Source organism: Stenotrophomonas sp. HITSZ_GD, assembly GCF_029543105.1.
In the GTDB taxonomy this organism is placed as follows: domain Bacteria; phylum Pseudomonadota; class Gammaproteobacteria; order Xanthomonadales; family Xanthomonadaceae; genus Stenotrophomonas_A.
In genome coordinates this window covers 1-115,343 of sequence record NZ_JARQXB010000003.1, presented here as the reverse complement: position 1 = coordinate 115,343, position 115,343 = coordinate 1, and the positions used below count along the sequence as shown (strand labels likewise).

Here is a 115,343-nt window from a genome sequence, read left to right as displayed (position 1 = left end):
ATGCCCAGCGTGCTGCCGTGGATGTCGTGGCCGAGCATGGTCTTGAACGACCACTGCCGCCACTGCCCCTCGCGCAGCCAGCGCTCGGATTCGGTGATGCGCCGCGCGGCCGCCATCAGCAGGGCGAAACCGAGGTCGGCCGTGGTCTCGGTGAGTACGTCCGGGGTGTTGCTGGCGATGATCCCGGCGGCGCTGAGCGCGTCGAGATCGAGGTTGTTGTAGCCGACCCCGACATTGGCGAGCGCCCGCAACGCGTGCGCATCGGCGATTTCCGCCGCGCCCACGCGCTCGTTGAGGGTGATCAGCGCGCCGTCCACGCCGGCCAGGCGCGCGGCGATGTCGCCGGCCGAATACTTCGTGACCTCCGCCGTGGCCTGCACGTCGACATACTGCCCGAGCCGTTCGATCTCCTCGTCGAACAGCGGCTGGCTGACCCACACGCGCGGGCGCGCTTCAGCCATCGAGCGTTCCGGGAATACGCGGCGAGATCGGGCCGACATCCCCACACTGCGCGCGATGGCGCAGCGCCTGGTCCATCAGCACCAGCGCCATCATCGCCTCGGCGATCGGCGTGGCGCGGATGCCCACGCACGGATCATGGCGGCCGGTGGTCACCACCTCGATCGGCTGCCCGTCCACGTCCACGCTCTCGCCAGGCAGGCGCAGGCTGGAGGTGGGCTTGAGCGCGATCGAGGCCACGACCTGCTGCCCGGTGGAAATGCCGCCGAGGATGCCGCCGGCGTGATTGCTGTGGAAGCCCTGCGCGGAGATCAGGTCGCGATGCTCGGTGCCCTTCTGCGCGATCACGTCGAAACCGTCGCCGATCTCCACGCCCTTGACCGCGTTGATGCTCATCAGCGCGGCGGCCAGTTCGCCATCGAGCTTGCCGTAGATCGGCTCGCCCCAGCCCGGCGGCACGCCGTCGGCCACCACGGTGACGCGCGCGCCGACCGAGTCGCCGGACTTGCGCAGCGCATCCATGTAGCTTTCCAGCGCGTCCACCTGCGCGGCGTGCGGCCAGAAGAACGGGTTGTCCTCCACCGCGTTCCAGTCGAAGCCTTCCGGCACGATCGGCCCGAGCTGCGACAGCCAGCCGCGCACGGTGACACCGTAGCGCTGCGCCAGCCACTTCTTGGCGATCACGCCAGCGGCCACGCGCACGGTGGTCTCGCGCGCGGACGAGCGCCCGCCGCCGCGCGGATCGCGGATGCCGTACTTCTGCCAATAGCTGTAGTCGGCATGGCCCGGGCGGAACTGTTGGGCGATGTTCGCGTAATCCTTGCTGCGCTGGTCGGTATTGCGGATCAGCAGCGCGATCGGCGTGCCGGTGGTCAGGCCTTCGTACACGCCGGAGAGGATCTCCACCTCGTCGGCCTCGCGGCGCGCCGAGGTATGGCGGGTCTTGCCGGTGGCGCGGCGCTGCAAATCGTGGGTGAATTCGGCCGCGTCCAGCGCCAGCCCCGGCGGACAGCCATCGACCACGCAGCCGATCGCCGGGCCGTGCGACTCGCCGAACGTGGTGACCGTCAGCAGCTTGCCGAAGCTGTTCGCGCTCATCGCTGTGCGGCCAGCTCCGTGATGCGCGCGCTGTGCGCGATCAGCTCGCGGCACTCCACCGCGAAGATGCCCATCTGGCCGACCTTGAACTCGATCCAGGCGAAATCGACCTCCGGCAGCAGCTTGACCAGATGCCGCTCGGATTCGCCGACCTCGCAGATCAGCAGCCCGTCCTCGGACAGGTGGATCGGCGCGTCGCGCAGGATCTTCAGCACCAGGTCCAGCCCGTCGTCGCCCGCGCGCAAGCCCAGCTCCGGCTCGTAGGAGTACTCGCGCGGCAGCGCATCGGTCTCCTCGTTGGTGACGTAGGGCGGGTTGGTGACGATCAGGTCGTAATGGCGGCCGGTCAGCCCGTTGAACAGGTCCGACTTGAGCAGGGTGACGTTGTCGGCGTGCAGGCGCGCCTTGTTCTCGGCGGCCAGCGCGAGCGCGTCGTCGCTGATGTCCACGCCGTCCACCTGCCAGTTCGGGTTGTAGTGGCCCATGGCGATGGCGATGCAGCCCGAGCCGGTGCACAGGTCCAGCGCGCGGCTGACCTCGCGCCCGCCCAGCCACGGCTCGAAGCCGGCCTCGATCAGCTCGGCGATCGGCGAGCGCGGCACCAGCGCGCGCGCATCGCTCTTGAAGCTCAGCCCGGCGAACCACGCCTCGCCGGTGAGGTAGGCCGCCGGCACGCGCTCGTCGATGCGGCGCTGGAACAGCGCCAGCACCTGCTCGCGCTCGGCGCGGGTCAGGCGCGCGGCGCCGTAGGCCGGGCCCAGGTCGTGCGGCAGGTGCAGGGTGTGCAGGACCAGTTGGGTCGCCTCGTCCAGCGCGTTGTCGTAGCTGTGGCCGAAGGTCAGGCCGGCTTCGTTGAAACGGCTGGTGCCGTAGCGGATCAGGTCGATGATCGTGGACAGTTCGTCGGCCGCGGCGGCAGTCATGGCGAAAGCGTGTGGGGAAAGGCCCCCGATTATAGGCGCGCGGCCGCTATCATGAGCGTCTGTTGCAGGGGAAACTTCGGCGCGCGGGCCGCGCCGGCCCCCGGGCGACGCCCGCCGGCGGCCTGATCCGCCGACCCGCGCCGGTCCGCCGGCGCCCTGGAACGAGGTGGCTGGCCGCATGACCCTACGTACAACCGGCATCGTGATTGCCGCCGCCCTGGCCGCGGGCCTGGGCCTGATTGCCGCGCAGAAGGTCTTCCTGGATCGCGCGCCGGCGGCCACCGAGACGGTGGTGATGTATCCGCAGCCGCGGCCCCTGCCCGACTTCAACCTGCGCCAGTCCGACGGTACCTCGCTGGTGCCCGGCGAGCTGAAGGGCCATTGGACGCTGGTGTTCATCGGCTTCCTGTCCTGCCCGGACGTGTGCCCGACCACCCTGGCCGACCTCGCCCGCGCGCAGCAGCAGTGGACGACGATTCCCGAAAGCCTGCGCCCGCGCGTGCTGTTCGTGTCCATCGATCCCGATCGCGACCCGCCGGCGCGTGTCGGCGAATACGCCCACGCCTTCCACAAGGACACCCTGGCCGCGACCGCCGACGTGCCGGAACTGGAGCGTTTCGCCACCGCGCTGGGCTTCGTGTTCCAGAAGGTGCCGGGCAAGCATTTCGACGAGAACCCGAACGACTACAGCATGGACCACTCGGCCGGCATCGCCGTGCTCGACCCGGAGGGCCGGCTCGCCGGCCTGATCCGCCCCCCTTTCCAGCCGCAGGCCATCGCCGCGGATTTCACCCGGCTGACCCAGGCTTCCACCCCATGAACCTCACCACCGCCCTGACCTACGCCCTGCCGCACCGCGCGCTGTCCTCGCTGGCGCGCCGGCTCGCCTATTCGACGAACCCGCGCGTGAAGCAGTGGCTGATCGACACGGTGACCGAGAAGTTCGACGTCAACCTAGCCGAGGCCGCGCAGCCGGACCCGACCGCCTACCCGTCGTTCAATGCGTTCTTCACCCGCGCGCTGAAGGAAGGCGCGCGCCGTGCCGATGCGGACCCGCGCACGCTGGTGATGCCGGCGGACGGCCGCATCAGCCAGCTTGGCGCCATCGAGGATGGCCGCATTTTCCAGGCCAAGGGGCAATCGTTCACCGCCGCCGAACTGCTCGGCGACGAAGCCTCCGCCCTGCCGTACCGCGAAGGGCTGTTCGCCACGGTCTACCTGTCGCCGCGCGACTACCACCGCGTGCACATGCCGTGGACCGGCACGCTGCGCGAGACGGCGCACGTGCCCGGGCGCTTGTTCAGCGTGGGCCCGGCCGCGGTGGCCGGCGTGCCGCGGCTGTTCGCGCGCAACGAGCGGCTGGTGTGCCATTTCGATACCGACTTCGGGCCGATGGCCTCGGTGATGGTCGGCGCGTTGCTGGTCTCCGGCGTGGAAACGGTGTGGAGCGGCGAGGAGATTCCGGCCTACGGCGACCGCATCACGCGCAAGGACTATCGCGGCCAGGGCATCACGCTGGAGCGCTTCGCCGAGATGGCGCGCTTCAACTACGGCTCCACCGTGATCGTGCTGCTGCCGCCGGGCGTGGCCGAATTCGCGCCGCAGCTGCGCGCCGAATCGCCGGTGAAGCTGGGCGAGGCGCTGGCGACGCTGCGCTGAGGGAACTGGCGCGCGGCGCGCAGCCCGCCCGCGCCCTTCCTTTGTAGGAGCGGCTTCAGCCGCGACCGCGGGATCGCGCGGTCGCGGCTGAAGCCGCTCCTACAAAAAACGGAGGAACGTCCGCCCGCCGGGGCCGCCCCGCCTTACCTGTCGCAGCCCACCAGTTGGATCACCTGCCCTGGCTTGAGCGCATACGCCGGGGCGCGCAGCTTGTTCGCCTTGGCCAGTTCCTTGATCTCGCACTGGTGCTTGTCGGCGATGCGCCCCAGCGTGTCGCCCTTGGCCACCTTGTAGCTGCGCACCTGCTTGGCCTTGGGCTTGGCCGGCGCCGGCTGGCCGGTCGCCACCGTGGTCGCCACGCCGGCCATCGGGGTGGCGCTGCCCACCGCCACGCTGCCGGTGAACGATTGCGGCGAAGGCCGCACGATGGCCTGGTTGAGGTCGGCGGTGATCAGCGTGCGCGCCAGGTCCGCGCGCGGGCCCTTCACGCAGTAGCGGTTGTACAGCCCGACGATGCGCGTGGTGGCGTTGATCGTCGTGCCGCCGGGAATCCAGCCATCCGGCTCGTAGCGCGGGTTGAGGTTACGCAGCGCGCGCATGTAGCCGTCGCGCGTGCCGGCGCTGCCCAGGCAGATGGTCAGCTCGTAGATCGTGGTCGAACGCGCGAGCGTGAGCGTGGCCGGCACCGCGTTGACCTTCGGCAGCTCCAGCCCGTACTGCTGCGGGTGCAGGAACAGCCATGCCGCGGCGATCACCATCGGCACGTAGTCCTTGGTCTCGGCCGGGAACTGGTCGTACACCGACTGGTCCCAGAAGCTGCGCCCGCCAGTGGCGCCATAGACGCGCGCCGCGCGGCCTTCGCCGCCGTTGTAGGCGGCCAGGGCCAGCTCGATGTTGCGGTTGAGCTCGCCCATGCGCTCGTTGAGGTAGGCCGCGCTGGCCATCGCCGCGCTGCGCGGGTCGAAGCGGCTGTCAAAGCCGGTGTCGTCCACGCCCAGGCCGAAGCGGCGGCCGGTGGCCGGCATGAACTGCATCAGCCCGGCGGCGCCGGCGCGCGAGCTGGCATGGACGCGGCCGTTGGATTCCTTGGCCATGATGCCGAACAACAGCGCCTCGGGCAGCGCGCGGCGCTGCCATTCGGGCCACATGATGCCGCGCAGGTTCTCGTAGTTCTCGTAGCTGGTGAGCAGCTGCGGGCGCAGGTCGGTGAGCCAGCGGCGGATGCCGGCCTGCACGGCGGCGTTGTATTCGACCATGGTGTCGAACTCGTGCCGGCGGTCGTTGAGCAGGGCCGCGGCGCGCGCGGCCTCCGGCACATCGGCGGCCAGCGGGCCGACGTGGTCCGGGTCGGCTTCGAGCAGGCCATCGTCCGCGCCGTCGGCGTCGTCCTGCTGCTGGGCGTCGGTGTTGGCCTTCAGCAGGCGCTTGTAGGTCGCCAGCATCGTGCCCATCTGGCAGCCGCGCTGCTGGGTGCAGGCGGTGATGACGTCCTCCATGTCCTCCAGCGCGGCGTCGCTTTCGGCCTGGCCCTTGGGGTCGGCGTTGCCCACCAGCACCTGGGCGTCGCGGTAGCGCTTCTCGGCGGCGGCCATCCGCCCCTGGAGGGCCTCCACGCGGGCCTCGTCGCGCTTGGACAGCGCCTGGGCGGAGGGAACGACCGACAGCAGCGCCACGGCGGCCAGCACGGACCACGGGCGCGGAACAGGGAACGGAAGCGGCATCTTTCGGTACGGCGGCGAAGAGGTCTGGCAGGGTAGCCGCCGGTCGCGCGCCGGGGCAAGGCGCGCTGCAGGACGGGTACAGTGCAACGTCAGCCAGCGCCGTAGAATCCGCGCAACTTGAATGCGAGGCATGCCATGGATCCGATCCTGCTGGGCAAGGGCGTCACCGACGACATCGCCGTGGTCCTCCAGCCCCGGCTGGGCAATCGCCACGGCCTGGTGGCCGGTGCGACCGGCACCGGCAAGACGGTGACCCTGATGACGCTGGCCGAAGGCTTCTCGCGCATCGGCGTCCCGGTGTTCCTGGCCGACGTGAAGGGCGACGTGGCCGGCCTGGCGGTGGCCGGCGATGGCAACGAGAAACTGCGCCAGCGCGCCGCCGAGATCGGCGTGCCCGACTACGCGCCGGCCGCCAGCCCGGTGGTGTTCTGGGACCTGTACGGCCAGCTCGGCCACCCGGTGCGCACCACGGTGAGCGAGATGGGCCCCACCCTGCTCGCCCGCATCCTCGAACTCAACGACACCCAGGCCGGCGTGCTGGACATCGTGTTCAAGCTGGCCGACGACCGCGGCCTGCTGCTGCTCGACCTGGACGACCTGCGCGCCCTGCTCAACCTGGTGGTGGAAGACCGCAAGGAAATCTCCACCGAATACGGGCTGGTCAGCGCGCCCTCGGTGGCGGCGATCCAGCGCGCCCTGCTGCGGCTGGCACAGGATGGCGGCGAAGGCTTCTTCGGCGAGCCGGCGCTGGCGCTGGAAGACCTGATGCGCACCACGCCCGACGGGCGCGGGGTGATCGGCATCCTGGCCGCCGCGCAGCTGGTGCTCAAGCCGCGGCTGTACTCCACCTTCCTGCTGTGGCTGCTCTCGGAATTGTTCGAGCGGCTGCCGGAAGTGGGCGACCTGGACAAGCCCAAGCTGGTGTTCGTGTTCGACGAGGCACACCTGCTGTTCGACGACGCGCCGCCGGCGCTGGTGCAGCGTATCGAGCAGGTGGTGCGGCTGATCCGCTCCAAGGGCGTGGGCGTGTACTTCTGCTCGCAGTTCCCGGACGACGTGCCGGCCAACATCCTCGGCCAGCTTGGCAACCGCGTGCAGCACGCGCTGCGTGCGTATACCCCGCGCGACCAGAAGGCGGTCAAGACCGCCGCCGAGACATTTGTCGCCAATCCCAAGCTCGATGTGGCCAGCGCGATCTCCAGCCTGGGTACCGGCGAGGCATTGGTCTCCACGCTGCAGGACAAGGGCGTGCCGATGCCCGTGGAGCAGACGCTGATTGCCCCGCCGCGTTGCCGCATGGGCGCGATCACCGACGCCGAACGCGCGCAGGTGCGCGCGGGCAGCCCGGTGGGCGGCAAGTACGACACCGCGGTGAACCGCGAATCGGCCGCGGAAATGCTCGCCAGGCGGGCGCAGGAACAGGTCGCCAAGACCGACGCGCCGCCGGCGCGCGGGCCGGAACACGACGCGGCCGCCGGCAACGATTGGGGCCAGGCGGTGAAGGACGCGGTGTTCGGCACCAAGCGCCGCCAGGGCCTGCTGGAGACGATGGCCAAGCAGACCACGCGTACCGTGGGCAGCAAGCTCGGCCAGCAGATCGTGCGCGGCATCCTGGGTGGCATCTTCGGCGGCGGCAAGCGCTGACGGACGCGGCGCCCGGCACCATTGCGCGCGCCGGGCGCGTGCCAGCACAATCCGGACGGACAACGACCGCTCAGGGGGAGCGTCATGGAAGATCGTCGTAGGCAGCGGCATGCGCAGCCCGAACCGTTCTGGTCGCGCGTGCGCGCCATTACCTTCTATCCGCTGCAGGGCGCGGCCTTGTGGTCACTGCTCGCGCTGACGCTTTGCACCTTACTCGGTGTAGTCCCCGGAATCGGCTGGATATTCAGCCTGGTGACTTGGCTGGCGGTTTACCGCTACGCCTTCGAGATTCTTCGCCACACGGCCAATGGCCATCCCGGCGCGCCCGAGTATGCCCTGGAGCTGGGCGATGGCGCGGTGATACGGCTGTTCGCGCTGTCGCTGCTGGTGATCGCCGGGCTGATCGCGGTGGCGTTCCTGACGCGCAGCGTGGGGATGCTGCTGCTGACCATCGGGGTGATCGCGCTGATGCAACCGGGCATGGTGATTTCCCTCGCCTTGGACGGCAGCTTGCGCAGGGCGCTGAATCCACTGGTCCCGCTGGATCTGGCGCTACGGATCGGCTGGCCCTATCTGGCTGCGTTCTGCCTGCTGTTCGTGATCCAGATCAGCACGATGTTGGCCGGCAAGTGGCTGCGCGCCTATCTGCCTCCGGAGGTCAGCAGCGTGGCCTTCAATTTCGTGGCGATCTGGGGCCTGTTTTCGACCTTCCATCTCCTCGGCTACCTGGTCTACCAGTACCACGAGGTCCTGGGTTTCGAACCGGAAGCCCTGCAGGACACCCGCCGCGCCGACCCAGACCAGCGCCTGCTCGACGAAGCCGAGGGCCACGTGCGCGACGGCCATCCGCGCGAGGCGCGCGAAGCATTGCGCGGGGCGATCCGCGGCCGCGCGGTGTCGCTGGGCGTGCACGAGCTGTACCAGCGCCTGCTGCGCAAGGAGGGCCCTTCGCCGGAACTCCACGACCACGCGCAGCAGTACATCAGCCGGCTCATCGCCGAGAAGCAGGAGCGCCGCGCGCTGTCGCTGTTGCGCGAGATGCTCGAGACCGACCCGGATTTCACCCCGGCACAGGTCGAACAGGCGATCGCCCTGGTGGACCGCGCGCGCATGGCCGGCCAGCACCAGCTCACCGTCGACGCGTTGCGCGCGATGGTGCGCAAGTGGCCACGCCACGAGGCCGCCGCGCAATGGGCGCTCGATGCCGCGCTGCTGCTGGCCGAGCGCTACGGCCGCGACGAGGAGGCCCGCGCACTGCTGGAGACCGCGCTCGTCACCTGCGAAGACGAGGACGTCCGGCGTCGCCTGCAGAACGCGCTGGCGGCGATCAATCCCGCCGCCACGCCGGCCGCCTGATCCCTCAGAGGTTGTCCAGCAGGAAGCGCGCCTTGGCCGCCTGCGGCTGATCGGGGAAGGCCTGCAGCAGATGGGCGAGCAGGCGCCGCTGGTCGCCCGACGGGCGCGTGCCATGGGCCAGCGCCAGTTTCAGCCACAGCTGGGCCTGCGTATCGCGCAGGCCGGCCGCGCCGTCCGATGACAACAGCTGCTCGGCCTCCTGCAGGTGGCCCAGCGCGATCCACTGCGAGACCAGTACGTCACGCATCTCCGCCGGCAGCACCAGCCCCTCCGCCGACAGGGTTTGCACCAGCCCCCACTGTGCCTGCACCTGCGCGGCGTCGCCGGCGGGCAGGCGTAGCAATGCCAGTGCGCGTTCGCGCAGGAACTGCCCCTGCCCCGCGTTGCGCGCCACGCGGCAACGTGCCAGTGCCACCTCGAAACTTTGCGGTTGCTCGGCCGCCAGTTCGGCCAGCAGCGATTCGGCCTCGATGTTTTCCATCCGCCCCAGGTGACGCTGCGCGCGTTCCCAGCGGTCGTCCACCAGGGCGGCCGGCGTATCCTGGAGGAATGCCGGCCGCGTCTGCCGCGTCCACACCAGCACGGCGCCCATCAACGCACCGGTGACCAGCCCACCCGCATGCGCTTCGAAAGCGACGCGCGCATCGTCCTGCGAAAGCAGGTTGAACACTTCCCAGCCCAGCCACAGCGGGAACAACGCGATGGCCGGTGCGCGCACGTAGTCGAACACCACCCCGAACCAGTAGAAGAAGCGCACCGGCTGGCGACCCCATACCGCGCAGAACGCCCCCATCATCGCGGCGATGGCACCCGAGGCGCCCAACCCGCCGCCGTACTCGCCCCAGCGCCACAGCACGCTCGCCGCGGCCGAGCCGTAAGCACCCACCACGTAGACGCCCAGCAGCCACCACGCACCGATGGCGCCTTCCAACAGCAGGCCGAGCGCGACCAGGAAGAGCATGTTGCCGACCAGGTGCATGGGATCGGCATGCAGGAACGCCGCCGTGAGCATGCGGTGCGGCGACCACTCCGAGCCGCGCTGCATGTGGCGCAAGGTAAAGATGGCGTCCAGGCGGCGGTCGAATTCGGCGCGCAGCGGGCGCCAGCGCGCCTGGGCGTCCTCGTCCTTGCCGGGCGCACGTTGCGCCAGGCGCGCGCGAAAGCCCAGGTCATTCACCGCGGCCCCGGCGAGCTGGCCCCATTGCTCGCCTTCATCCTGTTCGTCCAACGCCTGCAACTCGTCGCCGCGGCCGGTGTCGAGCAGGTACTGGCGATAGGCCGGCAGCTCCTGTTCGGCCAGGCCGGATTGCACGTAGTAGCGTTGGGCCTGCGTCATCGCCTCGGTGTCGCCGGCCTGCGCGCCGAAGAACACGATCACGTTGACCAGCAGCAGCAAGCTGGTCATCCAGGGCCAGGTCGCCCAGGTGAGCGGCTTGTGCAAAGGCAGGATCAACATCGGCAACATCCCCTGTCGGCGCGAAGCGCGCAGCTTCGACGATCGGCCTGGCGACATGCAAGCCGAGCCGCGCTAGCATCCCCTCCCCGCTTCGATTGCCGCTTCCGCATGACCCGTTGGCGTCCTCCCGCAGAGAAAAGCACCGCGCTGATCACCGCCGCCGGCCACGCCCGGCTCAAGGCCGAGCTGGACGACCTGTGGCGCGTGCGCCGGCCGGAAGTGGTCAAGGCGCTGGCCGCCGCGGCGGCAGAGGGCGATCGCTCGGAGAACGCCGAGTACACCTATCGCAAGAAGCAGCTGGGCGAGATCGACCGCCGCGTACGCTACCTGAGCAAGCGGCTGGAAGCGCTGCGCGTGGTGGACACACGGCCGAGCGACCCGCAGGCGGTGTTCTTCGGCGCGCGGGTGGAGCTGGAGCGGGTGAGCGACGGCGAGCTGCTGCGCTATCGCATCGTCGGGCCGGACGAAACCGACGCGGCGCAGGGCTGGATCAGCATCGATTCGCCCATGGCGCGGGCGCTGCTGAAGAAGCGCGTGGACGATGAGTTCGAGGTGATGCTGCCGGGCGGGATGACCCGTTTCGTGATCGTGGAAGTCGATTACGCGTGAGGGGGCGCCGCGACCGGTGATGTGCGGTCGCGGCTGAAGCCGCTCCTACAGCGAGGGCCCGCGGCGGCCTTACACCATTGCGAGCGGCAGCGGCTTGCGCGCCGGTTCCAGCGCATCGCCGAACAGGTCGTGCTCGTCGCTCTCGGTGATTTCCACCTGCACGAAATCGCCCGGGCGCAGGCCCATCTCCTCGCCGTTCTGGATGTGCACCAGGCCGTCGATCTCCGGCGCGTCAGCGCGCGAACGCGCCACCGCGATGCCATCTTCCAGGCCATCGACCAGGCACTGCTGCACCGTGCCCACCTTTGCTTCCAGCCGCGCGGCGGAAATGGCCGCCTGGCGCGCCATGAAGCGCGCCAGCCGCTCCTGCTTCACTTCTTCCGGCACCGGGTCGGGCAGCGCGTTGGCGCTGGCGCCCTCCACCGGCGAATAGGCGAACGCGCCGACGCGATCCAACTGCGCCTGGTCGAGGAAATCCAGCAGCGCCTCGAACTCGGCCTCCGTCTCGCCCGGGAAGCCGACGATGAAGGTCGAGCGCACGGTGATCTCCGGGCAGATCTGCCGCCAGCGCAGCACGCGCTCCAGCGTCTTGTCGACCGCGCCGGGGCGCTTCATCAGCTTGAGGATGCGCGGGCTGGCGTGCTGGAACGGGATGTCCAGGTACGGGAGGATTTTCCCTTCGGCCATCAGCGGCACGACATCGTCCACGTGCGGGTACGGGTAGACGTAGTGCAGGCGCGTCCACACGTCCAGCTCGGACAGGCCCTCGCACAGCGCCTTCATGCGCGTGGCGTACTGGCGGCCCTGCCAGGTCTTCTCGGCGTACTTGAGGTCCACGCCGTAGGCCGAGGTGTCCTGCGAAACCACCAGCAGTTCCTTGACCCCGCCGCGCACCAGCCGCTCGGCCTCGCGCAGCACGTCATCGACCGGGCGCGAGACCAAGTCGCCGCGCATGGACGGAATGATGCAGAAGCTGCAGCGATGGTTGCAGCCTTCGGAAATCTTCAGGTACGCGTAGTGGCGCGGGGTGAGCTTGATGCCGTAGTCCGGCACCAGATCCACGAACGGGTTGTGCTGCGGCGGCAGCGCGGCGTGCACCGCCTCCATCACCGTGGCGTAATCCTGCGGGCCGGAGACGGAGAGCACGTCCGGGTACTGCTCGCGGATCAGCGCCGAATTCTTGCCCAGGCAGCCGGTGACGATGACCTTGCCGTTCTCGTTCATCGCCTCGCCGATGGCGTCGAGCGATTCGGCCACCGCCGAGTCGATGAAGCCACAGGTGTTGACCACCACCACGTCGGCGGCGTCGTAGCTGGGGACGATGTCATAGCCCTCCACCCGCAGCTGGGTGAGGATGCGTTCGGAATCGACGAGCGCTTTCGGACAGCCAAGGCTGACGAAGCCGACTTTGGGGTTCGACGGGGACATGCGGGGAGTCTGGGGGCCTGGGAGAGGAACGGCCTGGGGCCTGAGCGGCGGAATTATAGCTGGCCGCGGGCAGGCGCCCTGAACGCACCGGCCAGACTCCATCACCCCTGCCAACAGGCAAGGCTTCCATAATGGCGGTCCCCATTCATTACCCGAGGATGTCCCCATGGGCCACTGGACCACGCTCGATACCCCCCACGGCCAGGTCGCCGCCTGGCACGCCACGCCGGTCGGCCAGCCGCGCGGCGGCCTGGTGGTGATCCAGGAAATCTTCGGCGTCAACGAACACATGCGCCAGGTGGGCGAGGATTTCGCTGCCGAAGGCTACGAAGTGCTGGTGCCGGCGTTCTTCGACCTGGTGGAGAAGGACACCCAGCTGCCTTACGACCAAGCCGGCACGCAGCGGGGCCTGGACATGGTGAAGACCCTGGGCATGGACCGTGCCGTGGACATCGTCCAGGCCGCCGCCACCGTGCTGGCGCCGGCCGGCAAGGTCGGCACGGTCGGCTATTGCTGGGGCGGCAGCGTCGCCTTGCTGGCGGCCATCCGCCTGGGCCTGCCGTCGGTCAGCTACTACGGCGCGCGCAACGTGCAGTTCCTGGACGAGACGCCGAAAGCACCGGTGATCTTCCACTTCGGCGACCAAGACAAGAGCATCCCGCCGGAAGCCGTGCAGGCCCACCGCGAGAAGCTGCCGCAGATGCCGGTGTACGTGTACCCGGCCGACCACGCGTTCAACCGCGACGTCGGCCCGCACTACGCCCCGGAGAGCGCGAAGCTGGCCCGCGAGCGCACGCTGGCCTTCTTTGCCGACAACCTGTGAGCGACTTCCAGCTCGACCCGCGCCTGGCCGCGGACAGCGTGTTCGTCGCCGACGGCCCGCTCTCCCAGGTGCGCCTGATGGACGACGCGCGCTTCCCGTGGCTGGTGCTCGTGCCGCGCGTGGACGATGCCAGCGAATGGATCGACCTCGACGGCGGCCAGCAACGCCTGTTGCTGGCCGAGGTCAACCAGGTCTCGCGCCTGTTGCAGGCCGAGCCCGGCGTGGAGAAGCTCAACCTGGGCGCGCTCGGCAACATCGTGCGCCAGCTGCACGTGCATCTGGTGGGCCGCCACGCGGGCGACGCGGCGTGGCCCGGGCCGGTGTGGGGCAGCGGCCCGGCGCAGCGCTTCGCGCCGGACGACCTGCGCCAGCGTGTCGAAGCATGGGCGCACCGGCTACGATAGGCGCCCGTCCAAGCCACCCGACCCCGACTACATGAAATCCCACGTCGTCGCCGCGCTGATCCTCATCCTCGTCGGCCTGCTGTTCCTGGCCAACAACCTGGGCTGGACGCACCTGAGCATCGGGCGGCTGATCAGCACCTGGTGGCCGGCCCTGCTGGTGGCGGTCGGCATCGGCATGTTGTTCGGACGCGGCAAGTAACCGCGCGATGCAATGAAAAACGGCGCCGAAGGGCGCCGTTTTTGTTCGCAGGGCCGCGCCGCTCAGGTCCGCGGCAGGGTCACGCCGGTCTGGCCCTGGTACTTGCCCCCGCGGTCGCGGTAGCTGGTTTCGCACACCTCGTCGGACTGGAAGAACAGCATCTGCGCCACGCCCTCGTTGGCGTAGATGCGCGCCGGCAGCGGCGTGGTGTTGCTGAACTCCAGGGTCACGTGGCCTTCCCACTCCGGCTCCAGCGGCGTGACGTTGACGATGATGCCGCAGCGCGCGTAGGTGCTCTTGCCCAGGCACACCACCAGCGTGTCGCGCGGGATGCGGAAATACTCCACCGTGCGCGCCAGCGCGAAGCTGTTCGGCGGGATGATGCACACGTCCGACTCGATATCCACGAAGCTGCCGCTGTCGAAATGCTTGGGATCGACGATCGTCGAGTTGATGTTGGTGAACACCTTGAACTCGCGCGAGCAGCGCACGTCGTAGCCGTAGCTCGACGTGCCGTAGCTCACGATGCGCTGCCCCTGGGCGTCCTGCTTGATCTGGCCCGGCTCGAACGGCTCGATCATGCCGTGCTGTTCGGCCATGCGCTTGATCCAGCGGTCGCTCTTGATGCTCATTCGGTCTTCCTGTGGTGGAGGGGCGGCGCGCGCCGCCTGCGGATTCTAGGCACTGCGGCCGCGCGTGTCGCGGCCGCCCGGAGCGCTCAACCGAACGAGGTGGCGATCGGGATGGCCGCGCGCGGCCGCTTGGCCAACGCCTCGGCCAGGCGCGTGGCGGCGGCGGCGTAGGCCTGCGCGGCCGGCGAATCGGGCGCGGCGGCAACGATCGGCGTGCCGGCATCACCCTGCTCGCGGATGGCGATTTCCAGCGGCAGCGAGCCCAGCAGCGGCACGCCGTACTGCGCGGCCATGCGTTGGCCGCCGCCTTCGCCGAACAGGTGCTCGGTGTGGCCGCAGTTCGAACAGGTGTGTACGGCCATGTTCTCGACGATGCCCAGCACCGGCACCTCCACCTTCTCGAACATCTTCAACGCCTTGCGTGCGTCCAGCGTGGCGATCTCCTGCGGCGTGGTGACGATCACGGCCCCCGCCACCGGAATCTTCTGCGATAGGGTCAGCTGGATGTCGCCGGTGCCCGGCGGCAGGTCGATGAGCAGGTAGTCCAGGTCGTCCCACAGGGTGTCGTTGAACAGCTGGGTGAGCGCGGAGGTGGCCATCGGGCCGCGCCAGATCATGGGGGTGTCGGTATCGATCAGCAGGCCGATGGACATGGCTTCCACCCCAAAGGCGCGCAGCGGCTCGATCGACTTGTTGTCCGGGCTGTCGGGCCGGCCGGCCAGGCCGAGCATGGCCGGCACGCTGGGGCCGTAGATGTCGGCGTCGAGCAGGCCGACCCGGGCGCCCTGCGCCTGCAGGGCCAGGGCCAGGTTGACCGCGGTGGTGGACTTGCCCACCCCGCCCTTGCCCGAGGCGATGGCGATGACGTTGCGGATGCGGGGATGGGGGGACAGGCCGCCCTGCGGCTTATGGGCTGGAATCTTCATGCGCCTATTGTCCGCGAGCCAGGGGGCGGACAGGAAACATGTGTCGCGCGTCACCGATAAAACGTTTTCTCATAACAATAACGTGATGGATTTCACATTTTTCTGCTAACTTTCCGTTCACGAATGGATGAACCGCGTGTTAACGTCGGGTTAGGGGTGATGCCATTGACACGCGACGGACATCTTTGTCTGGGCCGGTCCATTGCCCCGTTCTCAGCACACAGAAGGGGATTCGCCAGATGTCGTCCAGCAAAGCTTCTCGCCTCAAGCGGCACCGCCTGACCGCGGCCGTCTTCGCCGCCATCGTCCTGCCCGCCACGGGTTCGGCGCTGGCCCAGGATCCGCCCAAGGAACTCGACCGCGTCACCGTGACCGGCTCGCTGATTCCGCAGACCGAGATCGAGACCGCCACGCCGGTGATGGTCATCAGCGCCGAGGACATCAAGGCGCGTGGCTTCACCTCGGTGGCCGACGTGCTGGCCAAGAGTTCCTTCGCCACCGGCGGCGTGCAGGGCGCGCAGACCTCGGCCTCGTTCACCCAGGGCGCCAACACCGTGAGCCTGTTCGGCCTGCCGCCGGGTTACGTGAAGTACCTGATCGACGGCCGCCCGATGTCGAACTACCCGGCGCTGTACAACGGCAGCGACACGTTCAACAACATCAGCGGCATTCCGATCGACCTGGTCGACCGCATCGAGATCCTGCCCGGCGGCCAGTCCTCGCTGTACGGCTCGGACGCCATCGCCGGCGTGATCAACGTCATCCTGAAGAAGAAGCTCGACGGCGCGGTGCTGGCCATCCGCGGCGGCGGCTATTCCGAAGGCGGCGGCAGCAACTTCCGCGCCAGCATCGCCGATGGCTGGAGCTCGGCCGATGGCCGCGTCAGCATCCTGGGCGGCCTGCAGTACGAAGAATCGAATCCGATCTGGGGCTACCAGCGCGACCTGACCAAGCAGTACAACCAGCACGGCACTTCGCCGGCACTGCCCAGCCGCGACCTGCTGATCTACAGCCCGTTCACCAGCTACAACTTCCTCGACCCGGCCAACTGCGGCAACGTGACCGGCCTGTTCGGCGGTACCGAAGGCCTGCAGACCCGTCCCGGCTTCGGCGACGAGAACTTCTGCGGCTCGTACTACACGCCGGGCTACCGCACGCTGAAGAACGGCCTGGAATCGACCCAGGCCTACGTGCACGGCACCTTCGACATCAACGACAACACCCAGCTCTACGGCGATGTGCTCTACAGCCACGACAAGGTCGACTACCACGTCGGCTCGGGCTACACCTGGTGGGGCACCGGCGCGGACTTCGGCTACTTCTACGATCCCAACCTGGATGACCTGCTGAACCTGCAGCGCGCCTTCGCGCCGGAGGAGATGGGCGGCCAGGGCTTCCGCGACACCATGAGCCACGACGTCAGCGACGCGGTGCGCGTGAACTTCGGCGTCAAGGGCACCTTCGGCGCCTCGGCGTGGGACTACGACGTGGGCGTGACCTACAGCGAGTACAAGCTGAAGGAGAAGAACTTCGTCCGCTACGCCGCGCCGATGGACCAGTACTTCATCGACCACGTGCTCGGCCCGCAGCAGGGCCTGGACCCCTACTACGACGCCTACCCGGTGTTCACCCCGGACTACGCCGCGTTCTACCAGCCGATCAGCCAGGAAGACTTCGCGGCGATGACCGGCTACGAGACCTCGCGCAGCAAGACCTCCGACAGCATGCTGCGCTTCCAGCTGACCAATGCGACGCTGTTCAAGCTGCCGGGCGGCGACGCCGGCCTGGCCGTGGTGGCCGAGCTGGGCAAGCAGAAGTGGGATTACAGCCCGGCGCCGGGCCTGCTCGATGGCTCCATCTGGGGCCAGACCGCCGTCGCCGGCGGCGGCGACCGCGACCGTTACGCGATCACCTCCGAACTGCGCATGCCGCTGTGGGACCCGCTGACCGTCACCGCGTCCGGCCGCTATGACTCCTACGACGCCAGCGGCCGCACCATCGACAAGCCGACCTGGAGCGTGGGCCTGGAGTACCGTCCGGTGCAGTCGCTGCTGCTGCGCGGCAAGTACGGCACCGCGTTCCGTGCGCCGACCTTGTCCGACCTCTACCAGGGCGACAGCGGTTACTACAACTCCGTCACCGACTACTACCAGTGCGCCCTGCGCGGCTACCTGCCGGGCAACACCGACAACTGCCCGCAGGCCTACTCCAGCCGCCAGTTCTTCGGCACCCAGTCGGGCAACCTCGACCTGAAGCCGATCAACGCCGACGTGTGGAGCGCCGGCTTCGTGTGGTCGCCGGTCGACCGCATGAGCCTGACGGTGGACTACTTCAACTGGGACATCAGCGACGAGGTCACCCAGCAGAGTGCCGACGCGCTGTCGCTGCAGGACTATCGCTGCCGCGCCGGCATCGACGACATCACCACCCCGCTCTGCACCCAGGCGATGTCGCAGGTCACCCGCAACGCGGCCGGCTTCATCACCGAGATCTACACGCCGAAGATCAACGTCTCCAACCAGAAGCTGGAAGCGGTCACCGCCGCGTTCAACTATGGCTACGACTTCGGCAGCTGGGGTGACCTGAGCCTGCGCACCAGCTACACCCAGAACCTGCACCACACCCAGCAGATCTACGCCGGCGACGACGAGATCAACCTGCTGAACGATCCGTACTGGAGCAGCGATCCGAAGCGCAAGGCCGACGGCTCGCTGACCTGGACGATCGGCGACTTCTCGGCGACCTGGTACGTCAACTGGTTCTCCGAGACCCCGAACTACGCCGCGCGCATCAGCGAGGACGGCTACGGTTCGGCGAACGGCCGCAAGCTGGGCTCGTATGCGACCAATAACGTCAGCGCCACCTACAAGCTGTTCGAAGGCCTGGAGCTGTCGCTGATGCTCAACAACGTGTTCAACCGCATGCCCCCGTACGACTTCTCGTACCCGGGCACCTCCGGTGCGCCGTATAACGCCTACAACTTTGACGTGTATGGCCGCGCCTATTACCTGGAAATGCGCTACGCCTTCGGCAAGTAAGCCGCCGGCCAGCGCCTGAAAGACCCAGGCCCCATCCCGAAAGGGATGGGGCTTTTTCATGGGCCGCCATCGCCGCGTGGCGAGTCAGTCCGACATGGCTACGCCGAGCAATTCCGCCAGCGGCGCCATGTCCTGCCCGTAACGGCGCCAGCGCCCGAGGTAAGCGGTGCTGATCGGCTCGCGCACCTGCACCAGGCTGGCGGTGGCGACCGGCGCCTGGTTGCGCTCGAAGGCCATGCAGCCTTCTTCCCACGGCAGCCCGCAGAAGGCGAGCAGGCGCTCGGTGACCGGACGCTGCGCGGTGACCAGGTCCTCGTAGCGCACTTCCAGGAAGCGATCGGGCAGCAGGTGCCGCCAGTGCGCCATCAGCCGGTCGAACATCAGGTAGTAGCGGCCGACATCCATCAGGTCGAACGAGTAGTCGTAGTACGGCGAGCTCAACGCGAACAGCTGGCGGAAGTTGCCCAGGCAGGTGTCCATGGGGTCGCGTCGCAGGCAGATGATCCTGGCCCGGGGCAGCGCGCGCGCGATGTGGCCCACGTAGAGGAAGTTGTGCGGCAGCTTGTCGACGAAGCGTGGCGTATGGCCGGTTCCCGGCCGGGTGGACTCCACGTATTCGCGCCCTACCCGCTGCCAGTCCACCCCGTCCAGTTCGGTCAAGGTGGCGATATCGAGGATGCCAGGCGTCGGCGTGCCGCGCACGCGCTTCAACGCCACGGAGAAGTTCTGCAGTTCCCCCGCCGAATGCACCTGCGAGTGGCTCGACAGGATGCGCTCCACCAGCGTGGTGCCCGAGCGCGGCATGCCCACCACGAAGATCGGTTCTTCGCTGTCGTAGCCGTGCCCTGCCGTCGCGCCTTCGGGAAAGGCGCGCTCGATGGCGGCGAACAACGCGCGGTCTGTCGATCCATCGTAGTTCCGCGCGCGCTTCTGGGTGGCCTTGCCCTGGACATAATGCTGGAAGGCGCGCGGGTAATCGCCCAGGTCCTCGCACTCCTTGGCTATCGCCAGGTTCACGTACAGTGTGGCGTCGTCCACCCCGGCACCGAGCTGCAACGCCTGTTCCAGCTGCGGCAAGTCGTTGTCCTCGGCCGAACGGCGGCGCAGTTGCGCCAGCGAGGTGTAGGCGCGCCAGTAGCGCGGGTCGTCCGCCAGGGTCTGGCGATACTCGCGCTCGGCCTCCTCGATGCGGCCGAAGAACAGCAGGCAGGTTGCGAGGTTGTAGCGGAAGCTGGCCTGGCGCGGCGCCAGGCGCACGGCCTGCTCGTAGGCCACCAGCGCCTTGGCGTGTTCGTTGCCGCGCGTGTACACCACGCCCAGCGTATCCAGGGCGAAGGCGTCGTCGATCTCCATGGCCATGGCCTTGTCGGCGAACGCCATGGCCTGCCGGTTCAAGCGCGCCTGGGTCAGCGCGCGCGCCATCTGCGCGGCGTAATCGGCCCGCTGCGGATTGAGCTCCGTGGCGCGGTGCAGATGCGCCAGCGCCGGCCGCATCTGCTGCATCTCGAACGCGGCCACGCCCGCCACGAAATGGACGCCGGCATGCTCGCCCTGGCGAAGCAGCCGCTGCGCGAGCTGCCATGCCTCCTGCCAGCGCCGCTGGTTGAGCGCGGCCACGGCCTGCGCGTATTGCTCCATCTGTGCATTCATGGGGAGGGCGTATTCCGGTGGCGCAGGATCGAGTCACCGATTATGCCCGCACACGCACGGCGTTCCGCTCCGCGGCAACGCCTCACCCTGCCAACACCACCCGCGCCGCGTTATGTCCTGGCGCCCCCGTCACGCCACCGCCAGGGTGTGTGCCCGAGCCACACAGGTACAGCCCGTCGATCGCGCCGCGATAACCGGCCTGCCCCAGCATCGGCCGCGCACTGAACAGCTGGTTGAGGCTCAGCGCGCCGTGGAAGATGTCCCCGCCGATCAGCCCGAATTCGCGCTCCAGGTCCAGCGGCGTCAGTACCTGCCGGCCCAGCACCGACGCTGCGAAACCCGGCGCATGTCGCTCCACGGTGGCGATCATCAGGTCGGCCACTTCCTCGCGGTGGTCGTCCCAGCTGCGCCCGTCCGGCAACTGCGGCGCGACGTGCTGGCAGAACAGGCTCGCCACGTGCTGCCCGGGCGGGGCGAGCGAATCGTCCAGCGTGCTGGGAATCAGCATCTCCACCACCGGCGCGCGCGACCAGCCCTGCTCGCGCGCGTCGCGCCAGGCGCGGTCCATGTAATCCAGGCTCGGCGCGATGATGATGCCGGCGGTGAGGTGGTCGCCGTCGCCGGGCAGCACGCGGAAATCCGGCAGCCGCGACAGCGCCACGTTCATGCGCAGCGTGCCCGAACCACAGCGCCAGTTCGCCATGCGTTCGCGCGTGGCCTCGGGCACATGGGCCGGGTCGATCAGGCGCTCGTACAGCAGCTTGGGATTGACGTTGGCCACCACCGCGCGCGCGTGGATCTGCTCGCCTTGCTCGGTGACCACGCCCACCGCGCGGCCGCCGCGCACCACGACCTCGCGCACGCCGGTCGCCGTGCGTATCTCCACGCCGCGCTCGCGGCAGCACGCGGCCATGGCCTGGGTGATCGCGCCCATGCCGCCGATGGCGTGGCCCCAGGCCCCCTTCACGCCGTTGCTCTCGCCGAACACGTGGTGCAACAGCACGTAGGCGGTTCCCGGCGCATAGGGGCTGGCGTAGTTGCCCACGATGCCGTCGAAGCCGAACAGCGCCTTGATCGGCGCGCTCTCGAACCAGCGGTCCAGGTATTCGGCGGCGGAAATCGTGAACAGGTCCAGCAGCTCCTGCCGCAAGCCGGCCGGCAGCGCGTGCAGGCGACGGCCGAGGCGGCCGGCGCGCAGCAGTTCGGGCAGCGCCGCCCACCAGCCACCGTCGGTGATGTTCGGCGGCGGCGCCAGCGCGAGGGCGCGCAGCACGTCGGCCAGCTGCTCCAGCCGCGCTTCGTAGGCGGGCAGGCGTTCGGCATCGCGCGCGGAGAATTTCGCCACCTCCGCGCGCGTGCGCCCGGCACCGGCGAGCAGGTAGGCGTGCTCGTCCAGCGGCAGGAAATTGTTGAGCCGGCGCGGCACCACGCGCAGCCCGTGCCGGGCCAGTTCCAGATCGGCGATGACCTTGGGCTGCAGCAGCGAGACCGTGTAGGACGCCACCGAATTGCGGAAGCCGGGGTGGAAGGTCTCGGTGACCGCCGCGCCGCCGACGACCTCGCGCCGCTCCAGCACCAGCACTTTGCGGCCGGCGGCGGCGAGGTAGGCGGCGCAGGTCAGGCCGTTGTGGCCGGCGCCGATGATCAGGGCGTCGTAGGCGGTCTTCATCGTCGCTGGTATAGCACGCGGCCAGGCCTATACTGCGGGCCTTCGAACCGGCGGGGGCCGTGGCATGCGTTCGGACCGGAAGGCCGCGGCCCGCGGGGCGGCGGCGTGACGATGCGCCGGCAAGCCACCGTGCGGTGGATTGGTGCGGGCGTGGCCGCGTTGCTCGCGCTGGTGCTCGCGGCCAGCGGACTGCTCGCCCCGGCCGACGCCTGGCTGTTGCGCCACCTCGGCGCGCACACCTATCTATATGACGCCCCCTGGCTCGCGGCGATGCTGGCCGGCCTGTTCTGGCTGCTGCGCCCGCGCACGGCCCGGCGCGGCCGGCTGGCAGGCGTGCTTTGGGCCGCCGGCCCGCTCCTGCTCGCCGCGGCGGCGGCATGGGCCGGCCGGCGCGGTTGGCCGCCGCTGCCCACCACCGCGGCGATCCTGCTCGTCGCCCTGTTGCGGCGCCTGCGCCTGCGGCGCTTTCCGGAGCTGGAGCCCCTGGCGGGACTGCAACGCGCGGCCGGCCAGGCGCTGGGCAGCGCCGACGCCCTGCCCTGCAGCCTGGTACGCCTGCAACTGCGCGGCGCCAAGGACCGGCGCCTGCCGCTGGCCGACATCGTGCGTACGCTCAAGGCGCGTGCCCGGCGCGGCGACGACCGCGTCGCCCGCGGCGGCCGCGACGGCTTCGTGCTGTGGCTGGCGCATACCGATGCCGACGCCGCGCTGGCGGTGGCCTGCGAGATCCGCGCCGACCTCGCCCCGCTGCTCACCCGCCACGCCCTGCACTGCAGCATGGGCGTGGCGACCGAGGCGGTGCCGGGCACCCGGTTCGAACAGCTGTGGCAGCGTGCCGCGCCCCCGGCGCCGTAGACCATGACCTTCGACCCGCTGACTGGGATCGCCCGCACGGTTTAGAGTGCGCGTTCCTGCCCCGGCCCCGGGGCATCCGTCCATGTCGCGCCTGGAGCCTGACCGTGACCCTCCGTAAACCGCATCTGCTCACCCTTTCCCTGGCCGTGGCCGCCGCCCTGGCCGGCTGCAAGAAGTCCGAAGACACCGCGCCCGCCGCGCCGGCCGCCGACACCGCTGCCGCCACCGCCACCGCGCCGAAGCTCACGCTCGACGAATCCAAGCTGCCGCCGTTCAACCAGTTCCAGGCCAGCGACCTGGACCCGAACACCAGCGCCTGTACCGACCTCAACGCCTACGCGAACGCCAAGTTCCTGGCCGCCAACCCGGTGCCGGGCGACCGCACCAGCTGGGGCGCGTTCGAGATGCTCGACGAGCGTTCCAACGCCGTGCAGCGCCAGCTCGTGGAGCAGGCCGCCGCGGCGAAGGACGCCCAGGGCGTGGAGAAGCTGGTCGGCGACATCTGGGCCACCGGCATGGATGAGGCCAAGGTCAACGCGCAGGGCATCGAGCCGCTGAAGCCGACCCTGGCCGCCATCGACGGCGTGACCGACCAGGCCAAGCTGGTCGACTACCTGCGCACGAGCGCGGCCAAGGGCGAGAACGAGCTGTTCTCGTTCGGCGCCGAGGCCGACTTCAAGAATTCCAGCATGAACATCGCCTACGCCGCGCAGGGCGGCCTGGGCCTGCCGGATCCTGAGTACTACACCAAGGCCGACAACAAGGCCAAGCTGGACGCCTACCAGCAGCACGTGGCCAACGTGCTCAAGCTCTCGGGCGTGGCCGATGCCGACGCCGCCGCGCAGGCCAAGCAGGTCATCGACTTCGAAACCCGCCTGGCCAAGGTCTCCAAGACCAGCACCGAGCTGTCGCGCGATGCTTCGCTGTTCTACAACCCGGTGAGCCCGGCCGATGCCGACAAGCTGACGCCGAACTGGTCGTGGACGGAATTCTTCAAGTCGCAGGGCGTGGAAGTGCCGCAGATGTTCTCGCTGGCGATCCCGGCCTTCCATGAGGAAGTGAGCAAGATGATCGCCGACACCGACCCGGCGATCTGGCGTGCGTACCTGCGTTTCCACGCCGTGGACAGCGCCTCGCCGTACCTGAGCCAGCCGTTCGTGGAAGAGAACTTCGCGTTCTACAACCAGACCCTGCGTGGCCAGAAGGAAATGAAGCCGCGCTGGAAGCGCGTGCTGGCGGCGATCAACAGCCAGGCCGGCGAAGCGCTGGGCCAGATGTACGTGCAGGTCGCCTTCCCGGCCGATTCGAAGGCGAAGATGGAAGAGCTGGTGGGCAACCTGCGCACCGCGCTGAAGGCCCGCATCGAGAAGCTGGACTGGATGAGCCCGGAGACCAAGGAAAAGGCCATCGCCAAGTGGAACAGCTTCACGCCGAAGATCGGCTACCCGGACAAGTGGCGTTCGTGGGAAGGCCTGGCCACCAGCCGTGACAGCTACCTGGGCAACATCGAGGCGGCCAACGAGTTCAACTACAAGTGGAACCTGTCCAAGATCGGCAAGCCGGTCGACAAGACCGAGTGGGGCATGAGCCCGCAGACGATCAACGCGTACTACAACCCGCTGCAGAACGAGATCGTGTTCCCGGCGGCGATCCTGCAGCCGCCGTTCTTCGACCCGAATGCGCCGGTGGAAATGAACTACGGTGGCATCGGCGCGGTGATCGGCCATGAGATGACCCACGGTTACGACGACCAGGGCAGCCGTTTCGGGCCGACCGGCAACTTCGAGAACTGGTGGACGGAGGCGGATTCGAAGGGTTTCGCTTCGCGCACCGACCGCCTGGTCAAGCAGTTCGACGGCTACAAGACCGAGAAGGGCAATGTCAGCGGCAACCTGACGCTGGGCGAGAACATCGCCGACCTGGGTGGCCTGAACACCGCCTACGACGCGATGAAGGCGGCGACCGCCGGCCAGGAAGATCCGAAGACGGACGGCCTGACGCGCGACCAGCGCTTCTTCCTCAACTGGGCCACGGTGTGGCGTCGCAACTTCACCCCGGACGAACTGGCCGTGCGCCTGAAGACCGACCCGCACGCCCCGGCGAACTTCCGTGCCAACGGCGCGCCGTCGAACATGCCGGCGTTCGCGGCGGCGTTCGAGTGCAAGGCGGGCCAGCCGATGGTGCGTGCTGGCGACAAGCAGGTGGTGATCTGGTAATCGCCTGAACTGTTCTTCTGGTTGTTGATGAAAGGCCCGGGATGTTTCCGGGCCTTTCTTTTTGTGGCGGATTTTCTGCGACCTGATGCGCGGCGCTTCGGTTGCCATCGCGCGGTGGCCGGGCGGGAGGGCGCATCGGGGGACGGCCGAAAGCGGCCATCCATGGCCTCGGGCCTCGGTCGGCGGCATCCTGCCGCCTCACGCCCCCGATGCGCCCTCCCGCCCGACCACCCGATGGTCAACGAATACGGCGGAACGAACATCAAAAGCAAAGATCGCAAGGACCTTGCCTTTGCCTTTGCTTTGCTCTTGCCTTGCTTTTCCCCTCACCCCACCCAGCCGGGTGGTTTTGCTTTTCGATCGGTGGAGGGAGAGGTGGGGGTGACCGGGGGGAATGCCGTGGCGGGGGCGTGAGGCGGCATGGATGCCGCCGACCGAGGCTCGAGGCCATGGATGGCCGTTTTCGGCCGTCCCCCGCCACGGCATTCCCCCCGGTCGCCGCGCGACCCACCCACACAAGGAACACCCAAACAGCCAACACCCCCACACCACCCATCACGCTCCTCCGCTAAACTCCGGCAAATTTCCCTGGCTGGATTCCCTCGAATGCCCCTTCTCCGCCCGCTTGCCCTGTCCCTGGCCCTGGCTTCCGTGATCGCCGCCCCGCATGCCGACGCGGCGCCCAAGAAGAAGAGCAGCCCCAAGGCGCCCGCCGTGGCCCCGGCCTGCAGCGACTTCTACGCCACCGCCAACGCCGCTTGGCTGAAGGCCAACCCGGTGCCGCAGAGCGGCGCGACCACCGCGCTGGGCCAGCTGGCCGAGCGCGCCCAGCAACAGCAGCGCGACCTGCTCGATGCCGCCATGCGCGCCCCGCAGGGCAACGTGCAGAAGCTGCTCGGCGACTTCTGGGCCAGCGGCCTGGACGAAGCGGCGGTGGAGAAGGACGGCTCGCAGCCGATCGCCCCGCTGCTCTCGCGCATCGACGCCATCAAGAAGGCCAAGGACGTGCCGGCCTCCATCGCCGCGCTGCACCAGGTCGGCCTCCCGGTGGCCTTCAACTTCAGCCCCGACGTGGACCTCAAGGCGCTGGACCGCCACATCGGCTACTTCATGCAGGGCGGCATGGGCCTGCCGGATCCGGCGTTCTACACCCGCACCGATGCCGACACCGTCGCGCTGATGGGCCGCTACCGCGCCTACGTCAAGCAGATCCTCGCCCTCACCGGCACCCCGGCCGCGCAGCTGGAAGCCGACACCGTCTCGGTGATCCAGATCGAAACCCTGCTGGCCAAGGCCGCCAAGCCGGTGGCCGACGTCAACAACCCGTTCAACAACTACGCGCCGGTCGCGGTGAAGGACGTCACCAAGCAGTACCGCAACCTGCAGCTGGGCGATTTCCTCAAGGCCCAAGGCGTCAACGACGACCTGGTCTCGATGTCCGACCCGGGCTACTTCAAGCAGCTCGACGCGATGGTCGCCAGCCTCAAGCCGGACCAGTGGAAGGCTTACCTGCGCTGGCGCGTGGGCGATTCCATGGCGCCGTACCTGTCCAAGAGCTTCCGTGACGCCGAAGGCAACTTCCGCGGCCGCCTGCTGCGCGGCGAAACCGTGCCGCCGCCGCGCTGGCAGCAGGTGCTGGACGCGATCAATGTCGCCGCCGGCCCGATGCTCGGCCACGAGTACGTCGAGCGTTACCTGAGCGCCGATACCCGCCGCCAGGCCGCAGTGATCGCCGACCAGGTCCGCGAGGCGCAGGTGGCCGCGCTCGCCCGTACCGGCTGGGGCAACGGCGCGGTGGTGGAAGAAGCCAAGGCCAAGCTGCAGGCGATGAAGATCGAGATCGGCGCGCCGCGTCGCGACCTGGACTACAGCGTGCAGCCGATGGGCCGCGGCAGCTTCGGCGGCAACATGCTGATCGCCTCGACCTGGCGCCACCGCGAGGAGATGAAGCGCATCGGCAAGGGCAACGCGGACCGCCGCTGGGACGTGCTGCCGCAGCAGCCCGCGCTGGCCTACGACATCGCGCAGAACCGCCTGATCGTCACTGCCGCCGTGCTGCAGCCGCCGGTGTTCGGCAACGGCGATGTCGCCGCGCAATACGGCGCCTACGGTGCGCTGGTGGCGCGCGAGATCACCCGCGCCATCGACGCCAAGGGCGCGCTGGTCGATGCCAAGGGTGAGCTGCGCAGCTGGTGGAGCCCGGCCGAGAAGACCGCCTGGACCGAACTGACCAACCGCGTCGCCGCGCAGTACAACGCCTATCCGTACCCGGGCGTGCCCAACGCCAAGGTCAACGGCACGCTGACGGCCGAATCGAACCTGGCCGACCAGGTCGGCGTCGAGCTGGCGTGGCAGGCATTCAATGCCGCGCAGCCGAACGCGCCGGTCGCCAGCCGCCAGGCCTTCTTCAATGCGTGGGCCGGGCTGTGGGCGCAGCAGGTCTCGCCGAACGAGGCGGTGCAGCGCGCGGCCACCGATATCCGGGCCCCGGGCCCGTGGCGCGTGAATGGCCCGCTGTCGAACCTGCCGGAGTTCGGCGCCACGTTCCAGTGCAAGGCCGGCCAGCCGATGCAGCGTACCGACGCGGAGCAGCTGAAGATCTGGCGCTGAGGCCAGGCGTGCAGGAAAGCAAAAGGGCGCGGAGTGATCCGCGCCCTTTTTTTTTGGCCACCGCCTCGTGCAGAAGCGGCTTCCGCCGCGACCCGATGGCCCGCGACGTCGCGGCTGGCGCCGCGCCTACCACCGCCGGCAGCGAGGCCGGCCGCGCATCGCCCCTACTTCACCCGGCGCAGATGCGGCGGGCGCGGCCCGCGCCGGCCGAACGGCGGCTGGCCGCGCCAGTAGCGGATCAGCAGCCAGCCGAACAGCATGCCGCCCAGGTGCGCGAAGTGCGCCACGCCCGGCTGCCAGCCATTGAAACCGGCCAACAGCTCGATCGCACCGAACACGATCACGAACGTGCGCGCCTTCATCGGGATCGGCGGGAACAGCAGCATGATCTGCTGGTTCGGGAACAGCATGGCGTAGGCCAGCAGCAGGCCGTAGATCGCCCCGGATGCACCCACCGTGGGATAGGCGTCGCCGCCGTGGGACACCGTCCACCAGCCCACCAGCAGCTGGCACAGGCCGGCGCCGACGGTGCACACGAGGTAATAGGTCAAAAAGCGCTTCTCGCCCCATGTCTGCTCCAGCGGCGCGCCGAACATGAAGAGGGCCAGCATGTTGAAGAACAGGTGCCACAGCCCGCCATGCAGGAAGCCGTAGGTCAGCAGCTGCCAGGGCTGGAAGTTCTGCCCGGGCGAGAACGGATCGAAGCCGCCTTCGCTCACCGGCCACAGCATCAGCGGTGCCAAGGCGTCGCCCAGCCCCGTCTGGAGCAGGAACATCAGGATGTTGGCGATCAACAGGGCCTTGGTGACGGTGGGCAGGCGCGGGAACATGGAAGCATCCTTGGGAACCGTCCCCATCATAGCCGCTAGCCCTGCGGCGGCCCCCACAGTGCCGCGTCCAGCGTCTTCGCCGGTGGGGCGCGCTTCACTCTCCCGCGTTCGACCCGCACGCCCTCGGCGCGCAGCCGCTGGCTCTGCTCGCGCCAGCCACGCGAGCCTTCCGGCATGGCGATGCGCCCATCCGAGCGCAGCACGCGGTGCCACGGCAGGTCGGGGTCGCCGTTGCCGCCGAGCACCCGCGCCACCAACCGCGCACGCCCGGGCAACCCGGCGCGCGCGGCCACCTCGCCGTAGCCCGCCACCTGGCCGGCGGGAATGGCGCGGATGGCGCGCAGGATGCGCAGCCGCGCCTCGTCGGCCGGCATGGGGGCCGGCTTGGGCGCGCGGGGGGCGGCGGGCTTGCGGGCGATGGGCATCGGCGGCTCCTGGCGGACGCGGGCCGACAGTGTGCCGGCCGCGCGGCGTCAGCGCATCAGCACCACTTCTTCGGACGAGGTGGGATGGATCGCCACCGTGTCCTCGAACTGGCGCTTGGTCACGCCCATCTTCAGCGCGACCGCGAAACCCTGCAGCATCTCGTCCGCGCCCTCGCCGAGCAGGTGGATGCCGACGACGCGCTCCTCCTCGCCCACGCACACCAGCTTGAACAGGCTGCGTTGCGGCGAATCGGCCAGCGCGTGCAGCATCGGTCGGAAGTTGCTGGTGTAAACGCGCACCTGCTCGCCGAATTGCGCGCGCGCCTCTTCCTCGGCCAGGCCCACCGCGCCGAGCGGCGGATGCGAGAACACCACGCTGGGCACGTTGTCGTAATCGAGGCGGGCGTCCGGGCGCCCGCCGTACAACCGGTCCATCAGCTTGCGGGCGGCGGCAATGGCCACCGGCGTCAGCCCGACCTTGCCGGCCACGTCGCCCACCGCATGGATGCTTGGCACCGCGGTGTCCTGGTACTCGTCCACGACCACCTCGCCATGCTCGCCCAGCGCCACGCCCACCCGCTCCAGGCCCAGGCCCTGCGTGTTGCCGCGGCGGCCGATGGCGAAGAACACCTGGTCAAAGCGCTGTTCGGCGCACAACTCGCCGGTGCCGCCCAGGCGCAGTGCGCCACCTTCGTCGCGCCACAGCCGGTTGGCGCGGTACTCGAAGTGCACGCGCACGCCCTGCTGGCGCAGGTTCTCGGCCAATTGCGCGGTCACCTCCGCATCGAAGCGGCCCAGCAACTGCTGGCCCTGCACGAGCAAGTGCACGCGGCTGCCCAGTGCCTGCAGCAGGCCCGCCAGCTCGACGGCGATATAGCCACCGCCGACGATGGCGACGTGTTCCGGCGCGGCGCACAGGTTGAAGAAATCGTCCGAGACGCTGCCCAGTTCTGCGCCCTCGAGCCGCGGGCGCAGCGGGTGCGCACCGGTGGCGATGACGATGTGGTCCGCGCTGGTGTGCACGCCGTCGGCGCAGGACACGGTATGCGCGTCGATGAAATGGCCGCGCTGGGGCATCAGCACGATGCCGTCCGCGTCCAGGCGGCGGCGGTAGCTGGCATGGATGTTGGCGATGTAGCCCTGGCGATGGGCGACCAGCTCCTTCCACGACAACCGCGGCGGGGCGACATCGAAGCCGATGGCCGCGGCCAGTTCCATCTTGCTGGCCAGGTCGGCGGCCAGCCACATCGCCTTCTTCGGCACGCAGCCGATGTTGACGCAGGTGCCGCCGAGCTCGCCCGGCTCCATCAGCGCGACGCGCGCGCCGTGCTGGGCGGCGCGGAACGCGGCGGCCAGGCCGCCGGAACCGCCGCCGATCACCAGCACGTCGTAGTCGTGGCCATGGCTCATGCGAAACGCTCCGGGCGGTAGGGGTAAGGGTCTATCGCCGGGTCGCGCCCGGTCATCAGGTCGGCCATCAGGTGTCCCGTCGCGCTGCTCATGCTGATGCCGAGCATGCCATGCCCGGCCGCGAGCCAGACGTGCGCGTGGCGCGGCACGCGGCCCAGCGCCGGCAGGTCGTCCCAGGTCATCGGGCGCCAGCCATACCAGCGCTCCTGCACCTGCAGGCCGGCCGGTTCGTGCAGGTATTCGGCGGCAGCGCGCTCCAGCGCGGCCAGGCGCGTGTCGTTCAGGCGCGTGTCGTAGCCGGAGAATTCCATCGTGCTGCCCACGCGCAGGCCGCTCTCCCACGGTGTCACGAACACCCAGCGGTCCTTGAGCACCACGGGTCGCTTGGGCGCCACCGCCGGGCGGCTGTAGGTGATCGAATAGCCCTTGCCGGCCTGCACCGGCAGGCGCAGGCCTACCGCGGCGGCCAGCTGCGGCGACCACGGGCCAGTGGCGATCAGCACGTCGCGCGCCTGGCGCACGCCGTGCGAGGTGGTGACGCGCACGCCATCGGTATCCGGCGCCAGCGCTTCCACGCGCACCTGCTCGTCGATCTCCCCGCCGCGTTCGCGCAGCGCGCGGGCCAGGCCATCGGTGTAGCGATCCGGGCGCAGGTGACCATCGCCGGGGAAGCGGATCGCACCGGCCAGGCCACCGCGGAAGGCCGCATCGCCGGCCGCGTACGCGGCGCCGTCGATCGCCTCGGTGCGCACGCCGAGTGCTTCCAGCGTCTCGCATTCGCGCAGGTAATGGCGGTAGTTGCGTTCGTCGCGGAAAACGTAGTCCAGGCCGTCCTGGCGGTATTCGCAGTCCAGGCCGTAGCGCTCGATCCACGCATGCAGGCGCTGCGCCGAATCGTTGAGCAGCGCCGCGCGGCCGAGCGTGCTGCGGCGCCAGTCGCGCAGGTTGCAACGCGCGGCGAAGCGCGCGAACCAACGCCACAGCGCCGGATCCAGGCGCGGCGGCACGTACAGCGGCGCGTCGGGCGTGAACATCCAGCGCAATGCCTGCCACGGCATGCCCGGCGCGGCGAGCGGCGGCGCATGGCTGGGCGTGATCGTGCCGCAGTTGCCGTGCGAGGTGGCCCCGCCCACGCGACCGGCCTCCAGCACGCGCACGCCGCGGCCGGCCTCGACCAGCGCCAGCGCACAGGCCAGGCCGATCGCGCCGCCGCCGATCACCAGGACATCGTCGCGGGGAATGCTCACGCGTGAAGTGTAGAGCGCCGCGCCGCATCGCGGCAGGCGTGCGTTCAAGCCGCGCCGTGGCGCCGGCGCAGCGGCGGCCACTGCAGGTAGGTGAAGCCGCGCCACAGCCATTCCACCGGGCCGAAGCGGAACCAGCGCAGCCACGCGTGGCTCAGCAGCACCTGCACGGCGAACAGCGCCAGCGCGAACGGCACCTGCCACGCGCGCGGCATGCGTTCGAACCAGCCGGCGCCATAGCCGTAGAACAGCAGCGTGCACACCAGCGACTGCAACAGGTAGTTGCTGAGCGCCATGCGCCCGGCCGGCGCGAGCCCGCGCAGCCCATGGGCCGCACGCGTCACCCATGCCAGGTAGCCCAGGCACATGAGCAGGTTGGCGACAGAGCCCAGCACCCAGCCCGTGGAGGCGGCCAGGTCCAGGCGCACCGGGTCCATCCACGGCGAGATCGCGTAGCTGGCGGCCATCAGCCCGATACCCAGCGGCAACGCACCCCAGCGCAGCCACGCGAACAACCGCGCATGCCGCTCCGGTGCGGCGATCACCCCGCTGCGCAGGAACCAGGCGCCCAGCAGGAACATGCCGAGCATGGCCGGGCCGTTGACCAGCAGGCCGCGCAGCGATTCGCCCAGGTCGTGCACGCGTTGCAGCGTGGCCTGCGCGTAGCTGCCGGCCCCGAACGCCTGACGCTGCGCCTCCACCGCCTGCTGCCATTGCACGCCGACCTGCGCCAGCTGCTGCTGGAACGCCGCATCGTGCTGCATCCACGTGCCGATGAGCCCGAACAGCAGCACCCAGCAGGAGGCGAACAGGTACACGATCAAGCCCATCGCCGGCAGCCAGCGCGTCGGCGCCTCGGCAAAGGCCAGCAGCAGCAGCGAGAGCAGCGCATAGCTGACCAGGATGTCGCCGGACCACACCAGCAGCGCATGCGCCAGCCCGATCACCAGCAGGCCGGCGCTGCGGCGCAGGTAGACCGGCACGAATGCGCGCCGCGCCTGCTCGGCGCGGCCGGACATCACCGCAAAGCCCATGCCGAACAGCAGCGAGAACAGCGTGTAGAACTTGCCCTGGACGAAGAAGTACACCAGCGCGTCGGCCAGGCGGTCGGCACCGGACAGCGCCGGGTCCACGCCGGTCAACGCGCTGTTGAGCGGGCCAGCGAAGCCCTCGATGTTCATCAGCAGGATGCCCAGCAGCGCGAAACCCCGCAGCACATCGAGCAGGACGATGCGCTCGGCGGGCGCGACCGGCAGCAGGCGGGGCGTGTTCATGGCGACACCATAGCGGGAGCGCGGGCCGCAAAACGCGCGCGGCCCGCCGAAGCGGGCCGCGCGGGAAAAGCGGGCGGGGCTTAGTGGTGGTGGCCGCCGTCGCCGTGCACGTGGCCGTGCTCGACTTCCTCGGCGCTGGCCTCGCGCACGTCCACGATCTCCACGTCGAAGTGCAGGTCCTTGCCGGCCATCGGGTGGTTGAGGTCCACGTCCACCACGCTCATGCCGACCTTCTCCACGGTGACCGCGCGCGGCCCGAAGTTGGTCTGCAGCACGACCTGCATGCCCGGGGCCAGCTTGGTGTTGCCGAAGTGCTTCTTGGGCACGCGCTGGCTCAGGCCGTCGCGGCGCTCGCCGTAGGCGTCGGCGGCCGGCACGTCCACGCTGAGGTGCTCGCCGGCTTCCTTGTCCATCATCGCCTTCTCCAGGCCCGGGATGATGTTGCCGTGGCCCACCAGGATCGCCAGCGGCTCGCGGTCCTTGGAGCTCTCGATCGGCGCCTGGCCGACCTCCGAGACGGTGTAGTGGAAACGGACGACGCGGTCTTTTTCGATCTTCATGATGGCTCTGGCTGGAGGCTGCCCGGTGGCAGACGTTGGGACGGCTTGTCGGCCGCCGGGGTCGCCGCCATGATGGCGGCCATTCAAACCGCGCATTATCCGGGCTCGATGCAGAACAAGCCAGCCGTTCCGCCCCCGCGCGTCGCCCCCTGGCGGCGCCTCGCCCTCCCCGTCCTGCTCGTGCTCGCCACCGCGCTGGCCGGTTGCGCCAGCCAGCCGCCGCCGCGCAAGGCCGCCGCGCCCGCGCCGCGGGTATGGCCGCAGGTCGCCCCGGCCGACCCGGCGGCCGCCAATGCGGTGCTCATGCGGGCGCTCGGCCTGGTCGGCACGCCCTATCGCTACGGCGGCAACACCCCCGAAGGCGGCTTCGACTGCAGCGGGCTGGTGACCTACGTCTACCGCGACATGCTCGACCTGCGGCTGCCGCGCAGCTCCTCCGAGCTGGCCGCCCTCCAGGGCCCGAAGATCGCCCCGGAACGGCTGGCGGCCGGGGACCTGGTGTTCTTCGGCAGCCGCGGCAGCGTGTCGCACGTGGGCATCTATGTCGGCGAAGGGCGGTTCGTCCACGCCCCCAGCACCGGCGGGACCGTCCGCCTGGATACGCTGGACGGGGTCTACTGGCGGGACCACTACAGCGGCGCAAAACGGGTTCTCCACTGAATTGTGACGTGTCGCACGTCACATAAAACGAAACTTTAACGGAAATTGAACCTCACGCACCCTTCACCGGGGCATCATCGCGCATCGCCTGCCGCAATGTGATTCCCGCGTGACGACCGACGACCCGACTTTCACCTCGCGTTTCTCTTTCCAGAAACCGCTCCGCCTGCTCTGCGCTTCCGTGCTCTGCCTGGCCGCCGCCCCGGTTCTGGCCCAGAACGCGGACAAGGCCGCCGCCAGCCCCGAGCTCGCTTCGCAGGACCCCGCTTCCACCGCCCCGGCCGCCCCGCGCAGCCGCGCCGATGCCGCCGCCACAGCCACCCTGGCCGCCCTGCTGCCCCGACTGGCCGGCAACGACACCATTCCCCTGATGGACCGCTCGGCGATGTTCGCCGGCGACCTCAGCCGCCTGCTGGCCAACTACGACGTTTCGCAGAGCGCGGCCGACCGCGCCGAGATCGCCGTCAACGACGGCCAGGTCCAGAGCATCCTCAAGCGCGCCATGGGCCTGCTGGGCACGCCCTACCGCTGGGGCGGCACCTCGCCGGACGGCTTCGACTGCAGCGGCCTGGTCGGCTACGTGTTCAAGACCGCCCTGGGCATCGAGTTGCCGCGCGTTTCGCGCGAGATGGCGCGTGACGATGCCGCCGCGCTGATCAAGGACCGCAACTCGCTGACCGCCGGCGACCTGGTGTTCTTCGGCCGTCGCGGCCGCGTGGACCACGTCGGCATCTACGTCGGCGACGGCCGTTTCCTGCATGCGCCGAGCCGTGGCAAGGACGTGCAGATCGACACGCTGGCCAGCGGCTACTGGAGCGAGAAGTTCGTGCAGGCCCGCCGGGTGCTATAAGACCGGCAACCCGCTGCAACGAGAAGGCCGCGCATCGCGCGGCCTTTTTCATGGCGCCGGGCACGGCGAGGAAAGGCTCAGCCGCCGCCCTGGTATTGCGCGATGGTGTCCTCGATGCCCTTGCTCAGCTCCATCACCTTCAGCGCGTACTCGGCCAGGCGGCAATCCTGCTCGGTGTCCGGGCGCCAGCTCGGCACTTCCACCGGCGTGGCGTGGTCATCGCCCATCGCCACGAACACGATGATGCAATGGGTGCACAACCGCGAAGCGCCGCCGGTGGGATTGCGCGCGCGCACGTCGATGGCGAAGTGCATGCTCGTACGGCCGGTGTAGACCAGCTTGGCCGATACCGTCACCACGTCGCCGATCAGGATCGGCGCCACGAAGCGGATGCCGCCCACCGCCACGGTGACGCAATAGTGGCTGCTCCAGCCGCTGGCGGCCGCGAAACCCACCTGGTCGATCCACTTCATGACCACGCCGCCGTGGACCTTGCCGCCGAAGTTCACGTCGTTCGGCTCGGCCAGGAAACGGAAATTCAGTTCGCGCTGCTCGCCACTCACGGCTGGCCTCCAGGTCAGGGACGCCCAGTGTGCCACGCCGCCGCGGGCACCCCGCTGTCCGGTCTGTTCCATGACATGCGTTGACAGGGGTGTCCGCCCCCGGAGCTTCCGGCAAGGGTGGCAGAGGCGATGTGCCGGGCGCCGCACGCGCGCGCAAGGGCATCGACCGGACAGGGGGCGGCCTGGCCGGAACACGTGACCGCGGCTCCAGCGCTCCGCCCACGCGCAGCTCCAAGCGTGACAGGAAGTGCATGGCAGCCCTACCCGACTTCACCCGGCGTTGTGTCATCTGGTTTGGCCGGCCGCAGGCGCAGGAACGCGAAGTGCTCGCCGCCGCCGGCTGGCGGCTGCGCATCGTCGAGTCCGACGATGACGCCGGCATCGGACTGCGCAGCGACGACCTCGTCGTCGGCCTGGTCGATCTGCGCGAGCGCGGCACCGACCTCGCCGGCGTGCAGCGTCTGCTCGATGCGCACGGCTACCTGTCGCTGATGGCGATCACGCCGGTCGGCGCCAACGACGACGACGCCCTGGGCCACCTGCTCGACCACTGCATCGAAACCTTTCCCAGCCCGTTGGACCCACGCCGCATCGTGCAGGCGCTGCGCCTGCTCGAAACCCCGGTGGCAGCGCAGCCGCGCCACGGCGTGGAGGCGTTGATCGGCGACAGCTCGATCATGCGCGCCACCCACGCCAAGCTGCGCAAGTTCGCCCCGGTGGACCTGCCGGTGCTGGTGACCGGCGAAACCGGCACCGGCAAGGAAGTGGCCGCGCATGCGATCCACGAGCTCTCCGCACGCGGCCACCGCGCCTTCGTGGCGGTGAACTGTGGCGCGCTGCCCGCCAGCCTGGTGCAGTCGGAACTGTTCGGCCACGAACGCGGCGCCTTCACCGGCGCCTCGGCGCGCCGCCTGGGCCTGTTCGAGACCGCCAGCGGCGGCACGGTGTTCCTGGACGAAATCGGCGACCTGCCGCTGGATGCGCAGACCAACCTGCTGCGCGTGCTGCAGGAAGGCACCATCGAGCGTGTCGGCAGCCACCAGGCGGTGAAGGTGGACGTGCGCGTGCTGGCGGCCACGCACGTGGAGCTGGAGCAGGCGGTGGAGGCCGGCCGTTTTCGCCGCGACCTCTATTACCGCCTCAACGTGCTGCGCCTGCCGATGCCGGCCCTGCGCGAGCGCGGCACCGACATCGCGCTGCTCGCCCAGCACTTCCTCGACCGCTTCCGCGCCCAGCACACCACGCGCGCGCGCGGCTTCACCCCGCGCGCATGGCAGGCGATGGCCGCCTTCGACTGGCCGGGCAACGTGCGCGAACTGCTCAACCGCGTGCAGCGCGCGGCGGTGATCGCCGAGCATGAGCTGATCGACGATGCCGACCTGGAGCTGGCGCAGGCAGCGGCCGCACCGCGCGATCCGCTCGGCCATGCGCGCGACCAGGCCGAGCGCGATGCGCTGCTGCACCATCTGCGCCAAAGCCAATACAACGTCAGCGCGTGCGCGCGGCGCATGCAGGTCTCGCGGGTCACGGTGTACCGGCTGTGCCGCAAGCACGGCGTGCCGCTCGCGGGCCGGCCTTAGCGGCCCGCCCCCTATCCGGGGCGCCGGGCCGTGCCGCCGCGCCCGCGGTGACTCACAGCATGTAGGGCACCTTGAACGCCAGGCTGAAGTCGGGCGCGTCCGGGGTCAGGCCCACGCCGAGCAGGCTCACCAGCGTGGCATGCGAATTCAGCGCGTAGGTGACGCCGAAATTGAGCGTGCCGGCATTGGCATCGCTGCCGATCACCTTCACCCACTGCCCGCCCTGGTAGCGCGTGGAAGCGCGCGCACTGAGCTTGTCGCTGAAGGAAATGCTCAGGCTGGTGCGCTCGTTGAAGGCGAACGCCACGCCGGCGCCGAAATAGTACGAATCGCCCAGGCGCACGGAACCGGGATTGACGGTATCCGGATTGCTGTCGATATCGTCGAAGCTGCGCTTGAACGAATAGATGTAGCCGATGTTGGCGAACAGGATCGCCGGGTCGGCGGTCTTCACCGCCGACAGGCCCACGTTGGCCTGCCACACGCCGTTGCCGGTGGGTTGCTTGCTGGGCACCGCGAAGCGGATGAACTGATCGTCGTCGCGCTCGAGCACTTTCCAGTCCACGCCGTAGGGCTCGCGCCCGGTGGGCGCGGTGACGCCGAAGGTCAGCACGGTCTCGGGAATCTTGTTGCGCTCGGGGAACAGGCGGTAGTTGCCGCTCAGCGAAATGTCGCCCAGCCCGCCGCCGGTGGTTTCCTCCTGCGCGATCGCCGCGGCCGAACCGCCGGCCCCGCCCTTCTGGTACACCGTCTTGCGCTCCAGGAACGGCACATCGACATTGAGGGTGAAGTTGGGGCTGATGCCCCAGCGCGCGGCGAGGTTGTAGGTGAGCGAATCGGACTCGACGTTCTCGATGGCGATGTTGCCCAGGAAGATCGCGTCCAGTGCGAGGAAGCCGTTGAGCGTGAGCAGCTTGCGGTCGTAGCGCGCGTAGGTGAGGCTGTTCTCGAGGGTCAGCTTCTGGTTGAACAGCGCCTGCTGTTGCTGCTTGACGTCGTTGACGCTGCGCCGCGCCGCTTCCTTGGCCTGCTTGCCCTCGGCATTGCTGCTGGCATAGCCGGCCGGCGGCGGGCCGCTGCTCCCTTCGGCCGTCGCTTCGGCCGAGGCCGCCGCCGCGGCCGCCGGGGCGATCGCCGTGGCGGTGGTGGGCGCGAGTGCCGCGCCGGTCTTGCCGGCCAGGCGTGCCTGCATGGCCTGCACCTGCACGTCGAGTTCGCGCAGCCGCCGCACTTCCTGCGCATAGTTGGCCTTCAACGCCTCCAGCTGCGCCATCAGCGCCTGCACGTCGGCCGCATCTTCGGCGCTGGCCGCCGGCGCCGCCGCGGGCGCGTCAGGCGCCTGCTGCGCCGCGGCCGCGCCGCCCCACAAGGCCGCCAGGGTCGCACCGGCCGCCGCGCCATACCGCATCATCCTTTGCATCGCACGCTCTCCCCCGTCGCCGCCACGGCGCGGTCTCAGTGATGGCCCTACTGGCCGTTGCCCGGGCCGATCCCGCGCGCCAGGGTGATGGCCTGGGCGACGTTCTGGTTCAGCGGCAGGTTGTTGGATACCGACTGCCGGACCAGGTCCAGCTGCAGGCGGTTGCTGATCTGCTGCGCGTCGCCGGTGAGCTGGATGCTCTGGCCGACGCTGCCGTTGCGGATCCACTGCTGCACCTCGCCCTGTCCGGCGATCAGCAGCAGCACGCCGGCGGTCCCGTTGGCGTAGCGGGCGCTGGCAGTGGCGGCGCCGTCGGTGAGGGTGGCCGTGGCGGGGGACGCATCGACCGCGGCGGCGGCGACCGGCGCGGCGCCTTCGCGCACGGTGAGCTGGGTGCTGTTGGTCGCCGCGTTGGCATCGCCGGCCACCTGCACGCTCTGCACCAGCCCGGAGACGTTCTGCAGGCCGCTGGCATCGACGCTGCGTTGCGGCTCGCTGCGCGGCGGCGTGGGCGCCTGCGCGGTCGCCACGCCGGCCACCGCGGAGGCGGCCGGCAGAGGTTCGGGCGCATCGGCGCGCGTGATGCTCACGGTCGGGGTAAACGTCACCTTCGGTGCGTTGCCGCCGTGGCTGAAGTCCATGGAAACCTTCATCGTGCTTTCCAGCACCTGCCCGGTGGCGGTCTGCCAGGTGGAGATCATCGACACGCCGAACCAGGCCACGGTGTTGTCGCCCACGGTGTAGCGGCCGCGCATGGTGGACAGCTCGTCGTCGGAAATCTCGCTGATGCCGCTGCCCGGCGGGGCGGGCGCATCGTCGGCGCTCTGCGCGCGCGCCTGGAACGCGGGCTGCAGCAGCGCCGCGCCGAGGGCCAGCAGCAAGGGATTGGGCTTGTTCATGGCAAAGCTCCTTCAGAACAGGTCGGCATGGGTGAACCCGAAGTCGACCAGCTCCGCTTCGGTGATCGGCCCCTGTCGCGCATACAACGCGCGGGCGCTGGGGCGGGTGCTCGGCTGCAGCAGCACGGTGTTGCGGTCGAAGTCGCTGCCGATGACCACGAACACGGCGCGCGAGGGCCACGCCGCGACGAAATCGGATAACGGAATGTTGCGGTTGCCCAGGATCGGGTCGGCCAGCTCCACGCGGTCGCCCAGCACCTGCTTGAGCACCACGAAATGGCGGAAGCCGCGCACGTCCATCAGCACCAGGCCGGGCACGCGCAGGCTGCGCAGGCGTTCTTCGTTGATGCGGTAACCGCGCCCGCGCATGCCGAGCGTCTCGACATAACGCTTGATGTCCAGCAGCGAGAAGCCGCGCTCCTGCACGATCTGCGGGTCCGATACGCCCATCATGCCCTCGATGACGGTGTGCTCGTCCACGTCCAGGTGATAGGCGTACTTGAGGATGGTGGCCAGCGCGGCGGCGCCACAGCTGTAGTCGGTCTGCTGGCGCACGAGATAGCGATAGCGTGCCTCGTGCATGCTCTCCACCTGGCCGGTGTACAGCGCGCCGTTGGGCAGCACGCCGGCAAACGGCACTTCGCCGGCCCACGCACTCGGGCACAGCCACACCAGCAGGCAGAGCAGGATCGTACGGTTCATCGCGCGGGTTCCTGGTTGGAAGCCCCCGCCCCAGGGGGACTTGGAACGGGGGCTTCCGGGGTGGCCCGGCCATTGGCGGATGGCCGGGTTTGTTGCTCCATCAACGCCGCGTGGCGGCGAATGCGGCCAGGCTTACTCGCCGCCACCGCTCGGCGGCGGGGCGCCGGTCGAGGGCTGCGCCACGGCCAGGGCCAGGCTGTTGGCCTGCAGGTTGCCGGTGCCGGCGGAGACGTTCACGCCGATGTTGCCGGAGGCATTGGAGAACGCCGAGCCGGACAGCGAAGCGGTGTTGGTCGCATCGACCACCACCCAGCGGCTGGTCTTCACCGTGCCGCTCAGCTGCGCATACAGATCGGCCACGCCCAGCTCCACGAAGCCCAGGTCGCCGCTCTCGGTGCCCTCGTAGCTGCCTTCGCTGTCGTTGTCGAACGCGATGCCACCCACGCCCTGGCGGTTCGGGTTGGCGATCGCTCCCTGGATCTCGTTGTCCATGTCGATGTGGCCGGTCTGGTTGCCACTGGGATGCGTGTCGCCGGACCAGGTATCCAGGTAGAAGTTGCCCTTCTGGTAAGAGCTGCCGGTGCTGGCCGTGCTGCCCGAGGTCTCGCCCTCGTAGCCGCCGTAGCCGACCGCCGCCGTGTAGCCCTGCACCTTGCCGCGCAGGGTGACCTCGGTGGTGTCGGTGTACTTCTCCACGGTGCCTTCGTTCTTGGTGAAGTTGCCGGCCGAAACCTGGTTGGAGGAGATCGCCGCGGTGGCGACGCGGCTGGTGGCTACCGAGGCCGACAGCGCGTTCTTCTGCTCGTTGTTGTTGCCCGAGGTGATGTTCACGCCGATGTTGCCGGTGGCGCCGCTGAAGGCGTTGTCGCCCGCGCCGGCGGTGTTGGTCACGCCCTTGTTGATGGTGACGTTGTCCGCACCGCCCTGGTTCACGAACACGGCCGCGTCGGCCATGCCGAAGGTGAAGCTGCTGTCGGCGGCCGACAGCGCGGCGGCGTTGTCCTGGGCATTGTTGTCGCCGGCGGCGACGTTGAAGCCGAGGTTGCCCGAACCCTCCGAGGCCACGTCGTCGCCGATCGAGGCATCGTTGGTCAGCTTGTCGTTGATGCCCTTGTTGCCGCTGACGGTCTGGCGGTTGTCGATCAGCGCGGTGGCGGCCGAGTCGATTTCCAGGTCGCCGCTCACGGTGGGATCGCCGGTGAGCGTGATGGCGGTCTTCAGGCGCGAATCGCGTTCCACGTTGGCATCCTGCCCGTGGTTGTTCTTCTCCTTCTTCTCGTCGCCGGACACGTTGTGGTGTTCGTTGACGTCGACGTTGCGGGTTTCGTCGTAGGAGATGTTGGTGTCGTCGTCGGTGCGGGTGCCGTCGTAACGCAGCTTGGTGGCCGCATCCATGCGCAACTTGGCCTGCGCGTCCAGGCTCATGTTGGTGTTGACGTTCGTGTTGACGTTGGTGTTCGTGTTGGTATTGGTGTTCGTGTGGGTGCGCGACTCGACCACGTTGTGCAGGTGGTTGATGTTGGCGCTCTGGTTCTGGTCATCCGTCGCACTGGCCGCCGCGCTGAAGACCAGCGTGGAAACCGCCATGGCGAGTACCGTCCATTTGTGATTCGCGTTCATGGTGCCCTCTTCTCGTGTGTGCTGACTATCGGGTGGTGTTACGCCTCACGGGTTCTGCACCGACAGGCTCAACTGGTTGCCTGTCGCGTTGCCGGAACCCGCGATCTGATTGAGTTGCAGGACACCGCCGAATCCCCGCAACGCCGTCGACTCGACGCCGACGCTGCGGGTACCGCCGGGCTGGCCCTCCACGGCCTCGCCCTGCCCCCCTGCCGACGCGAACGAAGCGAGCGTGTCGTCGTTCGTTTCGCGTATGCCCTGGTCGGCCAGCGTGGCGGCCACGGCGTTGAGTTCCGTGTTGCCGCTGCCGCTGGCCTGGTTGATGGAGGCGATGCCGCTGGCACCCGCGAGCGCTTCGCCACCGAGGGTGGCCGAGGCGTGCAGCGGCGTGTCGTAGCGGTCGCCCGCATGGATCTGGATGGCCTGCACCTGCGCCTGCGCGCGGCCGCCATTGGCCAGCGCGCGCAGGTTGGCCTGCAGGTTGAGGTCGCCGGCCGCCTGGTTCACTGCGATGGCGCCCTGGCTGTTGGCGAGCGCGCGGCCGTCGATGCGGCTATCGGCGAGGTAGCCGAGCATTTGCGCGTAGTCGTCGCCGGCTTGCGCCATCGCCAACGGGGGCGATGCGGCCAGCACGAGAAGCCAGAGCGCCTGCGTGCGCACGGCTCAGTTCCCCGGCCCGTGGCCGGTGCCGGCCGGCGCGCCCAGCGGGAATTGCGACAGCGCGCCCATCACGGTGTCGCCGATGCCGCGGGTGGCGTTGCCCACCGCGCCCACCGGGCCGTTGATGCTCTGGCTGAGGTTGTTGCCACTCAACAGGCCGTCGCTGCCGGCCACGCGCCCCAGCGTGCCGGTGACGGCGCTGCCGGTCATGCGCTCGACCGTGGTCACCGTACCGCCCTGCGCGCCGTGCGTGCCGGGCAGGCCGGCGCCGGAACCCATCGCGGCGTAGTCGTCGTCGGAGAGTTCGGCAAAGCCGTCGTCGGTGCCGAGCGTGCGGGCGAGGTCACGCGCCGGCGAAGGGTTGGCGATCGTCGCCACGCCCGGCGGCGCCGGCCGGTAGGCCGGGCGGGTAGCGACATCGCGGATCAGCGTCATCTCGCCGGGGCTGGCATACACGCCCTGGCGCGCACCGGCGCCCACCGGCTTGCCGTGGTCCTGGGCTTGCGGAATCTTCGGGAATTCGTCGGCCAGGCAAGGCGCACTGGCGAGCAGGATCACCAGGATCAGCAGTTGCGGCGTCCGCCGCGGCGTCGGGCTTTCCATGGGATCTCCCCCACTGTGCGTGCGGGGAGGGAGAGAGCAGCTACCGTGCCAAGTACGGGAAGCCCGTGTTTTCAGGCACTTGCGCGCGGGTGCCGCGGCGCAAGGGCCGCGTGTATGTGACAGGCCGGTGCGGGCGCGGCGTGCGCGGGCGCGCGTTCATCGGGGTGAGGCCCTTGTCGCGCCTGCATCGGCGCGCGGCGTAACAGCGGCGATACAGGGCCGCTTTACAGCGTTACACCGCCTCGTCGCGACGGAGCAGGCGCGCCATGCCCACCGAAGCGGGCGCGGTTTCGGCGAAGCCGAAGCGCGCATACAGGTGCTTGGCCGGGCCATCGGCGATCAGCGACACGTAGGCGCGATCCGGCGCATGCGCGTGCAGCCAGTCCATCAGCGCGGCCATGATCGCCTTGCCCACGCCCTGGCCCTGGTGCGCCGGCGCCACGGCGATGTCGACGATCTGGAAGAAGCAGCCGCCATCGCCGATCACCCGGCCCATGCCGACGATCTCGGCCCCGTGCGCCACGCGCACGGCGAAACACGAATGGGCCAGGCCGATGCGCGCACCGGCTTCGCTCTTGGGCGAGAGCCCGCTGAGCTGGCGCAACCGCAGGTAATCGTGCAGCGAAGGCGTCAACGCCTCGACGCGATAGCCCGCTTCGGCATTCAAGAAGAATGCCCCTCGCCGGGCACGTCCTCCACGCCCACGTTGCTCGATGCACGCTCGTAGGCCGCGCGGTCAAGCAGGCCGGTCTCCTTGGCGACCAGCACCGGCACCAGCATCTGGCCGGTGACGTTGGTCATCGTGCGCATCATGTCCAGGATGCGGTCGATGGCGTACAGGTAACCGATCACTTCCAGCGGCAGGTTGGCCGCGCTCAGCACCACGGTCGCCATCACCACCGCCGTGCCAGGCACGCCCGCGGTGCCGAAGCTGCCCAGCACCGAGGCGATCAACACGACGAAATACTGGTCGGCGGTGAGCGGCACGCCGGTGTACTGCGCAATGAACACCGCGCACAGCGCCGGGTAGATCGCCCCGCAGCCGTCCATCTTGATGCTCGCGCCCAGCGGCACGGCGAAGGCGGCGTAGTCCTTGTTGACGCCCAGGTTGTGCGTGATCGAGCGCATCGCCACCGGCATCGCGGCGAAGCTGGAGGAGGACACGAACGCCACCTGCATGCCGGGCGCGGCGCCGCGGAAGAATTTCAGCGGGTTCAAGCCGTGCGCGAGCAGCAGCGAGCCATAGACGAACACGATGTGGATGATGCAGGCGATGTACAGCGCCAGCACGAAATTGCCGAACGGCAGCAGCTTCTCGAAGCCGTACGCACCCACCAGCCCGGCGATCAGGCCGAATGTGCCGATCGGGGTCACCTCCAGCACGAAGCGGGTGACCTGGATCATGATCTCGCTCATCTGGCCGACGAGCTTGCGTGCCTCGGCCACGCGCTCGCCAAGCTTGACCAGCGCAAAGCCCAGCAGCGCGGCGAAGAAGATCACCGGCAGGATCGAACCGCGCCCGGCGGCCAGCACGGTCTCGCCGGCGGCATTGGTGCGCGTGCCGATGCCGGTGAGCGCGTAGAACGGGTTGGAGGGCACCACGTCCAGCAGCACCTTCACCGGGCTGGGCACGTCGCGCGGGGTCCACTGCGCATCCACGCTGAGGCCGAAGTGGCCCGCGCCGGGCTGCATCAGCGTGCCCACCGCCAGGCCCACGCACACCGCCATCGCCGCGGTGGCGATGAACCACAGGAAGGTGCGCCCGCCCAGCGCGGCCACCGATTTCTGCCCGTGCAGCGAGGAGATCGCGTTGATCACCGCGAAGAACACCAGCGGCACGGCGATCATCTTGATCAGCGTGACGTACAGGTCGCCCAGCGGCTCGAACCAGGTCTTGGCGGCCGGCCCGAAGGCCCAGCCGGCGAGCGCGCCGAGCACGAAGCCGGCGACCACGCGTTGCCAGAAGGGAATGCGGAACCAGGCGGAGACCAGTTTCATCATCGGCGGGTATCGAAAGAAGACCGGGGCACCTTATCCGATCCCGTCGGCGCGGACGACGCCACCGCTGGAACACCGGCGTGCCGGCATCGCCGTGTCACCCGCCTGACGTGCTGGCCCGTTCATAATGGGGACCGGTTTCCCGCGAGAGCTCCCCTTCCAGATGACGCACCGCGCCTTCGATCCGCGCCTGCCGGCGCTCGGCCTGCTGTCCACCCTGCTGCTGGGCGCCTGCGCCAGCACCGCCAGCCCGCCCCGCACCGCCGTGGCGCCCGTCGACGTGCCGCCGATCCGGCACCCGCAGCAGGAAACGCCGCAGTGGTGGTACCGCAGCGGCGCCGCGCGCGCGGCCGCCAACGGCGCGATGGCCGGCCAGGCGAAGAACGTCATCCTGTTCCTGGGCGATGGCATGAGCCTGACCACCGTGGCCGCCGCGCGCATCCTCGACGGCCAGCGCAAGGGCGGCCCGGGCGAGGAGAACCTGCTGTCGTGGGAGCAGTTCCCGGCCACCGCCTTCAGCAAGACCTACAACACCGATTCGCAGACGCCCGATTCGGCCGGCACCATGACCGCCATCTCCACCGGCGTGAAGACCCACATGGGCGCGATCGGCGTCAGCGCCGGCACGCGCGAGGGATGCGCCGACAGCCTCGGCAAGGGCCTGCTGAGCTGGCTGACCCTGGCAGACAGCGCCGGCATGGCCACCGGCATCGTCACCACCACGCGCATCACCCACGCCACCCCGGCGGCGACCTACGCGCATTCGCCCGAGCGCAACTGGGAAAGCGACGCCGACGTGCCGGAGGCCGCCAAGGCCGCCGGCTGCCGCGACATCGCCCAGCAGTTGATCGCCGCGCAGCGCTACGGCCGTGGACCGCAGGTGGTGATGGGCGGCGGGCGCATCGAGCTGATGCCGGCCAGCGAGCGCGACCCGGAATACGACGACAAGGTGGGCCTGCGCCTGGACGGCCGCGACCTGATCGCCGAATGGCAGCAGCAGCATCCGCAGGGCCGCTACGTGTGGAACGAAGGGCAGCTGCAGGCCGCGCAGGAGGCGCCGGCGTTGCTCGGCCTGTTCGAGCCGGACCACATGCAGTACGACCACGAACGCAAGCGCGGCCCGCAAGGCGAGCCGAGCCTGACGGAGATGACGCGCACCGCGATCCGCTCGCTGTCGCGCGATCCCCACGGCTTCGTGCTGATGATCGAAGGCGGCCGCATCGACCACGCCAACCACGCCGGCAACGCGTTCCGCGCGCTGGATGAAACCGTCTCGCTGTCCGACGCGGTGCGCGCGGCAGTGGAAACCGCACCGGCCGACACGCTCATCATCGTCACCGCCGACCATTCGCACACGTTGAACTTCGTCGGCTACCCGGTGCGCGGCAACCCCATCCTGGGCAAGGTGCGCGGCCTCGGCGGCGAGGATGGCGACCGCAGCCAGTACGCGCGCGATCTCAACGGCCAGCCCTACACCACCCTGAGCTACGCCAACGGCCCCGGCTATACGGGCGCCAGCAACGCGCAGCCGGCCGGGCCGAAGAAGTTCAACCACGAACCGAGCAGCACCGAGCCGGTGGAAGGTCGCCCCGACCTCACCCACGTGGATACCGAAGCGCCGGCCTACCTGCAGGAAAGCCTGGTGCCGCTGAAGTCGGAAACCCACGGCGGCGAGGATGTCGGCATCTGGGCCACCGGCCCGGGCAGCGGCGCATTCCGCGGCACGCTGGAGGAGAACGTGATCTACCACGTGATCGTCCAGGCCACGCCGAGGCTGCGCCAGCGCCTGTGCGATGCGGGCACCTGCAACGCCGATGGCGTGCCGGTGGAACTGCCCCAGCCGGAACGTTTCGAGCGCAAGGCGGCACAATGACCGGGTGAACCCGGTCCCCGCCCTGCCCTGCCTGTTTCCCTTCCCGACCCGCGCTCACCGCGTGGGCCGCCGGAGCGCGCGGTGAGCGCCCCGCGCGACGTGCCCGCGCTGCTGCCGGCGCAGTCCCCCGGCCCGGTGCTGGTCGCGCTCAGCGGCGGGCTGGATTCCAGCGTGCTGCTGCACGCACTGGCGGCCTTGCCTGACTACCGCGCGCGCGGCCTGCGCGCCTTGCACATCCATCATGGCCTGCATGCGCAGGCCGATGCATGGCAGGCGCACTGCGCGGCGTTGTGCGCGTCGCTGGGCGTGGCATGCGAGGTGCGCCGGGTCGAGGTCGCGCGCGACAGCGGGCTGGGGCTGGAAGGCGCGGCGCGTGCCGCGCGGCGCGCGGCGTTCGCCGAAGTGCTGCGCGCGGGCGAGTGGCTGGCGCTGGCGCATCATCGCGACGACCAGGCCGAAACCTTCCTGCTGCGGGCCCTGCGCGGCTCCGGCCCGGAAGGCCTGGCGGCGATGCAGGCGCAGCGCCCCTTCGCGGCCGGCCAGCTGTGGCGTCCGCTGCTGGCGGTACCGCGCGAGGTGCTGCGCGCTTACGCACAACGCCATGCGCTGTGCTGGATCGAGGATCCCGCCAATACGGACCTGCACCACGACCGCAATTTCCTGCGCCACCAGGTGCTGCCACTGCTGCGCCAGCGCTGGCCGCAGGCCGAGGCCGCGCTGGCCGCCAGCGCGGCGCTCAGCGGGCAGGCCAGCGCGCTGCTGGGCGTGCGCGAGGAAGCGTGGTTGGCCGAACACGCGCCCGACAACACCCTGGCCCTGGATGCCCTGCGGCGCGAACCGCCCGCGCAGCGCGCCCGGCTGTTGCGCCGCTGGGTGGCGCAGCAGGCCGCGCCCGCGCTGCCGGCACGCGGCATCGCCGCGCTGGAGAACGAAGTGCTGCACGCGGGCGATGGCGCGCGTTTCGCGTGGCACGGCGTGGAAATCCGCCGTTGGCGCGCTCACTTGCACCTGTTGCCACCCCCCGCCCCCTGGCCCGCGGCGTGGTCGGCGTCCTGGGACGGGCGCGCACCGCTGGCGCTGCCCGATGGCGGCGAACTCGCATTGCACGGCGCGGCGGGCTTCGCGCAGCCGCTCACCGTTCGCGCGCGCCGCGGCGGCGAACGCCTGCGCCTGCCGGGGCGCACGCATTCCAGTGCGCTCAAGCACCTGTTGCAGGAGGCGGCAATGCCGCCGTGGCGGCGCTTCGCCCTGCCGCTGCTGTGGGAAGGCGACACGCTGCAGGCCGCCGGCGACACCCTGCTATCGGCCCCGTTCGCGGCCTGGTTGCAGGCGCGCGGCGCGCAGCTGGCGTGGCGGCCGCCGGCGGCGTGAATTGACCCTTCCGTCCCCGCCGCGCACACTTTGCGCATGCCCAAGACGTCCCCCCCAGAGACCTCGCCGGTCGCCCGCTTCGAGCAGTCGCTGGAAGAACTCGAGCAGCTGGTCGCCAAGATGGAAGCCGGCGACCTCAGCCTGGAACAGTCGCTGGCCGCCTACGAGCGCGGCGTCGGCCTGTACCGCCAGTGCCAGCAAGCGCTGGAGCAGGCCGAGTTGCGCGTGAAGCTGCTCACCGATCCGGCGCGCCCGGAAGACGCCGAACCGTTCGACGCCCCGCTCCATGGCGGCTGAGCGGCTGGCGCGCTGGCGCGCGCGCAGCGAAGCCTTCCTCGATACCTGCCTGCCCGACGCCACGCAGGCGCCGCGGCGGCTGCACGCGGCGATGCGCCACGCCGCCACCGGGGGCGGCAAGCGCATGCGTCCGCTGCTGGTCTACGCCACCGGGCACCTGCTCGGCGCCGACGAGGCGCTGCTGGATGCCCCGGCCGCCGCCGTGGAGATGGTCCACGCGTATTCGCTGGTGCACGACGACCTGCCGGCGATGGACGACGACGACCTGCGCCGCGGCCAGCCCACCGTGCACATCGCCTTCGACGAAGCCACCGCCATCCTGGCCGGCGACGCGCTGCAGACCCTCGCCTTCGAGGTGCTGGCCGACAGCCCCGCGCCGGACGCCCTGCGCGTGGCCTGGCTGCGCACGCTGGCCCGCGCGTCCGGCGCGGCCGGCATGTGTGGCGGGCAGGCGCTGGATATCGATGCCACCGGCCACGTGCAGGGTCTGCCGCAGCTCACCGCGATGCACGAACTGAAGACCGGCGCGCTGATCCGCGCGTCCGTGCGCATGGGCGCGCTGGGCGGCGGCGCGGACGAGGCCACGCTGGCGCGGCTGGACGATTTCGCCGCCGCGCTCGGCCTGGCTTTCCAGGTGCGCGACGACATCCTCGATGTCGAGGCCGACTCCGCGCAGCTCGGCAAGACCGCCGGCAAGGACGCGGCACAGAACAAATCCACCTTCCCCGCCCTGCTCGGCCTGGACGGCGCGCGCGCGCAGCTGGCCGCGCTCAGCGAACGGATGCACGCCGCCCTCGCCGGCGAAGGCGATGCGGCCGCGCCTCTGGCGGCGCTGGCACGCCTGGCGGTGGAACGCGGCCACTGAGCCGCGCGCGGTGGTGGCATGAAAAAGGCCCGGCGAAAGCCGGGCCTTTTCGTCCAACGCGTCGCGGGGATTACTTGATCAGCCGCAGCGTGGCCGGGTATCGGTAGGCCTCGCCGTTGTTGGCCTTCACCGCGGCGATGATGCAGAACACCACGTTGGCGACCCACACCAGGAAGCCGAGGAAGGACAGCAGGCCCAAGGACACGATGGTGAGGATGAAGCAGGCCACGTAGGCGATGGCGATGGTGATCTGGAAGTTCAGCGCTTCCTTCGCCTGGTCGGTGGCGAACGGCTTGGACGGGTTGGCGTCCTTGCTGATCAGCCAGACCACCAGTGCGCCGACGAACCAGGTCAGGATACCCAGCAGGTGGGCCACCAGCGCCAGCGTGCGTTCTTCCTGCGGCGCGGAGGTGACCAGCGGCGGCGGCGGCGGGGAGGCGGAGGTGTCGTATTCGCTCATCGTTCGTTCCTTGGCATGAGAGGGCGCAGGCACTGTCGGTGCCTGCCCCCGATCCTGTCAAGACGTCCGCCCCGATCAGCCCTCGCCGGCCACGGTGAGGCCGTCCACCAGCACGCTACCGATGTGGATGTGCGAGCGCGGGTCGATGTCCGCGCCGACCGCGGCGATGCGTTGGAACATCTGCCGCAGGTTGCCGGCGACGGTGACGTTGTCGACCGGATGGCTGATGGCCCCGTTTTCGACAAGGAAACCACCGGCGCCGCGCGAGTAGTCGCCCGTCACCGCGTTGACGCCCTGGCCCATCAGCTCGGTCACCAGCAGCGCGCGCGACTGCCCGGCGACCAGCTCGGCCAAGTCCTTCGCGTTGGCGGACACCCGAAGGTTGTGCACGCCGCCGGCATTGGCGGTGGTCTGCAGGCCCAGCCGGCGCGCCGAATAGCTGCCGAGCACGTAGCGCTGCAACACGCCGCCGCTGACCAGCGCCGATTCGCGCGTGGCCACGCCGTCGCCATCGAACGCGGCCGAGCGCAGGCCGCGGCGCAGGTGCGGGCGCTCGTCGATATCCAGCCACGCCGGGAACAGCGGCTGGCCGACGCTGTCCAGCAGGAAGCTGGCGCGGCGGTACAGTGCGCCGCCGGAGATCGCGCCGAGCAGGTGGCCGACCAACGAGCGCGAGATTTCCGGCGCGAAGATCACCGGCATCTGCGCGGTGGCCAGCGAGCGCGGCTGCAACCGGGCCACGGTGCGTTCGGCGGCGCGGCGGCCGATCGCCTGCGGGGTCTGCAGGTCCTCGCGGGCCAGCGCGCTGCTGTACCAGCCATCGCGCTGCATGCCCTCGCCCTGGCCGGCGATCAGCGCGCAGCCGATGGAATAGGAGGTCGTGCGTTCGCGCCCGATGAAGCCATGCGAGTTGGCGTACACCGACAGGCTGGCGTTGCTGCCCACCGAGGCGCCATCGGAATTGCCGATGCGCGGGTCGGCGTCGCGGCCGGCGGCTTCGCACGCCAGCGCGAGGTCGACCGCGGCGTCGGCCTCCAGCGCCCACGGGTGCCAGCTGTCCAGGTCGGGAAACGCGCGCGCCATCAACGCGGCGTCGGCCAGGCCGGAAGCCGGGTCGTCCTCGGTGTGGCGGGCGATCGCGCAGGCCTGGGCCACGGTGGCCTCCAGGCTGGATTCGTGCAGGTCGGCGGTGCTGGCGCTGCCCTTGCGGTGGCCGAAATAGACGGTGACGGCGATACCGCGATCGCGCGTGGATTCCACCGTCTCGACCTCGCCGAGGCGGACATTCACGTCCAGCCCGGTTTCCTCGCTGCAGCTCACTTCGGCCTGGCTGGCGCCCAGCGCGCGGGCGCGCGCAAGCAGCCGTTCGGACAGCTCGGACAAGCGGTCCAGGCGGGCCTGGCTGTCGTCGGCGGCGTGAAGATCGGGGGAGATCGCGTTCAATGCTTTATCCTGTGCGAGTCAATGCCGCGCGTGGGTCGCGGCCAAGAAGAATTGGAAAGACGATGCGCGGACGTGACGAAGAAACCGGTGAATTCCTCGGCAGCAGCCGCAGCCAGCAACGGCGCGAAGCCCTGGAAGTGCTGGCCCTGGGCGAGAAACTGGTGGCGCTGACCCCGGCGCAGCTCTCGCGCCTGCCGGTGCCCGAATCGTTGGTTCCGCACATCGAGGAAGCGCGCCGCATCACCGCACATATCGCCCACAAGCGCCAGCTGGCGTTTCTGGCCAAGCAGATGCGCCGCGAGGACGACGAGACACTGGAGAAGATCCGCGAGGCGCTCGACGCCAACAGCGAGACCTCGCGCCGCGAGGTGGCGACCATGCACCGCCTGGAGCGCTGGCGCGAGCGCTTGCTGGCCGAGGGCGACGAGGCGCTGACCGAGTTGCTGGAGGAATATCCTCACGCCGACCGCCAGCACCTGCGTGCGCTGCTGCGCAACGCGCGCGAGGAGAAGCTGCGCAACAAGCCGCCGCGCGCGTTCCGGGAAATCTTCCAGGTGCTGCGCGAACTGGCGCGCACCGCCGGCGAGGACGATGCCGGCGAAGAAGCCGACGATACCCCCGCGCGCGAAGAAGACTGAGCGCGGGCGCGCGCCGCGTCGCCACGCGCCCTGCCCGCTCCACGCACCCGCGCGCATGCGCGCCTCAGGCCTGGGTGCCGCCGACGGTGAGCCCGTCGATCAGCAACGACGGCTGGCCCACGCCCACCGGCAGGCTCTGCCCATCCTTGCCGCACACGCCCACGCCTTCGTCCAGCGCCAGGTCGTTGCCGACCATGCGCACCTTCTGCATGGTTTCCGGCCCGTTGCCGATCAGCGTGGCGCCCTTCACCGGCGCGGTGATCTTGCCGTCCTCGATGAGGTAGGCCTCCGTCGCCGAGAACACGTACTTGCCACTGGTGATGTCGACCTGGCCGCCGCCGAAGTTCACCGCGTACAGGCCCTTCTTCACCGAGCGGATCATCTCCTGCGGGTCGTGCTGGCCGGCGAGCATGTAGGTGTTGGTCATGCGCGGCATCGGCAGGTGCGCGAAGGACTCGCGGCGGCCGTTGCCGGTCGGCGCCATGCCCATCAGGCGCGCATTGAGCGTGTCCTGCATGTAGCCCACCAGCACGCCGTCCTCGATGAGCGTGGTGCAGTTTGTCGGCGTGCCTTCGTCGTCCACGTTGAGCGAACCGCGGCGGCCCGGCAGCGTGCCGTCGTCGACGATGGTGACGCCCGGCGAGGCCACGCGCTGGCCGATGCGTCCGGCATAGACGCTGGTGCCCTTGCGGTTGAAATCGCCTTCCAGCCCGTGGCCCACCGCCTCGTGCAGCAGCACGCCGGGCCAGCCGGCGCCCAGCACGACCGGCATCGTGCCGGCCGGCGCGGCCACCGCGTCCAGGTTCACCAGCGCCTGGCGCAACGCTTCGCGCGCGAAACCTTCCGGGCGGCCGTCGGCGAACAACTCCGCATAGCCGTAGCGGCCGCCACCCCCGGCGTAGCCGCTTTCGCGGCGGCCGTTGTGCTCCACGATCACCTGCACGTTGAGCCGCACCAGCGGGCGCACGTCGGCGGCGAGCACGCCGTCGCTGCGCGCCACCAGCATCGTGTCCACCCCGCCGGACAGGCTCACCATCACCTGCTTCACCCGCGGGTCGGCGGCGCGCAGGAACTGGTCCAGGCGGCGCAGCACGTCGAGCTTGGCGGCGTTGTCGAGATCGTCGATGGGATCGGTGGCCGGGTACAGCGCCCGGCCCTGTCCGCCGACCAGCGCGCGCGCCGGCTGCGCGCCGCCGTCGCGGGAGATCGCCCGCGCGGACTGCGCGGCGGCCTGCAGCGCCTCGCGCTGGATATCGTCCGAATACGCGAAGCCGGTCTTCTCGCCGGCAATCGCGCGCACGCCCACGCCCTGTTCGATGGAATGCGCGCCATCCTTGACGATGCCGTCTTCCATGCTCCAACTCTCGCGGCGCGAATGCTGGAAATACAGGTCGCCGAAATCCACCCCGGGCCCGAGCAGGGTGCCGAAGGTGCGGTCGAGGTGCCCGGCATCGAGGCCGGCGGGGAGCAGCAGCCGGGTTTCGGCCAGGGCGAGTGCGTGATCGGTCATGTGCTCAGGATGGGGGCCGGCGTGGCCGCGCACAAGCCGCGATCTGGCGGAAACGTGCGCAAACGCGGGACACTTCGCCCACGCCCCGGCCGGGAATGCCGATGAAGTTGACCGCCTACGTCCTCGATGGCCACACCCTGGACATCCGCCCCGCCCCGCGCGAACGCGACTGGATGGACGCCACCGAGCAGCACTACGCCTACCGCTGCCTGCCGCTGGCGATCGCCAACTCGCACGGCTGGGAGCTGCTGTGCCAGACCGGCTTCATGGCCGAATGGACCGGCGGCAACGCATTGAACGACGTGCGCATCTACGCCGACCCCGGCACCCACGCCCCCGCCGTGAGCCACTTCGGCTACGGCGTGCTGACCTTCCATGTCCCGTGCCTGTTCCGCACGGAGGAAGGCGTGGACCTGATGGTGGGCGGCCCGGTGAACCGCCCCAAGGACGGCATCGCCGGCCTGACCGGCATCGTGGAAACCGACTGGAGCCCTTACACCTTCACCATGAACTGGCGTTTCACCCGCCCGGGCCGCGTGCGCTTCCAGGCGGGCGAACCGTTCTGCCACCTGTTCCCGTTGCAGCGCAGGATGCTGGACGACTGCAAGGCCGAATGGCGCCCGCTTTCAGACGAACCGGACCTGGAACGTCTATACACGCAATGGACGCAAAGCCGCGGTCAGTTCCTGCAGGACCTCAACGACCCGAACTCGGAGGCCTCGCGCGAACGCTGGCAGCGCGGCTATTTCCGCGGCGTCACCGGCGACTCGCCGACGCCCGAACCGGGCCACCGCACGAAATTGCGGTTGCCGGGTTTCGTGCGGGCCGAAGAAGACGCGGAGAAGAAGGATTGAAGGGTCGCGGCTGAAGCCACTCCTACAAAAGGGCGGCAAAAAGGCACAGGGGTGGATGCAGTGCAAAGGCGCCGGGAACGTTTCGGGCAAGCGGTGGGCAAGCCGCATCGGGACCGTAGGCGACATGGATGTCGCCTACGAGCCTCCAGGGACGGATTCACGGCGTGTCCCGATGCGGCTTGCCCACCGCTTGCCGCACGGTAAACCCCACCGCTGCTCTGCGCGAAAACCTAACCGAAAGCCCTAGTCCTTCGGATCCGCCTTCTTCCCAGCAGCAGGCGTGGCATCGGCCGCGTCGTGCTCCTCGCGCCCGACGACCTCCACCTTCGGATCTTTCCACGGCCCGGTGACCCGGTAAGTGCGCGCGCCCAGCTCGCCGAGCGGCTTGGACAGCACCGCATTGGCCGCCGCCCCCACCGCCGCGCCCACCGGCCCGCCGGCCACCGCGCCCACCACCGTCAGCAAGTTGCCCGACTTCGGATGCACGTCGATGGTCTGGTCGAACTGCTGCTGGCGCAGGTCGGCCGCGCCGCGGATGTCGATGTCCGCCGCCGGCCCCTCGATGCGCACCTGGCTGGTCTGCGCCAGCCCGTCGCCGAAGCGCACCTCGCCATCGATGCGGTTGAACGCGAAACCCTTGGAGAAGAAATCGCGGAAATCCAGCATCAACCGCCGCGGCAGCTGCGCCACGCTGAGCAGGCCCAACACCCGGCCCGCGCCCGGCTCCACTTCCAGCAACTGCCCGTTGCGTGCCGCTACCTTGAGGTTGCCTTCCAGCGCCGCGAGCTTGAAACCGGTGGGCGAGCCGGGCCAGCCCGCATCCAGCTGCAGCTCGCCCTCGCCAGCGCGCAACTGCCCGCCAAACCCCAGGTCGCGCACCAGGTCGCCCAGGTTGCGGCTGTCCAGCCGCGCCGACAGCCGCGTCGTCGCCGCCTCGCCCTTGCCGCGCCACGCGCCGGTCAAGGCGATGTCCTGGTCGGCCGAGTGCAGTTGCAACTGGTCCAGCTGCAAACCGTCGGTGAGACGGCGCGTGCGCAGCACCGTCTTGCCGAGCTTGAGCTTGCCCAGCTGCAGGTCGGCCACGTCCAGCGCCAGCGGCGGCAGCTTGGCCGGATCGATTTCGTCCACCGCGCGGCGCTGCGGCTCGGGCACGCTCTGCGCCAAGGCGCCGCTCGCGGTGGCCTCTTCATCGGCGGGTGGCGCGGCCGGCGCCGCGGCGGATTGCCAGTAGACGCGTTGCAGGTCGCCACGCACCACCGCGCCGTCGGCGTTGGGCACCTGCAGCGTGCCCTGCAACGAAGGCCCGTCCAGCTGCACGGCGATCTCGTCGCGCTGCGGCTTCAGGCGCAGGCGGGTCTGCGCGAATGCGCCGCCGATCAGCAGCAGGCGATCGGCCTGCACGTCCACCTGCTGCAACGGCAGGCTGTCGCCTTCGTCGCTGTCGCCGCCGCGCGCCAGGCTGATCCAGTCCATCGCATCGAGCGAGGCGGTGTGGCCGGTCACGACCAGGCCATGCTCCGGCGGCGCGTCGGCGACGGTGTCGCTGCCCATCACCACGCGCACGCCCGTGCGGTCCTTCTGCGTCACCGCCTTCAGCGCCACCAAGTGCCCGAAGGCCACGTCGACCTCGCCGCTGCCCAAGGGCAGCGCGACATCGACGCGTGTCGGCAGGGGCCGGTCGGCGGGCTTGTCGAGCGGGGCCGGCAAGTCGAGCGTCGTGCCGACCAGGTCCGAATCCAGCCGCAGGTGGCTGGCCGGCTCGGCCTTGCCCGGCTGCGCGCGGGGCAGGCTCACGCCCACCCGCCAGTTCGACGCGCCGTGTACGTAAGGCTGCAGCCAGGCCATCTGCGGCGCGCGGTCGAACAGGTCCTTGGCTTCGAGCAGCGAGGTGTAGCTGGCCTCGAACGCCTGCGCCGGGTCCTTCACCGGCGCGCCGGCACGCAGGTCCAGCGTGCCCGCGTTGCCGTGGTGGCGCACCGACAGCCCCTCGGCGGCGAAACCCCCGCTGCTGTACTGGGCCGTGCCCTGCACCTGGTCGAAGGCCAGGTCCCAGCGCTTGTCGGCCAGCTTGGCGCCCTGCAGCGCGACCTGCCCTTGCAGGTGGCCGCCCGGGCCGCCGTGCAGCGGCAGCAGCAGGTCGAAGCTCGTGTCGGCCGGGCCGCTGACCGTGACGTTGTCGAGCGTGTCGCCATAGCTGGCGTGCAGCGGGCTGCGCCGCAACACCGAGAGCAGCCGCGAGGCGTCGGCATCGGTCTGGGCGCGCACGTACAACTGGCCTTCGCCGAAATCGGGAATGCCCGCCTCCAGCCGCCCCACGGGCGCGCCGGCCAGGTCGCCGCGGCCATGCAGCTCGAACCCGTTGCCGATGAAGGCGACATCGGCCTCGACCTGCTCCATCGCCGGCCAATCGCGCTGGAAGCGGATCACGCCGTCGCGGATGTGGCCGGTGGCCTCGAAGCGACCGTTGCGTTCGTCGAAAGGCCATTCGTCCAGGTCGCCGCTGACCAGGCCGGTGCCGCCGGTGACCGTGCCGCCGGCCAGCGCCATGTCCAGCCAGTCCACCGCGTTCTGGCTCATCTTGCCGTGGACCCAGAACATGCTGGCCACCGGCACCGGGGCATCGTCCAGCTCGGCGGCCAGGTCGATGCGCGGGCGCGTGCCATCGGCCTGGAACCACAGGCCGCCGCGCACGTTGGCGGCGTATTCGTGCGATTGCACGCGCAGCGCCGGGGTGGCCACGCGCCAGCCGCCGCCTTCGCGCCAGCCGACGATCTCGCCGGCCAGCCGCAGTTCGTGCACCACGCCGAAGCCCCACGGCCAGTCGAAGCGAACCAGCGCGGCAGGCACCGGCCGCAAGCGCACGCCATCGGCATCGCCTTCGAATTCGCCCTGCAGGCCACTCAGCCCGGGCGCGTGGCCGGCGCTGGCGAAGGCCAGCTCGTCCAGGCGGCCTTCGGCCCACAGCGGGCCGCCCTGCTCGCCGGCCACCCGCAGGCGCCCCAGCCGCAGCGCCGGCCGCGACTGCTGCAACCAGCGGCGCAGGCCCGGCTCGACCTGGTCGGTCAGCCCGAGCACGGCGAGCAGCGGGGTGGCGTCGAGATTGCGGCCGCTCATCGCGTAGCGGCGCCCGATGGCGACGGAGAGGCTATCCAGCGGCTGCACCTTGCCGCCGGTGGTGATGCGCAGCAGCGGCGCGTCCACGCGCCAGCCCTCGGGGGTGGTGCGCCAGCGCAGGCTGGCCTGCAGGCGGTCCCAGGCCACGGCCGGCACCGGCCCGTTGGCGGCGGTACCGCGCAGGCGCACGCTGCCCAGGTCGGCCTGGGTGGTGACGGCGACGATGCGGTTCGCTCGCAGCTGCGCCCACACCTGCGCGCGACCCTCGCCGCCGGCCAGCTGCACGCCGGCCGCCTTGAGCAGCGGCGACCAGGCGGCGAGATCGGCCGGCGATGCCGCGGCATATGCGGTGCCGTCGCCGGCATGGCGGTCGAAATCCAGCACCGCGCTGAGCGGCGCATGGGCGGTATCGATCCAGGCGCGGCCGCCGGCGCGCACCTGGTGCCCGCTCACGCGCAGGCGCAGGTCGATGCGCGGCAGCTCGGTGTCGATGCCGATGCCCGGCGCGTGCACTTTCAGCCGCCCCCCCACCACCTGCAGTTCGCCCAGCCGGCGCAGCGCATCGAGCGGATCGCCGCTGCCGGTGCTGGGCAGGCCCTGCACGGACCACGCGCCGTCCTCCGCGCGCTGCAAGGTGAGCGCCAGGTTGCGCAGGCGCAGCTCGGTGAGCGAGCGTCCGGGCAACAGGCCCGAGTACATCGCCACCATCACCTCGGCCTCGCCCACCCGCACGCCGTCGCGCGCACCGACGCGCAGGCCCTGCAAGCGCAGCAGCGGGCCGCGCCGCGTCCATTCGGTGCGCATGGCGTCGAAATGCACGGGCTGGCCGGCGCGCGCGCTCAGCCAGGCTTCGACCTTCTGCGGCTGCCGTTCCACCAAAGGCAGCAACTGGCTCAGCGCGCCCACCAGCAAGGCGACCAGCACCACGCCCAGCGCCAGCGTGTAGCTGGCATAGCGGCGGGTGAGGCGCAGGCGGCGGCGCAGCGGCGTGGGCATCAGGGTCCGGAAAACGGGCGGCAGGCAGGACGGAGCCGCACAGCATGCCAGCTGCGGGCGGAACTCCACCGCAACGGCGTCACGAAAGCCCCTTCACCGCGCCGGGCCGCCCGGCCGGCCTTCACAACAACACCACGTCGAACTGCTCCTGCAGGTACTGGTCGTCGGACTGGAAGCTGATGGTCTTGCCGAGGAACTCCTCCAGCTCGGCCACCGCCGTGGACTCCTCGTCGGTGATCCGCGCGACCACCTTCGGCGAGGCGATCACCAGCAGGCGGGCGGCGTCGAACTGGCGCACCGCGCGGGTGATCTCGCGGAAGATCTCGTAGGTCACCGTCTCGGTGGTCTTGATGCTGCCGCGCCCGCCGCATTCCGGGCACGGCTCGGAGAGCTGGCGTTCCAGGCTCTCGACGGTGCGCTTGCGGGTCATCTCCACCAGGCCCAGCGGGGAGAAGTCGTACACCGTGGTCTTGGCATGGTCGCGCGCCAGCGATTTCTCCAGCGTGCGCAGCACCTGGCGGCGGTGCTCGGGATCGTCCATGTCGATGAAGTCGATGATGATGATGCCGCCCAGGTTGCGCAGGCGCAGCTGGCGCGCCACCGATTGCGCCGCCTCCAGGTTGGTGCGGAACACCGTCTCCTCCAGGTTGCGCTGGCCGACGAACGAGCCGGTGTTGACGTCGATGGTGGTCATCGCCTCGGTCTGGTCGATCACCAGGTAGCCGCCGGACTTGAGCGGTACCTGCTTCTCCAGCGCGCGCCCGATCTCGTCCTCGACCCCGTACAGGTCGAAGATCGGCCGGTCGCCGGCATACAGTTCGATGCGCTCGGCCAGCACCGGCATGTACTTGGCGACGAAGGCCTGCAGCTGCCCGAAGGTTTCCTTGGAATCAACCTTCACCTTCTCCACGTCCTTGCGGATCAGGTCGCGCACCGAACGCAGCGGCAGGCTCAGGTCCTCGTAGATGATGCTGCACGGCGGCGATTCGCGGCCGCGGCGCTCCACCACGTTCCACACCCGCGAGAGATAGGCAATGTCCTCGGCCAGCGCCTCGGCCGGCTGGCCCTCGGCGTTGGTGCGGATGATGTAGCCGTAGCCGCCGTGGCTGGCGGCCAGTTCGGTGACCAGGCCCTTGAGCCGCGCGCGCTCGGATTCGTCCTCGATGCGCGCCGACACGCCGACCACCTTGGACTGCGGCAGCAGCACCAGGTAGCGCGAGGGGATGCTGATCTGCGTGGTGAGCCGCGCGCCCTTGCTGCCGATGGGGTCCTTGACCACCTGCACCACCACGTCCTGGCCGTCGCGCAGCAGTTCCACGATGGGCACCGCGGTGGCCGGGGTCAGCGGCGGCTCGCCGGATTCGACCACGCCGGGCGGAGCCACGCGCACCACGTCGTTGGCGTGCAGGAACGCCGCCCGTTCCAGCCCGACCTCGACGAAGGCCGCCTGCATGCCGGGCATTACCCGCTGCACCTTGCCCTTGTAGATGTTCCCGACCACGCCGCGGCGCCAACCGCGCTCGATGTGCAGCTCCTGCAGCATGCCGTTCTCGATCACCGCCACGCGGGTCTCGCGCGGGGTCACGTTGACCAGGATCTCTTCGGACATCAGGGCGCTCCGTGGGGGTTGAGCAATTGCGCGGTCTGGTGCAGCGGCAGGCCCATCACGCCCGAATAACTGCCTTCGAGGTGCTGGACGAAACTTTCGGCACGGCCCTGGATCGCATACGCCCCGGCCTTGCCCATGGGCTCGCCGGTGGCGACGTAGGCGGCGATGGTGGCCTCGTCGAGCGGCGCGAAGCGCACCCGCGACACCACCGTATCGACCTGCTCGCGCCCGCCGGCCTCCACCAGCGCCAGCGCGGTGACCACGTCGTGGGCCTGGCCGGACAGCGCGCGCAGCATCGCCGCCGCGTCCTGCGCATCGGCCGGCTTGCCGAACACCCGCTGGCCTAGGATCACCTCGGTATCGGCGCCCAGCACGCGTGCGTCTGGGTCGCGCTCGCGCACCGCGGCCAGGCCGGCGCGGGCCTTGTCCAGCGCCACGCGACGCACGTAATCATGGGCCGGCTCGTCGGCGCCGCGCACTTCCGGCACGTCCAGGTCCACGACCTGGAAGGGGATGGCAAGGCGCTGCAGGAGTTCGGATCGGCGGGGGGAACGGGAAGCGAGCCAGAGCATCGGCGAAGCATAACCCGCGGCCCCGCGAAGCCGCGCCCTCACCGGCGGCGCACGCCCGGCTCACAGGCGGTTCATCGTGCCGAAATCACGCTGGCCCCGCCCATCCTCAAGGACCGTCGAATGCGCACCCGCTTCAAGCCCCTGCTGCTTGCCCTTTCCCTTTCCCCGCTGGCCCTCGCCATGACCGCCCAGGCCCAGACCGCCGCCCCCGCCTACACCCTGCCCGCCGACGCCACGATCCTCAACGTGTCTTCCGAGGCCGAGGCCAGCCGCGTGCCGGACATCGCCCGTCTTTCGGCCGGCGTCGTCACCCAGGCCGCCGACGGCAACACCGCCATGCGCCAGAACGCCGAGCAGATGAGCAAGGTGGTCGCCGCGATCAAGGCGGCGGGCATCGCCGACAAGGACGTGCAGACCAGCGGCATCAACCTCAGCCCGCAGTACCAGTACAAGGAAAACGAAGCGCCGAAGATCAACGGCTACCAGGCCAGCAACACCGTGAGCCTGAAGGTGCGCGACGTCTCGCGCCTGGGCAAGGTGCTCGACGCCCTGGCCGCCCAGGGCGCCAACCAGATCAACGGCCCCAGCTTCGAGATCGACAACCCCGAGCCGGTCTATGACGAAGCCCGCATCGCCGCGCTGAAGAAGGCGCAGCAGCGTGCCGACACCTACGCCCGCCAGCTGGGCTTGAAGGTGCGCCGCATCGTGAGCATTTCCGAAGGCCGCGGCGGTGGCGTGCGCCCGGTGATGATGATGGCGGCGCGCGCGCAGAGCGCGGCCATGGACACCCCGGTGTCGCCTGGCGAGACGACGCTGTCGGTCAACCTGGACGTGACGTTCGAGCTGGCCAGGTAAGCACGAGCCCGCAGCAAAGCACTCGGGGCCGGTCGATCCGGCCCCGTTTTTTTTGGAGCGACCGTCCACCCTCGCCGTCCCGCCCTGTTCGCGCTGGACGATCGAGCGTCCGGGCGGCAGGCCGCGCCCACCCCAAACCCAACCGAAGCAAAACGCGCCAAACCGACACCCTATCCAGCCACCCGGGCCTGGGCCAATGATCGAACCGCAGGCGTGCCTCCGGTGGCGGCGTCTTCCGGGGACACCCGTGCAGCATCACTCCGCAGTTCCTTTTCCAAGGAGGTGGGACATGGTTCGCACGCACTATTCGCCGTTGGCCTTCCGCTTCGATCCCTCGCGCATCCTCGCCCTGAGCACGGCGATTGCCCTGCACCTGCTCGCCCTGTTGCTGCTGCTGGTTCCGTTGAGCCGCCGCCCCGCCCCGGACGCACCGCCGCCGGTTGTGCCGCGCTGGCAGATCCCGATCACTGTGCCCACGCCGCCCGTGCCTGTTCCGATCGCACCGGCCGAACCACGCCCCGTGCCCCCGACCACCCCCGTCCACCGCAGCGCGCCCACCCCGCCGACCCCCGGCATCGCCGAAGCCACTGCCGACAGCGCGCCCAACGCCGTGCCCGCGCAAGCGGCGCCCGCCCAGCCCACCTTCGACACCGGACCGGCGATGACGCCGCCCGCCGTGGGTGCGAGCCTGCAATACCTGCGCGCCCCGGCGCCCGCGTACCCGCGCACCGCGCTCAAGGACCGCCTGGAGGGCACCGTGCTCCTGCAGGTCCACGTGGATACCGAAGGCCGGCCCGTGGCCGTGGACATTGCCCGGAGCAGCGGCCACCGCGTGCTGGACCAGGCGGCACAGCAGCAGGTGATGCGCCAATGGCGGTTCCGGCCGGCGATGCAGGACGGCCAAGCCGTCGAGGCGATCGGCCTGGTGCCGGTGGCGTTTTCCCTGAACTAAGCCTGGCGCGCAGCGCGACGGCGGCGGCCGGCTGCGGCCGCCGCCGCCGCACTGCAGCAATCCGATCCCGTACGGACAGAAGCGCACACGTTCGCCGCCGTTGACGGCAAATTGTAAATTTTGGCGCCGTGTGGCAAAAATTCCACCAAAGTCACATTTGTGCTGCAAGCATGAATTTTTCGTGACGCGGCGTTTAAACCTGAGTAGATTCTGAATATCGGCCTCGCGGGGTGACCTTCGGGCCTTGCCGCCGATATCGCAAAGAACCCTACTCAGGAGAGAGAGCTAGTGGCAGTCAACCAGCGAACCAAACGGGTCCTGCAGCGCTCGGCGCTCAGTCTGGCCCTCGGCATTTGCTTCAGTCCCACGCTGTACGCGCAGTCCAATACCTCCGGCGCGATCTTTGGCCAGGCCGGCGCCGGCGCCACCGTCCAGATCCAGAATCCTGCGACGGGCTTCTCCCGCTCCATCACCGTCGGCAACGACGGCGCTTACCGTTTCTCCGCCCTGCCGACCGGCACCTACACCGTGACCTACACGGGCACCGATGGCAGCACGTCGACCCGCGAAGGCGTCAACGTCAACGTGGGCACCGGTACGCCGGTCAACTTCGCCGCCGGTCGCGGCGATGCCGCCTCCACCCTGGATACCGTGCAGGTTCGCGCCACCTCGGCGGTGAACCCGATCGACGTCTCCTCGGTGGAATCGACCACCATCCTGACCTCCGAGCAGATCGCCAAAATCCCCGTCGCGCGCGACGCCACCTCCGTGGCCCTGCTCGCGCCGGGCACCGTGCGTGGCGATACCGCGTTCGGCAACCTGGCCTCGTTCGGCGGCTCGTCGGTGGCCGAGAACCAGTATTACGTCAACGGCTTCAACGTCACCAACTCGTTCCGCAACCTCAACTTCTCGCAAATCCCGTTCGAAGCGGTCGCCGAGCAGCAGGTCAAGACGGGCGGTTACGGCGCCGAGTTCGGCCGTTCCACTGGCGGCGTGGTCAACCAGATCACCAAGCGCGGTACGAACGAGTTCCACGCCGGCGGCAACGTGTTCTACACCCCGCGCTCGCTCAACGCCGACACCGTCAACTACTACTACCGCAACCCGCTCGCCCCGGACGATGTGGGCACGCTGGCGCAGGACAACTCCAACGTCGACACCAACCAGTGGATCACCTCCGCGTGGGCGTCCGGCGCGCTGGTCAAGGACAAGCTGTTCGCCTACGGCCTGGTCTCCTACGGCGATACCGACAAGGGCCTGGCCGGCACGCCGTTCGGCGACAAGCCGGCCGACGAGGAAACCAAGCGCCCGACGTGGCTGGTCAAGGTCGACTGGAACATCAACGACAGCAACAAGCTGGAACTGACCGGCTTCAACGACACCAGCAAGATCGACACCGACGTCTACAACCCGGCGAACGGTGAATACATCGGCACCCGCAAGCAGGAGAACGGTGGCCAGAACTGGATCGGCAAGTACACCGGCTACTTCACCGACAACTTCACCATGTCGGCGCTGTACGGCCACGGTGAGTTCAAGCGCAAGGACGGCGCGCGCACCGCGACGGGCCTGGACGTCAGCTACAGCGGCGACCTCAACGACCCGGCGTCCGGCTGCCCGCGCGTGCTCGACGTGCGCCCGGCCTACCGCCAGGCGCTGACCGGCGGGGAAATCACTTCCTCGTGCAACATCACCAACGACGCCATCGACCGCGCCGACTCCAAGGACACCCGCGACCAGTTCCGCGTGGACTTCGAGTGGTCGCTGGGCGACCACCTGATCCGCTTCGGCTACGATCGCGACGACTACGAGTCCGTGGCCGGCACCTCGATCGAAGGCGGCCGCTACTGGCGCTACTCCACCAACAATGGCCCGGACGGCCTGCCCAACACGGGCGACGAGTTCGACATCGTCCGCGAGCAGATCGTCAACCAGGGTTCGACGGTCAAGCTCAAGCAGTGGGCCATGTACGTGGAGGACAGCTGGAACATCACCGACACGTTCCTGGCTTATCTCGGCGCGCGCTGGGATACGTTCGAGAACTTCAACGGCGATGGCCAGGAGTACGTCAAGATCGACAACCAGTTCGGCCCGCGCCTGGGCTTCAGCTGGGACGTGCTGGGTGATTCGACGCTGAAGATCTACGGCAACGCCGGCCGTTACGCCCTGCCGCTCACACCGAGCGTGGCCGTGCGTGGCGCCAGCGCCTCGCTGTATACCCGCCAGAACTACAACTACACCGGCGTGGACCCGGTCACCGGTGCGCCCACCGGCCTGACCCCGCGCGGCGGCCTGACCTACATCAACGGCGAGTTCGGCGAGCCGAAGAACCCGGCCACCATCGCGGCGACCAACCTGGACCCGATGTACCAGGACGAGTACATCCTGGGCTTCCAGAGCCAGATCACCGACCACCAGGCCATCGGTGCGCGCGGTATCTACCGCAAGCTCAAGGCGGCGATCGACGACAACTGCGATTACACCCCGATCTACGACGCCGCCGTTGCCGACGGCCTGACCCCGAACATCCCCAACGCCGGCTTCCCGTACTGCCGCCTGTTCAACCCAGGCAAGGATTCGGTGTTCCTGACCGACGTGGAAGGCAATGGCGTGCTCACCGAGTACACCATCCCCGCCGACCTGCTCTCGCCGAAGGCCAAGCGCGAGTACAAGGCGCTGGAACTGTTCTGGGACGGCAGCTGGGAGAAGTTCTTCTTCCAGGCTTCGTGGACCATGTCCTGGAACAAGGGCAACACCGAAGGTGGCGTGAAGTCGGATATCGGCCAGGGCGACACCTCGGTCACGCAGGACTTCGATTACAAGGAACTGATGGTCGACTCCTACGGCTACCTGCCCAACGACCGCCGCCACAGCGTCAAGATTTTCGGCAACTACCAGTTCACCGACGAATGGTCGCTGGGTGCCAACATCCTGGTGCAGTCCGGCCGTCCGCAGAACTGCCTGGGCGTGCTGTACCCGTACCACGGCGGCATCCACCCGTACGGCTCCTCGTTCTTCCGTTGCGGCACCACCGAAGCCGGTGGCGCGGACGGTCCGTCCGTGGCCGTGCCGCGCGGCACTTACGGCCGCCTGCCGTGGACCAACTCGCTGGACCTGAACATCGCCTACCTGCCGCACTGGGCCCCGGGCCTGCAGTTCAAGGTGGACGTGTTCAACGTGTTCGACCAGCAGAAGGTCACCGCGTTGTCCGAAGTGGCCGAGGACGGCACCACCGGTGCGCCGCTGAACACCTTCGGCGTCTACCGCAGCACGCAGGCACCGCGTTCGTTCCGCTTCATGGTGCAGTACGACTTCTGATCCACCGCGGTATCACACAGAGAAGCTACACGGCTCTTTTACTCCGACGGCCGCCGCAAGGCGGCCGTTTTTTCCCGAGCCGGCCTGGAAGGAAGAATGCAAGAACGGCTTGACCAGCTCTGGCGCGAGGGCCAGGCACACGAAAGCAGGGCGGACTACCCGGCCGCGGGCGAAGCCTACGCCGCCATGCTCGCGCTGCATCCCCATCATGTTCCCGCGTTGCTGCGGCTGTCGCGCTTCGCGCAGGAACGCAATGCATACCCGCAGGCTCACCAGTACGCCTTGCGCGCGGCCGACGCCGTGCGGCTGGGCGGCAGCACGCGCCTGCTGGCCTACGTGACGCTGCGCCTGCTCGACTTCGCCGAAGACGCCGAGGTCGCCTCGACCATCCTGGGCGCGGACTGGCGCGATCCGGACGTGCTGCGCCAATCGCCTTCGCTGGCCCAGCACCTGTGGCTGGCCGGCCGCTACGACGACGCGCAGCGGCTGCTGGACGCGGTGGAACCGCAGGTCGGCGCGCATCCGCTGCTGCGCTTCACGCGCGGCCAGCTGAAGCAATACCTGGGCGACCTGGAAGGCGCCGCCACCCATTACGAATCCGCACTCGCGCTGGCGCCCCACTTGCCGGACGTGCACTGGGCAATCGCCAAGCTGCGCCCGAGCGGCAGCCCGGCGCGCTTGCAGCGCCTGCGCACGGCGCTGGCATCGTCCACCGACGAGCCTGGCCGGGCCCAACTGTACTACGCGCTGTTCCACGAACTCGACGCCGCCGACGAACGCGACGCTGCGTGGGCGGCGCTGGCCGAAGGCGCGGCGCGGATGCGCCAGCTGCACCCGGATACCTCGCAAGCCACGCGCCACGCGCGCGCCGAACGGTTGATGGCCAGCGACTGGGCGCCGCTCGCCGCGGCGCCGAAGGCCGTGCAGCCGCGCCCGATCTTCATCCTCGGCCTGCCGCGCTCGGGCACCACCCTGCTGGACCGCATGCTGGGCAACCACGGGTGGGTGAGCAGCGTCGGCGAGCGCAACGACCTCATCGCCGCGGCCAGCGAGGCCGCCGGGCAGTTCTACCCGGGGCTGTGCCAGTTGGAAGACCCGCTCGCCTTCCTCGCCGGACAGGACCTGGGCGCGATCGGCCACGCCTACCAGCAGCGCCTGCGCCGCGCCGCGCCCGCCACCGCGGCGGCCATCGACAAGCACCCGCGCAACCTGTTCGAGCTGCCGCTCATCCTTGGCGCGCTGCCGCAGGCGCGCATCGTCTGCGTGCGACGCGACCCGATGGACGTGGCCTTCTCCAACCTCAAGGAACTGTTCCAGGGCGGTGCGTACGCCTACAGCTACGACTTCGACACGCTGGCGGCGGAAGTGAACCTCGCCCGGCGCTGGATGACCCACTGGGCCGAGCGCGCGCCGGGCAGCGTGCACGTGGTGGACTACCGCTCGCTGGTCGAGGACACCGAGCCCACGCTCTCTGCGCTGCTCGCTTTCCTCGACCTGCCACCGTGGCCCGGCCTGGCGCATCCGGAACGCAACCCCGCGCCGGTCAGCACCGCCAGCAGCGTGCAGGTGCGCGGCGCGGTCCATCGCGGCGCGCTGGATGCATGGCAACGTTATGCCGCCCCGCTGGCACCGCTGGCGGAGCGGCTCGCGGACGCCGGCCGATGAACACCACCGCCGGCACGCAGATCGCCGCGCTGGTCGCGCAGGCCGAGCAGTTCGCCGCGCACGGCGATTTCGCGCGGGCGATCGGCTGCCACCAGCGCGCGCTGGCGCTATCGCCGGGGCGCGTGGACAGCCTCCTGCAGCTGTCCTATCTCTACTCGCTGGCCGGCCACTATCGCGGCGCCGAAGCCTGGATGCAGCACGCGCAGGCGAGCCCCCAGGCGACGCCGCAGCAACTGGCCGCGATGATCCCGCGCCTGCGCACGTTCAACGACATCCCCGCGCTACGCCGCGTATTGGCGCGCCTCGGGCCGCCGGCGCGCATGCAGGTGCCCGCGCTGATCACCGCCGCTTCGCACCTCACCTACGCCAACCTGCCCGAGGAGGCCATCGCCTATCTCGACGAGGCCAAGCGCGCCGACCCGGACTACCCCGCCACCCTGCTCGCGCGTGCGCAGGTACTGATGTATCTCGGCCGTTTCGACGAAGCGGAGCAGGACATCGTGCGTTCGCAACGGCGCGCGCCGGAGATCGCGCAGGGCTACTGGCTGCGGGCCGCGCTCGGGCGCCAGAGCGCCGAGCGCAACGGCGCGGCGGCCATCCGCCGCGAACTGCAACGCCCGGGGCGCACCGCCAACGACATGGCGCTGCTGGAATTCGCGTTGCACAAGACCCTGGACGACCTCGGCGAATACGACGACGCGTGGCAGGCACTGACGCGAGGCTGCGCACACAAGCGCGCGACGCTGGATTACGACGACGCCCGCAACCAGCGCCTGTTCGACGCCCTCACCGCCCTGCCGCCGTTGCCGCAGGCCGAGGCGAGCGCCGATGGCGCGCGGCCGCTGTTCATCGTCGGCATGCATCGCTCCGGTACCACGCTGCTGGAGCAGATGCTGTGCGGCTCGACGGAAGTGAAGGGAATCGGCGAACTGTACGATTTCACCAGCGCCATGCGGCACGCCACCGACCACCATTGCCGCGGCGTGGTGGACGAGGAGATCGTGCGCAGGGCCGCCGCCATCGACCCGTTGGCCACCGGCGCACGCTACTTGCACAGCACGTCGTGGCGCCTGGACGGCGAGCGCTGCTTCACCGACAAGCTGCCCTCGAACTTCCTCAACATCGGCTTCATCGCCGCCACGCTGCCGCACGCGCGCATCCTGCACATGGTGCGCGACCCGGTGGAGACATGCTTCTCCAACCTGCGCGAACTGTTCTCCGAGGCCAATCCATACAGCTACGACATGCATGAGCTGGCCCGCTACTACCAGCGCTATCGCCGCCTGATGGCGCATTGGCATGCGCGTTTTCCGGGCCGGATCCTCGATGTGTCCTATGCGCGGCTGGTGCGCGAGCCGGAAGCGGTGATGCACGAAGTGGCCGCGTTCTGTGGCATCGCGTATTCGCCCGGCATGTTGAACAGCGAAAGCCGGCAGCGCGGCGTGGTCACCGCCAGCGCGGTGCAGGTTCGCGCACGCCCGAGTGCGTCCGAACGCCCGAAGTGGGCACCGTATGCGGCTGGACTCGCGCCCATGATCGAGGCGTTGTCGCAGCACGACTGACAAACCTGAGCCACTCAGGTAGCTATACCTCAGCGCAACAAAACGCCTGCGTATTAAGGCCTTTTTCACTACTCACTCACCCAGAAAAAACCAAATTCGCCGGCGTCGGCGCCCCCTCCCGACATATTTGCCAAGTTTCTTCATCCTTGTCAGGAGAGAGCCGTGATTCGTCATGTCCCGCCCCATACGGCGCGCCGTCGCACGCCCTTGTCCGCCGCCCTGCTGGTCCTGCTCGCGCCGACCGCCACGCTGCCCGCCTTCGCGCAGGAGTCCGAAGCACCGACCAACCTGGACCGCATCACGGTCACCGGTTCCAACATCCCCCGCACCAACACCGAAACGCCTTCGCCCGTGCAGGTGGTGACGCGCCAGGACATCGACCGCACCGGCAAGACCACCGTCGCCGAATACCTGCAAACGCTCACCTCCGACGGCGCGGGCTCCATTCCCAAGACTTTCGGTAACGGCTTTGCCGGCGGTGGCGCGGGCATCTCGCTGCGCGGCCTGGGTGCCGGCTCTACGCTGGTGCTGTTGAACGGCCGCCGCATGGCCACGTATGGCCTGGCCGACGATGGCCAGAAAGTCTTCACCGACCTGAGCACGATCCCGCTCGATGCGGTGGAACGCGTGGAGGTGCTCAAGGACGGCGCGTCGGCGATCTACGGTTCGGACGCCATCGCCGGCGTGGTCAACATCATCCTGCGCACCGATTTCACCGGCGCCATCCTGCGCGGCTCCTATGGCATGTCCGACGACAGCGACGGCAACGCGCGCAAGGCGACGTTGACCGCCGGCACCGGCAATCTCGCCGAGGACGGCTGGAACGCATTCTTCAGCCTGGATGTCGGCAAGACCGACGCCATCAAGGCCTCCGACCGCAGCAACCGCAAGTGGATCGGCACCGGCGACCTGCGTCCGTGGGGCTACAGCGCCGGCGGCAGCCAGTTCCTCGGCGGCGCGATCACCGGCGGCGGCACCGGCGGCGGCAGCTCGCAAGTCGGTAGCGTCTTCGTGCCCGGCACCGATCCGGCCACGCTCACCTCGCTGCCCGGCTGCGCGCAGCTGTCCAATGTCAGCCCGCAGGATCCAGGCGGCGGCTGTCTGTGGGACATGGCCGACTGGCGCGACCTCACGCCGGAAGAGAAGTACGTCAACCTGTTCGCGCGCGGCACCTTCGCCTTCGGCGAGAACTCGGAGGTCTACACCGAGTTCGGTTACTCGAAGAAGGAAACCGTGTTCCACAACACGCCGTCCAATGTTTCCGGCGCGTGGGGCTATCCCGGCGGCCCGGTGAACGCCAACAGCGGCGCCGGCGCGGTGGTGCTCGGCGTCGGCCATCCGGACAACCCGTACGACGAGCCGGTGCGCGTGCGCTACAACGCCGCCGATGTCGGCGGCCGCGTCACCGACAACACCAACGAGTTCTTCCGCTTCCTCGCCGGCGTCAAGGGCACCTGGGGCGATTGGGACTACGACACCGCCTACCTGCACTCGTCCACCAACCTGGTCAACAAGCGCACCGGCTTCCTGCGCTACAGCGCCGTGCAATGCGCGCTGGGCAACGCGGCCTGCCCGGGCGGGGTGTGGAATATCGGCCTGGGTTCGGACGCCAACCCGCAGAGCCTGTACGACTACATCTCCCCGGAAATCCGCGCCTACGCCAAGTCGAGCCTGGACATGTTCGACTTCACCGCCTCGCGCGCGCTCTACGACCTGAAGGGCGGCCCGCTCTCGCTGGCGTTCGGCACCGAGTGGCGCCGCACGACCAACTCGCTGACGCCGCAGACCTACACCGACGTGGGCGACATCATCGGCCTGGGCTACTCGGCCTACGACGGCACGCAGAACGTCTACGCCGGCTACCTGGAGCTGTCCGCGCCGATCCTGGAGACGCTGGAGTTGTCCGGCGCGGTGCGCTACGACAAGTACGAAAGCGGCGACGATGCGGTGAAGCCGAAGGTCGGCTTCAAGTGGAACCCGGTGGACTGGTTCGCCCTGCGCGGCACTTACGCCGAAGGCTTCCGCGCCCCGAACCCGGCCGAGAACGGCGATGGCGGCTTGGCCGCCTTCTCCAACGCGCTGGACCCGGTGCGCTGCCCCAACGGCACGCCGGCGCCGGGCGGCACGGCGGACGACTGCGGCTTGCAGCCGGTGGCGATCATCACCACGCCCAACCCCAACCTCAAGCCGGAAGAATCCAAGAGCTACAGCCTGGGCATCGTGCTGCAACCCACGCGCACCACCTCGATCACCGTGGACGCATGGCGCATCAAGCGCACCAACGAGATCGCCCAGGGCTCCACCGCCGATGCCATCGCCGCCGGCGATGTGTTGCGCGATACCGACCTGCTCAATGGCGTGCCCGGCACCGGCTCGATCCTGGCGATCAACACGCAGTACGTGAACGCCAATTCGTCCGAGGTGGAGGGCGTGGATACCGACATCCGCCAGGACATCCCGATGGGTGCCTACGGCGACATGCGCCTGGACCTGCAGTGGAGCCACATCAAGAAGTTCGAGCGCACCGAGGGTGACATCACCCACGAGTACGCCGGCACCCACGGCAACTGCGATGTCACCAACTGCATCGGCACCCCGAAGGACCGCGTGAACTTCGGCGCCACCTGGAACTACAACGCCTGGACGGTAAGCGGCATCCTCAACTACATCAGCAGCATGGACAACACGCCCGAGACCGGCGGCAGCAAGGACGAGACCTGCCTGAACTTCCGCGCCGACGGCTCGCCGGCCCCAGGCGATTGCGAACTGGCCTCGTTCACCACGTTCGACCTGTCGGCCAACTGGAAGGCGACGGACGCGCTGGAGATTTTCGGCTCGGTGCAGAACGTGTTCGACCGCACCGCCCCGCTGGATCCGGCGACCTATGGCGCGATCAACTACAACCCGCTGCATTTCAGCGGCGCGATCGGCCGTTATTTCACCGTGGGGGCGAAGTACACCTGGAACTGAGCAGGCAAGTCAGCACTTCCTCCGGCCCGGGCAGCGATGCCCGGGCTTTTTTTGCTCCCAGGACTTGCGGCGAGCGGACGCCGTACGGTCGCGACTGAAGCTGCGCCTACAGGAGATAAGCGTCGATTAGCGGAAACATCGGCGCGGCGAGATGGGTGCCGCTTTTTCGGTCCCCTTGCGCCGAAGGGTCGAGCCGGCGGGCGGCATGCCCTTTCGGGACCGTAGGCGACATGGATGTCGCCTACGAGCCTCCATGGATGGATTCACGGCGTGTCCCGAAAGGGCATGCCGCCCGCCGGCTGCGCGACAGCAGCAAAGCGGCCATCCACGACAGCGCAGAAAGATCAGGCCCGATGGTAAGGATGATTGGCCAACATAGCCGCAGCGCGATAAAGCTGCTCGGCCACCACGAGCCGCACCAGCATGTGCGGCAACGTCAGCGGCCCCAGGGACCAGCGCTCGTCAGCCAGTTTCACGACGTCGGCCGAGTGCCCTTCCGGCCCCCCGATCAGGAACGCCAGATCGCGTCCCAGCGTGCGCCAATGTTCCATCCGCTGCGACAGCTGCTCGGAGCTGTACGGCTTGCCCGGCACATCCAGCGCCACCACGTAAGGCTGCTTGGGGAGCGCGGCGATCACCCGCCGCCCCTCGTCGTCGATGGCCCGTTGCGCATCGCGCCCCTTGCCACGCAGGCCCGGCTCGATTTCCACCAACTCCAGCGGCAACCAGTGCGACAACCGCTTCTGGTATTCGGCAAACCCCTGCGCCACCCAGGCCGGCGCACGCTCGCCGGTGGCGATCAAGCGCGCCTTCATCGCCGCGCGGTCACGCGTCCTGGTCGAACTCGGCCGGCGGCTGGTCGCCCACCGTCCACAGGCGCTCCAGCGCGTAGAACTCGCGCACGCGCGGCAGCATCACGTGGACGATCACGTCGCCCAGGTCCACCAGCACCCACTCCGCCTCGCGCTCGCCTTCCACGCCCAGCGGCATCAGCTCCAGGCGCTTGGCGAACTTCACCACCTCGTCGGCGATGGACTTCACGTGGCGCGTCGAGGTGCCCGACACCACCACCATGTAGTCGGCCACGCTGGACTTGCCGCGCACGTCGATCTCGACCACATCCTTGCCCTTGAGCTCCTCGATGGCCTCGCGGACGGTCGCCAGCAGCTGCGGCACCGACGGCGGCGGGGTGGGAATCTGGGTCTTGATGACTTGGGCTTGGCTGGTCAAAGCGGGCAACTCGATGGGAATGGCGCGGATTATAGGCAAATGGCGCGGGCGGCGCGTTCAGGCAGGCCGCGCCGCATACAGGCCATGGCCTTCGATGTAGCGCGCCACCGCCGCCGGCACCAGCGCGCGCCAAGGGCCGCCCTCGGCAATTTCGCCGCGCACCTGGCTGGCCGATTCGGACCGCAACGGCTGGTGCAGCCGCCACAGCAAGCCGCCCGGCCGCTGCCGCAACTGCGCCGCATCGCCGGTCCAGCGCGGCTGCGCCCAGGCCGCCAGCTCCGCGGGCAGGGCCGCATCGAGCCCACTGCCCGGCCGCTCGGCGATCACCAAGTGCGCCAGCTCGCCCAGCTCGCGCCAGCGATGCCAGCCCGCCAATCCCACGAAGCTGTCCGCGCCCATCAGCCACGCCAACGGCCGCGTCGGCCCGAAGGCGTGACGCAGTTCGCGCAACGTGTCGTAGGTGTAGGAAGGACGATCGCGCGTGCGTGCGCGCTCGATCTCGCGCAGGTCCAGGCGCAGCCCGGGCAACCCCTCGATGGCCAGCGCGATCATCGCCGCCCGCTGCGCCGCGGCGGCGCCGGGTGCCGCGCGGTGCGGCGGATCGGCCGCCGGAATCAGCCACACCGGCACGTGCAGCGCATCGCGCGCGGCGCAGGCGATGGCCAGGTGACCGGAATGGATCGGGTCGAACGTGCCGCCGTAGCACAGCCGCAGCGCGTCCTCGGCGTCCGGGGCGTGCATCGCCGCGGCGTGGCTCAGGAAGCCACCAGCAGGCGCACCGCGCGCGCCTCGGAGACCGCCAGCAGCAGGCGTTCCAGCGCGACCCACGCGTCGCCCTCGCCGCGGCCCTTGGCGATGCGGTCCACCTTCGACGCCTCGGCGACGAAGCGCTCCCAGCGCCGCGGCTCGGCATGGCGGGCCAGCGCGCGCTTGAACGGCGCCTGCCGCGATTCCCAGATGCCCTGCGCCTTCATCTCGCCGGCGAGGTTGCCCCCGCGTGCCTGCACCCGCGCCAGCGCGGCGGTGCGCAGCAATTCCTTGATCAGGATCGGCATCAGCGCGGCCACCGCCTCGCCCTCGCCGCGCAGGCCGGCGAGCATGCGGCCCACCGCGGCCGGCTGCCCCGCCAGCGTGGCCTCGGCCAGGCGAAACACGTCGTAGCGGGCGGCATCGGCCACCAGCGACTCCATCGCCGCCAGGTCCAGCGCCTGCCCGCCGGAGAGCAGCGCCAGCTTGTCGATTTCCTGCGCGGCGGCCAGCAAGTTGCCCTCCACCCGCTCGCTCAGGCGCTGCACGGCGTCGGCGTCGGCGCGCAGGCCCTTGCCGCGCAGGCGGCGCTCGATCCATTCCGGCAGCTCGTGCGGCTTGATCGCCCAGGCCACGGAAATCGTGCCGATGCGCGCGATCGCGTCGGCCCACTTGCCGTGATGCGCCTTGCTCCAGTCGTTGGCGGTGATCAGCAACACCACGTCCGGCGGCGGATTGGCGCAGAACGCGCTGATGACCTCCGCGCCCTCCTTGCCCGGCTTGCCGCTGGGCATGCGCACTTCCACCAGGCGGCGCGCACTGAACAGGCTCGGCGCGTTGAAGCTCTGCTCGAGCTGGTTCCAGTCGAAGTCCCGGCCGTCGGCGTCGAACACCTCGCGCTCGCCGATGCCCTCGGCGCGCGCGCGGGCGCGCACCGCATCGGCCGCTTCGAGCACGCGCAGCGTTTCCGGGCCGGCGATCAGGTAGGCCGGCTGCAGCGGCTGGCCGCTCTGGCTGGCGAGTTGTTCGGGCCTGAGTTCCATCGGCGCCGCGCGGACCGCGGTTATCGCGCCGGCGGCTGCACGGGCAGCGCCGGCGGCGTGGCCTCACCCGGCGACGGGTTGTCCAGCGACTGCCCGTGCTCCAGGCGCGCCCGCACCACGCTGTCGATGCGCCGCATGATCGAGGCGGCCATCTCCCGGCGCAGTTCGTTGGCCAGGATCTCGCGCTCGGTCGCGGTGCCGGTGGCGTCCTGCGGCGGGGAGACGTAATCGCGCGACAGCTCGATCACCTGCTGCGGCACCAGCACCGAGCCATCGGCGCGCAGCAGGCTGAAGATCACCGCGTAGCGCAGGCTGTATTCCTGGGCGCGGCCTTCGGCGTCGATGGCGATCGGCAGGTCGCCCCAGCGCTCGGACAGCACCTGCAGGGTGGCAAAGCCGGTCTTGGCGTCCTCGTCGGCCAGCGTGGCGCCGGAGGCGGTGAGGCCGCGGTTGAGGATCTTCACCAGCTCGCTGTACGGCGAGGTCGACTGCACCCGCACCGCCGGCGTATCGGGCGGCAGGCTGAGCGTGTTGCGCAGGTGGAAGCCGCAGGCGCTCAGGCCCAGGGTCAAGGCGAGCGCGGCGAGGAAGGTAAAGGGAGCTCGGATCATGGACGACAGTCTGGGGCAGCGGGCGGTGGGCGGCAACTTGCGGATGCGCCGGTCGGGCGCGCGATGCATCGCAGCGTGCCCGACCGGGCGTGAACGCGGCTTGAGGCCGCCGCGTCCGGCTCAGGCCGCGACGATGTTGACGATCTTCCCCGGCACGATGATGACCTTGCGCACCGTCAGCCCCTCCAGGAACTTGGCGGCGTTCGGCTCGGCCTGAGCCAGGGCCTCGACCTGCTCGCGCGGCGCGTCGGCGGCCACCTCGATGGTGCCGCGCAGCTTGCCGTTGACCTGCACCGCCAGGGTCACCGCGTCGCGCACCAACGCGGCCGGGTCGGCCTGCGGGAAGCGCACGTCCTCCAGCAACGTCTCGCCGTGGCCCAGCACCTGCCACAGCGCATGGCTGGCATGCGGGGTGATCGGGTTGAGCAGCAGCACCATCGCCTCCAGCGCTTCCTGGCGCACGGCGCGGCCCTGGGCGCTGTCGTCGTCGAACTTGTGCACCGCGTTGGACAGTTCCATCACCGCGGCGATGGCGGTGTTGAAGCTGTGCCGGCGGCCGTAGTCGTCGCCGACCTTGCCGATGGTCTCGTGGGTCTTGCGGCGCATCGCCTTCTGGTTGGCACCCAGCGCCGCGGCGTCCAGCGCCGGCGCGCTGCCGCCTTCAGCGTGCTTCTCCACCTGCGTCCACAGCCGGCGCAGGAAGCGCGCCATGCCGTCCACGCCGGCCTCGTTCCACTCCAGCGACTGCTCCGGCGGCGCGGCGAACATCGAGAACAGGCGCACCGTGTCGGCGCCGTACTTCTCCACCATCGTCTTCGGGTCCACGCCGTTGTTCTTGGACTTGGACATCTTCTCGGTGCCGCCGATCTGCACCGGCTGGCCGTCGGACTTGAGGATCGCGCCGGTGATGCGCGCGCGCTCGTCGCGCTGCACTTCCACGTCGGCCGGGTTGATCCAGTCCTTGGAGCCGTCCGCGTTCTGGCGGTAGAAGGTTTCGGCGATCACCATGCCCTGGGTGAGCAGGTTGGTGGCCGGCTCGTCGCTGTCCACCAGACGCGCGTCGCGCATGAGCTTGTGGTAGAAGCGGAAGTACATCAGGTGCAGGATCGCGTGCTCGATGCCGCCGATGTACTGGTCCACCGGCAGCCAGTAGTTGCCGCGCTTGTCGACCATGTCGCGCGCGCCCGGCGAGGTGTAGCGCGCGTAGTACCAGCTCGACTCCATGAAGGTGTCGAAGGTGTCGGTCTCGCGCTCGGCCAGCTTGCCGCACTGCGGGCAGGTGGTCTTGCGCCATTCCGGGTCGGTCTTGATCGGCGAACCGGTGCCGCTGAACTGCACGTCCTCCGGCAGCACCACCGGCAGCTGGTCTTCCGGCACCGGCAGCGCGCCGCAGCTGTCGCAGTAGATCACCGGAATCGGGCAACCCCAGTAGCGCTGGCGGCTCACGCCCCAGTCGCGCAGGCGGTAGTTCACCCGGCGCTGGCCCTGGCCCTTGCGCTCGAAGCGCTCGGCCAGCGCCTCGAAGGCGCCGGCAAAGTCCAGGCCGTCGAACTCGGCCGAGTTCACCAGCTCCAGCTCGCGGGTCTTGTCGCCGTACCAGTCGTGCCAGGTGGTCGGGTCATACTGCCGTTCGGCCTCGTTGCGCGGCGACTTCAGCGCGATGACCTGGCGGATCGGCAGCTGGTACTTGGTGGCGAACTCGAAATCGCGCTGGTCATGGCCCGGCACGGCCATCACCGCGCCGGTGCCGTAGCCCATCAGCACGAAGTTGGCGACCCACACCGGCACTTGCTCGCTGGTGATCGGATGCACGGCCTTCAGGCCGGTATCCATGCCGCGCTTTTCCTGCGTCTCCAGTTCGGCCTCGGAGACGCCGCCCTGCTTGAGCTCGGCCAGCAGCTGCGCCAGCGCCGGATTGTGCGCGGCGGCGTGCTGGGCCAGCGGATGCTCGCCGGCGATGGAAACGAACGTCACGCCCATCAGCGTGTCCGGGCGCGTGGTGAACACGCGCAGCGGTTCGAGCGCGGCACCCTGCGCGTCGACCACGTCGAACTGGATCTCCAGGCCTTCGGAGCGGCCAATCCAGTTGCGCTGCATCGTCTTGACCGATTCCGGCCAGCCCGGCAGCTCGTCCAGGCCGTCCAGCAGCTCCTGCGCGTAGTCGGTGATGCGCAGGAACCACTGCGGGATCTCGCGCTTTTCCACCAGCGCGCCGGAGCGCCAGCCGCGGCCGTCGATGACCTGCTCGTTGGCCAGCACGGTCTGGTCGATCGGGTCCCAGTTCACCACCGCGTTGCGGCGGTAGGCCAGGCCCTTGCGCATCAGCCGGGTGAACATGCGCTGCTCGTGCACGTAGTACTCGGGCCGGCAGGTGGCGAACTCGCGCGACCAGTCGATCGCGTAGCCCAGCGACTTGAGCTGGCTGCGCATGTGGTCGATGTTGGCGTAGGTCCACTTGGCCGGCGCGGTCTTGTTCTTGATCGCCGCGTTCTCGGCCGGCAGGCCGAAGGCGTCCCAGCCCATCGGCTGCAGCACGTTCTTGCCGATCATCCGCTGGTAGCGGCTGATGACATCGCCGATGGTGTAGTTGCGCACGTGGCCCATGTGCAGCGCACCGGACGGATACGGCAGCATCGACAGGCAGTAGTACTTCGGCTTGTCGGAAGTCTCGTCGACCTCGAAGGCGCGGGTGGCGTCCCAGAACTGCTGGGCGGCGGTTTCGACCTGCTGCGGGTCGTAGGCGTGGGTGTCGGCGGACATGGAAGCGGTCAGAAACGCGGCGGCGCAAAGCGGTACAGGGTACCGCAGGCGGCCGGGCGCTCCAAACGCCGGTGGGCGCCGGCCGCGCTCAGGTGCGCGCCGGCCAGCGCGCGGCGGCCACGCCGAACCAGCCGGCCCAGGCCAGGAAACCCAGCCGCTGCGCCAGCGGCGCGGGCAGCAGCGGCACGAAACCGGTGACCAGCACCACCGCGCCGGCGGCCCAGCACAGCCCGGCCAGGGTACGGTCGCGCCCGCGCATCGCCACGCCGAGCGCGAGCATGGCCGGGATGAAGGAGACCTCCCACAACAGCCAGGCCGCCGAGTGGCGCTGGGTGGCCGCCCCCTCGAAATCGGAAGGGTCCAGCGGGAACAGCCCCAGCCCGGCGAAGGCCAGGCCGGACAGGAACAGCAACTGCACGCCGACCCGGTGCGGCCACGCGTGCCGTGCCACGCCGCCACCGAACACGGAGAGCGCGGCGAAGGCCGCCGCCACGCCGGTCACCCCCATCGCCAGCAGGTTGAAGGCGGTGGCGTGCGGCACGCCCACGCCGCCCAGCAGGGTCACCGGGTAGCGCCACTGCGAATACAGCGGAATCGCCAGCCCGAAGCCGGCCACCGTCACCGCCAGCCACGGCAGCAATCCCGTCGCCGCCCAGCGGCCCCAACGTTCACTCTGGCCCACGCCCACTCCCGTTCCGGGCGCGCGCCGCCACGGCGCACGCGGGGATGGATTGTCGCATCGCCCCGGCCGGCGCAAAAAGAACGCCGCCCGGCTGGGGCCGGACGGCGAAGTACTGCTCGGGGAGTTTTATCGGGGAGTGCGCTCAGCGCGAGGCGGCCTGCACCCCCATGCCGGTGATCTCGACGCGGCGGTTGGGCGCCAGGCAGGAGATGACCTGGCTCGAACGCGGGCCCGGGCAGCTCACCAGCGGGTCGCTGGCGCCGCGCCCGTCGGCCCACACGGCGCTGGCCGGCACGCCCAGCTCGATCAGCGCGAACTTCACCGCCTCGGCGCGCCGTTCGGACAAGGCCACGTTGTAGCTCGCGCTGCCGAAGCGGTCGGCGTAGCCGGCCACCGCCACCTGCTGCAGGTTGGCCAGGCTGCCGGCCTGCTGCACGAGTTGGCGCAACGTCTCGCGGCCGCGCGCGCTCAGCTGCGCGCTGTCGAACTCGAACAGCGCATCGGCCGACAGGCGTACCGGCTGGATCTGCGGCGGCGGCGCCGGCGGCGCGGGGGCGGCGGCCACCGGTGCGGCGGGCGGCTGCATCAGCGCGCTGCACGCCGAAGGCGCCCAGCGCTGCCCTTCGGCCACGCCGTGGCCGTCGAAATCGATCTGCAGTTGGCAGCGCACCGGCGCCGCGCCGATGGCCGGGCGCACGTTGAGCAGGTAGTTCCACTCGCGCACGCCCCATAGCCCTTCGTTGAAGTGCGGCGCGCCCAGCAGGGCCTGCACCTGTTTCTTGTTCATGCCCGGCGCGTACTGGCGCAGCAGGTCGACATCGATGAAGGTGCCCGCGCGCGGATAGGCGCGCGCGGGATCCGGGAAGCCGTCGTCGCGATCGCGCGCGCCGGCTTCGAATCCGGCCAGCAGCAACACGGCGGTGAGGACGATCCACGGCAGCGGCTGCCGGGAGGTGTGCGGATGAGGCGTATGCATGGTGGTTTCCCCTCGGATGGGCGACCCGGCGCGCGCAGGGCGCCGGGCCGCGGGATGCCGGCCGCGCCGGTCGCTTACCACTGGATACCGGCGCCGACGGACACGCCGCCCTCGCCGCGCGAGTTGGTCGAACCGCTGACCTTGTAGATCCAACGCCCGCCTTCGGTGACGCCGGCGATGCCCACCGCGATGCCGGATTCGCCGTTGTAGGTACTGGCGGCCACCGAGGCCATGCTGCGGCCGGCTTCGTAGGGCTGCGGCAGGCCGGCCATCGCCATCGCCGAGGCCACGCCGGCCGAGGCGCGGTTGTCCAGGCCCTGGATGCGGCTGTCGGTGTAGTTCTTCGACCAGTCCATCGCGTCGGCCATGCCGGACTTGAGCTGGCCCAGGTTCACCGCGTCGTTGTCGGCGGTGCCGGCGGCGACGTTGTGCACCTGCGTGGGAGTGTTGCCCTGGCCCAGCGTCACGCTGCCGTAGTTGGTCTGCCCGTTGGTGGTGTCGTAGCGCACCGTGCCGGCCTGCGAGGCCTGCAGCTGGCGCACGTTCACCGCGTCGGTGGCGGTGGTGCCGTCGGCGACGTTGATGACCTGGCGCTCGTTCCCGGCGCTGCCCACCGACACCGCGTTGGCGCGGTCGGCCACCGCACCGGCGCCCAGCGCGACGCTGTTGGCCGCCGTGGCCGTGGCCTGCGGGCCGATGGCGATGGCCTCCGCACCGGTGGCCGCAGCCGGCGCGCCGGTCGAGTTCACCGAGAAGTACTCGCTGCCGGCGCCGTCCTGCAGGTTGTCGATGCGCTGGTTGATGTTGACGATCGAACCATCCACCGCCTCGAACGCCGAGCTGACGTTGTTGTAGGTGGTGCGCGTGGTGCCGCCGGTGGTGCTGACCGAGGTGATGTTGAAGCTCGGGCCGGTCCAGGTGCCGGTGTTGCTGTCGTAGGTGGTGGTGCCGCCGAAGTAGTTGGCGACCTGGCTATTGGTCGCGTACAGCTGGCCGCCGTTGACCGCATCGGTGCTGCCCTGCGCCACCGCGCCGGCGGCCACGTTGACGATCTGCCGCTCGTTGCCCACGCTGCCCACCGAAACCGAATTGGCGCGGCTGGCCACCGAGCCGCTACCCAGCGCGATGCTGCCGCTCGCGCTGGCGACCGCGCCACTGCCCAACGCCAGGCTGCCCTCGCCGCTCGCGCTTGCATCCGGCCCCAGCGCCACGCCCTCGTCGCCATCGGCCGCCGCCGCGCCGCCGGTGGAGTTCACCGCCAGGTACGGGCTCGAGTTGACGCTGATGTTGCGCACGCGGTTGTTAAGGTTGGTCAGCGAGCCATCCACCGCGCCGAAGGCCGTGGTGACGTCGTGGTAGGTGGAGACGGTGACGTTGCCGTTCGCATCGAAGCTGCTGATGGCGAACTGCGGCGCGGTCCAGGTGCCGGTGGCGCTGTCGTAGGCGGTGGTGCCGCCCAGGAACGCGGCGAGCTCCTCGTGGGTCTGGAACAGCTGCCCGCCGGTCACCGCATCGGTGCTGCCCAGCGCGATGGTGCCGTCGGCGACGTTGCTGATGCCCACCGCCGCGCCGGTGCCGGCGCCGGCCAGGGTGACGTGGTTCAGCGCGTTGCCGCTGGCATCGGCGTCGTAGTGCACGGCCAGGACATCGGCCGCGGCCGGGTCGATGTTGCCCAGCGACTGGCTGATCGCCGCCAATGCACTGCCCACGTTGTCGTAGGTGCCGATGCTGACGCTGCCATCGTTGCCGATGTTGTTGATGACGTAGGTCGGCGCGGTGGGCACGCCGTTGGCGTCCACGGTGGAGCCGCCGCCCAGGTGCAGCGAGGTGCCCTGCCCCAGCGCGTAGAGCTGCGCGCCGTTGATCGCCTCGGTGCTGTTGAGCGAGACCTCGCCGGCGGCCAGGTTGCCGATCACCGTGGCGGTGGCCGAGCCGACCGTGCCCAGCGTGACGCGCGAGTAATCCGGGTTGCCGCTGGCGTCGGTGTCGTAGGTCACCGCGAAGATGTCCACCTGGTTGATCTGGTTGATCGCCCCTTGCAGCTGTTCGACGTTGACCGCGTCGGTGGCCGCGCTGCCGGCGGCGACGTGGGTGATCTGGCGTTCGCGCCCGGCCGAGCCGACCGCCACTTCGCCGATGGAGGTTCTTGCCGAGGTCAGTCCGTAGGCCATGTAGTTGTCCTGTCCGCCGCGATCGGCGTTGGAGAGGTAGCCCAGCGCCACCGTGTTCGCCTTGTTGGAGGTCGCGCCGGCGCCGAGCAGCGTCTGCGCGTTGGCGGTGCCGGTGGCGTTGTCGCCGATCACCACCGAATGGCCCAGGCGCGCGTCGTAGTCGGCGGTGGGCACGCCGGTGGGGTTGTTGGGATCGTCGCGGCCGGCGCCCGGGAAGGCGAGGTCCGCATCCTGCGCCGCCAGCTGGTGGCGCGCGTTGGTGCCGATCACCACTTCCTTGGAGCCGTTGGAATACGCACCGTCGCCGATCAGCACCTGGTAGTCCTGCGCGGCGTTGACCGCCCAGCAATCGGTCGTGGCCAGGCCCAGCAGGTTGGCGCACTGCCCCGCCCAGGCCGGCGAGCCGTCCGGCAGCAGCAGGCCGAGCAGCCCGCCCGGGTTGCCGTTGTTGATGTTGTAGAGGTAGCTGTCGGAGGTGACGCCGCCGAGCAGGGTCAGGTGCGAATTGCCGCCGGTGGCCGCGCCGCCGACGCCATTGAGCAGCGTGCCGACCGGCGTGGTGTTCACCACCGGCACGCCGAGCACGTTGGTGACCGCGTAGCCCTGCTGGAAGTTGGCGTTGCTCACCGCCAGGTCGCCGTTGCGCACGTAGCCATCGCCGCCGAACAGGCCGGTGGTCGTGCTGTCGAGCAGGCCGCCGAGCGAGCCGGTGAGGCCGCCGGTGCCGATGATCAGCCCGGGGCTGCCGACCTGCGGCGGCACCGTCGGCGCCGCCGCCGGTGCGGCGCCGGTGAGGCCGCCGACCACGTTGCCCAGGCCGCTGCCGATACCACCCACCACCCCGCCGAGCGTGCCGCCCAGGCCGCCGGTGCCGGAAGTGGAGCCGGTGAGGCCGCCGACCGCGCCGGTCACGCCGGTGATCGCGCCGCTGCCCACCGTGCCGATCGTGTTGCCGAGGCTGCCGACCGCGCCGCCGAGATCGCCCTGCTGCAGCTCGCCGCCCACCTGGGTCAGGCCGCTGGCGAGCGAACCGGTCGCGCCGGTGACGGTGCTGGCGAGCGCCGTCGAGCCGGTGACCGCGCCGACGGTATTGCCCAGCGTCTGGCCGACGCCGCTCACCACGGGCGCGACACCGCCGGTGACGCCATTGACCACGTTGCCGGCCACGCTGCCGACGACGTTGCCCACCGTCTGCGTAACGCCGCCGAGCAGCCCGGTGACGGCTTGCCCGACCGGATTGCCGCCGCCGGTGCCCGTGCCGCCCCCGCTGCCCGCGAGCGCGCCACCGAGCGTGCCGGTCACCTGGCTAACGGTGGTACCGACTTGCGTCACGGTATTGCCGAGCGCGGCACCGGCACCGCTACCGCCACCGGCGGAGCTCAATGCGCTACCCAACGAACCAGTGACCTGTTCGGCCACATTGCCCGTCTGCGTGACCACGCCGCCGAGCGTGGCGCCGAGATTGCCGGTGCCGCCGCTGCCATTGCCTGCGCCGGCCAGCGCACCACCGAGCGTGTCGGTGACCTGACCCACGGTCGTGCCAACTTGCGTCACGGTATTGCCGAGCGCGGCGCCGGCGCCGCCACCGCCGCCGGCGGAACTCAATGCGCTGCCCAGCGAACCAGTGATTTGTTCGGCCACATTGCCCGTCTGCGTGACCACGCCACCGAGCGTGGCACCGAGATTGCCGGTGCCGCCGCTGCCATTGCCTGCGCCGGCCAGTGCACCACCGAGCGTGTCGGTGACCTGACCCACGGTCGTGCCAACTTGCGTCACGGTGTTGCCGAGTGCAGCGCCGGCGCCGCTGCCGCCCCCGGCGGAATTCAGGGCGCTGCCCAACGAACCGGTGATTTGTTCGGCCACATTGCCCGTCTGCGTGACTACGCCACCGAGCGTGGCGCCGAGATTGCCGGTGCCGCCGCTGCCATTGCCTGCACCGGCCAGCGCACCACCGAGCGTGTCGGTGACCTGACCCACGGTCGTGCCAACTTGCGTAACCGTGTTGCCGAGTGCAGCGCCGGCACCGCTACCGCCGCCGGCGGAATTCAATGCGCTACCCAACGAACCGGTGACGTGTTCGGCCACATTGCCCGTCTGCGTGACCACGCCACCGAGCGTGGCGCCGAGATTGCCGGTGCCGCCGCTGCCATTGCCTGCACCGGCCAGTGCACCGCCGAGCGTGTCGGTTACCTGACCCACGGTGGTACCAACTTGCGTGACGGTGTTGCCCAGCGCGGCACCGGCGCCGCTGCCGCCGCCGGCGGAATTCAGTGCGCTACCCAGCGAACCGGTGATTTGTTCGACCACGTTGCCCGTCTGCGTAACCACGCCGCCGAGGGTGGCGCCCACATTGCCCGCGCCGCCGTCGCCGACCTGGCCAAGCCCGGCCGTCAGATCCTGCAGCGCGGTCTGCACCGTGCCCGTCACGCTGCCCACCGCGCCGCCGACGTTGCCGCTGCCGAGCTGCTGCGCGGTCGCCTGAACACCGGTGCCCGCGTGCACGAGCACATCGCCCACCGCGGGCGTCGCCGCCAGCGTCTGGCCCAGGTTCGCGACCGTCTGGCCGACGCCGTTCAATGCCACCGGCACGGTCTGCTGCGGCGCCGTGGACAGCAACTGCGCGGTCGTCGCGCCCGCGGTGCCGACCACATCGCCCACCGCGCCGGCCAATGCCTGCGCCACCGGCTGCGAGCTGCCGCCCTGGCCCTTCAGCAGTCCGTCGACGCTGCCGCCGACCTGGGCGAGCACGCCGTTGACCGTGGTACCCACGGCCGTCAACCCGACGCTGCCGCCGGTGCTGCCCGCGAGCACACCGTCCAACCCGCCCAGCGTGGTGCCGACCACGCCTTGCACCGTGTGGTTGGCCTGGCTCACCACCGCCGGCACGTTGCCCGCGACCACCTGCCCGCCGATCTGCTGCACGCCGCCGCCCACCTGCGCGGTCACGCCGGTGACGGTGTGGCCGAGCACGGGCGAACCCGTCACGGCGGCCACCCCTTGCCCGAGCTTGCCGCCCACGCCGCGCACGCCCGTATCGATGGCGCCCGTCGTGCCGATGACGACTTCGCCCAGCGAATTCGGCAGGCGGCCATCGCCGCCGCCCTCGACCAGCCCGACCGTCGTGGCGACCGCGTCCTTCACCGGGCCCAACAGGTTCTCGCGACCCGGCAGCAGCTTGTCGGCCACCGAGGTGACCACCTGACCGGTGCCCTGCAGCAGGTGGCGCTTGTCGTCGATCAGCGCCTGGCCCAGGGCCGGCGCATCGGTGAGCGTGCCCTGCGCGGATTGCGCCAGCGTGGCGAGCGCGGTGGCGAGCGCGCCACCGGCATCGCCCGTCGCCAGCTGCCTGCCGCTGGTGGCGACGCCAGCGGCCAGTGCCTGGGCGCGCGGTTGCACGCGGGCACGCGTGCGCGGCGCGACCTTTTCGACCACCGGCGCCACCCCGTCGGCAACGTGGGCGACGACCCGGCCTGCCGGCGCGGCGAGCTCATCGCGCAGCACGGAAGGCAGGTCGTTGGCGGTCACGGTCAAGCCGAGATCGGCCGCCGCGCGCACCGCGGCGAGTTGCGCGCGCACGCTGGCATCGCCTTGCAGCGTGCCGGCGATCAGCGCCGTATCAAGAGACGCCGCCAACGTCGCCGGCCGAGGGGGCGCAGCGGCCGACGACGAAGGCGACGTCGTGGAACCCGGGGAAGCCGCCGCGGCAGGGCCGACGTCGACACGTGCGCGCATGGACGACTGCGCATTCAATGGCACCTCGACGCCGCTCGACACCGAAGGGGCGTACTTGTCGGCGATGCTCAGCAGTTCGTCCAGACGCGGATCGCCGGCGCGGGCGCTTCCGGCCCAGCTGCCCAGCAGGCCCAACGCGAGCAGCAGCGGCGGCGTCATGCCGGTGCGCCGTGCGTCGTGCGTGACCGAGTGCTTCTTGCCCTGCGTGGTCGCCAGTTCCGACACCACCACAAAGGCGTTCAAGGCATGGCTCCACACCAGCCGATAGATACGATTCATGATGCGCTCCCTTGGATGCGGAGACATCGCACTTCGATGTCTTCCGTGGGAGCCATTACGCCGCTGCGGCGCGCTGCGATTTACTCCATTCCGGCAGCCGATCCCGCCAAATTGGCAAAGTGCTATCGAATTCCGGCAACGCCATGCACGTTTGCGGCAAGCGTGCCGAATCCGTGCATCACACCGATTCCTGCACGCCGGAACGGCGCATCAGCGTGTCGCGCGGCAGCTCGCCGAACACGCGACGGTAGTTCTCGGCGAAGCGCGACAAGTCCCACAGGCCGCAGCTCAACGCGATGGCCTTGACCGACTTGCGCCCCGCATCGGCGGAGGAAAGCCCGCGGCACGCCGCGCACAAGCGCAGCATCGAGAGGTACCGGTTGGGCGAGATACCCAGCAGGTCGTCGAAGGCGTAGCGCAGGGCGCGCTCGCTGACGCCCGCCGCATCGCAGATCTCGTTCATGTAGATGTTGTGCCGAAGGTTCATTCGCATGAACTCCTCGGCCCGGCGCAGGATCATGTAATGCGTGCGCCGCCCCCGCCCGCTCACCGCGCGGTCGTAGTGCCCCGAATCGACGATGCACCGCACGTGGTGCTCCAGCACCTCGTCCAGCGACAGGCCCTGCAGGGCCGAATAGCCGCTGCTGATGCGCGCTTCCAGCTCGGCGTAGTAGTGGCACAGCGGGTGGTCGGAGGGCAGGTGCAGGTGCGCGCTGGCCTGGCCGGGCGCGGCGATGTCGCCCAAGTGCAGCTCGCTGAATTTCTGGCGCAGGCGCTTGAAGGGCACCATCACCAGCGTGACCCAGCTGTCGGCGCTGAGCACGAACTCGCTGATGCCCTCGGGCGTCAGCGTCATCAGGCTGCCGTTGGACAGCGGTGCGCCATGGCACCAGCTCGCCGTCTCGTCGGTGCGGTGGATGCAGCCGATCAGGCACCAGTCCAGCGGCAGCATGAAGCGGCCGCGCCCGGTGAAGCCGGTTTTGATCGTGCAAAAAAGCGCTTCATCGTGCACGACGCTGTGCACCGCAGCTTTCGGGCCGTTCCCATCCAGCAATACCAACTCCACGTCACACACGCGCAGCAAACCGGACAGGTTCACTAGATCGAATGTGCAGAGCTGGGCGCCGTCGGCACCCCCCATAACCAGCCCCCCCATTTATCTCCTCAAATGGCGCGGTGGAACGCCCGAACGGATTCAACCGTTCTTCCTGCAAGCCCCAAACCTAGTCGTGCTTGGAGTCCACCGCATCGGCAACTGCGGGCATAACTTAATGATCGGGGTGGGAGCATGCGTGAAGGAATCTACAAATTTCAGCCCCTCCCTCACGCATTTAACCACACGGGAAATTGTTTCGTGATTGCACTCACAGAACACCGCGCGGTTGTGCCGATTTTGCATATTGCTTCTGCCGATTTTGCGCATCAATGCCGCGGAGATTCCCAGAGCATGGCCGCTATCGAGGAAAGAAGCCTCGAGGCAGTAGAGGGGGAGTGCAATGGAAGGCACGGGGACCACTATTCAGGTGACTCGCACGACCGGGCAGGTACGTGCAGCCACGGCCGCCATACCTCTCCTTGCCATTCCACGCGCCGGGCGGTTGACGCCCTGTCCGACTGGCGCGGCCTTGATCACGCAGGGCACGTGCAAGGAGAAACATCGATGATTCGCTCGATCCAACGCTTCGTGCGGGAAGAGGACGGCGTCACCGCGCTCGAATATGGCCTGCTGGCCGCCATCGTGGCCGGCGCCCTGATGATCTTCGCCGCGCCGGCGATCCAGTCGTTCTTCAAGAAGCTGTTTGAAACCTTGTCCGCGGCGATCGACGACGCCGGCAAGGATGCGACCACCTCGTCCTGACCGGCACGCGCCACCGCCCGCATGGACACGGCCATCGCCCTGCTCACCTGCGCACTGTGCGTGCAGGTCGCCGTGAGCGACCTGTACGCACGCAGGGTGTCCAACCGCTGGCTGCTGACAGCGCTGGCACTGCTGGCCGCGTTGCTCGTGGCGCAAGGCGCCGACGCGGCGCGCTGGGGTCACGCGGCACTGGGCCTGGCCTGCGCGGCCATCCTGTTGCCGTGCTACGCCATCGGCTGGATGGGCGCGGGCGACGTGAAGTTCTTCGCGGTGCTCGGGGCATTGCTGGGCGGCGCGGCCCCGCTGCTGCCGGTATGGATCATCGCCAGCTTGCTGGCCGGCCTGCATGCGATGGCGGTGCTGGCCGCGCCTGGCGTGAGCGCGCGCATGCCGCTCGGGCTGCGCTTCGCGCTGGAGAACACCCAGGCGCGCCTTCAGGCGTGGCCGCCGCACCAGCGCATGCTCGCCGCGCGGCGCGGGCGGCGCGGCATTCCCTACGCCACCTATCTGGCGCTGGCGGCCTTGCTGGTGGTCCTGCAAGGCGGGATGGCCGCATGAAGCACGCTTTCGTGCCGCGGCGGCGCATGCGCGGGGTCGTCAGCCTCGAATATGCCCTGCTCCTGTTGCTGGGCATCCTGCCGTTGATCCTGGCCACCTTCAGCGGGGTGCTGATCTTCGCCGCGCAGCAATCGCTGAGCCTGGCGGCGGCCGAAGGCGCGCGCGCTTCGCTGCGCTACGGCACCACCGCCGAACGCCGCGCCGCGGCGTGCATGGCCGCGCGCGAATCGATGGGCTGGCTGCTCGACTACGCCCGCCAGGCGCCGGACTGCGCGAGCACGTCCGCCTCGCCGATCGCCGTATCGCAGCCCTTCGCCTGCCTGGGCAGCGCCGATCGCCAGTGCATGCGCGTGACGGTGAGCTACGACTACGACCAGCACCCCTTCATTCCGGGCACCGGCAAGTTGTACGGCTGGACCATCGGCACGCCCCTGAGCAGCGTCGCCACGGCGCAACTCGACCTGGGCCACTGACACCTACGGAGCGCGTCCATGCAGAAAGCCACCCGCCTCGCCGCCCTGTTGCTGGTCGCCTTCGCGATCGTGCTCCTGCTGCTGGCGATGCTGCTCGGCCTGCGCGCCCGTTCGCCCTCCGCCGGCCCCACGCCGACCATGTCGCTTGCACCGGCACCGGCGCACGCGCAGGTACTGGTGGCCGCACGCGACCTGCCGGCGGGCGAGCCGCTGGATGCCAACGACCTGCGCGTCTCGCAGGTGGAGGCCATGCCGCCGGGCAGCTATGCCGCGCCGAGCGCGCTGGTCGGCAAGATCCTTTCCACGCCCGTGGCCGCCGGCGCGATCATCAGCGCCTCGATGCTGGCGCATGGCCTGGCCCTGGAACTGCAGCCGGGCGAACGCGCCATCGCGGTGCCGGTGGACGAGTTGGCCGGCGCCGGCAACCGCGTGGTACCGGGCGACTACGTGGACGTTTTCATGAACCTCAAATCGCGCGCGCGCGAGGGCGACGACAGCCAGAACCGCCTGCTGCTCTCGCGCCTGCGCGTGCTCAGCTACGGCGCGCAGGACCTGGGCCAGCCGCCCGCGCCACAGGCTGCCGGCACGGAATCCCCTGCGGAGAGCGGCAACGCGCGCGCGGATGCGATCGCCGCGCGCGAGAACGGCGGCGCCGCCTCCACCGCTTCCACCGCCGGTGCGCAGCCGGCGCGCAGCGCGGTGCTTGCGGTACCGGTGGCGCAGGCCAACCGCCTGTTGCTGGCCGCGCAGGACGGCAAGCTGTTCCTGGCCCTGCGCCATCCCTCCGACAACGGCAGCCCGGACGAATCGCTGTTCCCGCGGCCGCGCAACGTACTCAAGCCGCGCCTGGATCTGAGCCCGGAATTGCGCGAGGCCGCCGCATCGCCGGAAAACGATGCATATGCGGGCATCGACGCCGATGCGCTCGCCGGCCGCGAGGGCGCCCCCACCCTGCCCGCCGGCGTCCCCGCACGCCGCGACGCGGCACCCCATCGTTCCGCCGCGCCGCCGCTGGTCGTCATCCGCGGCACGCAGGCCGGCGCGCTTTCTCCCCCATGACCGTGCGCGAAGCCTCCATGACCCGACACCGTCCCCGCGCCTTCCCCCGCCTCCACGGTGCGCTGCTGGCCCTGGCGCTCGCGCTGGCCTGCGCGCCGTGCGCGTTGGCCAGCGAGGAAGCCGCCGTGATTTTGCAGACCCACGAGCAGCGGCCGTGGACGCTGCCCGCGGACCTGGAGCGGGTTGCCATCGCCGACCCGGCCGTGGCCGACCTGGTGACGTTGAAGAACCGCCAGCAGGCGCTGCTGGTCGGCAAGCAGGCCGGGCAGACGACGCTGCTGCTGTGGCGGCGCGGCCAATCGGCCCCGCAACGCCTGCAGGTCACCGTGCGCAGCGCGGTGCAGCAGGACCTGCTGCAGTCCCAGCCGCTGGGTTTGACGGTGGCCGACGGCCGGGCGCTGTTGCAAGGCGGCAGCGATTCGATGCTCGACCACGAGCGCGCGCGGCAGGCGGCGGAGGCGGCGGCCGGCGACGCGACCAAGATCATCGACACCTCCCGCATCGCCACCGGCGGCGTGGTGCAGGTCGAAGTCAAGGTGGTCGAGTTCAACAAGAGCGTGCTGCGGCAGATCGGCATCCAGTTCCGCAACACCAACGGCGGCTTCAGCTATGGCATCACGCCGCCCAGCAGCAGCGCGTCCGGCGGCGGCGAGGGCGGCAGCAATCCGCTGTCCTCGGCGTTCCAGCTCGTGGCCGGCTCGCTGACCCACCAGTGGGATACCAACATCGACCTGCTCCAGCGCAACGGCATGGCGCGCGTGCTGGCCGAGCCGACGTTGGTGGCGTTGTCCGGCCAGAGCGCGAACTTCCTCGCCGGCGGCGAACTGCCGATCCTCGAACCACAGGGCCTGGGCACCACGACGGTGACGTTCAAGCCGTTCGGCATCGGCCTGACGGTGACGCCCACGGTGCTGGCCGGCGACCGCATCGCGCTGAAGGTGGCGCCGGAAGCGAGCGACCTGGATTACGCCAACGGCCTGTCCTACAACGGCGTGCAGATTCCCTCCATCTCCACCCGTCGCGCGGACACCACCGTCGAGCTGGGCGATGGCGAGAGCTTCGTCATCGGCGGGCTGGTCAGCAACACGTTGAGCTCCACCGTGGACAAGGTGCCGCTGCTGGGCGACCTGCCGATCATCGGCTCGTTCTTCCGCAGCCTGAACTACACCAAGCAGGAGAAGGAACTGGTCATCGTGGTCACCCCGCACCTGGTGCGGCCGATCGCGCGCGGCACCGACATCCCGCTGCCCGGCGACCGCGAAGCGCAGGGCAAGCTGCCGGTCTGGGGGGCGTGGCTGCTGCATCCGGCCGGCCCCGACGCGCTGCCCGGTTTCTCGCGCTGACGGCCATGGCCACGGTCACGCCCATGACGCGACGCGCCCCGGACACGCCCCCGCGCGTGCTGATGTATGCGCCCGACAACCGCCACCACGCGCGCATGGCGGCCAAGCTGGCCGGCTTCGCCGACGTGGCCTGGCTGGACAGCCGCGACATCGCGCCCTCGCTGCTGGTGGCGCAGCAGACCAGCTGGGTGATGGTGCTGCTGGATTACACCAGCGCCAACGCGCAGTACTCCTGCGAACTCGCGCGCCAGCTGCTCGCGCTGATGCCCGAACTGCCGCTGGTGGCGGTGGGCGCGGCGGGCGCCGACCAGGGCGCGATCCTGCTGGCGGCGATGCGCGCGGGCGTGCGCGATTTCATCGACATCGAAAGCCCGGCCGAAGACGTGCAGCGCAACGTGCAGCACGTGCTGGCACAACGCCCCGCGCCGCGCGCGCCCACGCCGGCGGAAAGCCCCGTCGTGCAGCCGCGCGGGCGGCTGGTGGCGCTGCTCGGCAGCCGGCCGGGCGTGGGCGTCACCACGCTGGCGGTACAGCTGGGCACGTCACTGCATGCACTGGGCGAAGGCGCCGACGCGCCGTTGCATCGCCATCTGCTGCTCGACCTGGGGCAACCGGCCGGCGATGGCGCGCTGTATCTCAACCTGCATCCGGATTTCCATTGCGAAGATGCCCAGCGCCATCTCGCCCGGCTCGACGCCACGCTGGCGCGCACCGCGCTGGCGCACCACGCCAGCGGGCTGGCGGTGCTTGGCCAACCCGGCGGCGCACCGCCCCCGGTGCAGGACCCCGCGCCGCTGATGAACCGCCTGCTCGGCGTGTTCGACCTGGTGGTGTGCGACCTGGGCGGCCTGTCGCCGCAGCAGTTGCCCATCGCCCTGCTGCGCCAGGCGCACGAGGTGTGGATCGTGGGTGACCAGAGCATCGGCGCGTTGGTCTCGCTGGACCTGCTGATCAAGGAACTCGATGCCCAGCAGTTGCGCGATGAACGTTGCCGGCTGATCGTCAACCGCTACGACGACAACCACGGGCTCTCCCGCCACGCATTGGCCGAGCGCTTCGACCTGCCGCTGCTGGCCACCCTGCCCGACCGCGCGCGCGCCCTGCGCGCCTGCGCCGCCGAGGGCCAGCTGCTGTCCCAGCAGTCGCCCCAAGATCCCTACCTGCGTGCCCTGGCGCCGTTGCTGCAGCGCCTGGAGCCCGGGCATGCACCGCCACCGCCCGCCACTGCGCTGCAGCGACTGGCCCGTCACCTGGGTATCCGTCCATGGAAAACAAAGTGACCCCTCTCAATCCCGTTGCCGCGGCACTGCTGGAAGACGCATTGGCCACGCCGCTGGCGTTCGACCAGACCGAGCAGTTCCAGGGCGTGCTGTCCGCGGCCCACGAACACCTGCTCAACCGCATCGAGGACGAGCGGCTGGACGTGGATGCCTGGGCGCCGGACACCATCGCCAAGTACGTGCGCATGCACACCGCGGCGTTCGTGCAGGAATGGCGCATCCCGGTCAACGAGGAGGAGATGGAGCTGGTCGCCGCGGCGCTGCTCAAGGAACTGACCGGCTTCGGCCCGCTGGAGGACCTGCTGCTCGATCCGAGCATCGAGGACATCCTCATCAACGGCTACAAGGACGTGCACATCTCCCAGGGCGGCGTGCTGCGCCGCGCGCAGCAGCGCTTCACCGACGACCGCCACCTGCTGCGCATCCTGCGCCGCATCCTCGCCCCGCTCGGCCGCCGGCTGGACGATTCCAACCCGATGGTCGACGCGCGACTGCCCAATGGCGGGCGCCTGAACGCGATCATCCCGCCGCTGGCGGTCGATGGGCCGATGGTGTCGATCCGCAAGTTCCGCAAGGACCCCTTCACCCCGGCCGAGCTACTCGCCCGCGGCACATTCGACCAGGCCATGCACGCGCTGCTCAACGCGATGGTGCTGGGCCGCTGCAACATCCTCATCTCCGGCGGCACCAGCTCGGGCAAGACCTCGTTGCTCAACGCGCTGGCCAGCTTCGTGCCGCACGACGAGCGCGTGGTGACCATCGAGGACACCGCCGAGCTTTCGCTCAACCACCCGCATGTGGTGCGCCTGGAAAGCCGCATGGGCGGCGCCGACGGCAACGGCGCGATCAGCATCCGCGAACTGGTGCGCAACAGCCTGCGCATGCGCCCGGACCGCATCGTGGTCGGCGAGGTGCGCGGCGCCGAGGTGCTGGAGATGCTGCAGGCGATGAACACCGGCCACGATGGCTCGATGGCCACCATCCACGCCAACTCGCCGCGCGATTGCCTGTACCGCATGGAGATGTTGGCCGGCTTCGCCGGCTTCCAGGGCAGCGAGGAAAGCCTGCGCCGGCAGATCGCCAGCGCGGTGGATTTCATCCTCCAGATCTCGCGCCTGGGCGGCGGCCGCCGGGTGATCACTTCGATCACCGAGATCACCGGCGTCACCGACAACCTGGTCACTACGCAGGAGCTGTTCCGCCACGAAAGCTTCTACGACGGCGAGAACATCGAACGCGACCGCTGGACCGGACTGGGCTTCCACCCGCATTGCCACAAGCTCGAACCGTTCCGCCAGTTCCTGCGCAGCGCCGGCGCGGAGACCTACCTGTGACCCTGGTGCTGGCATTGCTCGGGATAGCGTTGCTGTGCCTGGCCGGCGGCGTGGAGCTGTGGTGGAACGCCACCGCGCGCCAACGCCAACGCGTGGCCGCGCGGCATGCCGAAGAGCGGCTGGCACCGGCGCCCCCCATGGCCGGCGCACCGGGCGGCATCGTCGCCGCCGCTGCCCAGGCGCAAGCCACGCGCACGGCGCCGGCGGGCGCGGCGGTAGTGAAGCTGCCCGGCTGGCGCGCCGCGTTGCGTCGCGCGCAACTGCCCGACCGCCCGGCCACCCTCGCGCTGATCGTCACCCCCGGCGTGCTGCTCGCGCTGGCCTGCGGCTTGCGCATGCATTCGCTGGTGTTCGCACTGCTCGGGTTGGTGCTGTACGCCATCGGCGCGGTGGTGCTGCTGCGCCGGCGCATGGAACGCCAGCAACGCCAGCTGCTGCGCCAGTTGCCCGACTTCCTGGAGAACATGGTGCGCCTGGCCGGCATCGGCAACAGCCTGTCGATGGCGTTCCAGACCGCCACCCAGCAGGTGGCGCCGCCGCTGCGGCCGCTGCTGGACAACGCGCTGCTCTACACGCGCGGCGGCATGGACCTGGACCGCGCCCTGCAACAGGCCTCGCGCCCCTACAAGCTGGCCGCCATGGAAACGCTGGCGGTGGTGCTGGGCACCAGCCTGCGCATCGGCGGGCGCAGCGATCAGATCCTGCAGCGGATGAGCGATTTCCTTCGCGATATCGAACAGGTGCAGCAGGAACTGGCCGCGACCACTTCCGAGACGCGGCTGTCGGCGTGGGTGATCGGCTTGCTGCCGCCGGTCACCGCGCTGGGGATGGCGTTGTTCAGCCCGGCGTTCTTCCGCCCGATGGTCGAGTTGCCCGCCGGCCATGCGCTGCTGTGGGTGGCCCTGGCGCTGGAAGGGCTCGGCGCGTTCCTGCTGTATCGCCTGGCCAAGTCGCTATGAGCGCGGGAGGCGAACCATGCAGATGCTGATTGCCGCCGCGTTGGTCTCCTTCGCGCTCGCCGCGCTCGTTGCGGCCGCCGGCCTGCTCGCGCGCGGCCGCGGCAGCGAACGTGCCGAAGCGGCGCTGCGCACCGCCTTGCAGGACACGCCCGGCGCGGCCGCCGCGCCGGGTGCCGGTGCGCGCGGCACGGGCCTGCTCGAACGGCTCGCCGCGCTTGGCCGCCACCTGGAGGGCAGCCGCGTGCAAGGCTGGCTGCTCGCGCCGGAAGACCGCCTGCTGCTGGAGCAGATCAACTGGCACCACCGCTCCGGCACGGCGATTTTCCTGTCGTTGCGCGTGCTGCTGGCGCTGCTGGTACCGATCGTGCTGCTGGCGGCGCTGCAGCCGGCCGGCGCGCGCGCCGTGGCCGCGCTGGTGCTGGGGCTGGCCAGCGGCCTGCTGCTGCCCAAGCTGGCGCTGCGCAGCTGGGCGCAGCGGCTGCGCAGGCGCGCCCACGACGAACTGCCCATGCTGATCGACCTGCTGCGCCTGCTGCAGAGCGTGGGCTTCAGCATCGACCAGAGCCTGCAGATGCTGGGCGACAAGCTGCACGCCGCCATCCCGCTGCTGGGGCGCGAGTTGCAGGAAGCCAACATCGCCTACATCCACGGCCGCACGCGCGCCCAATCGTTGCGCCGCATCGGCGAATCGTTCGGCGACGAGGACCTGCGCAGCCTGGTGCAGATGATCGTGCAGGTGCACCAGCACGGCGGCGCGATCCAGGAACCGTTGCGCCAGTTCAGCGCGCGCCTGCGCGAATCGCGGCGCATGAAGCTCAAGGACAAGGTCGGCAAGCTGTCGGTGAAGATGACCGTGGTGATGATGGTCACCCTGCTGCCGGCCTTGATGGTGGTGCTGTCCGGCCCGGCGATCCTCGCCCTGGCCGGCGCGATGAAGAGGATGGGCTCATGAAGCGTGTCGTCCTGTACGGTGCGCTGCTCGCGCTCGCCGGCTGTGCCCACGAGGGATACCTGCGCGCGCCGGTCGCCGACGCCAGTGCCGTGCCCGATCCGAAGGAGGACCGGGCGGTATACGTGGGGCTGATCCAGCGCATGCAGCAGGAAGGGGCGTGGTATGCGTCGCTGGCGCATATCGAGGCGTACCGCCAGCGCTACGGCGACAGCCCGCAACTGCGCGCACTCCAGGCCGAGGCGCTGCGCCGCACGGGCCAGACCGAGGCGGCCACCACGATCTACCGCGGCCTGCTCAAGGGCCCGCAGGCGGCCGCGGCGTGGCACGGGCTGGGGCTGATCGCCGCCGGCGCGGAGCGGCCGGGCGAAGCGGAGGACGCGCTGGCGCGCGCGGTCGCGCTGGAACCGCTCAATGTCGATTATCTCGGCGACCTCGGCTTCCATCGCCTGCGTGAAGGCGAAGGCGCGCAGGCGCGCGCGCCGCTCGCGCAGGCCGCCGAGCTGGCCCCCACCGACACCCGCGCGGTCGCCAACCTGGCGCTGTGGACGCTGCTGCACGGCGAGGCGAGCCAGGCCGAGGCGATCATGCGCCAGGCCGCCTTGCCGGAGGCCACGCGCGGGGAGATCTACCGGCTGGCCGGCAGCCTGCGCAACGCGCGTCCGCGCACGCCGCCGGCGCGCGGCAACGCCAGCGGCGTGGCCGAGGCGCCCACCGCGCCGCGTGGCGCGATCCTCGCACCGCCTTCGATGCTGCAACGTTTCGGCGGGCCGTCCGCCACGCCCCAGGAGAACACGCCATGAGCCGCCGCTTCGTGCGTCCCCTCGTCCGCGCCACGTGGGCGCTGTGCATGCTGGCCGGCGCGGCCGCCGCGCAGACCCCGCAGACACCGTTGACCGGCGAGCGCATGGGCACGGGCGTGGCGCCGGCGGCGGCCACGCCGCTGCCGCCGGCCACCTCGCCCTTCGAGACGACCGCATCGCCGCCCGCCCCCGGCGCGCCGGCACGCCGAGAGATCGGCGACGCCACGCGGGCGCTGCTGCGCCTGCAGGCCGCCGGCACCTACGCCGCGCCGGCGCGCCCGATGCTCGGCGACCAGGCGAGCCTGGCGTACCAGCGCTACCTGGATTCGTTCAAATACCCGATTCCCGAGCGCTTCGACTTCAACCTCAAGCAGTCGCAGGACGGAGGACACTGAGCCGATGCGCGCCGGCCGCTTCACCGCGCCGACGCAGCGGGGCGCCTCGGCGCTGACGCTGATGCTGCTGATGATCGCGCTGTCGGCGATGCTGGGGCTGGTGGAGATCGGCTACCTGTACTGGTCCAAGCGCGACCTGCAGAAGATCGCCGACCTCGCCGCGCTGGCCGGCGCGCAGCAACTGGAAACCTGCAACGCGGCCGGCACCGACAACGCCGCCGCGCGCGGCAACGCGTTCAAGGACAACGCCTTCGACGGCACGTTCCAGGCCCGCTGCGGCTTCTGGAACCTGCAGGCGCCCGACGCGCCACTGGTGGCCGCCGACGCGGGCCATCCGCTCAATGCGGTGCAGGTGGAACTGCGCCGCGGGGCGTTGCCGATGTTCGGCAGGGTGGAATCGATGCCGCAGGTGCGCGCCTCGGCGGTGGCGCGCCGCGCCGCGCCCGTGGTCGCCTTCAGCGCCGGCGCCAAGCTGTTGAACGTCGATGGCGCCGCGCCGCTGCAGCAACTGCTCAAGACCGTGGGCGTGGACCTGAGCAGCACCGAGGTCGCCAGCTACCGGGGCCTGGCCCAGCTCAAGCTCACCCCGCGCGGCCTGTTGCAGGCGCTGGGCATCCCCGTGTCTTCGGACCTGACGCTCGGCCAGCTCAACGGCCTGCTCACGCGCAGCCAGATCAGCGTGGGCCAGCTGCTGCAGGTGATGACGTCCCTGGCGAACCAGCAGCAGCTCGCCGGCGTGGACCTGTCGCTGCTGCAGCAGCGGCTGGCGGCGGCGAACCTGGACAGCGCGCAGCTGCAACTGGGCTCGGACGATGCCAACGCGGGCCTGTTCGCCAGCCTCGTCGCGCCCGACGGCGATGCCAACAGCGCATTGGACGTGGAGCTCAACGCGCTCGACGTGCTCGGCAGCGCGATCAGCGTGGGCAACGGCCGCCATGCGGTACAGGTGCAGCAGCTCAACCTGCTCGGCGCGGTGACCGCGCAGGCGAGCATCGTCGAGCCGGCTTCCATCGGCATCGGGCCGGTCGGCACCACCGCGTACAACGCGCAGGTGCGCGTGCGCCTGGACATCGACACCGACCAGCTCGCCCTGCTCGGACCGCTCGTCAAGCTGCTGGGCATCCGCCTGCACCTGCCGGTCTACATCGACGCGGTGGACGGCTACGCACGGCTGAAGGATGTGGACTGCGCCAGCACGCCGCAGCGGGCGAATTTCGACGTGCTGTCCAGCGTGTCCAACATCTGCGTCGGCAAGCCGAGCGGCGACTGGCGCAGCACGCGCGAACTGTGCTCGGCCGCCAATCTCGGCAACGAGCAGTTGGTCAAGCTGTTCGGATTGAACGTGCTGACCGACCGCATCGTGCTGCCCGTGCTGCCGGCGCAGGACACGTTGTGGGTGCCCGAGGGCGGCACCGGCTCGGTGGCGCCCAACCCGTTGCAGGTCGGCACGCTGCTCTCCCAGCTCACCGACGCGTTGTTCAACGCGCTGGGCAAGCTGTTCCAAACCAGCGGCAGCAACGACGACACCGCCAGCAGCCTCGCCACGCAGTACCTGGAGGCCACGCGCAAGAGCAGTGGCGCCTACGACCCGCAAGCGGTCATTGGCGCGCTGCGCAATGGCACCGGCGGCCTCGGTGCGCTGGGCGACTGGCAGACGAAGATCGTCAAGTGCGACAGCGTGCTCGGCCTGGTCTGCACGACCCAGCAGGGCAGCGTGTGGGACGGTTTCCTCGGCACCACGCAGATCAAGGGCGGGCTGGTCGGCGGCCTGCTGGATGCGTTGGGCCTGACCTCCTGCGGCGGCCTGGTCGCCGGGCTGGCCTACAACACCTGCGTGCGCGACAACCTGGCCAAATACCTGCAGACCCGGCCCGGCGGCCTGGGCGATACGAGCTACAACCCACAGACCGGCACCGGCAGCTGCAACACCGTGTTGTGCGCGCTGCTCAAACCCGTGATGGACGCCACATTGCGGCCGCTGTTGAACGGTGTCGGCACGCTGCTGGGCACCACGCTGGACCAGGTGCTGGGGCTGCAACTGGGGCGCACCGATGTACGCGTGGACGACATCCAGTGCCACGCTGCGCAACTGGTGCGATGAACACGTGGCCAGGCCTGTCCAGCCGCGGTTTTTCGCTGCTAGACTCGCGATCAGGAACGCGGCCGCGCGCGTGCGGCCTGCCATTACCAACGGGGATTGAAGGGGAATGAAACAAGCCAAGCACATGGCCTTCTGCTGGCTGGCCATCGGCATCGTTGTGGGCACCACCGCGTGCACGTCGACGGCCTCGGCCGCGCGTGGTCCGGTTCCCGTGTCCACCACCAACACCGTGATGCCCAGCGAAAATACGGTGGGCAATACCGCCGCCGAACTGCGCCGCTTGATGGATGCCCAGCAGCTCACCGAGCTGCGCACCACCTACAACGGCAACTACGGCGCGAGCCTGCTGTTTCATGCCGAGTCGCTGAACTACTACGTGGCGCTTTTCCACGACAAGGAATTCTGGCGCGTGATCCGCACCGACTCGGCCGACAACGCCGAACAGGTGTACCGCACCTTCGTCGAGCAGACCGCGCAGTTGTCGCAGGTGTACATCGACACCATCCGCCTGCAGGCCGGCAAGGCCTATACGGACCGCATGGTGCAGATGAACGAGAAGCGCCTGCAGGGCCTGCAGCAGGAACTGGAGGCGCAGCGCCAGCAGGCCGCGGAGGTCAGCGCCGCCCTGCAGCAGAACCAGCAGCAGGCGGTGACGCTCAGCTCGGACCTGCGCAACAGCAATTCCCAGCTGGATGCATTGCAGCAGCGCATCAAGGCGTTGCAGGCCCAGCAAGGCGATCCCAGCCTGGCACTGCCGGCCACGCCGCCACCGGCGGCCGCCGAGCCGGCCACCGCGCCGGCGCCGACCAGGCCTTGATCCGACGCGCGCGCCCCCGGGCGCGCGTTTTCGTTGGAGCCGCCACGGCCCCCACTCGCCTTGAGACCCGGGCTTTTGTCACCATAAAGGGGAATTCGCCTACACCGAACCCCGATCATGTCCGACAAGCCGCACGTATTCGACGCCACTACCGCGACCTTCGAGGCCGACGTCCTGCAGAAATCCCTGCAGGTGCCGGTGCTGGTGGACTTCTGGGCCACCTGGTGCGGCCCGTGCAAGACGCTCACCCCGATCCTGGAAAAGCTCGCCGCCGAGTACCACGGCGCGTTCGTGCTGGCCAAGGTCGATGTGGACCAGGAGCAGCAGATCGCCGCAGCGTTCCAGATCCGCTCGGTGCCCACGGTGTTCCTGGTGCAGGGCGGGCAGATCGTGGATGGTTTCCCCGGCGCGATGCCGGAGGGCCAGCTGCGCGAGTTCCTGGCCCAGCACGGCGTGGTGCCGGGCGAAGCCGCCCCGGCGGAGGAAGTGCCCGCGCCGGTCGTGCTGGATCCGCAGGCCGAGGTCGCGCGCCTGCGCGAGTTGGCTGGCGCCGAGCCGGACAAGGACGAGCACAAGCTCGATCTGGCGCTGGCGCTGCTGCGGGTGGGCGAGGCGGAAGAAGCCGGGCGCCTGCTGGATGCCCTGCCGGCCAACCTCGCCACCGACGATCGCGCCGTGCGCGGTCGCGCCCGCCTGGGCTTCGCCAACGCGCTGAAGGATGCGCCGCCGCGCGAGGTGCTGGCGCAGGCCTTGGCACAGGACCCGAGCGACTCGCGCGCGCGGCACCTGCTCGGCGTGCGCTTGCTGGTCGAGGGCCAGGACGAAGCCGCGCTGGAGCAGTTCATCGAACTGCTGCGCACGGATCGGACCTATGGCGAAGGCCTGCCGAAGCAGACGCTGATCGACGCGTTCCGGGTGATCGAAGACGAAGACCTGGTCGGCAAGTACCGCCGGAAGATGTCCGCGTTGCTGTTCTGATGCGAAGCGAAGGCCCGGTCAACCGGGCCTTCTGCTGCAGGGGATGCGTAACCCGAAGACGCCCGCGCGCGTGCTTCTGGCTGGGACTTCAGTCGCGGCCCGGCACGCCTTCAGTCGCGGCTGAAGCCGCCCCTGCACCAGCGCCCGTACCGGCGCGTATGGTAGGCTTCGAACCCCGCCCCTGCCGTTCGCTGTCAGCATGAAAGCCTCGCTGTTTCGTCTCGGCCTCAATCTGTGGCCGCCGTTCCTGTTCCCCGGCATCCGCGTCGTCGAACTGTCCGAGGATTACCGCCACGCGCGCGTCGAGCTGCGCATGCGCCCCTGGAACCGCAACTACGTCGGCACCCACTTCGGCGGCAGCCTGTTCGCGATGACCGATCCGTTCTGGATGCTGCTGGTCATGCACAACATCGGCCGCGACTACTACGTGTGGGACAAGGCCGGGGCGATCGAGTTCGTCAAGCCGGGCCGCGGCACGGTCAGCGCCGAATTCCGCATCGACGATGCGGTGCTGGACGAACTGCGCCAGGCCACCGCGGGCGGCGAGAAGACGCTGCGCTGGTTCGAGAACGAGGTCATCGACGCGCAGGGCGACGTGGTGGCCAAGGTCCGCAAGCAGCTCTACGTCAAGCGCAAGCCCGGCCGCTGAGCGACTGGCGCAAGGGCGCGCGCTCGGGCCAGAATCGACCGACTCCCATCCGGCCCCGTCCATGCGCCCGACCCCCCGCCTGCTCGCCTGTGCCCTGCTCGCCACCCTGCCCGCGCTCGCCTGCGCCGCGCCCCACCGCAGCGCGCAGCAGATCCTCGATGCCTCGCCGGCCAGTGACTGGCGCACGCTCGATCCGGCCAACACGCTGTACCTGGAGCTGGCGACCGGCCGGGTGGTCATCGAGCTGGCGCCGCAGTTCGCGCCGCAGCATGCCGCCAACATCCGCACGCTGGCCACCGAGCACTTCTGGGACAACACCAGCATCTACCGCGCGCAGGACAACTTCGTCGTGCAGTTCGGCGATGCCGATGCCGACGACGCCGCCAAGGCCAAGCCCATGGGCTCGGCGAAAACCCACCTTCCCGCCGAATTCGCCCGGCCCTCGAAGGGCCTGGCGTTTTCGCGCCTGCCCGACAGCGATGGATGGGCACGCGAGGTCGGCTTCGTGGATGGCTTCCCCGTCGGCCGCGATGGCGCGAACGGGCAGACCTGGCTCGCCCACTGCTACGGCGCGGTAGGCGCCGGGCGCAATAACGCGCCGGACAGCAGCGTTGGTGCCGAGCTGTACGTGGTAATCGGGCAATCGCCGCGCCAGCTGGACAACAACATCACCGTGGTCGGCCGCGTGGTCAAGGGCATGGAACTGCTCAGCGCCACGCCGCGCGGGCCCGAGCCGATGGGCTTCTACGAGGACGCCGCGCAGCGCACGCCGATCCGCGCGATCCGCCTGGCGAGCGAGGTGCCCGAGGCCGAGCGCACCCCGCTGCAACTGCTGCGCACCGACAGCCAGACCTTCCGCGATGTCGCCGAGGCACGGCGCAACCGCGTGGACGATTTCTACAAGCGCCCGGCCGGGCACATCGACTTGTGCAACGTGCCGCTGCCGGTGCGCACGCCGAAGTAAGGCTTCAGCGCTTCTGGCTGAAAGCCACGCTGCCGAGGATCAACGCACCGGCGGCGAGCATGCGCGCGGTGATCGGCTCGTGCAGGAACAGCCAGGCGAACAGCGCGCCGAACACCGGGATGAGGTAGGTCACGGTGGAGGCGATCGCCGGGCCGACACGGTAGATCAGCCGGTAATACAGCAGGAACGCGAAGCCGGTGCAGAACATGCCCAGCGCGATGGCGCTGGCCCAGGCCAGCGGCGGCACCGGCTGCTGCGGCCAGTGGGTGAGCGCGAACGGCAGCAGCAGGACGGCGCCGCAGCCCAGCGTGGCCGCGCCGGAGGCGGCCGGCGGCAGGCCGGTCATGTGGCGCTTGACCAGATTCACGCCGACGCCATACAGCAGCGCGGCCAGCGCGCCGGCCAATACCGCCGGCCCGATGCTCAGGCCGGCCGACTTGCCGGTAGCCAGCACCACCACGCCGACGAAGCCGATCAGCAGCGCCACCGCGCGGCGCGCGCCGATCTTCTCGCCGAAGAACAGGAACACCACCAGCGCGGCGAACAGCACCGTCATCGCGTTGCAGATCGCGCCGATCGCCGCCGGCGCGCGCTCGGCGCCCCACGCGAACAGCAGGAACGGAATGGCCGAGTTGACCAGGCCGATGGGCGCCAGCCACAGCCACCGGCGCGGCGGGAACAGTGCGCGCGATTTCCACAGGAACGGCGCCAGCACCAGCGCGCCGAGCAGCAGGCGCACCTCGACCAGCGCGAGCGGACCGAACGGCTGCGCGGCGATGCGCATGAACAGGAACGAGCAGCCCCAGATCGCGCCGAGCACGCCCAGTTCCAGTGGGGTGCGCCAGTCGCGCCCGCGCGCGAGGCTCGCTTCAGCGGTGTTGTTCATGCCGTCTCCTGGGGGGTCCGCTTGTGGGGTTCGACGATGATGCGCCGGCGCAGGATGCGCACCTGCGCGACCATCAGCAGGCGCAGGTCGCGTACGAGGTAGTCGGCCAGGGCTGCGTCGTCGATGTCGTCGCCTTCGATGTCCAGCCGGAAATCCTGCCCCTGCAGGCCGCCGCCGTTGCTGAATTCGATCTCGAAATCGAAGACCACGCGGTGCGGGGAAGCGTCCATGTCGAAGGGGAAGGCCGGAAGAGCTGCCAGCATCCGCCCGCCCGGCGGGCCGGACAAGCGCGTAGTATCACGCGCAGCGACAAATCTGATTCGTGGCTCGCCCGTGAACCTGCGCCCTACCCTGCTCCCCGCCCTGGGCGTCTTCGCCGTCGCCGCCCGCCACCAGAACTTCGCCCTGGCCGGGGCGGAGCTCCACCTTACCGCCAGCGCGGTGAGCCACCACATCCGCAAGCTCGAAGCGATGCTGGGTGCGCCCCTGTTCCAACGACACGCGCGCGGCGTCACCCTGACCACCGAAGGCCGGCAGCTGGCCGACGCCGCCAGCGCGGCGCTTTCGGACCTGGGCGCGGTGGCCAGCAACCTGCGCCCGCTGCCTGACACCGTACCGCTGCGTGTGACCACGCTGCACTCGATTTCCTACTGCTGGCTGCTGCCGCGCCTGCCGCGCTTCTGCGCGCTGCACCCGCACGTGCGCGTGGAAATCCACACCGGCGGCGCGCTGGCGCGGTTCGACGACGGCGGCCCGGACCTGGGCATCCGCTATGGGCCGGGCAACTGGCCGGGCCTGACCGCCCTGCCGCTGATGGAGGACGCGCTGTTCCCGGTGGCTTCCCCGGCGCTGCCCCAATTGGCGCAGCTGCGCACGCCGGCCGACATCCTGCAGCTCCCGCTGCTCTCGGACATGTCGCCGCAGAGCTGGCGCGATTGGCTGCGCGCAGCCGGCGTGCGCGGCGTGCGCCTTCCGCCGATGCACAGCTTCAGCGACAGCACCGAGGCGCTGCGCGCGGCGGTCTACGGCATGGGCGCGGTGCTGGCGCGCAAGCTGGTCGCACAGCCCTACCTGCAGCGGTACGAACTGGTGCGGCTGCCGGGGCCTTCGATGCAGCCGCGTTTCGCGTATTACATCGTGCATCCAGAACACCAGACGCCGAGCCCGGCCGCGCAGCTGATGATCGACTGGCTACGCCGCGAGGCGCTCGACGAGCGCACCCCGCTGCCGCCGCTGCCGGCGGAGTTGATGGGGTTGCCGGGGTGAGCGCCATCCTCACTTGGCGTTGCCCCGCGCTTGCCTAGGCTGGCCTTCCCCTTCATCGGAGACGTTTGCCATGCCCACCCTGCGCCTGCGCATCACCGGCAGCGAGGACGACGCCCGCGCGATCAGCAACCTGTTGTTGAGCCTGGACGGCATCGAACACGTCGAGGAAGTCGACGACCTGATGCCCCACCTGGACGACGACGATTCCAGCTCGGCCGGCCTGTCCGACGACGAAGGCCCCGGCACGCACGAGTTGGAGGTCGAGGCCGGCAACGATTTCACCGCGCAGAAGGTGCGTGATGCGGTGCAGGAGCTGGCGCTGGAGCTGGACGTGTTCGTGGAGTTCGAGGAAGACGAGGGCTGAGGCCCTCGCCCTTGCTGATCGGCGGGGCGTCGCGCAGCGGCGCCCGACGCCTCAGCCCACCCGCCGGCGACGACGACGCCACCACGCCCGTGCCACCCACAGCAGCACCAGCGCCAGGATCGCCGGCGGCAACACGCCCGCGATGAAGCGCACCACCCACGCCACGCTGCCGGTGAAGATCGCGCCGGTGTCCGCGAAGGCCTGGCCCAGTTCGCTGCGCCGCTGCTCGGTGCCGATGGCCTGGAAGTTGATGGTGAGCCGCTGGGTATCGATCCGCCGCTGCTGCTGCGCCGCTTCCTGCCCCGCCACCTGCAGGCCGCTCTCGATCTCGGCCAGGCGTTGGGACAAGGTCAGCAGGTCCGCCATCTTCAAGTCACCGCGGCGCTGGTACTCCAGCAGGCGCGCATGCTCGTTCTCCAGCCGTGCCCGGGTCAGCCGGGTGTCGGCGACCTGTTGCGCCAGATCCTCGGCGCGGGTGCTGCGCGAGGCGATATCGCCGCCTTCGCCGGCCAGCTTCAGCAGCGGCTCCACGCCCGCCGGTGCGGTGCGCACGGTGATGTCGCCGCCCGGGTAGGGCTCGCCGCGCTGCCCGATCTGCAACACCGCGCAATCCCCGAAGCGGGCCTGCTGGCACGCATCGCGCACCGCGGCGATGTGTGCCGGAATGTCGGCCCCCGGCAGGCGCACGCTGGCGTCGTGTTCGTAAGCCAGGAACGTGCCGGGTGGCGGCGCCAGCATCTTTGCAGGTGCCGGCGGCGGCGCGGGGGGCACCAGGCCCGCGGCTTCCGCGGCCATCGCCGCGGCGTCCGCCGCCGCCGCGGCGGCGGCTTCCGGCGAACCCCCGGCATGCCTGCCGCAACCGGCGCCCGCCAGCGCCAGTGCCAGCAGCCACCCGGCCCTGTGCAGCCGGGTCAAAGGCTCGCCCCATCGAACGCGTTGATCTTCAGGGCGGCCAGGTCCAGCGCCGGCACGCAGCGCAGGTTCACCGCCGCCATCAGCTGGCCGGAGCGCGGGTCCACCGCCTCGCTGTAGGGGGCGATCCCGCATTCGCGGCAATAGTGGTGGGCGATATGGTGGTGGTTGAAGCGGTATTCGCCTTGGGCCTCGGCCTGGGCATGCAGCGCCAGCGCGTCGCGCGGGCCGAACCAGAGCAGGCCCCCGCGGCGCCGGCACAGCGAACAGTTGCAGTCCATGGCCTCGGTGATCGGGGCTTGGGTGGTCAGGGTGAACGCGATCGCGCCGCAATGGCAGCTTCCTTCGTACTGCATGGCCGTCCCTCCCGTTGGAGCGGCTAAGGTAATCCAAAGGCATGTGCGCCGGCACGCCGGGCGGCCTATGCTCGGCGTTTTCGTCCACTCCGGGATCCCCGATGCGCAAGACCCTGCTCACCGCCGCCCTGCTGGCTGCCCTGGCCGGCTGCCAGAAACAGGCCGACACCGCCCCCACCGCCGAAAACCCCGCCGGCGCCGCCAGCGCCGCGACGACGGCCGATGCGCGCTTCGCCGAGCTGTCCAAGCAGGCGCTGGATACCTGGATGCAGCTCTCGCCGGTCGGGGCCACGCAGATCGGCGACCACCGCTTCGATGGCCAGATCGACGACCTCTCCGCCGCCGGCCGGCAGAAGGGCCTGGACGCCAGCAAGTCGCTGCTGGCGCAGCTGGACAAGATCGACGTGGCCCAGCTCTCGCGCGAGAACCAGGTGGACGCGGCGATCCTGCGTAACCAGCTGCAATCGGACATCTGGAATACCGAGGTATTGCAGAGCTGGGCGTGGGACCCGCAGGTCTACAACAACGTGGCCGGCAGTGCGATCTACGGCTTGATGGCGCGCGAGTTCGCGCCGCTGCCCGAGCGCATCAAGTCGGCGACCGAGCGCATGGAGAAGATCCCGCAGATCTTCGCCCAGGCGCGCGAGAACCTGGACCCGGCGCGCGTGCCGCTGATCCATGCGCAGACGGTAGCCAAGCAGAACCAGGGCATCCTTTCCATCGTCGATACCTTCATCACCCCGCACCTGGGCGAGCTGGCGCCGGCCGACGCGGCGCGCACCAACGCGGCGATCGACGGGTTGAAGAAAGCCGTGGCCGAGCAGCAGAAGTGGCTCGATGACACGCTGGTGCCCAATGCCAAGGGCGATTTCCGCATCGGCGCGGAAAAGTACGACCAGAAGCTGAAGTTCGCGCTGGTGTCCTCGCTGTCGCGGCAGGACATCAAGCAGCGCGCCGAAGCCGAACTCAAGCGGGTGCGCGGCGACATGTACGGCATCGCGCGCGAAGTGCTGAAGGACAAGCCGGGCGCGCCTGCGCTGCCAGAGAATCCGAGCGACGAGCAGCAGCAGAAGGCGATCGAGGCAGCGCTGGAGTTGGCGTACGCGCAGCATCCGGCGCGCGACAAGGTGGTGGACGATGCCAAGGCGGCGCTGAAGTCGGCGACCGATTTCGTGCGCGAGAAGGACCTGGTGACGCTGCCGGATGCGCCGGTGGACGTGATCCTGATGCCGGAGTTCCAGCGTGGCGTGGCGGTGGCGTACTGCGATTCGCCCGGCCCGCTGGACAAGAACCTGGCGACCTTCTTCGCGATTTCACCGATCCCGGACGACTGGACCCAGGCGCAGTCCGATTCGTTCCTGCGCGAGTACAACTCGCGGATGATCCACCTGCTCTCGATCCACGAGGGCATCCCGGGCCACTACCTGGAAGGCTGGCATTCCTCCAAGTTCCCCTCCACGCTGCGCGCGGTGTTGCGTTCGGGCATGTTCGCCGAGGGCTGGGCGGTGTACACCGAGCGGATGATGCAGGAGCAGGGCTACCTGGATAACGACCCGCTGTTCCACCTCGTGCAGCTGAAGTTCTACCTGCGTTCGATCGCCAATGCGATCCTCGACCAGGGCGTGCACGTGGACAACTGGAGCCGCGAGCAGGCGATGCACCTGATGACGCACGATGCCTTCCAGCAGGAGAGCGAGGCATCGGGCAAGTGGGTGCGCGCGCAGCTGTCCTCGGCCCAGCTGCCGACCTACTTCGTGGGCGTGCAGGAGCATCTGGATACGCGCAAGGCGGTGCAGGAGAAGCTGGGCGACAAGTTCAACCTGAAGGCCTACCACGACCAGATCCTGTCCTACGGTGCGCCGCCGGTGCGCTTTGCGCGCGAGCTGATGCTGGATCAGCCGATCGAGTAAGCCGCCACACGCGAGGGCGGCCCCTGGTGCCCGGGGGCCGCCTTTTTTTTGCGCTCGCCCAGCCGATGTGGCCACGCCGTCAGCCTGGGGCTTTGGGCTATGCTCTTGGCCACGGCTCGCCTGGGGAAGCGGTACCCACCGCTGGGGCGCGCCGCCGACAGGACGACAGCGCATGAACGCAGGGAAGAACGGGCCCGAGGGGCTCGGCGGTTGGCTGGCGCTGGTGATCATCGGGCTGTGCTTCAGCCTGGTGCGGATTCCCTGGACCATCGCCACCGACCTGATGCCCGTCCTGTCCAACGGCACGCTCGCGCAGCTCACCGATCCGCAAGGCGCGGCCTATCACCCGCTGTGGCTGCCGCTGATCGTGTTCGAATTCGCCGCCAACTTCTTCATGATCGCCCTGACGGCCGCCACGCTGACGCTGATGCTGGCGCGCTCACGCTACACGCCCGTCCTGGCCATCACGCTGTACGCCAGCAGCGTGGCGATCGTGAGCCTGGACCTGATGGCCTGCAACCTGATTCCCGCGCTCGCCGAACAGCCTGTCGATGGCGAATCGCTGCGCGAACTGGGACGGTCGCTGGTGGTCGCGCTCATCTGGATTCCCTACTTCCTCGTCTCCAAGCGCGTGCGCGCCACGTTCGTGCGCCGTTGGCCGGCATTGCCCGGACGCACGGCGGCGCCCGCTATCCCGCCGCTGCCGCCCCGCTAGGGCAAGCGCAAGCGGCGGGCTGCCCGCGGCGTGGAGGACTTCCCGGCGGAGCATTCGCCGCCGGAGTTGCCTCACCCGCGCGCCGGTGTTCGTGGAGAGCGTCGCGGTTTCGCCACGGCGATTGCGCCGTCGCTTGAGAGGGCATGCGACATTCACTAGGCTGCACGCGGGAGCGCCGCGCAAGGGCGGCGACGTAATCGATCAAACGGGGAAAAACATGGTTCTGCGCAAGGGAGGGCGCGCGCCACTGGCCGTTGCCGTGGCGACGGTCGTGTGCACGATGATGCTGGCGGGATGTGGCGGTGGTGGCGGCGGTGGTGGCGTTCGCAGCGAGGCACCGCCTGCCGGCGGCACACCGCCAGTCACACCCCCACCCCCTCCGCCACCGCCGCCCGTGACGCCCCCGCCGGTGACACCTCCGCCGGTCGTGCCGCCACCGCCCCCTCCGCCGCCTCCGCCTCCGCCACCGCCGCCTCTCCTGCGCGCGGCGCCGGTGGACAGCGCACCGCTCAATGCGCACCTGTCCATCACCGGCGCAACCGGGCCTGGCACCGCGACGAACGACGTCTTTCGCATCGGCCTGGTGGACAGCGGCGTCTCGGCCGTCCGGCTGCGGCCCATCGTGCCGAAGGTTCCGCAATACGTGGTGGACCCCGCAGCCAAGGACACCTCCGTGGACGACCGTGCCGGCCACGGCACCGAGGTGGCGCAGATCATGCTGGGGCGCGCGATGGACGGACACCCCGGTGGCGTCGGCCAAGCCACGCTGCTGTCCGTGCGCTATCTCCAGGACGATCTGTCCGGCACCCAGCACGTGCAGGCCGGCGACGGCTTCGACGCGGCGATGCAGTGGCTGGTCAGCCACGAAGCGGACGTCGTGGTCTTGTCCCCCACGCTGCGGTGGAACGACGAGGCCGGTCGATCCGAACTGCAGAACGGCCTGGCGCGCGTGACCGCAAGCGGGGGCCTGGTGGTGGTGGGCGCGGGCGACGACATCGACGATCACCAACCCTCGGCGTTGGCGCTGCTGCCCTTTTCCGGCAACGATCCCGCGCACCTGCGCGATCACTGGTTGGTGGTGGGCGGGGTTTCCAGCCTCGAGCCGGGCCTGATCTCGGCCACGTCCAATGCCTGCGGCGCGGCGCGCGACGTGTGCCTGTTCGCCCCGGCGGACGTCAAGACGCTCACGCCGGCAGGCACCAGCCCGGTCGATGCCCATGGCACCGAATACGCGGCTGCGCAGGTCGCGGGCGCGGCGGCACTCGTCTCCTCCTACCTGCCCTACCTGACCGGTGAACAGATCCGGCAGGTGCTACTCGGCACCGCCACGGATCTTGGCGACCCGGGCGTGGACGACGTCTACGGCCATGGCCTGCTCAACATCGCCAAGGCGGTCAAAGGGCCCGCGCGCCTGGATTGGGGCGACCTGCAGGTCGACCTGGATCGCAATGGCACGCAAGGCTGGGCCGGCGAGTGGTCCAACGACATCAGCGGAACCGGCAACCTCACCATCGACGGGGGCGGCACCCCGCGGCTGATGTGGATGTCCGGGCACAACACCTATACCGGCACCACGACCGTGCAGGACGGCCCCACGCTGGGCGTGTTCGGCTACCAGGCGGGCGATTTCGTGGTGCGGCACGATGCATACCTCACCTTGGCAAACGGCGCGGAAGTCGCCGGTGGCATCGACGTGAGTGACAACGCCGGCCTGCTGCTGGGGTCGGGCAATAACTGGAGCCGGGCCACGGGCACGCGCGTCACCGTGGGGGGCGATGTCCACAACGCGTCGCGCGTGTTCACCTCCACCGCGAACATGGCCATCCGCATCGGTGGCGACTACACGCAGGCGGCCAATGCCACGCTGGGCTACTACCTGTCCGAGCAGCCGTTGGAGATCGGCGGCACGGCGCAGCTGGCCGGCACGCTGAACATCGCCGGCCTCGCGCAGGGCTACACGTTCAAGGCGCAGACCGATGTGCTGCGCGCGGAGCAGGTGCAAGGCCAGTTCGACACCGTGACCAACTCGATCGGCTATTACCTGCTGAGCGCAACGCCGCATTACGAGAGCGACCGCGTGTGGTTGGAGCTGGTGCGCAACAACGTCACCACCACCGCGCTGCACATGGGGCTGACCGCAGCCGCGGTCGGCGGCGCGCAGCGCGTGGAGCACGCGTTCGGCGAACTTGACGCCGGGGCGACGACGCCCGACCCGCAGTTCGCCGCCGCCGCGGGCGCCCTGCAAGCGACCTCCTCCGCGGCGCAACTGGAACGTTCGCTGGGAAGCCTGTCCGGCGAACTGCATGGCCTGGACCTGGCTTTCGCACAGGCCGCTGCGGATGCATCGCTGCGTGCGCTGGCCTCGCGGCTGGACGAGGCGAGCGAAGGCGCCCCGGCCGGCGGCTGGTCGGCCCGCTTCGATCGCCAGCAGCAGGCGGCAGGCTATGGCCTGCAATCGAGCGGCTGGCTGAGCGGTTACGACCTGTCGCGCGGCCAGACGCTGCTGGGCCTGTCCTTCGGCAGTTCGCAGGGCGATGCGTGGCAGGCCGGTCGCTGGGACCGCGCGCGCAACCGCCTCACCGAGGGGCAGGTGTACGCCGACTGGCGCTTCGGCCCGCATGGCTACCTGCTCGGCAGCCTCGCGTTCGGCCAGGGCCAGCGCCAGGTGCGGCGCGAGATCGACCTGGCGGGCGACCGGTCTCTCGTCGGTTCGGACTATGTGCACCAACAGGCCAGCGCCAACCTGCAGGCAGGCCTGCGTGTGCGTTGGGGCCATACGGCATGGGTGCCGTACGTGGGCATGCAAGCCATCGACAGTGAACACGGCGGCTTCAGTGAACAAGGCGCCGCGGGCTTTGGGCTCACCACGGCGGACACGCGCTCGCATGCCACGCTGGGCATGCTTGGTGCACGCTGGCAGCGCGCCGCGGCCGGTCGCTGGCAGTGGGAGGGCCGCGTGGAGTGGCAGCACCTGCTGTCGGCCTCGGCAGACCTGACGGCACGTTTCACCGCGCTGGACGCCTGGAGCACGCTGGCCGCCGAGGCCCTCGCACCGGACGTCACGATGTTGGATATCGGCCTGCAACGCGCCTTCGGCACCGACGCGCGGCTGCGCCTGGACCTGGGCGTGCGCGATTCCACCTTCGGCCGCGACGGGCAGGTCACCCTGGGCTGGAAGCAGGTCTTCTAGCCAGCACGCACGGGGGACGTGCGTGGCATCATGCCGTCCCCCGAAACGCCCGGCAGCCCATGTCCGCGCCCCATCGCACCCCCCTGCCGATCCTGGCCGTACTCGGCTCGATCACCTCGCTGTGCTTCGGCACTTCGCTGGCCAAGCACCTGTTCCCGTTGATCGGCGCGCCCGCGACCACGCTGCTGCGCGTGGGCTTCGCCGCGCTGCTGATGTTCGCCGTGCAACGTCCGTGGCGGGCCTGGCCGGCGCCGCGTGCGCTGGCGCTGGTGGCCGGCTACGGCGTGGTGCTCGGCGCGATGAACCTCTCGTTCTACCTGGCGCTGCGCACGATTCCGTTCGGCATCGCGGTGGCGATCGAATTCACCGGTCCGCTGGCGGTGGCGCTGCTGTCCTCGCGACGCGCACTGGACTTCGTCTGGATCGTGTTCGCCATCGCCGGGCTATCGCTGCTGGTGCCGCGCGGCAGCCTGGACGCGGCCCTCGACCCGGTGGGCGTCGGCTGGGCATTGCTCGCCGCGCTGTGCTGGGCGCTGTATATCGTGACCGGCCAGCGCGCCGGCCAGGCCGGTGGCCGCGCCACCGTGCCGCTGGGGCTGCTGGTCGCCACGCTGGTCGCGCTGCCGTTCGGCGCCGGGCAGGTGGGCGCCGTGTTCGGCACGCCGGCATTGCTGGCATTCGCCGCCGGCGTGGCGCTGCTTTCCAGCGCCATTCCGTATTCGCTGGAGATCTACGCGCTCAAGCACCTACCGCGGCAGACATTCGGCATCCTCCTGAGCCTGGAGCCGGCGGTGGCCGCGCTGGCCGGTTGGGTGCTGCTGTCCGAAGCCCTGAGCAGCCGGCAGTGGCTGGCCATCGGCTGCATCATGGTGGCCTCGGCCGGTGCGGCGCTGGCGGCACGACGCGGCAAGCCGGTGGCGGTGCCGCTCGACGGTTGAGGCGAATCCCGCGCGGTCGTCGCGTCAGCCGCGCCGGCCCGCATTGGCCGGCGTCATCGGGCCGCGGCCGCAGCCGCTCCAACCTACGGGCATCCCGCTAGGCGTCCGCCGCCACGAAGCCGCCGGTCTGCCGCGCCCACAGCCGCGCGTACAGTCCGCCGCGCGCGATCAGCTCGGCATGCGTGCCGCTTTCCACGATGGCGCCGCGGTCCATCACCACCAGCCGGTCCATCCGCGCGATGGTGGACAGCCGGTGCGCGATGGCGATGACCGTCTTGCCGGCCATCAGGTCGTCCAGGCTTTCCTGGATCGCGGCTTCCACTTCCGAATCCAGCGCCGAGGTCGCCTCGTCCAGCACCAGGATCGGCGCATCCTTCAGCAGCACGCGCGCGATGGCGATGCGCTGGCGCTGGCCGCCGGACAGCTTCACGCCGCGCTCGCCCACATGCGCGTCGTAGCCGCGCCGGCCCTCGCCGTCCACCAGTGAGTCGATGAACGCCGATGCCCGCGCCTTCTCCACCGCGGCCTGCACCTGCGCCGGCGTGGCATCCGGGCGGCCGTAGAGCAGGTTGTCGCGGATCGAGCGATGCAGCAGCGAAGTGTCCTGCGTCACCACGCCGATCTGCCCGCGCAGGCTTTCCTGCGTCACGTGCGCGATGTCCTGCCCGTCGATGAGGATGCGGCCCTGCTCCAGGTCGTAGAGCCGAAGCAGCACGTTCACCAGCGTGGACTTGCCCGCGCCGGAAGGGCCGACCAGCCCGATCTTCTCGCCCGGGCGCACCTGCAGCCCCAGCCCGGCGATCACCCCGCCGCGCTTGCCGTAGTGGAAGTGGATGTCCTGGAAATCGACCTCGCCGCGCCTGACCACCAGCGGCCGCGCGTCGGGCGCGTCCTGCACCTGCAGCGGCTGGGAGATCGTCTGCATGCCGTCCTGCACGGTGCCGATGTCTTCGAAGATGCCGTTCACGGTCCACATGATCCAGCCGGACATGTTGTGGATGCGGATGACCAGCCCGGTGGCCAGGGTGATCGCGCCCACGCTCACCTGCCCGCGGTTCCACAGCCACAGCGCCAGCGCGCAGGTACCCACGATGAGGAAACCGTTGGCGATGGCGATCCAGGTATCGAGCGCGGTGGTCATGCGCGTCTGCCGGCGGTGCTTCACCGCCAGTTCGTCCACCGCGTCGCGCACGTACGCCTGTTCGCGCCCGGCGTGCGCGAACAGCTTGAGCGTGGCGATGTTGGTGTAGCCATCGACGATGCGGCCCATCGCCTTGGAGCGCGCGTCGGAGGCGATCCAGGCGCGCTCTTTCATGCGCGGCACGAACCACGCCATCAGGCCGACGTAAACCACCAGCCACACCAGCAGCGGGATGGTGAGCACCGGGTCGGCGCGCGCGAACAGCCACAGCGCGCTGCCGGTGTAGACCACGATGTACCAGAGCGCATCGACCATCTGCACGGCCGACTCGCGCAGCGAGGTGCCGGTTTGCATCACGCGGTTGGCGATGCGCCCGGCGAAGTCGTTCTGGAAGAACGCCAGGCTCTGCCGCACCACGTAGTTGTGCATGAGCCAGCGCGTGCGGTTGCTCAGCCCCGGCACGATCGCCTGGTTGACCAGCAGGTTGTGCAGGGCCACCAGCAGTGGCCGCGCCACCAGCGTGATGCCGGCCATCCACAGCAGTTCGTCGACGTGGCGCTGGAAGAAGCCCGGCCCGGGCCCTTCGGCCAGCAGGTCGACGATGCGCCCGAGGAAGTCGAACATCGCCACCTCCACCAGCGCCAGCAGCAGGCCGGCGACCAGCGTGGCGAGCAGCACCGGCCAGATCGGGCGCAGGTAGTGCAGGTAGAAGCGCCACACCGTTTTCGGCGGCGGCGCGGTTTCGGGCCGAGGAAAGACCTCGATCAGTGATTCGAACCAGCGGAACATGTGCGACATGTGGGGATTATCGCACCTGGTTGTTAGGCGGGCGGTGATGCGGGCGGTGGTGTGGACGGCGGGCGGGCTGTGATGCGGACGGCGAGCGGGCTGTGGTGCGGACGGTGAGCGGACTTACGGTGCGGGCGCCGGCCTGCCGTATAGGGGCGTCACGGCTCGGGCGAACGTCCTGTTCGACTCGCCGCACGCGGGCCATCCATGGCCCGCTGACGCCCCTATACGGCAGACCGGCGCATGGCGCGTCAATGTTCCCACTTCGATAGCGGTGCGCCAGAGAGTGGGTAGGGGAAGAGCAAAAGCAAGAGCAAAAGCCGGGGGCCGCGACCTCTCTGATATCTCAACAATCTCTCTTCGCTTGCTTTGCTTTGCTTTGCTTTGCTTGGCTTTGCTCTGCCTTGGCTTTTCCAATCCGGTCGTGATGATCTGGAGGGTCTGCGGGGGCGGGGCCCTTTCGGGACCGTAGGCGACATGGATGTCGCCTACGAGCCCCCATGGATGGGTTCACGGCGTGTCCCGAAA

The 115,343-nt window shown here is 69.8% G+C and carries 96 protein-coding genes (1 of these 96 running past the window's edge); 50 read left to right on the top strand and 46 right to left on the bottom strand.

Translation table 11 applies throughout. The features are described 5' to 3' along the window. The 3 genes in view from P6166_RS03960 to prmB are tightly spaced (each overlapping or abutting the next) and all read right to left on the bottom strand, a layout consistent with a single transcriptional unit that may run on beyond the window. Positions 1–461: the start of a D-glycerate dehydrogenase gene (locus P6166_RS03960; RefSeq protein ID WP_277763234.1), read on the bottom strand. The gene continues 595 nt to the left of window position 1, outside the view; only the first 461 of its 1,056 coding nucleotides appear in the window; the start codon lies at positions 459–461; the stop codon falls past the left edge of the window. Next, positions 454–1,557, bottom strand: a complete 1,104-nt coding sequence (gene aroC / locus P6166_RS03955; RefSeq protein WP_277763233.1) for a chorismate synthase — start codon at positions 1,555–1,557, stop codon at positions 454–456. The genes P6166_RS03960 and aroC overlap by 8 nt, the downstream gene beginning before the upstream one ends. Continuing rightward, positions 1,554–2,480, bottom strand: a complete 927-nt coding sequence (gene prmB / locus P6166_RS03950; protein ID WP_277763232.1) for a 50S ribosomal protein L3 N(5)-glutamine methyltransferase — start codon at positions 2,478–2,480, stop codon at positions 1,554–1,556. The genes aroC and prmB overlap by 4 nt, the downstream gene beginning before the upstream one ends. A 178-nt stretch (positions 2,481–2,658) precedes the next feature. Here prmB and P6166_RS03945 point away from each other — a divergent pair, with 178 nt between their 5' ends. After that, positions 2,659–3,300, top strand: a complete 642-nt coding sequence (locus tag P6166_RS03945) for an SCO family protein (protein WP_277763231.1) — start codon at positions 2,659–2,661, stop codon at positions 3,298–3,300. Further along, on the top strand, positions 3,297–4,139 hold the full coding sequence (asd, locus tag P6166_RS03940) for an archaetidylserine decarboxylase (protein WP_277763230.1): 843 nt from the start codon (positions 3,297–3,299) through the stop codon (positions 4,137–4,139). Before P6166_RS03945 ends, asd begins: the two co-directional genes overlap by 4 nt. Positions 4,140–4,282: 143 nt before the next feature. On the opposite strand, the gene P6166_RS03935 is transcribed toward asd, so the two are convergent. After that, the gene (locus tag P6166_RS03935) at positions 4,283–5,860 is read right to left on the bottom strand and encodes a transglycosylase SLT domain-containing protein (protein WP_277763229.1); all 1,578 of its coding nucleotides are present in this window, start codon (positions 5,858–5,860) and stop codon (positions 4,283–4,285) included. A gap of 135 nt (positions 5,861–5,995) precedes the next feature. Here P6166_RS03935 and P6166_RS03930 point away from each other — a divergent pair, with 135 nt between their 5' ends. Further along, entirely contained in the window at positions 5,996–7,504 is a 1,509-nt protein-coding gene (locus tag P6166_RS03930; RefSeq protein ID WP_277763228.1) for a helicase HerA-like domain-containing protein, read from the top strand. An 84-nt stretch (positions 7,505–7,588) separates the two neighbouring features. Then, positions 7,589–8,860: a hypothetical protein gene (locus P6166_RS03925; protein WP_277763227.1), complete on the top strand. Its 1,272-nt coding sequence runs from the start codon at positions 7,589–7,591 to the stop codon at positions 8,858–8,860. A gap of 4 nt (positions 8,861–8,864) precedes the next feature. Here the strand turns inward: P6166_RS03925 and P6166_RS03920 are convergent, their stop codons facing one another. Beyond that, positions 8,865–10,316, bottom strand: a complete 1,452-nt coding sequence (locus P6166_RS03920) for a rhomboid family intramembrane serine protease (RefSeq protein WP_277763226.1) — start codon at positions 10,314–10,316, stop codon at positions 8,865–8,867. A 108-nt stretch (positions 10,317–10,424) separates the two neighbouring features. Here P6166_RS03920 and greB point away from each other — a divergent pair, with 108 nt between their 5' ends. After that, a complete protein-coding gene (greB, locus tag P6166_RS03915) occupies positions 10,425–10,925 on the top strand; it encodes a transcription elongation factor GreB (RefSeq protein ID WP_277763225.1) in 501 nt (166 codons plus the stop codon). A gap of 69 nt (positions 10,926–10,994) precedes the next feature. Here the strand turns inward: greB and rimO are convergent, their stop codons facing one another. Then, positions 10,995–12,353, bottom strand: coding sequence for a 30S ribosomal protein S12 methylthiotransferase RimO (gene rimO, locus P6166_RS03910; RefSeq protein WP_277763224.1), 1,359 nt, complete (start codon positions 12,351–12,353; stop codon positions 10,995–10,997). A gap of 166 nt (positions 12,354–12,519) precedes the next feature. On the opposite strand from rimO, the gene P6166_RS03905 reads away from it, so the two are divergent. Genes P6166_RS03905 through P6166_RS03895 form a run of 3 tightly spaced genes read left to right on the top strand, consistent with a single transcriptional unit; the run spans position 12,520 to position 13,779 of the window. After that, positions 12,520–13,176, top strand: coding sequence for a dienelactone hydrolase family protein (locus P6166_RS03905; RefSeq protein WP_277763223.1), 657 nt, complete (start codon positions 12,520–12,522; stop codon positions 13,174–13,176). Beyond that, positions 13,173–13,580 (top strand): HIT family protein, encoded by a 408-nt coding sequence (locus tag P6166_RS03900; protein WP_277763222.1) that lies wholly within the window; start codon positions 13,173–13,175, stop codon positions 13,578–13,580. The genes P6166_RS03905 and P6166_RS03900 overlap by 4 nt, the downstream gene beginning before the upstream one ends. A 31-nt stretch (positions 13,581–13,611) precedes the next feature. Next, positions 13,612–13,779, top strand: coding sequence for a DUF5668 domain-containing protein (locus P6166_RS03895; protein WP_108143383.1), 168 nt, complete (start codon positions 13,612–13,614; stop codon positions 13,777–13,779). Between the two features lie 62 nt (positions 13,780–13,841). Here the strand turns inward: P6166_RS03895 and dcd are convergent, their stop codons facing one another. Both dcd and apbC read right to left on the bottom strand, forming a co-directional pair. Further along, positions 13,842–14,411, bottom strand: a complete 570-nt coding sequence (gene dcd / locus P6166_RS03890; RefSeq protein ID WP_277763221.1) for a dCTP deaminase — start codon at positions 14,409–14,411, stop codon at positions 13,842–13,844. A gap of 86 nt (positions 14,412–14,497) precedes the next feature. Further along, complete coding sequence (gene apbC / locus P6166_RS03885) at positions 14,498–15,337, bottom strand: iron-sulfur cluster carrier protein ApbC (protein ID WP_277763220.1); 840 nt, start codon at positions 15,335–15,337, stop codon at positions 14,498–14,500. Positions 15,338–15,576: 239 nt separating this feature from the next. On the opposite strand from apbC, the gene P6166_RS03880 reads away from it, so the two are divergent. Further along, positions 15,577–18,375 (top strand): TonB-dependent receptor, encoded by a 2,799-nt coding sequence (locus P6166_RS03880; RefSeq protein WP_277763219.1) that lies wholly within the window; start codon positions 15,577–15,579, stop codon positions 18,373–18,375. A gap of 84 nt (positions 18,376–18,459) precedes the next feature. On the opposite strand, the gene P6166_RS03875 is transcribed toward P6166_RS03880, so the two are convergent. Then, a complete protein-coding gene (locus tag P6166_RS03875; protein WP_277763218.1) occupies positions 18,460–20,025 on the bottom strand; it encodes a tetratricopeptide repeat-containing sulfotransferase family protein in 1,566 nt (521 codons plus the stop codon). An 82-nt stretch (positions 20,026–20,107) separates the two neighbouring features. Next, a complete protein-coding gene (locus P6166_RS03870) occupies positions 20,108–21,694 on the bottom strand; it encodes an NAD(P)/FAD-dependent oxidoreductase (protein WP_277763217.1) in 1,587 nt (528 codons plus the stop codon). A gap of 111 nt (positions 21,695–21,805) precedes the next feature. On the opposite strand from P6166_RS03870, the gene P6166_RS03865 reads away from it, so the two are divergent. The 4 genes from P6166_RS03865 to P6166_RS03850 all read left to right on the top strand — a co-directional run bounded on the left by P6166_RS03865 (position 21,806) and on the right by P6166_RS03850 (position 27,375). Continuing rightward, a complete protein-coding gene (locus P6166_RS03865) occupies positions 21,806–22,549 on the top strand; it encodes a hypothetical protein (RefSeq protein WP_277763216.1) in 744 nt (247 codons plus the stop codon). Positions 22,550–22,653: 104 nt separating this feature from the next. Continuing rightward, complete coding sequence (locus P6166_RS03860) at positions 22,654–24,765, top strand: M13-type metalloendopeptidase (RefSeq protein ID WP_277763215.1); 2,112 nt, start codon at positions 22,654–22,656, stop codon at positions 24,763–24,765. Between the two features lie 234 nt (positions 24,766–24,999). After that, positions 25,000–25,179 carry a hypothetical protein gene (locus P6166_RS03855; protein WP_277763214.1) on the top strand — a complete coding sequence of 60 codons (180 nt, stop codon included), beginning with the start codon at positions 25,000–25,002 and terminating at the stop codon, positions 25,177–25,179. Positions 25,180–25,371: 192 nt separating this feature from the next. After that, complete coding sequence (locus P6166_RS03850; protein ID WP_277763213.1) at positions 25,372–27,375, top strand: M13 family metallopeptidase; 2,004 nt, start codon at positions 25,372–25,374, stop codon at positions 27,373–27,375. A gap of 164 nt (positions 27,376–27,539) precedes the next feature. Here the strand turns inward: P6166_RS03850 and P6166_RS03845 are convergent, their stop codons facing one another. The 6 genes from P6166_RS03845 to P6166_RS03820 all read right to left on the bottom strand — a co-directional run bounded on the left by P6166_RS03845 (position 27,540) and on the right by P6166_RS03820 (position 33,118). After that, complete coding sequence (locus P6166_RS03845; protein WP_277763212.1) at positions 27,540–28,205, bottom strand: rhomboid family intramembrane serine protease; 666 nt, start codon at positions 28,203–28,205, stop codon at positions 27,540–27,542. A 35-nt stretch (positions 28,206–28,240) separates the two neighbouring features. Further along, positions 28,241–28,630 carry an MGMT family protein gene (locus tag P6166_RS03840; protein WP_277763211.1) on the bottom strand — a complete coding sequence of 130 codons (390 nt, stop codon included), beginning with the start codon at positions 28,628–28,630 and terminating at the stop codon, positions 28,241–28,243. A gap of 48 nt (positions 28,631–28,678) precedes the next feature. Next, a complete protein-coding gene (gene gorA, locus P6166_RS03835) occupies positions 28,679–30,040 on the bottom strand; it encodes a glutathione-disulfide reductase (RefSeq protein ID WP_277763210.1) in 1,362 nt (453 codons plus the stop codon). Next, the gene (locus tag P6166_RS03830; protein ID WP_277763209.1) at positions 30,037–31,287 is read right to left on the bottom strand and encodes an FAD-dependent oxidoreductase; all 1,251 of its coding nucleotides are present in this window, start codon (positions 31,285–31,287) and stop codon (positions 30,037–30,039) included. The genes gorA and P6166_RS03830 overlap by 4 nt, the downstream gene beginning before the upstream one ends. 44 nt (positions 31,288–31,331) lie before the next feature. Beyond that, on the bottom strand, positions 31,332–32,558 hold the full coding sequence (locus tag P6166_RS03825) for a DUF418 domain-containing protein (RefSeq protein ID WP_277763208.1): 1,227 nt from the start codon (positions 32,556–32,558) through the stop codon (positions 31,332–31,334). An 80-nt stretch (positions 32,559–32,638) separates the two neighbouring features. Beyond that, the gene (locus tag P6166_RS03820; RefSeq protein ID WP_277763207.1) at positions 32,639–33,118 is read right to left on the bottom strand and encodes a peptidylprolyl isomerase; all 480 of its coding nucleotides are present in this window, start codon (positions 33,116–33,118) and stop codon (positions 32,639–32,641) included. A 45-nt stretch (positions 33,119–33,163) separates the two neighbouring features. On the opposite strand from P6166_RS03820, the gene P6166_RS03815 reads away from it, so the two are divergent. Both P6166_RS03815 and P6166_RS03810 read left to right on the top strand, forming a co-directional pair. Beyond that, on the top strand, positions 33,164–33,778 hold the full coding sequence (locus P6166_RS03815) for a C40 family peptidase (protein ID WP_277763437.1): 615 nt from the start codon (positions 33,164–33,166) through the stop codon (positions 33,776–33,778). A gap of 181 nt (positions 33,779–33,959) precedes the next feature. Further along, a complete protein-coding gene (locus P6166_RS03810; RefSeq protein ID WP_345781852.1) occupies positions 33,960–34,628 on the top strand; it encodes a C40 family peptidase in 669 nt (222 codons plus the stop codon). A 77-nt stretch (positions 34,629–34,705) separates the two neighbouring features. On the opposite strand, the gene P6166_RS03805 is transcribed toward P6166_RS03810, so the two are convergent. After that, complete coding sequence (locus tag P6166_RS03805; protein WP_277763205.1) at positions 34,706–35,191, bottom strand: acyl-CoA thioesterase; 486 nt, start codon at positions 35,189–35,191, stop codon at positions 34,706–34,708. 251 nt (positions 35,192–35,442) lie between these two features. On the opposite strand from P6166_RS03805, the gene P6166_RS03800 reads away from it, so the two are divergent. After that, a complete protein-coding gene (locus P6166_RS03800; RefSeq protein WP_277763204.1) occupies positions 35,443–36,771 on the top strand; it encodes a sigma-54 dependent transcriptional regulator in 1,329 nt (442 codons plus the stop codon). Positions 36,772–36,823: 52 nt separating this feature from the next. On the opposite strand, the gene P6166_RS03795 is transcribed toward P6166_RS03800, so the two are convergent. From P6166_RS03795 to P6166_RS03760, 8 genes are all read right to left on the bottom strand, one after another. Beyond that, complete coding sequence (locus tag P6166_RS03795) at positions 36,824–38,191, bottom strand: transporter (RefSeq protein WP_277763203.1); 1,368 nt, start codon at positions 38,189–38,191, stop codon at positions 36,824–36,826. A 47-nt stretch (positions 38,192–38,238) separates the two neighbouring features. Further along, entirely contained in the window at positions 38,239–39,090 is an 852-nt protein-coding gene (locus P6166_RS03790) for a hypothetical protein (protein ID WP_277763202.1), read from the bottom strand. 12 nt (positions 39,091–39,102) lie between these two features. Further along, positions 39,103–39,792: a C39 family peptidase gene (locus tag P6166_RS03785; protein ID WP_277763201.1), complete on the bottom strand. Its 690-nt coding sequence runs from the start codon at positions 39,790–39,792 to the stop codon at positions 39,103–39,105. A 132-nt stretch (positions 39,793–39,924) separates the two neighbouring features. Next, on the bottom strand, positions 39,925–41,412 hold the full coding sequence (locus P6166_RS03780) for an adhesin (protein WP_277763200.1): 1,488 nt from the start codon (positions 41,410–41,412) through the stop codon (positions 39,925–39,927). Positions 41,413–41,457: 45 nt separating this feature from the next. Next, positions 41,458–42,018 carry a hypothetical protein gene (locus P6166_RS03775; RefSeq protein WP_277763436.1) on the bottom strand — a complete coding sequence of 187 codons (561 nt, stop codon included), beginning with the start codon at positions 42,016–42,018 and terminating at the stop codon, positions 41,458–41,460. 57 nt (positions 42,019–42,075) lie between these two features. Next, a complete protein-coding gene (locus P6166_RS03770; protein ID WP_277763199.1) occupies positions 42,076–42,675 on the bottom strand; it encodes a chaplin family protein in 600 nt (199 codons plus the stop codon). Positions 42,676–42,907: 232 nt separating this feature from the next. After that, positions 42,908–43,342, bottom strand: coding sequence for a GNAT family N-acetyltransferase (locus P6166_RS03765; protein WP_277763198.1), 435 nt, complete (start codon positions 43,340–43,342; stop codon positions 42,908–42,910). Then, complete coding sequence (locus tag P6166_RS03760) at positions 43,339–44,673, bottom strand: dicarboxylate/amino acid:cation symporter (RefSeq protein ID WP_277763197.1); 1,335 nt, start codon at positions 44,671–44,673, stop codon at positions 43,339–43,341. The genes P6166_RS03765 and P6166_RS03760 overlap by 4 nt, the downstream gene beginning before the upstream one ends. A 163-nt stretch (positions 44,674–44,836) precedes the next feature. On the opposite strand from P6166_RS03760, the gene P6166_RS03755 reads away from it, so the two are divergent. The 4 genes from P6166_RS03755 (at position 44,837) to P6166_RS03740 (ending at position 49,079) form a co-directional block, all read left to right on the top strand. Beyond that, positions 44,837–46,546 (top strand): alkaline phosphatase, encoded by a 1,710-nt coding sequence (locus P6166_RS03755; protein ID WP_277763196.1) that lies wholly within the window; start codon positions 44,837–44,839, stop codon positions 46,544–46,546. A gap of 81 nt (positions 46,547–46,627) precedes the next feature. After that, positions 46,628–47,917 carry a tRNA lysidine(34) synthetase TilS gene (tilS, locus tag P6166_RS03750; RefSeq protein ID WP_277763195.1) on the top strand — a complete coding sequence of 430 codons (1,290 nt, stop codon included), beginning with the start codon at positions 46,628–46,630 and terminating at the stop codon, positions 47,915–47,917. Between the two features lie 36 nt (positions 47,918–47,953). Beyond that, entirely contained in the window at positions 47,954–48,214 is a 261-nt protein-coding gene (locus P6166_RS03745) for an exodeoxyribonuclease VII small subunit (RefSeq protein WP_057647250.1), read from the top strand. Continuing rightward, positions 48,204–49,079: a farnesyl diphosphate synthase gene (locus P6166_RS03740; RefSeq protein ID WP_277763194.1), complete on the top strand. Its 876-nt coding sequence runs from the start codon at positions 48,204–48,206 to the stop codon at positions 49,077–49,079. The genes P6166_RS03745 and P6166_RS03740 overlap by 11 nt, the downstream gene beginning before the upstream one ends. A gap of 70 nt (positions 49,080–49,149) precedes the next feature. Here P6166_RS03740 and P6166_RS03735 read toward each other — a convergent pair whose 3' ends face one another. Then, positions 49,150–49,539: a DUF4870 domain-containing protein gene (locus P6166_RS03735; protein WP_277763193.1), complete on the bottom strand. Its 390-nt coding sequence runs from the start codon at positions 49,537–49,539 to the stop codon at positions 49,150–49,152. 75 nt (positions 49,540–49,614) lie between these two features. Then, positions 49,615–50,982 (bottom strand): metalloprotease PmbA, encoded by a 1,368-nt coding sequence (pmbA, locus tag P6166_RS03730; RefSeq protein ID WP_277763192.1) that lies wholly within the window; start codon positions 50,980–50,982, stop codon positions 49,615–49,617. Positions 50,983–51,044: 62 nt separating this feature from the next. Here pmbA and yjgA point away from each other — a divergent pair, with 62 nt between their 5' ends. Further along, on the top strand, positions 51,045–51,620 hold the full coding sequence (yjgA, locus tag P6166_RS03725) for a ribosome biogenesis factor YjgA (RefSeq protein WP_277763191.1): 576 nt from the start codon (positions 51,045–51,047) through the stop codon (positions 51,618–51,620). A 64-nt stretch (positions 51,621–51,684) separates the two neighbouring features. On the opposite strand, the gene tldD is transcribed toward yjgA, so the two are convergent. Continuing rightward, positions 51,685–53,130 carry a metalloprotease TldD gene (gene tldD, locus P6166_RS03720; protein WP_277763190.1) on the bottom strand — a complete coding sequence of 482 codons (1,446 nt, stop codon included), beginning with the start codon at positions 53,128–53,130 and terminating at the stop codon, positions 51,685–51,687. 101 nt (positions 53,131–53,231) lie between these two features. Between tldD and P6166_RS03715 the strand changes: the two genes are divergently transcribed. Next, positions 53,232–53,984, top strand: a complete 753-nt coding sequence (locus P6166_RS03715; protein ID WP_277763189.1) for a DUF6065 family protein — start codon at positions 53,232–53,234, stop codon at positions 53,982–53,984. 243 nt (positions 53,985–54,227) lie between these two features. Here P6166_RS03715 and P6166_RS03710 read toward each other — a convergent pair whose 3' ends face one another. The 3 genes from P6166_RS03710 to P6166_RS03700 all read right to left on the bottom strand — a co-directional run bounded on the left by P6166_RS03710 (position 54,228) and on the right by P6166_RS03700 (position 60,275). Beyond that, a complete protein-coding gene (locus tag P6166_RS03710; protein WP_277763188.1) occupies positions 54,228–58,094 on the bottom strand; it encodes a YhdP family protein in 3,867 nt (1,288 codons plus the stop codon). A gap of 121 nt (positions 58,095–58,215) precedes the next feature. Next, positions 58,216–59,703, bottom strand: a complete 1,488-nt coding sequence (rng, locus tag P6166_RS03705; protein ID WP_277763187.1) for a ribonuclease G — start codon at positions 59,701–59,703, stop codon at positions 58,216–58,218. Then, positions 59,703–60,275 carry a Maf family nucleotide pyrophosphatase gene (locus P6166_RS03700; protein ID WP_277763186.1) on the bottom strand — a complete coding sequence of 191 codons (573 nt, stop codon included), beginning with the start codon at positions 60,273–60,275 and terminating at the stop codon, positions 59,703–59,705. The genes rng and P6166_RS03700 overlap by 1 nt, the downstream gene beginning before the upstream one ends. A gap of 120 nt (positions 60,276–60,395) precedes the next feature. Between P6166_RS03700 and P6166_RS03695 the strand changes: the two genes are divergently transcribed. The 6 genes from P6166_RS03695 to P6166_RS03670 all read left to right on the top strand — a co-directional run bounded on the left by P6166_RS03695 (position 60,396) and on the right by P6166_RS03670 (position 71,597). Beyond that, positions 60,396–61,130 (top strand): SIMPL domain-containing protein, encoded by a 735-nt coding sequence (locus P6166_RS03695; RefSeq protein WP_277763185.1) that lies wholly within the window; start codon positions 60,396–60,398, stop codon positions 61,128–61,130. A gap of 289 nt (positions 61,131–61,419) precedes the next feature. After that, positions 61,420–62,082, top strand: coding sequence for an energy transducer TonB (locus P6166_RS03690; protein ID WP_277763184.1), 663 nt, complete (start codon positions 61,420–61,422; stop codon positions 62,080–62,082). 288 nt (positions 62,083–62,370) lie between these two features. Next, the gene (locus tag P6166_RS03685; RefSeq protein ID WP_277763183.1) at positions 62,371–65,400 is read left to right on the top strand and encodes a TonB-dependent receptor; all 3,030 of its coding nucleotides are present in this window, start codon (positions 62,371–62,373) and stop codon (positions 65,398–65,400) included. A gap of 96 nt (positions 65,401–65,496) precedes the next feature. Beyond that, a complete protein-coding gene (locus P6166_RS03680) occupies positions 65,497–67,065 on the top strand; it encodes a tetratricopeptide repeat-containing sulfotransferase family protein (RefSeq protein ID WP_277763182.1) in 1,569 nt (522 codons plus the stop codon). Beyond that, positions 67,062–68,627 carry a sulfotransferase gene (locus P6166_RS03675; RefSeq protein WP_277763181.1) on the top strand — a complete coding sequence of 522 codons (1,566 nt, stop codon included), beginning with the start codon at positions 67,062–67,064 and terminating at the stop codon, positions 68,625–68,627. The genes P6166_RS03680 and P6166_RS03675 overlap by 4 nt, the downstream gene beginning before the upstream one ends. Positions 68,628–68,792: 165 nt before the next feature. Then, positions 68,793–71,597: a TonB-dependent receptor gene (locus P6166_RS03670; protein WP_277763435.1), complete on the top strand. Its 2,805-nt coding sequence runs from the start codon at positions 68,793–68,795 to the stop codon at positions 71,595–71,597. 344 nt (positions 71,598–71,941) lie between these two features. On the opposite strand, the gene rlmH is transcribed toward P6166_RS03670, so the two are convergent. The 10 genes from rlmH to P6166_RS03620 form a co-directional block, all read right to left on the bottom strand. Then, positions 71,942–72,412 (bottom strand): 23S rRNA (pseudouridine(1915)-N(3))-methyltransferase RlmH, encoded by a 471-nt coding sequence (gene rlmH / locus P6166_RS03665; RefSeq protein ID WP_277763180.1) that lies wholly within the window; start codon positions 72,410–72,412, stop codon positions 71,942–71,944. A gap of 10 nt (positions 72,413–72,422) precedes the next feature. Then, positions 72,423–72,827: a ribosome silencing factor gene (gene rsfS, locus P6166_RS03660; protein WP_277763179.1), complete on the bottom strand. Its 405-nt coding sequence runs from the start codon at positions 72,825–72,827 to the stop codon at positions 72,423–72,425. 57 nt (positions 72,828–72,884) lie between these two features. After that, the gene (gene nadD, locus P6166_RS03655; RefSeq protein WP_277763178.1) at positions 72,885–73,568 is read right to left on the bottom strand and encodes a nicotinate-nucleotide adenylyltransferase; all 684 of its coding nucleotides are present in this window, start codon (positions 73,566–73,568) and stop codon (positions 72,885–72,887) included. A 14-nt stretch (positions 73,569–73,582) separates the two neighbouring features. Then, positions 73,583–74,617, bottom strand: a complete 1,035-nt coding sequence (gene holA, locus P6166_RS03650; protein WP_277763177.1) for a DNA polymerase III subunit delta — start codon at positions 74,615–74,617, stop codon at positions 73,583–73,585. 20 nt (positions 74,618–74,637) lie between these two features. Next, positions 74,638–75,228: an LPS assembly lipoprotein LptE gene (lptE, locus tag P6166_RS03645; protein WP_277763176.1), complete on the bottom strand. Its 591-nt coding sequence runs from the start codon at positions 75,226–75,228 to the stop codon at positions 74,638–74,640. A 120-nt stretch (positions 75,229–75,348) separates the two neighbouring features. Next, positions 75,349–77,988 carry a leucine--tRNA ligase gene (leuS, locus tag P6166_RS03640; RefSeq protein ID WP_277763175.1) on the bottom strand — a complete coding sequence of 880 codons (2,640 nt, stop codon included), beginning with the start codon at positions 77,986–77,988 and terminating at the stop codon, positions 75,349–75,351. Between the two features lie 88 nt (positions 77,989–78,076). Then, on the bottom strand, positions 78,077–78,670 hold the full coding sequence (locus tag P6166_RS03635) for a DUF998 domain-containing protein (RefSeq protein ID WP_277763174.1): 594 nt from the start codon (positions 78,668–78,670) through the stop codon (positions 78,077–78,079). A 142-nt stretch (positions 78,671–78,812) separates the two neighbouring features. After that, positions 78,813–79,646, bottom strand: a complete 834-nt coding sequence (locus tag P6166_RS03630; RefSeq protein ID WP_277763173.1) for an OmpA family protein — start codon at positions 79,644–79,646, stop codon at positions 78,813–78,815. Between the two features lie 74 nt (positions 79,647–79,720). After that, a complete protein-coding gene (locus P6166_RS03625) occupies positions 79,721–85,828 on the bottom strand; it encodes an ESPR-type extended signal peptide-containing protein (protein WP_277763172.1) in 6,108 nt (2,035 codons plus the stop codon). Positions 85,829–86,006: 178 nt separating this feature from the next. After that, positions 86,007–86,975, bottom strand: coding sequence for an AraC family transcriptional regulator (locus P6166_RS03620; RefSeq protein WP_345781851.1), 969 nt, complete (start codon positions 86,973–86,975; stop codon positions 86,007–86,009). A 513-nt stretch (positions 86,976–87,488) separates the two neighbouring features. Here P6166_RS03620 and P6166_RS03615 point away from each other — a divergent pair. The 16 genes from P6166_RS03615 to P6166_RS03540 all read left to right on the top strand — a co-directional run bounded on the left by P6166_RS03615 (position 87,489) and on the right by P6166_RS03540 (position 102,348). After that, positions 87,489–87,686 (top strand): Flp family type IVb pilin, encoded by a 198-nt coding sequence (locus P6166_RS03615; protein WP_277763170.1) that lies wholly within the window; start codon positions 87,489–87,491, stop codon positions 87,684–87,686. 21 nt (positions 87,687–87,707) lie between these two features. After that, on the top strand, positions 87,708–88,244 hold the full coding sequence (locus P6166_RS03610) for a prepilin peptidase (protein WP_277763169.1): 537 nt from the start codon (positions 87,708–87,710) through the stop codon (positions 88,242–88,244). Continuing rightward, positions 88,241–88,717, top strand: a complete 477-nt coding sequence (locus P6166_RS03605) for a TadE/TadG family type IV pilus assembly protein (protein ID WP_277763168.1) — start codon at positions 88,241–88,243, stop codon at positions 88,715–88,717. The genes P6166_RS03610 and P6166_RS03605 overlap by 4 nt, the downstream gene beginning before the upstream one ends. An 18-nt stretch (positions 88,718–88,735) precedes the next feature. Then, entirely contained in the window at positions 88,736–89,776 is a 1,041-nt protein-coding gene (gene cpaB, locus P6166_RS03600; RefSeq protein WP_277763167.1) for a Flp pilus assembly protein CpaB, read from the top strand. Between the two features lie 17 nt (positions 89,777–89,793). Beyond that, entirely contained in the window at positions 89,794–91,119 is a 1,326-nt protein-coding gene (locus tag P6166_RS03595) for a type II and III secretion system protein family protein (RefSeq protein ID WP_277763166.1), read from the top strand. A 23-nt stretch (positions 91,120–91,142) separates the two neighbouring features. After that, complete coding sequence (locus P6166_RS03590; protein WP_277763165.1) at positions 91,143–92,399, top strand: fimbrial protein; 1,257 nt, start codon at positions 91,143–91,145, stop codon at positions 92,397–92,399. Next, entirely contained in the window at positions 92,384–93,733 is a 1,350-nt protein-coding gene (locus tag P6166_RS03585) for a CpaF family protein (protein ID WP_277763164.1), read from the top strand. The genes P6166_RS03590 and P6166_RS03585 overlap by 16 nt, the downstream gene beginning before the upstream one ends. Next, complete coding sequence (locus P6166_RS03580) at positions 93,730–94,692, top strand: type II secretion system F family protein (protein ID WP_277763163.1); 963 nt, start codon at positions 93,730–93,732, stop codon at positions 94,690–94,692. The genes P6166_RS03585 and P6166_RS03580 overlap by 4 nt, the downstream gene beginning before the upstream one ends. 16 nt (positions 94,693–94,708) lie before the next feature. Beyond that, on the top strand, positions 94,709–95,644 hold the full coding sequence (locus tag P6166_RS03575) for a type II secretion system F family protein (protein ID WP_277763162.1): 936 nt from the start codon (positions 94,709–94,711) through the stop codon (positions 95,642–95,644). Beyond that, a complete protein-coding gene (locus P6166_RS03570; protein WP_277763161.1) occupies positions 95,641–96,444 on the top strand; it encodes a Flp pilus assembly protein TadD in 804 nt (267 codons plus the stop codon). Before P6166_RS03575 ends, P6166_RS03570 begins: the two co-directional genes overlap by 4 nt. After that, positions 96,441–96,839, top strand: a complete 399-nt coding sequence (locus P6166_RS03565) for a DUF3613 domain-containing protein (RefSeq protein WP_277763160.1) — start codon at positions 96,441–96,443, stop codon at positions 96,837–96,839. Before P6166_RS03570 ends, P6166_RS03565 begins: the two co-directional genes overlap by 4 nt. Positions 96,840–96,843: 4 nt before the next feature. Continuing rightward, positions 96,844–98,940: a pilus assembly protein TadG-related protein gene (locus P6166_RS03560; protein ID WP_277763159.1), complete on the top strand. Its 2,097-nt coding sequence runs from the start codon at positions 96,844–96,846 to the stop codon at positions 98,938–98,940. A 106-nt stretch (positions 98,941–99,046) separates the two neighbouring features. Beyond that, complete coding sequence (locus P6166_RS03555; RefSeq protein ID WP_277763158.1) at positions 99,047–99,757, top strand: DUF2968 domain-containing protein; 711 nt, start codon at positions 99,047–99,049, stop codon at positions 99,755–99,757. Positions 99,758–99,874: 117 nt separating this feature from the next. Further along, positions 99,875–100,735 (top strand): thioredoxin, encoded by an 861-nt coding sequence (gene trxA, locus P6166_RS03550; RefSeq protein ID WP_277763157.1) that lies wholly within the window; start codon positions 99,875–99,877, stop codon positions 100,733–100,735. A gap of 199 nt (positions 100,736–100,934) precedes the next feature. Continuing rightward, positions 100,935–101,384: a DUF4442 domain-containing protein gene (locus tag P6166_RS03545; protein WP_277763156.1), complete on the top strand. Its 450-nt coding sequence runs from the start codon at positions 100,935–100,937 to the stop codon at positions 101,382–101,384. Positions 101,385–101,445: 61 nt separating this feature from the next. Next, entirely contained in the window at positions 101,446–102,348 is a 903-nt protein-coding gene (locus P6166_RS03540) for a peptidylprolyl isomerase (protein WP_277763155.1), read from the top strand. Positions 102,349–102,352: 4 nt separating this feature from the next. Here the strand turns inward: P6166_RS03540 and P6166_RS03535 are convergent, their stop codons facing one another. Beyond that, on the bottom strand, positions 102,353–103,234 hold the full coding sequence (locus P6166_RS03535; RefSeq protein ID WP_277763154.1) for a DMT family transporter: 882 nt from the start codon (positions 103,232–103,234) through the stop codon (positions 102,353–102,355). Beyond that, a complete protein-coding gene (locus P6166_RS03530) occupies positions 103,231–103,464 on the bottom strand; it encodes a cyclase (protein WP_277763153.1) in 234 nt (77 codons plus the stop codon). The genes P6166_RS03535 and P6166_RS03530 overlap by 4 nt, the downstream gene beginning before the upstream one ends. Positions 103,465–103,567: 103 nt before the next feature. Between P6166_RS03530 and P6166_RS03525 the strand changes: the two genes are divergently transcribed. Both P6166_RS03525 and P6166_RS03520 read left to right on the top strand, forming a co-directional pair. Then, positions 103,568–104,500 carry a LysR substrate-binding domain-containing protein gene (locus P6166_RS03525; RefSeq protein WP_277763152.1) on the top strand — a complete coding sequence of 311 codons (933 nt, stop codon included), beginning with the start codon at positions 103,568–103,570 and terminating at the stop codon, positions 104,498–104,500. A gap of 70 nt (positions 104,501–104,570) precedes the next feature. Then, on the top strand, positions 104,571–104,864 hold the full coding sequence (locus tag P6166_RS03520; RefSeq protein WP_277763151.1) for a hypothetical protein: 294 nt from the start codon (positions 104,571–104,573) through the stop codon (positions 104,862–104,864). A 51-nt stretch (positions 104,865–104,915) separates the two neighbouring features. On the opposite strand, the gene P6166_RS03515 is transcribed toward P6166_RS03520, so the two are convergent. Both P6166_RS03515 and P6166_RS03510 read right to left on the bottom strand, forming a co-directional pair. Then, positions 104,916–105,779: a DUF4349 domain-containing protein gene (locus P6166_RS03515; RefSeq protein WP_277763150.1), complete on the bottom strand. Its 864-nt coding sequence runs from the start codon at positions 105,777–105,779 to the stop codon at positions 104,916–104,918. Next, positions 105,776–106,132, bottom strand: coding sequence for a GFA family protein (locus tag P6166_RS03510; RefSeq protein WP_277763149.1), 357 nt, complete (start codon positions 106,130–106,132; stop codon positions 105,776–105,778). The genes P6166_RS03515 and P6166_RS03510 overlap by 4 nt, the downstream gene beginning before the upstream one ends. A 101-nt stretch (positions 106,133–106,233) precedes the next feature. Between P6166_RS03510 and P6166_RS03505 the strand changes: the two genes are divergently transcribed. The 4 genes from P6166_RS03505 (at position 106,234) to P6166_RS03490 (ending at position 112,885) form a co-directional block, all read left to right on the top strand. Beyond that, positions 106,234–108,042: a DUF885 domain-containing protein gene (locus tag P6166_RS03505; protein ID WP_277763148.1), complete on the top strand. Its 1,809-nt coding sequence runs from the start codon at positions 106,234–106,236 to the stop codon at positions 108,040–108,042. Between the two features lie 172 nt (positions 108,043–108,214). Continuing rightward, complete coding sequence (locus P6166_RS03500) at positions 108,215–108,757, top strand: DUF2569 domain-containing protein (protein ID WP_277763147.1); 543 nt, start codon at positions 108,215–108,217, stop codon at positions 108,755–108,757. A 493-nt stretch (positions 108,758–109,250) separates the two neighbouring features. After that, positions 109,251–111,947, top strand: coding sequence for an autotransporter domain-containing protein (locus tag P6166_RS03495; protein ID WP_277763146.1), 2,697 nt, complete (start codon positions 109,251–109,253; stop codon positions 111,945–111,947). 59 nt (positions 111,948–112,006) lie between these two features. Then, complete coding sequence (locus P6166_RS03490) at positions 112,007–112,885, top strand: DMT family transporter (protein WP_277763145.1); 879 nt, start codon at positions 112,007–112,009, stop codon at positions 112,883–112,885. Between the two features lie 97 nt (positions 112,886–112,982). Here P6166_RS03490 and P6166_RS03485 read toward each other — a convergent pair whose 3' ends face one another. After that, entirely contained in the window at positions 112,983–114,815 is a 1,833-nt protein-coding gene (locus tag P6166_RS03485) for an ABC transporter ATP-binding protein (protein WP_277763434.1), read from the bottom strand. Between the last annotated feature and the right edge of the window lie 528 nt (positions 114,816–115,343).

Excerpts from the sequence above, each read along its gene's own strand:
- aroC (WP_277763233.1), bottom strand. The coding sequence starts at position 1,557 with ATGAGCGCGAACAGCTTCGGCAAGCTGCTGACGGTCACCACGTTCGGC.
- prmB (WP_277763232.1), bottom strand. The coding sequence starts at position 2,480 with ATGACTGCCGCCGCGGCCGACGAACTGTCCACGATCATCGACCTGATC.
- P6166_RS03945 (WP_277763231.1), top strand. The coding sequence starts at position 2,659 with ATGACCCTACGTACAACCGGCATCGTGATTGCCGCCGCCCTGGCCGCG.
- asd (WP_277763230.1), top strand. The coding sequence starts at position 3,297 with ATGAACCTCACCACCGCCCTGACCTACGCCCTGCCGCACCGCGCGCTG.
- P6166_RS03935 (WP_277763229.1), bottom strand. The coding sequence starts at position 5,860 with ATGCCGCTTCCGTTCCCTGTTCCGCGCCCGTGGTCCGTGCTGGCCGCC.
- P6166_RS03930 (WP_277763228.1), top strand. The coding sequence starts at position 5,996 with ATGGATCCGATCCTGCTGGGCAAGGGCGTCACCGACGACATCGCCGTG.
- P6166_RS03925 (WP_277763227.1), top strand. The coding sequence starts at position 7,589 with ATGGAAGATCGTCGTAGGCAGCGGCATGCGCAGCCCGAACCGTTCTGG.
- P6166_RS03920 (WP_277763226.1), bottom strand. The coding sequence starts at position 10,316 with ATGTTGATCCTGCCTTTGCACAAGCCGCTCACCTGGGCGACCTGGCCC.
- greB (WP_277763225.1), top strand. The coding sequence starts at position 10,425 with ATGACCCGTTGGCGTCCTCCCGCAGAGAAAAGCACCGCGCTGATCACC.
- rimO (WP_277763224.1), bottom strand. The coding sequence starts at position 12,353 with ATGTCCCCGTCGAACCCCAAAGTCGGCTTCGTCAGCCTTGGCTGTCCG.
- P6166_RS03905 (WP_277763223.1), top strand. The coding sequence starts at position 12,520 with ATGGGCCACTGGACCACGCTCGATACCCCCCACGGCCAGGTCGCCGCC.
- P6166_RS03895 (WP_108143383.1), top strand. The coding sequence starts at position 13,612 with ATGAAATCCCACGTCGTCGCCGCGCTGATCCTCATCCTCGTCGGCCTG.
- dcd (WP_277763221.1), bottom strand. The coding sequence starts at position 14,411 with ATGAGCATCAAGAGCGACCGCTGGATCAAGCGCATGGCCGAACAGCAC.
- apbC (WP_277763220.1), bottom strand. The coding sequence starts at position 15,337 with ATGAAGATTCCAGCCCATAAGCCGCAGGGCGGCCTGTCCCCCCATCCC.
- P6166_RS03880 (WP_277763219.1), top strand. The coding sequence starts at position 15,577 with ATGTCGTCCAGCAAAGCTTCTCGCCTCAAGCGGCACCGCCTGACCGCG.
- P6166_RS03875 (WP_277763218.1), bottom strand. The coding sequence starts at position 20,025 with ATGAATGCACAGATGGAGCAATACGCGCAGGCCGTGGCCGCGCTCAAC.
- P6166_RS03870 (WP_277763217.1), bottom strand. The coding sequence starts at position 21,694 with ATGAAGACCGCCTACGACGCCCTGATCATCGGCGCCGGCCACAACGGC.
- P6166_RS03865 (WP_277763216.1), top strand. The coding sequence starts at position 21,806 with ATGCGCCGGCAAGCCACCGTGCGGTGGATTGGTGCGGGCGTGGCCGCG.
- P6166_RS03855 (WP_277763214.1), top strand. The coding sequence starts at position 25,000 with ATGGTCAACGAATACGGCGGAACGAACATCAAAAGCAAAGATCGCAAG.
- P6166_RS03850 (WP_277763213.1), top strand. The coding sequence starts at position 25,372 with ATGCCCCTTCTCCGCCCGCTTGCCCTGTCCCTGGCCCTGGCTTCCGTG.
- P6166_RS03845 (WP_277763212.1), bottom strand. The coding sequence starts at position 28,205 with ATGTTCCCGCGCCTGCCCACCGTCACCAAGGCCCTGTTGATCGCCAAC.
- P6166_RS03840 (WP_277763211.1), bottom strand. The coding sequence starts at position 28,630 with ATGCCCATCGCCCGCAAGCCCGCCGCCCCCCGCGCGCCCAAGCCGGCC.
- gorA (WP_277763210.1), bottom strand. The coding sequence starts at position 30,040 with ATGAGCCATGGCCACGACTACGACGTGCTGGTGATCGGCGGCGGTTCC.
- P6166_RS03825 (WP_277763208.1), bottom strand. The coding sequence starts at position 32,558 with ATGAACACGCCCCGCCTGCTGCCGGTCGCGCCCGCCGAGCGCATCGTC.
- P6166_RS03820 (WP_277763207.1), bottom strand. The coding sequence starts at position 33,118 with ATGAAGATCGAAAAAGACCGCGTCGTCCGTTTCCACTACACCGTCTCG.
- P6166_RS03800 (WP_277763204.1), top strand. The coding sequence starts at position 35,443 with ATGGCAGCCCTACCCGACTTCACCCGGCGTTGTGTCATCTGGTTTGGC.
- P6166_RS03795 (WP_277763203.1), bottom strand. The coding sequence starts at position 38,191 with ATGCAAAGGATGATGCGGTATGGCGCGGCGGCCGGTGCGACCCTGGCG.
- P6166_RS03790 (WP_277763202.1), bottom strand. The coding sequence starts at position 39,090 with ATGAACAAGCCCAATCCCTTGCTGCTGGCCCTCGGCGCGGCGCTGCTG.
- P6166_RS03785 (WP_277763201.1), bottom strand. The coding sequence starts at position 39,792 with ATGAACCGTACGATCCTGCTCTGCCTGCTGGTGTGGCTGTGCCCGAGT.
- P6166_RS03780 (WP_277763200.1), bottom strand. The coding sequence starts at position 41,412 with ATGAACGCGAATCACAAATGGACGGTACTCGCCATGGCGGTTTCCACG.
- P6166_RS03775 (WP_277763436.1), bottom strand. The coding sequence starts at position 42,018 with ATGGCGCAAGCCGGCGACGACTACGCGCAAATGCTCGGCTACCTCGCC.
- P6166_RS03770 (WP_277763199.1), bottom strand. The coding sequence starts at position 42,675 with ATGGAAAGCCCGACGCCGCGGCGGACGCCGCAACTGCTGATCCTGGTG.
- P6166_RS03760 (WP_277763197.1), bottom strand. The coding sequence starts at position 44,673 with ATGAAACTGGTCTCCGCCTGGTTCCGCATTCCCTTCTGGCAACGCGTG.
- P6166_RS03755 (WP_277763196.1), top strand. The coding sequence starts at position 44,837 with ATGACGCACCGCGCCTTCGATCCGCGCCTGCCGGCGCTCGGCCTGCTG.
- P6166_RS03745 (WP_057647250.1), top strand. The coding sequence starts at position 47,954 with ATGCCCAAGACGTCCCCCCCAGAGACCTCGCCGGTCGCCCGCTTCGAG.
- P6166_RS03740 (WP_277763194.1), top strand. The coding sequence starts at position 48,204 with ATGGCGGCTGAGCGGCTGGCGCGCTGGCGCGCGCGCAGCGAAGCCTTC.
- P6166_RS03735 (WP_277763193.1), bottom strand. The coding sequence starts at position 49,539 with ATGAGCGAATACGACACCTCCGCCTCCCCGCCGCCGCCGCCGCTGGTC.
- yjgA (WP_277763191.1), top strand. The coding sequence starts at position 51,045 with ATGCGCGGACGTGACGAAGAAACCGGTGAATTCCTCGGCAGCAGCCGC.
- tldD (WP_277763190.1), bottom strand. The coding sequence starts at position 53,130 with ATGACCGATCACGCACTCGCCCTGGCCGAAACCCGGCTGCTGCTCCCC.
- P6166_RS03715 (WP_277763189.1), top strand. The coding sequence starts at position 53,232 with ATGAAGTTGACCGCCTACGTCCTCGATGGCCACACCCTGGACATCCGC.
- P6166_RS03710 (WP_277763188.1), bottom strand. The coding sequence starts at position 58,094 with ATGCCCACGCCGCTGCGCCGCCGCCTGCGCCTCACCCGCCGCTATGCC.
- rng (WP_277763187.1), bottom strand. The coding sequence starts at position 59,703 with ATGTCCGAAGAGATCCTGGTCAACGTGACCCCGCGCGAGACCCGCGTG.
- P6166_RS03700 (WP_277763186.1), bottom strand. The coding sequence starts at position 60,275 with ATGCTCTGGCTCGCTTCCCGTTCCCCCCGCCGATCCGAACTCCTGCAG.
- P6166_RS03695 (WP_277763185.1), top strand. The coding sequence starts at position 60,396 with ATGCGCACCCGCTTCAAGCCCCTGCTGCTTGCCCTTTCCCTTTCCCCG.
- P6166_RS03690 (WP_277763184.1), top strand. The coding sequence starts at position 61,420 with ATGGTTCGCACGCACTATTCGCCGTTGGCCTTCCGCTTCGATCCCTCG.
- P6166_RS03680 (WP_277763182.1), top strand. The coding sequence starts at position 65,497 with ATGCAAGAACGGCTTGACCAGCTCTGGCGCGAGGGCCAGGCACACGAA.
- P6166_RS03675 (WP_277763181.1), top strand. The coding sequence starts at position 67,062 with ATGAACACCACCGCCGGCACGCAGATCGCCGCGCTGGTCGCGCAGGCC.
- rlmH (WP_277763180.1), bottom strand. The coding sequence starts at position 72,412 with ATGAAGGCGCGCTTGATCGCCACCGGCGAGCGTGCGCCGGCCTGGGTG.
- nadD (WP_277763178.1), bottom strand. The coding sequence starts at position 73,568 with ATGCACGCCCCGGACGCCGAGGACGCGCTGCGGCTGTGCTACGGCGGC.
- holA (WP_277763177.1), bottom strand. The coding sequence starts at position 74,617 with ATGGAACTCAGGCCCGAACAACTCGCCAGCCAGAGCGGCCAGCCGCTG.
- lptE (WP_277763176.1), bottom strand. The coding sequence starts at position 75,228 with ATGATCCGAGCTCCCTTTACCTTCCTCGCCGCGCTCGCCTTGACCCTG.
- leuS (WP_277763175.1), bottom strand. The coding sequence starts at position 77,988 with ATGTCCGCCGACACCCACGCCTACGACCCGCAGCAGGTCGAAACCGCC.
- P6166_RS03630 (WP_277763173.1), bottom strand. The coding sequence starts at position 79,646 with ATGCATACGCCTCATCCGCACACCTCCCGGCAGCCGCTGCCGTGGATC.
- P6166_RS03625 (WP_277763172.1), bottom strand. The coding sequence starts at position 85,828 with ATGAATCGTATCTATCGGCTGGTGTGGAGCCATGCCTTGAACGCCTTT.
- P6166_RS03615 (WP_277763170.1), top strand. The coding sequence starts at position 87,489 with ATGATTCGCTCGATCCAACGCTTCGTGCGGGAAGAGGACGGCGTCACC.
- P6166_RS03610 (WP_277763169.1), top strand. The coding sequence starts at position 87,708 with ATGGACACGGCCATCGCCCTGCTCACCTGCGCACTGTGCGTGCAGGTC.
- P6166_RS03605 (WP_277763168.1), top strand. The coding sequence starts at position 88,241 with ATGAAGCACGCTTTCGTGCCGCGGCGGCGCATGCGCGGGGTCGTCAGC.
- cpaB (WP_277763167.1), top strand. The coding sequence starts at position 88,736 with ATGCAGAAAGCCACCCGCCTCGCCGCCCTGTTGCTGGTCGCCTTCGCG.
- P6166_RS03595 (WP_277763166.1), top strand. The coding sequence starts at position 89,794 with ATGACCCGACACCGTCCCCGCGCCTTCCCCCGCCTCCACGGTGCGCTG.
- P6166_RS03590 (WP_277763165.1), top strand. The coding sequence starts at position 91,143 with ATGACGCGACGCGCCCCGGACACGCCCCCGCGCGTGCTGATGTATGCG.
- P6166_RS03585 (WP_277763164.1), top strand. The coding sequence starts at position 92,384 with ATGGAAAACAAAGTGACCCCTCTCAATCCCGTTGCCGCGGCACTGCTG.
- P6166_RS03575 (WP_277763162.1), top strand. The coding sequence starts at position 94,709 with ATGCAGATGCTGATTGCCGCCGCGTTGGTCTCCTTCGCGCTCGCCGCG.
- P6166_RS03570 (WP_277763161.1), top strand. The coding sequence starts at position 95,641 with ATGAAGCGTGTCGTCCTGTACGGTGCGCTGCTCGCGCTCGCCGGCTGT.
- P6166_RS03565 (WP_277763160.1), top strand. The coding sequence starts at position 96,441 with ATGAGCCGCCGCTTCGTGCGTCCCCTCGTCCGCGCCACGTGGGCGCTG.
- P6166_RS03560 (WP_277763159.1), top strand. The coding sequence starts at position 96,844 with ATGCGCGCCGGCCGCTTCACCGCGCCGACGCAGCGGGGCGCCTCGGCG.
- P6166_RS03555 (WP_277763158.1), top strand. The coding sequence starts at position 99,047 with ATGAAACAAGCCAAGCACATGGCCTTCTGCTGGCTGGCCATCGGCATC.
- trxA (WP_277763157.1), top strand. The coding sequence starts at position 99,875 with ATGTCCGACAAGCCGCACGTATTCGACGCCACTACCGCGACCTTCGAG.
- P6166_RS03545 (WP_277763156.1), top strand. The coding sequence starts at position 100,935 with ATGAAAGCCTCGCTGTTTCGTCTCGGCCTCAATCTGTGGCCGCCGTTC.
- P6166_RS03540 (WP_277763155.1), top strand. The coding sequence starts at position 101,446 with ATGCGCCCGACCCCCCGCCTGCTCGCCTGTGCCCTGCTCGCCACCCTG.
- P6166_RS03535 (WP_277763154.1), bottom strand. The coding sequence starts at position 103,234 with ATGAACAACACCGCTGAAGCGAGCCTCGCGCGCGGGCGCGACTGGCGC.
- P6166_RS03530 (WP_277763153.1), bottom strand. The coding sequence starts at position 103,464 with ATGGACGCTTCCCCGCACCGCGTGGTCTTCGATTTCGAGATCGAATTC.
- P6166_RS03520 (WP_277763151.1), top strand. The coding sequence starts at position 104,571 with ATGCCCACCCTGCGCCTGCGCATCACCGGCAGCGAGGACGACGCCCGC.
- P6166_RS03510 (WP_277763149.1), bottom strand. The coding sequence starts at position 106,132 with ATGCAGTACGAAGGAAGCTGCCATTGCGGCGCGATCGCGTTCACCCTG.
- P6166_RS03505 (WP_277763148.1), top strand. The coding sequence starts at position 106,234 with ATGCGCAAGACCCTGCTCACCGCCGCCCTGCTGGCTGCCCTGGCCGGC.
- P6166_RS03500 (WP_277763147.1), top strand. The coding sequence starts at position 108,215 with ATGAACGCAGGGAAGAACGGGCCCGAGGGGCTCGGCGGTTGGCTGGCG.
- P6166_RS03490 (WP_277763145.1), top strand. The coding sequence starts at position 112,007 with ATGTCCGCGCCCCATCGCACCCCCCTGCCGATCCTGGCCGTACTCGGC.
- P6166_RS03485 (WP_277763434.1), bottom strand. The coding sequence starts at position 114,815 with ATGTTCCGCTGGTTCGAATCACTGATCGAGGTCTTTCCTCGGCCCGAA.